The sequence below is a fragment of the Thalassobaculum sp. genome, assembly GCF_040219215.1.
GTDB lineage: Bacteria > Pseudomonadota > Alphaproteobacteria > Thalassobaculales > Thalassobaculaceae > Thalassobaculum_A.
This window is the reverse complement of the sequence record NZ_JAVJSX010000025.1, coordinates 170,292-282,954: the sequence shown is the minus strand read 5'-3', so window position 1 is coordinate 282,954 and position 112,663 is coordinate 170,292. Positions and strand designations below refer to the sequence as shown.

Genomic DNA, 112,663 nt, shown 5'->3' with positions numbered 1-112,663 from the left:
ACCGCAAGGCGCGTGAGTTCGAACTGATCGCCGCGCGGGAGGCCGCCCGGGCCGCCAGCGACAGCAAGACCCGCTTTCTCGCCAATATGAGCCACGAGCTGCGGACCCCGCTGAACGCGATCATCGGCATGTCGGAACTGATCCGCAGCGAACTGTGGGGCCCGGTCGGCCACCCGAAATACGCGGAGTACGCGGGCGACATCAACGACAGCGGCCTGCACCTTCTGGACCTCATCAACGACATCCTGGACTTCTCCCGGGTCGAAATGGGCAAGGTGACGCTCCGCGATGAACGCATCGAGGTCACTGACCTGCTCGAGCAGAGCCGCCGCACCGTCGCAGGGCTTCTGGAGGAAGGCGACCTGACCTGCATAGTCCGCGTGAGCGGCGCTCCCGTCTTGATCGCCGACCGCCGGGCAATGCGCCAGATGCTGCTGAACTTGCTGTCGAACGCCATCAAGCACACCCCGCCCGGCGGGCGGGTCACGATGGCCTCCAATGCGGACGGGCAGGGCGGGCTGGCAATCGTCGTTGAAGACACGGGCCGTGGCATCCCTGCCGAGCGGCTCGAGTGGATCACCGAGCCGTTCAACGTCGACGAGGAAATCAGTGTGACCAGGCAGGGCGGGGCCGGCCTCGGTCTGGCGATTACCAAGCGGCTTCTCGAGCGCCATGGCGGACAGATCTCAATCGACAGCAGTGAAGGCTCTGGCACTTCGGTTCGGTTGTCACTCCCGCCTGACCGAGTGTCTTTCGGCTGACGCGCTCCGTCGGTTTGCTCAGCGCGCCGCAACCCCTTGCATGACAATCGTTCTTGCTGCGTTTCAAGGCAGCTATCGGTAAGAATCGATAGCTTGGGGTTCGTACGTAAAATTACTTAGGTAAAATTGGTTGATATAGTATTAACCAGATGGCAATATTAGTCATCGATAAAGTTAAATTGAATAACGGTTACGTATTAATGATTGTTAGATTTATTGTAGATCTCATGGTTGCAAGATAATTGATAGTTTTTGTTTTATAGAACTTGAGGTCGAATTTTGATTATTTTAATGAGATCGAAAACTCTGACGTTCTCTGCAAAGGGATCGTTGGCCACCGGATGGCAGTGCGCCGTCTAAACGTACGCTCAGGGCGACGGAGGCCGGTAATGCAGCAGAATCGCGATCTGGTGTTTCTTCATTCCCTGGACGAAGGGGTCGTCGGGGTCAATGACTCGTCGACGATTGTGTTCGTGAACGGTTCTGCGGAGCGGATGTTCGGATATTCCGCAGCCGAGATGCTCGGGCAGTCGCTCGACATCCTGATCCCGCATGCGCATCGCGACCGGCACGAGGCCGACGTCGAGGGATTTCGCCAGTCGGCGCAGTCAAGCCGGATGATGCAGGAACGCGGAGGTGTGACCGGCCGGCGTAAGGACGGCAACGAGTTCGACGCCGAGGTTTCAATTTCCAAGACATCGTTCAATGGCGGACAGATTCTTTTGGCCCTGGTCCGGGACGTGACCGAGCGTGCGCGTGCTGATGCTCGCCTGCGGGTGCTCGAGGAACGGCATCGTGTGATCCTGGAGACCTGTGCGGATGCGGTCCTGTTGGCGGACGCGGTCACCGGGTCGATCCTGGACGCCAACGATCAGGCTGGTGTGTTGTTCGGATGCGATAGCTCAGCATTGATCGGGATTCACAAGAAAGAGCTGCGCGCGTGGGATCAGGACAAACAGGATGGATGGTGCGTGGAGCGCACCCAGGCTGCCGGGCGGGCACACACGCCCAACGCGACGATTCGGCGCCGGGATGGCCGGTTGGTGCCGGTTGAAATCACATCGGGCATGACGCAGATTGATGGAGCGCCGACCTTGGTGGGGTTCTTTCGCGACATCACGCCGCACAAGGCGCGTGAACAGGAACTTGTTGAAGCGCAACTTGCCGCCAAGCAGGGGAGCGAGAGCAAGACCCGGTTTCTCGCCAATGTCAGCCACGAACTTCGCACTCCTCTGAATGCAATCATTGGCATGTCGGAGCTCATTCGGGATGAAATGTGGGGGGCGATCGGTAATTCGAAGTACCGTGAGTACGCGACAGATATAAATGACAGCGGTCTTCATTTGCTGGATGTCATAAACGATATTCTGGACTATTCCCGTATCGAAATGGATAAAGTAACGCTGCACGACGACTATATCGATGTTGCGGGCATTCTCGATCAATCGCGCCGGACGGTGCAGCGCTTGTTGGACGAAAGCGGTTTGACGTGTGCATTGCAGGCAACGGGGCCGACGGTTCTCATCGCCGATCGCCGGTCGGTACGGCAGATGCTGCTGAACCTGTTGTCGAACGCTATCAAGCACACGCCCCCGGGAGGGCGGATCACCCTGACCGCCGAGCCCGGTAAGGAGGGGGATCTGATTCTAACCGTGCGGGATTCCGGTGGGGGAATTCCACGCGAGCGTCTGGCCCTGGTCACCGAGCCGTTCAACCTCGACGAGGATATCAGCGTGAGCCGCCAGGGCGGCACCGGGCTCGGGCTCGCCATCACCAAGGGACTGATGGAACGCCATAGCGGCACGATGTCGATTGCCAGTCGGGTGAGCGAGGGTACGACGGTTCGTTTGGTGTTTCCGGTTGAAAGGGTGCCGTTCAGCGGGGCGTGGCAGCGGCCTCAAAGCGCAGAAGACTGCACCGCGGTCTGCGCTTAGCAGCCTGCCCCGCAGCCGGAGGTTTCCGGCTAGGTACGCTACCGACGTATGCTAGAGTCGCCCGGCCCACCACCGACGCGACCGAACATGCTCGACTCTTCCAAGCTAGTCGATTCCGACAAACTCTCGGCACTGCACCTTGCGACCGAACTGAACGCCGGTTCGTCGCGGGTCTATCACGTCGACCGTTTGCACCGGCTGGCGCAGGACGCCGGAGGTTCTGCCGACGATTTCATGTTCCGGCATCCCGAACTGCACCGGATCATCTTCATCAAGCAGGTGCTGCAGGACAGCCGGGATTTGCCGAGCCGGTTCAATCGGATCGGCACCAAGTTGTATTTCGCGTTCAACGAGACGAACGCCTACGAGGGCGGCAAGTCGATCTTTGTCGGCGCCCAGAACTTCGACGATGCGTTGGCGTTCCAGGCGGGATTTGACCGCAAGCGCGGCGTTGAGGATTACATCCGCGATCGCGACATCATCCAGATCTTCGACCAGCTTCCCTCGCTCGATCCGTTCCTGTTGAAGGATCGCCTGCTGGCCGAGGGCATCACGCCGCATCCTGCCTATTTCGAGATCACCCAGGACGAGTGGAGCAAGATTCGCGACCACGTGATGTTGAAATTCCGGCCGATCGTGGAGTTCGCCTTTGCCGGCCTGGATGCCGCCCGCGCCCAGGCGCGCCTGCGGATGCTGGTCGAGAAAATTTGGGACGCCAAGGACATGGAGGCCCTCGGCCCGGTCATCCAGGCAATGGAACTGGATCCGGAGGAGGCACCGGCTTCCCTGTACGCCTGGAAGGGCGTGATCTACTACGACTACCGGATGGCGTCGCTGGAGGCCAACATCCGGCGGTTCGCGCAGTGGCTCGGCAACGAGGCCGAGCCGATCGACCTGATCCCGTCGGCCAATCGCAAGCTGGTGCACGAAGTGCGCGATGCGACCCGTACCGCGTTGCGCGATCGGTGGCGCAAGGCGAAGCTTCGCCTGGACGAATACAACGCCGCCTATCGGGCGCTGTTCGTCGACAAGAAAAGTCCGGGGCCGTTCATCGCCTTTCTCGGCAACGCGTCCGACGTGTTTGCCGAACTCGGCGATTCCCAGTCGCGACTCGACCACGCCAACGAGGTCTGGCGTGCCGTGACCGACCGGCAGGGCACCAAGCGGCTGAAGTACGAACCGCTGCATCAGCTGCTGTCGCTGACCTATCAGATCCTCGCATAGCCGGAATTCGCGCCTTGGAACGGCTGTAACGCGGCGGCGTCCCTAGCGACGCCGGTCGGCATCGCCATATACCCGGTCCCGACACAGCCGCGCGTTGGAGACGGCCATGGCGCCCCCCAGATCCGTACTCGAGATGATCGGCAACACGCCGATGCTGGAACTGACACGCCTGGATACCGGCCCATGCCGGTTGTTCGTCAAACTGGAGAACCAGAACCCGGCCGGATCGATCAAGGACCGGATCGGCCTGGCGATGATCGAGGCGGCCGAGCGGGACGGGCGGCTGAAGCCAGGCGGTGTGATCGTCGAGGCGACTGCCGGCAACACCGGTTTGGGCCTCGCGCTGGTGGCTGCCCAGAAGGGCTACCGGCTGGTCTTGGTGATTCCGGACAAGATGAGCGCCGACAAGATCCGCCATCTGCGCGCGCTCGGCGCCGAGGTGAGGTTGACCCGCTCCGACGTGCCGAAGGGGCACCCGGAGTACTACCAGGACATGGCCGAGCGCATCGTGGCCGAGACGCCGGGCGCATTCTGGGCCAGCCAGTTCGACAATCCGGCCAACCCCCTGGCGCACGAAACCACGACCGGTCCGGAAATCTGGGAGCAGATGGAGGGCCGGGTGGACGCGCTGGTTGCGGGCGTCGGTTCCGGCGGCACCATCTCCGGTACCGGGCGATACCTGAAATCCAAGAACCCCAAGCTGCGGGTGGTGGTCGCCGACCCGGCCGGCTCGGTGGTCGCCGGTGCCGTCGAGACCGGCCGCGTCACGTATGAGGGCGGCTCGTGGCTGGTGGAAGGCATCGGCGAGGATTTCATTCCGCCGAACCTTGACCTGTCGGTGATTGATGACGGGGTCACAGTGACCGACAAGGAGGCGTTCGCGGCGGCCAACGAACTGCTGCGCACCGAGGGCATTCTCGGCGGCACCTCGACCGGCACCCTGCTGGCCGGCGCGCTGCGCTGGTGCCGGCGACAGACCGAGCCGCTGCGGGTCGTCACCTTCGTGTGCGATACCGGCAACAAATACCTGTCCAAGGCTTACGACGACGCCTGGCTGGCCGATCAGGGCCTGCTCGACCGGCCGGCCGCCGGCGACCTGCGCGACCTGATCACACGCCGGGCCGACGAGGGCCGGATCGTTTCGGTCGGCCCCAAGGACACCATCAACACCGCCTACAACCGGATGCGGGCCAACGACGTCTCACAGCTGCCGGTGATCGACGGGACGAAGATCGTCGGTCTGCTCGACGAAGAAGACCTGCTGATGGCGGTGCACGAATGCGCCGATTGCTTCCAGGACACCGTCGACGCCCACATGACCAGCAAACTGGACACCCTGGCGGCCAGCGCCGATACCTCGGCCCTGCTGCCGCTGTTCAGGGCCGACAAGGTTGCGATCGTCGAGGACGGCGAGGGTACCTTCCTCGGCATGGTGACCAAGGTCGATCTCATCAACCATCTGCGCCGAAAGCTCGGCTGACACATCGGAGAGTCGCATGGCGAACACCCGCAACCGGACCGGCTTCGCAACCAGGGCGATCCACGCCGGCCAGGCACCGGACCCGACGACCGGCGCCATCATGACGCCGATCTACGCGACATCGACCTACGTCCAGGAAAGCCCGGGCGTGCACAAGGGATTCGAATATTCGCGCAGCCAGAATCCGACACGGTTCGCGCTGGAGGCCTGCGTCGCCGATCTGGAGAACGGCAACGCCGGCTTTGCGTTCGCCAGTGGTCTGGCCGCCATGGGTACTCTGCTGGAACTGCTGGATTCCGGCGATCACGTGATCGCCATGGACGACTTGTACGGTGGATCCTACCGACTGTTCGAGAACGTACGCCGGCGCTCGTCGGGATTGCAGTTCAGCTTCGTCGACCTGTCCGATCCCGCGGCGTTCGAGGCGGCGATCCAGGAGAATACCAAGATGGTCTGGGTGGAGAGCCCGACCAACCCTCTGCTGAAGCTGGTCGACCTCGACGCCATCGCCGGGATCGCCAAGAAGCACAATCTGATCAGCGTGTGCGACAACACCTTCTGCTCGCCCTACGTCCAGCGCCCGCTGGACCATGGGTTCGACATCGTCATGCACTCCACCACCAAGTACCTGAACGGGCATTCCGACGTGGTCGGCGGCATCGCCGTGGTGGCCGAAGGCCGAGACGTCATTCGCGACAAGCTGGCATTCCTGCAGAACGCCATCGGGTCGATCGCGGGGCCGTTCGACAGCTTTCTGGTGCTGCGGGCGCTCAAGACCCTTCCGGTGCGGATGGAGCGGCACTGCGCCAATGCGCAGCGGATCGCCGAGTTCCTGGAGGGGCATCCGAAGATCGAGAAGGTGTTCTATCCGGGGCTGGCGAGCCATCCGCAGCACGAGCTCGCCAAACGGCAGATGAGTGGTTTCGGGGGCATGGTCACGGCGATCCTGAAGGGAGGCCTCGACGACGCCCGCCGGTTCCTGGAGCGGTGCGAGCTGTTCGCCCTGGCGGAGTCGCTGGGCGGGGTCGAGAGCCTGATCGAGCACCCGGCGATCATGACCCATGCCAGCGTGCCGCGGGAGATCCGCGAGGCTTTGGGCATCTCGGATGGGCTGGTGCGCCTGTCGGTCGGCATCGAGGATTGCGAGGATCTGCTGGCGGAACTGGAGGCTGCGCTGGCCTGATTCCAACCCCACGTTATTTGGGTGCGATAACTAATCCGGCAGCCGGTCGCTGAACCACGGGTGACCCCAAAGCCACCGGCGCAGCTCCGACAGGACCAGGGCGGCACCCATCCCGAGCGCCGGCCAGTGGATCCAGATGCGGTGCGGGGTCGTCAGCAGGTTGATGACCAGCAGGAGGGCGATGATGACGACAATACCGGCGAGGCGTCGCAGAACGCGCGCGCGCCGCGGATTGCGGCGAGTGCCGCCGGTCGTCGCTGGTCCGGATACCGCTATGTTGCCCACGACCGAGGGGTCGACGCCGCTCCGCAGCGCATAGACCCGGATGGGATCGGCGATGTTCTTCAACGGCTGTTGGTCGAATTCGATGAACTCCAGCGCCAGGCGCCCACGGGTCTGTTCGTAGACAGCCCCCGAGATGCAGACGCCTCCTGGTTCGGCCAACGCCTGCAGCCGCGCCGCGACATTGACGCCGTCGCCGAGCAGGTCGTTGCCGTCGACCACGACATCGGCGAGGTTTACGCCGATCCGCAGATCCATGCGGCACTCGTCGGGCTGGTTCGCGGCCCAAACCGCCAAGCGGTCCTGGCTCCCGGCGGCTGCCTGCACGGCGGCTACGGCGCTGGGAAACTCGGCGAGCAAGCCATCGCCGGCCAGGTTGAACACCCGCCCGCCATTCTCTTCCACCGCCGTATGCAGGATCGACCGGGCCTCGTTCAGGCGGGCGAGCGTCCCGGTCTCGTCCGTTCGAACGAGCCGTGAGTAGCCGACCACATCGGCACACAAGATCGCGGAGAGGCGGCGTTCAGCATTCTGCATGGCGGACCCTGTGGAGCGACGGGAGCGTACTACGCGGAATCCGGGTCGCGAAGCCCTGTCGAGCCGTTGAACGGGACGCCGCTACCCTATCGTCCGAGGGCGATCAGGATCACCGACGGCACCACGACGGCGACCGCGGCGACCAGTCGGGCCGTCGGCCGTTCGCGCCGAAACACCGCGATGCTGAGCAGCAGGGTGAACACCGGAGCGGCCGAGACGATCGGCACCACCACGATGATCTGGCCGGTCAGCAGCGCCTGGTTGAGGGCCGTGATTGCCAGCGCCATCGCAACGCCGCTGCCGACGAACCACAATGACGGACTGCCGAGCACGATCTGAGGACGTTCCCGGCGGGCTGCCTGCATCGACAGCAGCAGCACCGACGAGACGCTGAACGACACCAGTCCGGCCACGTAGGCGTCCGGCACCGTGACCATCCCGACCTTGGAAAGCACGTGTGCCAGCGAGCGGATAGCGGCGGCGGCGATCGGAAACCCGAGCGCCCACAGCGGCCAGTCGTTGACGCTGCCGGTCTTGCCGCGGCGCGAAAGCAGAACGATCGAGCCGATGATGCCGGCGGTGCCCACCGCCACCGGCCAGGTGAGCAGTTCGCCGAGCCAGAGCACGCCGAGCGCGGTGCCGAACAGCGGCGACGTCGAGCTGAGGGTGCTGGAGAGCGTCGGGCCCAGGTAGCGCACGCCGGCGACCGACAGGTTGGCGCTCAACGCCGGCCGGAACAGGCCGATGAGGGCGAAGATCCAGATGCCGGCGGCGCCGAGGTAGGTCCAGTCGAGCAGGAACGGCGCCAGCAGCCAGAAGCAGGCGGTCGACGTGACGATGGAGATCATCGTCCCGCTGCGCGAGTCGAGCGTGCGCACCCCGAGGTACTGGCACTGATCGCCCAGGGCGAACAGGAGCGCGGCGACCAGCGCGTAGACCAGCGGGGCGACATCAAGCGGCATGGGTACGCTTTCGCGGAGGGACGGCGATCATTGCCCGGCCAAACGCGAAACGCGAGCCGCAATATCCCGGAACGGCCGGTCGACTGCGCAGCCGACCTGTCAGGCTTCCATCGTGCCGCGAACCGGGTATCCGTCGTTTCTGGCCATCTTGGCGCCGCGCAGCACAAGATCCAGGTCCGGCCGCATGAACGGCGAACTGGCGATCTCGATCATGTGGGCCCGGCCTTCGGGGCTGACGAGGAACAGCCCGGGTTCGGGAAACGGACGGATCGCGTCGGTGTTGACGAACGGGGCCGAGATGTACAGCCCCAGGGCCTGCATCTGTTCGACGGACAGGCCGTAGGCGACTGGGATCGTCAGACCGGCGGCTTCGGCGAACGTGACTGCCTGCTCGCGGGTGTCGCCTGACACGGCGATCAGATCGATGCCCTCGGCCTCGAACTCGGCACTGCGGCCTTCCAGCCGCGCCAGATAGCTCTTGCACACGCCGCAATGCAGGCCGCGGTAGACGAACACGACCCGCCAGCGCGACGCCGTTCCACCGATGGGGGCCGGATCTCCGGCAACGGTCGGCAAGGTGATCGCCGGGACGACGGCGCCGGCGGACAGCTTTTCGGACATGGCGGCGATCCCGGTGCGGCGGGTAGTGGTGCGGGCGCTTACAGTCGTCCGCCGGCCACCCGGATGTTGGCACCGGCAACGTAGCCTGCCTTCTCGCTCATCAGCCAGACGATGGCCTCGGCGATCTCTTCGGCCTTGCCGGCCCGTCCCATCGGAATGTTCGGCAGGTTCTTCTCGATCGCCTCGGCGCTGACCATGTCGGTGGCGGTCATGCCGGGCGACACGGCGTTTACCCGAATGCCTTCGCCGGCCACTTCCTGGCTGAGCCCGGCGTGCAGGGAGTTCACCGCGCCCTTGGAGATCGCGTACAGCACGCCGCTGCCGGGGTTGCCGATATAGGCGGAGCCCGACGATACATTGACGATCGCTCCGCCCTTGCCGCCGTGCTTGGTGGACATCCGCTTGATCGCCTCGCGGCAGGTCAGGATCGAGCCGACCACGTTCACCCGCAGCACGGTGTCGATGGCCTCGACGGTCAGGGCTTCGACCCGGCCCTTCGGGCTGCTGATGCCGGCGCTGTTGACCAAGCCGGTGATCGGCCCAAGCGCGCGCTCGGTCGTTTCGAACATCGCCAGCACATCGGTCTCGCTGCCGACATCGCCCTGGACTGCGACCCCCCGGCGTCCCATGGCGACGATCTCGGCGACCACCGCTTCGGCCGCCGGAGCGTCAGCGCGATAGTTGACCGCGACGTCCCAGCCGTCGCGTGCCAGGAGCCGGCACGTTGCTGCACCGATTCCGCGGGATCCGCCCGTTACCAGTGCAACTTTGGTCACGGCATTCTCCCGGTGTTCAGTGAGCGACCTTTTCGGCCAGCGCCCCGCTGCGTTTGGCGAGGTAGCGCTGGTGACGTTCCTCGGCGCGCCAGAACGGGCCTGCCGGGGTGATTTCGGTCGCGATCGGGCGGGCGAAACGGCCGGATGCGTCGTGTCCGTGCTTGGACTCCCGCGCCACCGCTTCCTGGTCGCTGTCAAAGGTGAAGATGGCGGAACGGTACTGGCTGCCGATATCGGCGCCCTGCCGGTTCACCTGCGTCGGGTCGTGGGCGTCCCAGAACACCTCCAGCAGCTCGTCGTAGTCGACCTTGCGCTGGTCGAACTCGATCAGTACGACCTCGGCATGGCCGGTCGTGCCCGAGCATACCTGCTCGTAGGTGGGATCCGCGACGACACCGCCGCTGTAGCCGACGGCGACGTCGGAGACGCCGGTCACGTTCCGGAACGTCTCTTCCAAACTCCAGAAGCATCCGGCCGCGAACATCGCCTTGGCCATCGTTGCCGTCTCCTCACTTACGTAGCGTCCGGTAAATGTACTTCACCGGTCGTCGGTTCCAGGGGCAACGCCCCCTCTTTATTCTGCGCCGGCGGCGCGCTCGTCCCGCCAGGCGATAGCTGCGCGCAGCCCGTCCGAGCGAGTGATCTCGAGGAAGCGCCGCTTCGTCGGCATGCCTTCTCCCTCGATCAGGGTGTCAATGTCCAGTGCTGCCTCAAGTGCGGCACTCATTCCCATTAGATCATAGGTCCGGTTGATCGCCCGTTTGGTTTCTTTGACCAGGGTTCGGTCCATTCCGGCCATGCGCCGAGCCAGCGCGAGCGCCTCCTCGACGTCCTGCCCATTCGGCACGATGCGGTTGATCAGCCCCATCTCCCGGGCCTCGGCGGCGGTGACCCGGTCGAGCCCGAGCAGGATGATTTCCTTGGCACGCTTCGGGCCGACGATCCACGGCAGAAGCATAACCACGATGCCGGCACCGAACTTCAACTCAGGCTCGCCGAACACCGCGTCTTCGGCTGCCACCGTGATGTCGCAAGCCATCGCCATCTCGCAGGCACCGGCCAGCGCCGGGCCGTGCACCGCGGCCACGGTCGGCTTCGGCAGGTGCCAGAACCGCATTGCGGCGTCGAAATCACGGCGCAGCACCGGCCGCCACTCCGCCACGCCCTGGGGCGTGGCTGCCGCTTGCGCCTGCAGGTCGAATCCGGACGAGAACGCCTTGCCGGCGCCGGTCAGGACCACCGCCCCGACGGCATCGTCGGCCTCGGCCTGGTCGCAGGCAGCCTGCAGGGCATCCAGCATCGGCTGGTCGAGCGCGTTCAGCCGCTCCGGCCGGTTGAGCGTGATCAGGGCAACCGGACCCCGCGTCTCGTAGAGGATCGACTTGTTTGCGGTCACGCTCTTGTGTCCCGGTTTCTTCCACCCTTAGCCTAACGGTAGCGCCCTATGATGGGCGTTGTCTCCTTAGGATCTTCCGCATGACCCCGCTGGCCGACGCTCTTTTCGACGCACTTGCCCGGCGACCGGCCGGCGTGGCGATCACCGGGCCTGACGGAGCGATCACCTGTGGCGAGATCATTGCTGCCGCCGATCTGGGCGCCCGTACCCTGCTGTCGGAGGGATTGCGACCCTTCGCTCCGGTTCCGGTCGAGGTGGACAACCGTCCGACCGATATCATCGACATGCTGTCGGTCTATCGCGCAGGCGGCGTCGCGGTGCCGATCCATCGGGCAACGCCCGAGGTCCGGCGTCGTGAGATGCTGGACCGCCTGCGACCATCACCGACGCTCGATGGCGCATCGACCGTCGTGTTCACCTCAGGATCGACGGGCTCTCCCAAGGGCGTGGTGCTGCGGGGCGATCGGCAGGCCGGCAAGCTGGCGGCGATCGGGGAGGAGACCAAATGGCCTCAGGGACGGCGGACCCTTCTGGCCCTGCAACTCACTTTCAGCTTCGGGCAATGGGTGACCTGGCTCACGTTGCTGCGCGACGGCACGGTGGTTTTCCCGGAGCGGCTGACCCGCGACGCCGTCGTCCAGCGGCTCTCGGCTGGCGGCATCGACTGCCTGCCGGCTGTGCCGACGCTGCTGCGCGGGCTGCTGGACAACGGTCCGGTTTTCGGCGGGACGGTTATGGCCGGCGGAGAGAGCCTGCCGGCCGGGCTCGGCGCGCGGCTGCGGCAGGCGTGGCCCGAAGCCAGGCTGGGTGACATCTACGGACTGACCGAGACCGGCACCTCGGATTTCTTCGTCGATCCGGACGTGTACGATGTTGCGGCAGGATCGCTGGGACGACCGGCCACCGGGATCGACGTCCGGATCGGCGACGACGGGGAGTTGCGGATCCGCTCGCCCTGGGCGATGGCCGGCTACCTGGACGATCCGGGCCGTACGGCGGAGGCGTTCGATTCCGACGGGTTCTTCCGCACCGGCGACCTCGTGTCCTACCGGGCCGACGGCCGGCCGGTGCTGGTCGGGCGCGCCTCCGACATGATCAACAAGGGTGGCCTGAAGGTCGCACCGCGCGAGGTTGAAGATGTGTTGGCCGCCCATCCGGCGGTCGCTGCGGTCCTTGTGACCGGCATTCCCGACCCGGAAACCGGTGAGGCCGTCGCGGCGGCCGTCGTTGCACAGGCCGGCATGGAGATCGATCCGGATGTCCTGCGCGGCTGGGTTGTGGAGCGGACTGAAAAGTACAAGGCGCCCAGCAAGATCCTGGTCGTGCCGGCCCTGCCGGTCGGGCGAACCGGCAAGGCCGATCGCGGGATGCTGCGCGCCCTGTTCCGGAAGTCTCGGCGAGCGCGCTGATCGTCACGTGGCGGCAGGTGGGTCGCCCGGCTTCTGGCGGATCGAGTTCCGGTGGACGGTATAGAGCGTGCTGGCAATGACCAGGGCGGAACCGATCAGCGTGTAGATCGTCGGTATCTCGGCGAAAATCAGGATGCCGGCGACGGTGGCGAACAGCAGCCGTCCATACTCCATCGGTGCGATCGCCGAGGCTTCCCCGGCGGCGTAGGCCTTGATCATGGTCCACTGCACGACCGACATGACGCAGCCGATGGCTGCCATGAAGGCCAATTGCTCCCACGTCGGGGTCACCCACAGATAAATGGTCGGCCCGGCCAGCAGGATGCTCAGGAACACCGATTGATAGGCGATGATGGTGGCCGGCCGGTCCAGCCGCGACACGGTGCGCAGCACGATCTGCACGCCGGCCACGAAGCAGGCCGAGATCAACGCCAGCAGGGCGTACTCGTTGAAATGCTCGGGCGACGGCCGGACGATGATCAGGATGCCGACGAACCCGACCAGAGTGGCGCACCATCGGCGCCAGCCGACGATCTCCTTAAGAATGACCACCGCCAGCATCGTGGTGAACAGGGTACGGGCGAAACTGATGGCGGTGGCTTCGGCGAGCGGCAGGTGCACCAGCGCGGTGAACCCGGTCACCATCGCCACCACCGCCAGCAGCGCGCGCAGGACATGCAGCGGCAGGCGGGTGGTGCGAAAGATCGAGGGAAAGCCCCGACAGATGGCCGGCGAGACCACGACGATCACGAACATCTGCCGGAAGAACAGGATCTCGATTACCGGCAGGTCACGGCCCAGCAGCTTGATGCAGGTCGCCATGACCGCGAAGGCGATGGAGCACAGCACCATCCAGACCGAACCGCGGACGTTTCCGGGAAGATCGGACCACGTTGCGCGAAAAACGGCGAGGCGGGCATTGAACCTGTCTGACAGGGTGTTGGTAGGCAATGACATGGGCTTATGCTGCGGCCGCAGGGTCATCAGTATCGAACAGCGAAGGAGCCACGTCCATGCGGGCACTCGACGGAAAGGTTGTCTGGATCACCGGAGCCGGAACCGGCATTGGCGAAGCCTCGGCGCGGATGCTTGCCCTGGCCGGCATGACGGTCGTGCTGTCGGGCCGCCGGGCGGACCCGTTGGAACAGACCGCGGCCTCGATCCGCGAGACCGGTGGCCGGGCGGAAGTGATCGCGTTGGACGTTGCGGACCGCGCCGCGGTGTTCGATGCGGCCGCAGCGATCGACCGGACCCACGGCCGGATCGACATGCTGTTCGCCAACGCCGGGACCAACCTGACGCCACGGAACTGGAGCGACGCCGTCGACGATCCCTCGGTGCTTGACGGTTGGGATACCGTGATCGATGCGAACCTCAAGGGTGTCTACAACGGCGTGACGGCTGTGCTGCCGGCGATGCGGCGGCAGGCCGATGGATTGATTGTCATCACCTCGTCATGGGCCGGGCGGTTCTACTCGAAGGTCGCCGGCGTCGCCTATGGCGCATCCAAGCACGCGGTGATGTCCCTGAGCGCCCAGGTGAACATGCAGGAAGGCCCAAACGGCATCCGGTCCTGCGCGATCTGCCCCGGCGAGGTGGCGACACCGATCCTCGACCGGCGTCCGGTCAAGCTGACTCGGGAGGAACTCGAGCAGGTGATCCAGCCCTCGGACATCGCCGAAGCGGCGCTGTTCGTGGCCCGGATGAGTGCTGGCACCAGCGTGCATGAGATCCTGATCGCCCCCACCCGGATGCGCGCCGCACTTGGATGAAGCTGCCGAAATCGGCACCGGTGTGATGGCGTGGCCCGGCTTTCCGCAGGTTGCGGACGGGTGATAGCCTCGCTTCGAATTTTCGGGAGACGATGATGGTTTCGCTCGGCCTGTTCCTGATGCCGCTGCACCCGCCGGCGCGGGATCTGACGACCGTTCTGGAGGAAGATCGGGAACTGGTGAAGCTTGCCGACCGGCTCGGCTATGCCGAGGCCTGGATGGGCGAGCATTTCACTTCGACCGGTGAACCGGTGACATCGCCGCTGCTGTTCAACGCCTCGCTGATCTCCGAGACCGAGCGGATCGTCTTCGGCACAGGGGTGATCTCGCTGCCGCAGCAGCACCCGGTGGTGGTGGCCGGGCATGTGGCGCTGTTCGATCACCTGGCGCGCGGCCGCACGATCTTCGGCATCGGTTCCGGCGGGCTGTCGTGTGACTGGGAGGTGTTCGGCAACCTGGACGGCCGGGCGCGCGGCATGGCGATGGTCGAGTCGATCGAACTGATCCTGAAGCTGTGGACCGAGGATCCGCCGTTCCGACACGACGGCACCTACTTCAAGGCCAGCCTGGAGGACCGGATCATCCCGGAGATCGGGGTCGGCCGTCTGATCCGGCCGTACCAGAAGCCGTATCCGCCCATCGCGGTGTCGCTGCGCAGCGCCAACTCCTACACCGCCAAGCAGGCCGGCATGCGCGGCTGGATTCCGGTGTCCGGCAATTTCATTCCGGCGGCCGACATTGCGACCCACTGGCCGACCTACGTTGCCGGTGCCGAGGAGGCTGGACGGCGCGCGGACCCGTCGCTGTGGCGGGTCGGACGCAGTGTGCTGATCACGGAGAGCGACGCCGAGGCCGAGGACGTCATCGCCGATCCGGACGGTGTGTTCACCCGCTACTACACCTATTTGGGCGTTCACGGCCGGATGGCCGGCGGCGACCTGTCCAAGGATATCGACTGGGCCAAGGCGCGGGTCGACGCCGAGGCGACGACGCGATCCCTGGTGATCGCAGGGTCGGCGAAGACCGTCCTGGACCGGTTGGTGGCGTTCCGCGACGAGATCGGGGATTTCGGTACTCTGATGATCACCGGGCATGACATGGAAGGCATGCACGATCAGTGGATGCGCTCCTTCACCAAGATGGCCGAGGATGTCGGCCCGAAGCTATCCCGCTACATGGACGACCGACGCAATCGGCCGTCATCCGCCGCTGCCGATTGAGGAGTTCACCATGCCTGATTCCCGTTCCACCGACGCGGCGCTCTCGAACTCGCCGATCGAGGCGGCCTTCCGTGAGCATACGCCCGGCTCTGCCGCCCTGGCCGCCGAGGCCAAGACCCACTTTCCCAGCGGTATCACCCACGATGCACGCCATCTGAAGCCCTATGGCGTCTATATCGAGCGGGGCGTCGGGCCGCGCAAATGGGACGTCGATGGCAACGAGTATGTCGACTATTTCGGCGGCCACGGGGCGTTGCTGTTGGGCCACGCCCATCCCGAAGTGACGCGTGCCGCGTCGGAGGCGATGGCGATCGGCACCCAGTTCGGCGCCAACCATCCGCTGGAACTCGGTTGGGCCAATGCGGTGAAGCGGCTGGTGCCGTCGGTGGAGCGGGTGCGCTTCACCTCTTCCGGAACCGAGGCGACTCACATGGCCTTGCGGTTGGCCCGCGATTTTACCGGAAAGTCGAAGATCGTCCGCTTCCGCACCCACTTCCACGGCTGGCACGACCACATGACCCACGGTGTGGCGTCGCAGTTCGACGGCTCGGCGTCGCCGGGGGTGCTGGCAGGCGTGGCGGAGAACATCCTGCTGGCCGACCCGAATGACCTGGAAGGCTTGCGCACGCTGCTGGGTGCGCATGACGACATCGCCGCGGCCATCATCGAACCGATCGGCGGATCGACCGGCTATACGGCCCTCAATCCCGATTTCCTGCGGGCTCTGCGCGAGGAGACGGCGAAACGCGGCATCCTGCTGATCCTGGACGAGGTGGTGACCGGGTTCCGGCTGGCGCCGGGCGGCGCGCAGTCGGTGTTCGGGATCACGCCGGACCTGTCGGCATTCGCGAAGATCCTGGCGGGCGGCATGCCGGGCGGTGCGGTCGGCGGGCGCAAGGACATCCTTGACGGGCTGGATTTCGACGCGGCCGAGCAGCGCAAGCGCGAGAAGATCGGCCATCCCGGGACCTTCAACGCCAACCCGGTGTCGGCCGCGGCCGGGACCACGGCGTTGCGGGTGCTGGCGGAGACCGGGGCGTGCGAACGCGCGAACGAGACCGGGGCGGTGCTGCGCGAGCGGTTGAACGCTGTCCTGAAGGACCAGCGCGTGCCGTGGGCGTTCTACGGCGCCTATTCGATCTTCCACCTTTTCGTTCAGGCGGACCGGCCGGTTGCCGACCCGTTCGCCTTCGATCCGATGGGAATTCCCGCAGTCGTCATGAAGGACCGGCCGAAGGAACTGATCCGGCAGCTGCGGCTGGCCATGCTGGTGAACGGCGTCGATCTAAATCCTGGTTGCGGTGGCCTGCTGTCGGCGACCCATGGCCCGGACGAGATCGATGCGACAGTGGGAGCGTTCACCGAGTCGCTGGCGATGCTGCGCCGGGCCGGTGAAATCGCATGAGAATACGACCTTGACCGCGGTCGCCGGTGACGGCGATCGGGGAAGGCGGGGGCGCGGCCCGCTTTCCCTGATCGCCGAGGCCGAGTTCCGCAAGCTCTGGAGCGTCGGTGTCCTGATGGGCGCCATGCGCTGGCTGGAACTGCTGGCGATCGGCGTATGGACCTACGCGTTGACCGAGTCGCCGGTTGCGGTGGCGATGATGACGATCCTGCGCATGCTGCCGATGGCGCTGTTCGGGACGGTCATCGGTGCGATGGCCGAGCGGCTTGATCGCAAGGCGATCCTGGTGGCGAGCCAGGCCATTATGGCGGTCACCTCGTCGCTGCTGGCGTTGTTGGTTGCAGCGGGCGCCATCGAGCTGTGGCACGTCGGAGTCGGCGCGTTCGTCAACGGGCTGTGCTGGTCGACCGACCTGCCGGTGCGTCGCACGATCCTGGGCGAGAGCGTCGGTGCTGATCGGATCGGCCCTGCCATGTCGATGGATTCGGCGTCCAACAACGCCACGCGGATGGTCGGGCCGCTGGCCGGGGGCGCGTTGTACGCGGCGGTCGGGTTGAGCGGTGCCTACGCGGTGGCAGCGGTATTCTACGCGGTGTCGGCCCTGGTGGCGGTGTCGATCCGCTTCACCCCGGTGCCGCAGGAGCCGAGGCCGTTCGCCCTGATCGCGGAGATCCGTGAGGGACTGGCATTCCTGCGCCGTACCCGCGCGCTGTTGGGGCACCTCGGCGTCACGGTGACCGTCAACATGTTCGCCTTCCCGTACGCCGCGATGGCGCCGGTGGTCGGCCGCGAGACTTTCGGCGTCGACGCGGTCCGGATCGGGTTGCTGCTGACGGTCGAAGGAATCGGCGCGTTTGCCGGGGCGGTCGCCATCGCGTTCCTGGCGACGCCCGCATGGTTCCGACGGATCTACGTCTGCGGCAGCGCGCTGTTCATGGCGGCCGTGCTCGCCTTCTCGGTCACCACCAGTTACTCGATGGCACTGATAATCCTGACGATCGGCGGCTTCGGCATCGCCGGCTTCGCATCGATGCAGAGTGCCATCATGTTCGGCGAGGCCCCGGTGGCGATCCGGTCGCGGCTGATGGGGGTCTTGTCGGTGTGCATCGGCGCCGGGCCGATCGGCGTTCTGCACGTCGGCTGGCTGGCCGACCGGATCGGCGGTTCGCTGGCGCTGACCGTGATCGCGACCGAGGGACTGGTCGTGATGGCGATTCTGCTGTTGGTCGTTCCGGAACTGCGCCGACCCGGATCGCCGGCCTTCAGCGTACCCGCCGCGACGGATCGCGAAGGTCGTGATGGAGCATCGAGTTGAGCTCGGTGCGGTGGATTCCGATATCCTTGAGGGTACGGTCGTCGAGCCCCTGCAGCACCGCGTAAGCCTGGGCCTGACGCAGCAGGCAACGGGCGGTGTGCCAAACCGCCTGCATGCGGGACAACAGAGCGTGCAGGGGCGATGCGGCCTGTCCGACGTGCGGAGTGGCCAGCATGGTCTGCAGGCAGGGGTTGGAATTCTGAACTGCCGTGGTCATGGCTGAACATCCTTTCGGCGTTTCGCTCGCATCACTGTGTGCGAAGCGACTGCATGGCAGATGATTGGTCTTGATATGAGTTAAAATGATCGATACTGGCGGTCTGTCGTTCGATTTTGGAATTAAATATGGCATGATGCCGCGTCCGTCCGCGTTGACAGCGTTCAGCGCCCGGTGTGTTCTGCCGATCCCACCCAGTCACCAGATCCCGGATGGCAATGACCGACAGCACTGACCCGGCGCACCTCGTGGCGCTCGACGCCCGCGCCCTGATCGTCCGCACGCCCTGTGGCGACGGCTCGATGGTGTGGCGGATCTGGGGCGAGGGCGAACCCGTGGTGCTCCTGCACGGCGGCTTCGGGTCGTGGAACCACTGGGTCCGCAACATCGATGCGCTGGCTGGTGCAGGCTATCGGGTGATCGCCGCCGACATGCCGGGCCAGGGCGACAGCGACGATCCGCCGTTTCCCTACGACGCTGATAACCTCGCGGAGATTGTGGCGGACGGAGTTCGAAGACTCACTACGGAAGGCGAACGGGTCCGGCTGGTCTGCTTCTCGTTTGGCGGGGTGATCGGCAGCGTCGTCGCCGCTCTGCTGGGAGACCGGGTCAAGAGCTTCACCGGTGTGGGTGCGGCCGGCTTCGGCAAGCGCGGACGGGTGACCGAGGACATGACCCGGATCACCCCGGACATGCCCCGCGACGAACAGGATGCCGCCTACCGGCGCAACATGGCGATCCTGATGGTGGCGGATCCGGCCAATGTCGATGACCTGGCGATGCTGATCCAGCGCAGCAATTCAGAACGCAACCGCATCCGCTCGCGGCCGATCTCGCTGACCGACAAGTTGTCGATCACGCTGCCGGCGATCAAGGGCCGGATCAACCTGATCTGGGGCGACCGCGACGTCACCGCGATCGGGTACTTCGAACCACGGCACGCGATGGTCCGCGCGCTGCAACCGGATGCCCAGATCGCCATGCTCGACGGGGTCGGGCACTGGGTGCAGTACGAGGATGCACCGCGGTTCAATGAGACCCTGCTGCGGTTTCTTGCCGCCGACTGAGGTCAGCCGCCGGCCGCCAGACACCCGGTAAGCGATGCCGCGAGGGCGCGCATCAGTTTGAAATACCCGTCGGGTCCCGGCTTTGCCTCAACGCCCAATGGGTCCAGCACACCGATGCGGATGCTGGTGTCGGCTGCCAGGCTTTCCAGTATTTTCGGGGTGAATTGCGGCTCACGGAACGCGCAGGCCGCACCGCGGCTGGCGATCTCGTCGCGCAGTCGCGACAGGCGCTGGGCACCCGGCCCGCGTTCCGGCCCGACCGTGACGGCGCCGATTGGGAACAGGTTGTAGCGCTGCTCCAGATACTGATAGGCGTCGTGGAACACCACATACGGCCGGTCGCCAACCTCGGCGAACGTCGCGGCCAGTTCGATGTCCAGGTCGTTCAGGGCCTGCTTGGCGGATACCGCGTTGGCGCGATAGGCTGCGGCGCGCTCGGGATCGCGCGTGGACAGGGCGTCGGTGATGCGGTCGACCAGGATTGCGGCGTTGCGAGGGTCGAGCCAGAGATGGGCGTCGATCTTTCCATGATCGTCGTGATGGGCTCCGGCCGCCCCCGGGGCGTGGCCGTGGTCGTGATGCGCTCCCCAGATTCCACCGGCGCGGTTCGGATGCAGGATCAGGCCGTCAGCCTCCATCAACTCGACCGCCGCATCCGGGCGCGCCAGGGTGGCCAGCGGTTCCTCCAGGAAGGTCTCCAGCGCCTCGCCAATCCACAGCACCAGGTCGGCGGAGGCCAGGGTGCGCGCTTCCGACGGCCGCAAGGCATAGGCGTGCGGGGAGGCGCCGGCGGGCAGCAGAACCGTCGGCTCGGCCACACCACGCATGACCGCGGCGGCCAGGCTGCCGAGCGGGGCGATCGAGGCCACGACGCGTGGAGGCTCGGCGGCTTGCGCCGGGGGCGCTGCCAGAACGGCTGCCAAGGCCAGGACAGAGAAGGCTTGTGAGAGGGAACGCATCGCTGTATCCACATTGCCGAAACGTGTTTATGTAATAGTATAACATTTCATTCCGCAAGCAGGCTCACCGATGGCCGTGTCGACGCACCCTCCAATCCAATCGAAGGGCAGGCTGCTCCTGGAAGCCGATGGCCTCGCGGTTCGTCTCGGCGGCCGCGATATCCTGCACCACGTCGACCTGACCGTTCGGCGAGGCGAGATCGTCACCGTGATCGGGCCGAACGGCGGCGGCAAGACGACCCTGCTGCGTGCGGTACTAGGGCTGGTGGCACCCAGTGCCGGTCGTGCCGGCGTTGCCGATGGCGTGACCGTCGGCTACGTGCCGCAACGCTTCCCAGTCGACCGGATCCTGCCGATGACGGTGGAGCGGCTGATGCGGCTGACCGCGCGGCCGTCGCGAGCGGCGATCGAGCGATCGCTGGACGAGACCGGGACGGCCCACCTGATCGACGCCTCGATCCACACCCTGTCGGGCGGGGAGATGCAGCGGGTGTTGCTGGCGCGGGCGCTGGTGCGCGAGCCGGACCTGCTGGTGCTGGACGAACCGGTCCAGGCCGTCGACTACGCCGGCGAGGCGGCTCTGTACGAACTGATTGCCGCGATCCGCGATCGCCACGGCTGCGGCGTGCTCATGGTCAGCCACGACCTGCACGTCGTGATGGCGGCTACCGACCGGGTGCTGTGCGTCAACGGTCATGTGTGCTGTACCGGCACGCCGCACGAAGTGTCGGGCAACACCGAGTTCCGGCGGTTGTTCGGGCCACAGGCGGAAGTGTTCGCCTTGTACCACCACCACCATGACCACGATCACGACCTGTCGGGCGAGCCGCTGCCGGACGGCGAACAGGCCCATCACCATCATCACCATGGCGACGGGCACCACCATGCTTGACGATTTCCTGGTGCGGGCCCTGGTCGCCGGGGTCGGCGTGGCGTTGGTCGCCGGACCGCTTGGCTGCTTCGTGGTGTGGCGGCGCATGGCCTATGTCGGCGACACCATGGCGCACGCCTCGCTGCTGGGCATCGCGCTTGGCCTGATCCTCGGACTCGACCTCGGGATTGGGGTGCTGGCGGTGACCGTCACGGTGGCGCTGCTGCTGGCCGCGCTGCAAGGCCAGCGCCTGGTCGGCAGCGATACGTTGCTGGGCATCCTGGCCCATGGCGCGTTGTCGATCGGACTGGTCGCAGTGGCCTTCATGGAAACGGTGCGCCTGGACCTGATGGCCTACCTGTTCGGCGACATCCTGGCGGTTTCGGCGCGCGACCTGCTCTGGATCTGGGGCGGCAGCGCGATGGTGCTTGCGGGGCTGGCGGCCGTCTGGCGCCCGTTGCTGGCCGCCACCGTCGATCCCGACCTGGCGAGGGCGGAGCGCGCGTCGCCACCGTGGGTGCAGGTGGTGTTCGCGCTGCTCATCGCCGGCACCATTGCGATCGCCATGAAGATCGTCGGGGTGCTGTTGATCACGGCACTGCTGATCATTCCGGCGGCGGCGGCGCGGCGCAGCGCGCGGTCGCCGGAGGGAATGGCGGCGGCGGCGGCGGGCGTCGGTGTGGTGGCGGTGCTCGGCGGGCTGGCGTTGTCGATCGGTGTCGATACCCCGTCGGGGCCGTCGATCGTCGTGGCGGCCCTGGTGCTGTTCGTCGGGTCGCTGGCCATCCCGGCCCGCGGTTGACGACTACGCCGGTTCCGGCAGGGGTCGCTGTCCTAAACTCTGGTTCATCATCACCAGATAGCCGTCCGGATCCTGCAGGAACACCTCCCGCTGTCCGCCTTCGTGATTGCCGATCCGCCGCCATACCTCGCGCGGACCCGAATGGATCCGGCATCCGACGCTGTTGATCCGTGTCAGGACCGGGTCCAGGTCGGGCACCTCGACCTGGAACATCACGCCGCGGCCGAGCGGAAGGTCCATCGACGCGGTTTCCCACTTGCCGTCGCGCTGCCTCAGCATCAACTGCGCGCCGGCGTGTTCCAGGTACACGAAGCGCTCGGATGGCCGCTGGTAGGCAACGCCGAAGCCCAGGATGTCGCACCAGAACGTCTGGCTCGCCCCAAGATCGGTGACGATCAGTTCTGGAACCATCCGGGCGAAGCCACCCTTCGGGGCCGTACCCAAGTCCGTGTCCATGACGACGCTCCCGGAGGCCAGGAAAGCGGTCAGAAGGCCGCCCTCGCGGGTCATGGTGGATCAGTGCCGATCACATGGCAATCTTGTGGCCATCCTTGCGGCTGATGCTGCATGTCCCGGCGTAGCATGGCATTGTCTCCGGCACGAAGCGTGGGGAGGACCACGCCAGTCGCGGTACACCTGCGCTTCCGCCGTCCGGCGACTGCAGTACCGGGATGCCGTGTCAGTAGTCTTGGCGTCATGCTACGCGGGTTGGAAATCGAACCGGGTGTCCGGCCGGTCAGCGGGCCGCGCCCGAGGGAGGAATGATGAAGCTGCTGCTGTTGCCCGGAGACGGGATCGGTCCGGAGATCGCCGATGCGGTCGAGCATGTCCTGGAAACGCTTGAGCGTACCCACCAGATCGGCCTGTCGGTGGAACGGGACCTGATCGGCCTGGAGTCGCTGCGCACCGACGGGATCACGCTCAGCGAAGCCACCTTCGGGCGTGCATCCTCGGCCGACGGCGTGATCCTGGGCCCGGTCTCGACCGCCGACTATCCGGCTCCGGCCCAAGGCGGCCTCAATCCGTCCGCGGAGTTCCGCAAGCGGCTGGACCTGTACGCCAACATCCGACCGTCACGCACGCGCCCGGGAGTGAAGTCGCTGGCGGCTTCGATGGATCTGGTGATCGTGCGGGAGAACACCGAGGGCTTCTATGCCGACCGGACCATGCACATGGGCCCGGGTGAGTTCATGCCGACACCGGACCTGGCACTCGCCATGCGCAAGATCACCCGTCAGGGATCGGAGCGGATCGGCCGTTCGGCGGCGGCCCTGGCCGCAGGGCGGCGCGGCAAGCTGGCGATCGTGACCAAGAGCAATGTTCTGAAGATCACCGACGGGCTGTTCCGCAACGCCGTTCAGTCCGCGGCCCGCGACGAGGCCGGGCTGGAGATCGAGGAGGTCCTGGTCGATGCGATGGCGTCCCTGCTGGTGCGGGAGCCGGAGCGGTTCGACGTCATCGTCACCACCAATATGTTCGGCGACATCCTGTCCAATCTGGCGGCCGAACTGTCCGGCGGCCTCGGGGTGGCGGGCTCGCTGAATGCCGGCGACACCTGCGCCATTGCGCAGGCGTCGCACGGGTCGGCGCCGACCCTGGCCGGTCGCAACGTGGCCAATCCGGCGGCGCTGGTGCTGTCGACGGCGATGCTGATGGGCTGGCTCGGCCGACGCGACGGCGACGAAGCGGTGATCGACGCCGCGGTCCGGCTGGAGTCGGCGGTCGATGCCGCTCTCGGCCAGGCAGCCGGACGCACGATCGATCTCGGCGGTTCCGCGACCACGGCCGAAGCCGGCAAGGCGATCGCGGCGGCTCTGCGGGGCACGGCGTGACGCCTGCGGTTGAGGTTCGAACGTCCGATGGAGTGGCCCATCTGACGCTGTCCCGCCCCGAACGCGGCAACGCGCTCGGGCCGGATCTTGTGGAAGCGGCCCTTGAAGCGGTTCACCGGACATTGGCGGATGGCGCCCGGATGATCGTTCTGCGGGGCGCCGGCAAGCATTTCTGTACCGGCTTCGACCTTTCCGACCTGGCGGAGCTTTCCGACGGTGACCTGCTGTTGCGGGTGATCCGGATCGAGACGCTGTTGCAGGCGGTGCACCACGCGCCGGTGCCGACGATTGCCGTCGCCCACGGCGCGACCATGGGGGCGGGGGCTGATCTGGTCGCGGCCTGTCAGATGCGCTGGGCGCTGCCCGGTACCCGTTTCGCGTTTCCAGGTGCGGGCTTTGGTCTGGCCCTTGGCACACGTCGGCTGGCATTTCGGATCGGATCGGAGGCAGCGCGCGATCTGGTCGGTTCCGGTCGGCGGATCGATGCGTCGGAAGCCGCGTCGCTTGGATTGATCCAGCGGATGGTCGATCCGGATGCCCTCGAGTCTGAAATGGTGGCGGCTTCACGGCACTATGCCTTGGATGCCGCGACGGCCGAGCGCGTTCACGCGCTGACCGTGCCCGATACCCGGGAGTCCGACCTGGCGAATCTTGCCATGTCGGCGGCCCGACCGGGATTGAAAGCCCGGATCACGTCCTATGTTGCATCCCTTCAAGACAGGAAGGCCGAAGGAGGCAAGCGATGAGAATGGTGGCACTGCCGGGCGGTGAAAGTGTTCCGGCGCTGGGCCTCGGCACCTGGCATATGGGCGAGCGAGGGTCGGATCGAGCCGCCGAGGCCGACGCCCTGCGGTGCGGCATCGATCTCGGGATGACGCTGATCGACACCGCAGAGATGTACGCGACCGGCGGTGCCGAGGAGGTGGTTGGCGCCGCCATCCGCGATCGGCGGGACAAGGTGTTCCTGGTCTCCAAGGTCCTGCCGTTCAACGCGAGCCGGAATGGCACGGTCGAGGCCTGCGAGGCCAGCCTCGCCCGTCTCGGGGTAGAGGTGATCGACCTCTACCTTCTGCACTGGCCGGGTCCGAGCCCGCTGGAGGAGACCCTGGCCGGCTTCGAGGATCTTCAGCGCGACGGCAAGATCAGGCATTGGGGCGTCAGCAACTTCGACACCTCGGAGATGAAGTCCCTCGCAATCGAACCCGGGGGATCGGCCTGTGTGACCAACCAGGTGCTCTACAATCTGGCGCGCCGTGGCATCGAGTTCGACCTTCTGCCGTGGTGCGCGGCACGATCGATGCCGGTGATGGCGTATTCACCGCTCGAGCAGGGGCGGTTGAGCGGCAACATGGCCCTCGCCGAGGTGGCGGGCCGGCACGGCGTGACGGAGTTGCAGATTGCGCTTGCCTGGGTCCTCGACCGCGATGGGGTCATCGTCATCCCGAAGGCCGGCCGCCTCGATCATGTCCGGCAGAACCATGCCGCACTGGGCATTCGCTTGACGGCGGAGGATCGGGCAGCGCTTGATCACGCGTTCCCGCCGCCTTCGGTCAAGCGACCGTTGGAAATCCTGTAGTTCGCGCAATGCCGGTTGACGGCTGGGCCGGCAGGATTCAAAACAGCGGCGGGGGAGACTGGAGAACCAGAATGCGATCCATTTTCCTGATGATCGTTCTCTGCGCGGCAGGCCTTTTTGCCGGTGCGCGCGATGCAGCTGCCGACCTGAGCGGCCGTCCGAGAGTTCTGTCGGGTGACACTCTCAGAATCGGCAAGGAGACCATACGGCTTCACGGCATCGACGCGCCGGAAGAAGGGCAGTACTGCGAGAACGAGTACGGCCGTCCGTTCGAGTGCGGCATTCAGGCACTCGATGCCTTGTCGGCGTTGATCGACCGGCGGTCGGTGACCTGCGTCGGTGACAAGCGCAGCGAGGAAGGCCAGATTCTGGCGGTGTGCTACGCAGGCGACATGAACCTGAACAGCCGAATGGTACGCACCGGCTGGGCGGTTGCACGCCCGGCGGAGCAGCCGGACTTTGCTTCCCTGGAGAGTTTGGCGCGAAACGAACGCGCCGGGATCTGGGCGCTCAAGTTCCTCGACCCGGCCGAGTGGCGCAAGAAGAACCCCTGAGCTGTCCGGCGGCTATTTCTTGTAGAAGAACGCCAGCACCTTGGCCCTGACGGCCGGATCACCGGGGTCGGCAGCCAGCGCGTCGCTGTACTCGCGGGCGGCGCGGTCCAGGATCCGCAAATGCTCCCAGGCGATCCCGCGTGCCAGATGCAACTGGGCGGGCCGAGGGAACGCCAGGGCTTCGGCGGCGTCGAAGTCGAGGATAGCCTCCGAGAACCGGTCCAGCTGAAGACGCGCCGCACCGCGGTTGAACAGCGCAAGGGACCTCAACCGGTCGGATACTTCAGGCGTATCGATCACCAACCCCAGCACGCTGTCCGCATCGGCAAACCGGCCCTGGCCGTAGTGGGTGACGGCCCGGTCGATCCGCCATTCGACCAGTTCGCTCGGAGTCAGCGACCGGTCGATGGTTTCGCTGTCTTCGCCGGGCGCCGTGGGAGCTACCGCCTCCGCGAGTTGGACGGAGCCGACGGTCAGCGTCGCTGCCGCGAAGAGTGAGAGAACCCAGCGCATCCACAACCCCTTTGCCGCGAGTTGATGGGTGACGAGACGAGGGTATCGCTGTCACTTAAGCGCCAGATTACGCGCACGGTGTGCGCATATCCAGACAAAAGCGCACGTGGTGCGTTATTTGGCCCAGTAGATCCGGTGAGTCACGTGCACTTGAACGGATACCACTGCAGCGTGAAATCCGCGGCATCGCGCCGATCTGCGAACCAGAACGTCGGATTTACCGAGTCAGGCCGTTCCACCCGCCAAGCGCCTCGGCACCGCTTTTCACACCACTCGCGCCGGCCGCCGAGGGTTCGGTCGAAGAACGCCCGCTCGCTTGGGAATCCAGCGCTGCGTGACTCCCAGCCTTGCGGGAACCGAACCGGATGCCAACTGGCTTCGACCGTTGCCAGTTCATTGCTGGCATCAAGCACCTTGCCGGTGGACTGGTCGACGGCGACGAGGCCGCGTCGGTCTGTCGGCAGGGAATCGGCGAGTGTGCTCAGGGCAATCTGACGGCGCGTCAGACGGACCGCAAGCCAAACCAAGCCGCCGAGTGCAAGGAGGATTCCGAGGGTGCTCATGAGCGAATCGTACCGCCGGGCAGGTCGGTCGGCAACGGCATCCTATCGGCTCATGCTGCTTTCAGTTCGATTCGTATAGAACCGATGATTGATCCATTCTGATATAGAATCGATGAATGGGCTTGAACAAGTCGGTCGAATCACCGATCTTAGGTTAAGGTTGGCAAGAGTGGTGCTTGCACCCTCCATCGGATGGCGCAGCGATGTTCGACGTGGCATTGGAAAAAAAGGCGCTTCAGATCCTGGCCGAGGCAGTCGACCGGACGGTTGGTACCGGATTCGTGCATGCTGCGGTGCTGAAGGCGGCACATACACTCGCCGCTCACGACTACCGGCAGGCGGACAAGGCGTTCCGCATGCTCAATCCCCGCGAGACGCTCAAGGTCAAGTCGACGGCAATCGAGTCGGCCGAGTTGTACCATCAGTTCGGCGACTACGAGGACCCGGCCACCGAGGTGGCGCCGGATCCGCGTTTGCGCGATATTCGCAGCCGTTCCGCCAAGCTCGGGACCGGCTGAGCGCATCGGGTTCGTTGACGGCGTTGGGCAGCAGATCGCGGGAGCGTGATGCGACAAGGCCGCCGTTGACCGGATCGTGAGTTCATGCGACCGGCGGGCTGCTTCAATGTCGTCCCATGCAATCGGTTCGTCTCTTCCTGGTCCTGTTTCTGGTATCGCTCGCCCAGCCGGCGGGCGCAGGGCAGCGCCATTGGATGGCCGACTGGCCGGTGACTGATTTTTCCCGTGCGGCCGTGCCGCTCCATGCGATCCGGCCGGGCGGACCGGCGCGGGACGACATTCCCCCGATCGACCAGCCCCGGTTTGCGTCGGTTGATCAGGCGGCGGTGCCAGGCATCGAGCCGGTGGTGTCGATCGCGATCGGCGACGATGCGCGGGCCTATCCGCTTCGGGTTCTGATCTGGCACCAGATCGTCAACGATCGGGTCGGCGGCACGCCGATCGTTGTCACGTTCAGCCCGTTGTGCAACGCCGCCCTTGTCTATAGCCGGCAGGTTGGCGCCCACGTGTTCGATTTCGGAACCACCGGGCTTCTGCGCCATGCCGACCTCGTCATGTACGATCGCCAGACCGAGAGCTGGTGGCAGCAGTACGAAGGCGAGGCGATAGTCGGGTCGTCGGTCGGCATGCGCCTGCAGGCTCTGCCGGCGCGGTTGGAGTCGATGCAGCGGTTTGCCGAGCGCTACCCGGCTGGGCAGGTCCTGGTGCCGTCCGACGCCACGGTGCGGCCGTACGGCCGCAACCCTTACACCGGGTACGACAGCATGCCGTCGCCGTATCTGTACGACGGCCCGATGCCGGACGGAATTGCGCCGTTGGCCCGGGTGCTGGCGGTTGGCGAACGGGCATGGAGCCTGTCGCTCGTCGAGGCGCGCGGCCGCATTGAGACCGGGGATCTCAGGATTACCTGGACCCCTGGGCAAAGCTCGGCGTTGGATGCAAAGCACATCGCGGAAGGCCGGGATGTCGGCAACGTGGTGGTCCGCCAGCTCCGGGACGGGGTATGGGGGGATGTTCCGTACTCGGTCGAGTTCGCCTTCGCGTTTGTGGCCTTCAACCCGGGCGTCTCGATAACGCTCGACTGACCGACCGGCCATTATCAAGCAATTTGGGTAAAATGCTTCTTGTCGAATGGCGCCGCCCGCCTCTAAAGTCGGGTCAGGTCCTAAGGAACAGGTCATGGTGACGGTGTCCGAAACCAACCGCCTCCTGTGGGAGGCGCTCGATGATATTTACGCGGCCCAGCGGGACGCGGTTGAGCGGACTCAGCAGGCGCTGGCCAAGTTGAATGCCGAGCACCCCGAGATCGGTCAGGACGCGATGGCACGCGATGCCTTGAGGGCGGCGGTGGCTCGTCAGGACGGGGTACGCCGCTTCGCCGACAGCCAGAGGGCTTTGGTCGAGACCATGCGGGCCTACTGGGAGCAGCGGACCTCGACCGCCGAACCCATGCCTATGCCGTTGATTCGACGGAGTAGCGCTCTGACGTCGTCGGCGATGATGGCACGGGCGGCGACCTCGGTGGGCGGCTCGGATTAGTTTCGGATTGCACGCCTAGAATGGTGCCCGACGGCTTGGCTTTAAGCTGTCGAACGACCGTCGGTCGCTTTACACTCCGGCGTCCGCAATCGTCCTGAGTTCACCCGATGCCCCAACCCGCGCATACCGGTTACCGTCCGACCCTGTGGGAGCGGCTGGCCGGTGCTCCGCATCCATCCGTCAGCTTTCAGTCGTCGTTCTGGCATGCCTCGGCACCGCCGGGGCCGGCGACCGAACGGCTGGAGGGCGAGGTGCGCACGCCGCTCGCGGTGGTCGGCGGTGGCTATCTGGGATTCTCGACGGCGCTGCATCTGGCGGAGTCGGGCCATGACGTGACCGTACTGGAGGCGGACGAGGCCGGTTTCGGTGCGTCTGGTCGCAACACGGGGTTCGCGGTGCCGAATCTCCTGACCGGGCTCGACCCGCGGGTGGTGAGGGAGCATTTCGGCGAGGAGCGAGGCAACCTGCTGTGCCGCATGCTGGGTGAGGGCGGCGAGTTGGTGTTCGAGTTGATCCGCCGTCACGGGATCGACTGTCAGGCTCGCCAGACCGGTTGGATGCAGCCGATCCACACCGCGAAGAAGGCGGCGTGGCTGGATGACCGCATCGAACAGTGGAAGGCGCTGGGGCGGCCGGTCCAACGCCTGTCGCGCGACGAGGCGGTGTACGAGACCGGCTCGAACCAGTACCACGGCGCCTTCCTCGATCCGACCGGCGGGCACCTCAACCCGCTGGCCTATGTCCGGGGACTGGCCGCGGCCGCAGTTCGCCACGGCGCGACGGTGTTCAGCGACAGCCGGGCCCGGCGGTTGGAACGGGTCGGTGATGTCTGGCGGATCGAGACCGAACACGGGGTGCTGATCGCCGACCGGGTCCTGCTGACGACCAATTCTACCGGTGGCGGGCTGGCGGCCGATGCGGAGGGCACGCAGTTTCCCATCACGCTGTTCCAGGTCGCGACCGAGCCGCTGGACCCGGAATTGCGCAAGTCGGTACTGCCGAACGACCGATGCTCGGCCGATACCCGCAAGGACCTGATCGCCTACCGTTGGACCTGGGACAACCGGCTGGTGACCGGCGGGTTGCTGGCCAATCCGCTGGGCTCGGCGGAGCGGGGGCGGACCCACCACATCGGTCGCCTGCAGAAGCTGCTGCCGCAGCTTCCGGAGCTGCGGGTCGACTACGCGTGGCAGGGCCGGCTGGCGGCGGCGCGGGACTTCATGCCCCGGCTCATGGAACTCGGGCCGAACGCCTGGTCGGCCATAGCGTGCAACGGTCGCGGTATGACGATGACCACGGCGCTTGGCCGGGCGCTGGCGTTCTGGTTGAGCGGCGGGTCGAACGAAGGACTGCCGGTGCCGGTGACCCGTCCCGATCCCGTGCTGGTCCCGGGCCTTGCTTCGCTGGCTTTCTCGCTGTGGCTGCCCATGAGCCGCTGGCACGACGCGCGGGACCTGAAGGACGGATAAGCCTGGGTCAGTCTGTCGTGATCACCAGGCTGAGGATCATGTTTGGTGGCCCGGAGGGTGGACCGAGCGGGAGCATCAGCCGCTGGACCGTGGTGAAATCGTTGGTCTTCTCCTGAAGCACGGAGGAGTGGTAGATCAGGCGTCCATGGTCCGCCACGAACGAGTAGCGTGCCAGGACGGCGTTACGCTCCTTCGGCCGGGCGTTCTCGCCAACCGGCTTTCCGGTCGGGTCGTGACGGAGCGCGCGAGCTACCGAGGTGCCGACAAGCCGGTAGACGAACCGGGGATCGGTTGTCCGGACTTCGACTAGCGACAGATGCTCGATCAGCTTCGGGATTTCCAGCGGATCGAGATCCGCCCGGCTGGGGTAGGGAGCGTCGCCTCGCTTGGCGTCCCAGTACTCGTATAGCGCGCGGACCTTCGGATCGACGTTGGCCGGGACTGTCGATTGCCAATCCGTTCGCTCGTCCACCCCGACCCCTTTTGGCTCCCTCAAAGACCTATGGCAAGGTCGCGGATCTCTCGCCGAGCAGGTTAGCCCGGAACCGGGTTTTTAGATAGCTTCCGTCGCGCGGCGGAACGGCCATCGGCAGCGTCTCGTCGACCACCTTGGCGACGGCCATGACCGGACCAGCGTTGCGCAGCAACAGGTCGCCGAGCCTGGCCGCGTCGGCTTCGGTACGAAGGGTCGCAGTCTGCGGGAATCCGCACGCCGCCGCTACGGCGGCAAGGTCGGTTCCAAGGCCGGTAGCGGTCGGTTGCCGGCCGGTTTCGGTGTAGCGCTCGTTGTCGAGCACGCAGATCGCCAGGTTCTTCGGCCGGCGGGCGCCTATCGTGGACAGCGAGGTCAGGCCCATCAGCATTTCGCCGTCACCGGTGATCACGACGACACGGCGGTCCGGCCGGGCAATCGCCAAGCCGAGGCCGATCATCGCGGCGTTGCCCATGGCTCCCCAGAGATAGAAGTTCTCCGGCCGGTCACCGAGGGACGCGAGATCCCAAGTAGCCGAGCCGAGGCCGGTGACGAACAGCGTATCGCCACGATCGGCGAGGGCGGCCTTCAGGATCTCGCGGCGGCGCAGGATGAAATCGGTCATTGCTTGCCCTCCGACGAACCCGCGACCCAGACCTTGGAGCCGATCACCCGCTGCGACACCAGGACGGCGATCGCCTGATCGGTGCTGTAGGCCATCCGCAACCCTGCCTCGATCATCGGACTCACATCGGCGGCGGTATCGGCCTGGAAGGTCTTCACGCCGACGGCTTCCAGGACCGGCGCCACCGCCTGGCCCATCGGCACCTGCCAGGGATTTCCCTCGCCCCACTGGCCGCGCATGGTGACGATCGTGAACAGCGGGAAGTGCGCCGACGTGATCAGCGAAGCGATGGCATTGATCGTGTTGCCGACCCCGCTGGACTGCATCAGCACGGCCGCCTTCTGGCCGGCCAGCCACGCTCCGGCGGCAAGGCCGATGCCTTCCTCCTCGGTGGCGCACATCACGGTCTCAATCTCGTTGTCCTCGCGGCACCGCTCGATCAGCTTGGTCAGCCCGGCGTCCGGCACGTAGGCTACCTGGCGGATGCCGGCCGCCTTGAAGTGGCGGTGACCGTCAACGCTCCAATGCTCGTCCATTCCAGGGGATCTCCGTGCCGCATAAAAAGGTCGGGCGAAGCTAGGTTCGCGGGTATCCGTTTGTAAAGACGCATTGCATACAATATGCGTAGTATCGCCGTTCAGGCATGCGCTTCCACCAGCCCGACCGATCCCAAATGCTGACCCCTCCGGCCGCCGACGCCGCCTATCTCGAAGACCTGTACGCCCGCTTCCTTGATGACCCGCTGTCCGTCGACCCGAGCCTTTGGCCGGTGTTCGCGGCGTGGCCGGACAGCCGCGCCACCGTGCATCGGGTGAGGCGGCCGCGCGCCGACCCCGGGCCCGTGGATGCCGATCTGGTCCGCCGCAGCGTGGCCACCGAGCGGCTTATCGCCGCCTGGCGGACACACGGCCATCTCGCGGCCTCGCTGGACCCGATCGGACTGCGCCAGCCGGTCGGACATCCGGAGCTCGATCCATCGACGCATGGGCTGACCCCCGACGATATGGGTGCCCCGGTTGCCGTCGCCGCACCGCTAGGTGCTGCCGCGGCGACCCCGGCCGCCATCCTGGACCGGTTGCGCCAGACCTGGGGCGGGACGTTCACCGCCGAAGTGGTGCATCTGGAGGATGTCGAGGCTCGCGACTGGCTGGTGGCGGCGATCGAAGGCGATCGCTTCGCATTCCCGTCGGACGAAGAAAGGCTGACCCGCCTGGACGGCATGCTGGCAGCCGAGTCGGTCGAGCAGTTCATGAACAAGCGCTTCCCGACCAACAAGCGGTTCGGCCTCGAGGGGCTGGAGGCGATGGCGCCGATGTGGGAGGCCATGCTGGCCGACGCGGCATCGGCGGGTGTGCGCGACGTGGTGATGGCGCCGATGCACCGCGGCCGGCTCACCCTGATCACCCGGATCGTTGGCAAGTCGTTCACCGCGGCGTTCTCGGAACTGCTGGGCACGCCGCAGGTGCCGAAAGGCCTCTCGGCGTCCTCGGACGTGCCCTATCACCTGGGAATCTCGACGGAACGCAGCATCGGTGGTCGCACGCTGCGGATCACCATGCCGTCGAACCCGAGCCATGTGGAGATCGTCGCGGCGGTCGCCCTGGGCAAGGCGCGGGCCAAGCAGGACCTGTTGCGCGCGAAGGGGCAGGCGGATCCCGAAGGCCAGGTGCTGCCGATGCTGCTGCACACCGACGGTGCGTTCTCCGGCCAGGGCGTGGTGGGTGAGATGCTGCAACTGGCCGCTCTGCCGGCCTACTCGGTCGGAGGTTCGGTCCACGTGATCTCCAACAACCAGCTGGCCTTCACGGTGAAGCCCGAGCACGGCCGCACCTCGCGGCATCCCAGCGATGCGGCCAAGGCGATCGGCGCACCGGTCCTGCACGTGCAGGCCGATGCGGTCGACCAGGTGGTGCGGGCCGGCCGGATTGCCATGGCGTTTCGCGCCCGGTTCCGACGCGACATTGTGGTCGATGTCGTCGGCTATCGGCGGCGCGGCCACAACGAACTCGAAGAGCCGATGTTCACCGAACCGGTCCGGTACACGCACATCGCTGCCCGGCCGTCGTCGCCGATCGCCTACGCCGATGACTGTGTGGCTGCGGGAGTGATCGGTCGGGACGGCGTGCAGTCGATCGCGGACCGGCACTGGGCGGAACTGGACCAGGCGCATGATGCGGCCAAAGGCTACCGGCCGAACACCGCCGACCGGCTGACCCATCGCTGGTCCGGACTGAAGCCGCGGGGCGAAGGCGCGGCGGAGCCGACCGGGATGCCGCTCGACCGGCTGCGGCGGCTCGGTGCCGCGACGGTGCAGGTGCCCGACGGCTTCGACCTGAACGCCAAGATCGCCCGGCAATGGGGCGAGCGGAGCGACAGCCTGGAAAAGGGTGACGGCATCGGCTTCGCCACCGCCGAAGCACTGGCGTTCGCCAGCCTGCTGGACGGTGGCTACGGCGTTCGGCTGACCGGGCAGGACAGCCGGCGCGGCACCTTCTCTCAGCGACACGCCGTGGTGTTCGACCAGACGAGTGGAGCGGAACACACGCCGCTGGCGATGCTGGCATCGGCACCCTCCAGGCTCACCGTTTCCGACAGCCCGCTGACCGAGGAGGCCTGCCTGGCTTTCGAATACGGTCTCAGCATCACCGATCCCGACATGCTGGTCGCCTGGGAGGCGCAGTTCGGCGATTTCGTGAACGGTGCGCAGGCGGTAATCGACCAGTTCATTGCTTCCGGCGACGACAAGTGGCTGCGCCAGTCCGGTCTGGTGCTGCTGTTGCCGCACGGCATGGAGGGTGGCGGGCCGGAGCACTCCTCGGCGCGGCCGGAGCGGTTCCTGCAACTGGCCGCCGGCGGCAACCTGTCGGTGCTGGCGTGCGCGTCCCCGGCCAATCTGTTTCACGCCCTGCGGCGCCAGATGCTGCGGCCCTACCGGATTCCGCTGGTCGCGCTGACCCCGAAATCCGGCCTGCGGCACGCCGAAGCCGTCTCGTCGTTCGACGAGTTCGGGCCAGGCACCGCGTTCCGCCCGGTGATCGATGACGCCGACTGCCCGGCGGGCGCTCGCCGGGTGGTGCTGGTGGCGGGAAAGTTGTTCTTTGACCTGGTGCCGGCGCGACGCGAGCGGGGCGTGGACGACATCGCATTGATCCGGGTCGAGGAGCTGTATCCATTCCCGGAAGCCGAGCTGCGCGCGGTCCTCGCGAGGCACCCCGGGGCGGAACTGATATGGGCCCAGGAAGAACCCGAGAACATGGGAGCCTGGCGCTTCATGGAGCCGAATCTGGCTTCCTTGCGCGGGTCGGAGAGCCGTGCCACCTATTGCGGGCGTCCCGCAACGCCGTCGCCGGCGGTTGGTTGGGGCGCATGGCACAAGGCCGAGCACGCGGCGGTTCTCGACGCGGCACTCGCGCCGGTCGCGACCCGCCGCAGGAGAGCTTCATGAGCACCGCCATCAACCGCCGCCTGATCCCGACGTCGACCCATTGGGGCACCTATTACGCGGAGGTGGAGGGCGACCGGCTGATCGCCGTGCACGACTATGCCAAGGACCCCGCACCGGCGATCATCGGGCCGGGCATCGTCGAGGCGGTCACGCACGAGAGCCGGATCGGCCGGCCGATGATCCGCAAGGGCTGGCTGGACAAGCGCGAACACAGCGACCGAACCGGGCGTGGGCGCGAGCCGTTCGTGGCGGTGCCATGGGACGAGGCGCTGGAGATGGCGGCGGCCGAGATCAAGCGGATCAAGGAGACCCACGGCAACACCGCATTCTATGCCGGGTCCTACGGCTGGGCCAGTGCCGGACGGTTCCACCACGCCAACTCGCACATCCACCGCTTCTTCAACCAGATCGGCGGTTACGTTCGGCATGAGGGGACGTACTCCTACGCAGCCGCCCAGCAGATCCTTCCGCATGTGGTCGGGCCGATCAAACCGCTGCTGGACACCCACACCACCTGGCCGGTGCTGGCCGAGCATTGCGAGATGCTGGTGTCGTTCGGCGGAATGCCGGTCAAGAACGCCCAGGTGACGTCGGGCGGGGTCGGCCAGCACACCTGCTATCACGGCCTGAAGGCCTGCGCCGACAACGGCTGCGAGCTGGTCTATCTGAGCCCGATCCGCATCGACATGCCGCCGGACCTCGGCGCCGAGTGGATCCCGATCCGCCCGGGGTCCGATGCCGCGGTGATGCTGGCGATGGCCCATACCCTGATCGCCGAGAAGCTTCAGGACGATGCGTTTCTGGACCGGTACACCGTCGGCTTCGAACGGTTCCGCGCCTATGTCATGGGCGAGAGCGACGGCCAACCGAAGACCCCGGAGTGGGCGGCGCAGATCAGCATGGTTCCCGCCGATACGATCCGTGACCTGACGCGTCGGATGGCGTCCAGCCGTACCATGATCAACGCCACCTGGTCGATGCAGCGCGCCGAGTATGGCGAGCAGCCGGTGTGGCTGACGGTGGTGCTGGCCGCCATGCTGGGCCAGATCGGCACGCCGGGCGGTGGCTTCGGGATCGGCTACAGCTCGGAGAACGGTGTCGGCAATCCCGTCAAGTTCTTCCACTGGCCGTCGGTGTCCCAGGGCATCAACAACGTCAAGGATGTGATCCCGGTCGCACGGATCTCGGACATGCTGCTGAACCCGGGCCAGCCGTTCCAATTCGACGGCAAGGACCTGACCTACCCGGACATCCGGATGGTCTACTGGGCCGGTGGCAACCCGTTCCATCACCACCAGGACCTGCACAAGCTGGTCGAGGCGTTCCGCCGACCGGAGACGATCATCGTCAACGAGATCTGGTGGACCGGCATGGCCCGGCACGCCGACATCGTGTTCCCCTCGACCACCGCGCTGGAGCGCAACGACCTGTCGATCACCCATTGGGAACCGCTCAGCGTTGCGATGAAGCAGGCGATCCCGCGGGTCGGCGACAGCCGGCCGGACTACGAGATCTTCAGCGGACTGGCGCGGAACCTTGGTTTCGCCGAACGCTACACTGAAGGCCGCAACGAGATGGACTGGCTGCGCCATCTGTGGGACCAGTCGCGCCAGCGCGCCGCCGAAGCCGGGTTCGAACTGCCCGACTTTGAGACGTTCTGGGAGCAGGAGACGTTCGAGCTGCCGGAGGCCGACAAGCCGACCATCCTGCTGGAAGCCTTCCGCACCGATCCCGACGCGAACCCCCTGCCGACCCCGTCCGGCAAGATCGAGATCTTCTCCGAGACGATCGACGGCTTCGGCTACGACGACTGCCCCGGCCACCCGGTGTGGCGCGAGCCGGACGAGTGGCTGGGCGGCAAGCTGGCGCAGACCTACCCGCTGCACCTTATGTCGAACCAGCCGCGCACCCGCCTGCACAGCCAGCTTGATCCGGGCTCGGTCAGCATGGGCTCGAAGATTGCAGACCGCGAGCCGATGACCATTCATCCCGACGACGCGGCGCCCCGCGGTATCAAGTCGGGTGACGTGGTGCGGGTGTGGAACGACCGCGGGTCGTGCCTTGCCGGGGTGATCGTCTCGGACGCGGTGATGCCGGGGATCGCCCAGCTGTCGACCGGCGCTTGGTACGACCCGCAGACCCCCGGCCAGACCGAAGGACTGGAGAAGCACGGCAACCCGAACGTCCTGACCCGTGATCGGGGCACGTCGCGCCTCGGTCAGGGCCCGGCGGCGCATTCGTGCCTGGTGGAGGTGGCGCGGGTCGACGGTGTCATCCCGGCGGTCACCGCCCACCGGCCGCCCGAGATCATCGAACGCTGAATCCGACTTTTGGAAGCCTGAGCATGCGCGACGACACCGATTTCCACGGCCAGGCCGTCCTGATAACCGGTGGGGCCAGCGGCATCGGCTGGGCGGCGGCCCGTGCCTTCGCCCAGCGCGGCGCCCGGGTGGCAATCGCCGATCTGACGGAAGAAGCGGCGACCAGCCGGGCTTCCGAACTGGGGCCAACCCATCGCGGGGTCGGCGGCGACGTCTCGGACGAGGCGGCGGTCGACCGGATGATCCATGCGACGGTCGAGGCGTTCGGGCGGCTCGACGTGCTGATCAACTGCGCCGGTCTGCCGGACACCTTCACGCCGACGATCGAGCAGACCGGCGCGCACTGGCAGCGGCTGATCGACGTCCATTTGACCGGCACGTTCCTGATGGCGAAGCGCGCCGCGGTCGAGATGATGCGCCACCATCACGGGGTGATCCTCAACATCTCCTCCATCGCCGGCACCCACGCCCTACCACGCCGCAACGCCTATACCGCCGCCAAGCACGGCGTGATCGGCCTGACCAAGGCGCTGGCCTGCGACTGGGCGCAGGATGGGATCCGGGTCAATGCGGTCGCGCCGGGCTACATCCTGACGCCGTTCATTGAGGGGCTGATCGCCCAAGGCAAGCTGGATCCCAAGGTGATCCGCCGCCGCACGCCGCTGGGCGAACTGCTTCCGCCGGAAGAAGTGGCGAACGCCATGATCTTCCTGGCGTCGCCGCTGGCCCGGACCGTCACCGGCACGGTGGTGACCGTGGACGGCGGCTACACGGCCTTTGGCAGCCCGAACGACGCCGCCATCATCGAGGATTGAAGCCATGCGGGAGAATGCGTCGCTGGAAGCCGGTTTCGTCTTTCCGGAGCGGCGCGTCACCCGAGCCGCGGATGATCAGGCGCGGTGGCTGAGCGCTGCCGGCGCCGACCCCGAAATCTGGGCCGGCATCGCCGAACCGACGCTGTGGGGCAACGACGGCTTTCGCGGCATGAAGCTGGTTCGCCAGCAGCCGAACGGCTACGTCCATGTCCAGCAGGTCATGACCGTTACGGCGCACGCGGCGCTTGGCGAGGAGATCCGGTTTCGCGGCCTCACCGAGAGCGTTGAGCCGGTTCGCAAGGGGCGAATGGTCACCCAGCGCTTCGAGGTGGTCCAGGCGAATGGCGAGGTGGCCGCGAGCATGACCCATATCGGCTTGCTCCCGGACCCCGCAGCCATGACAGCACCGGACAACAGTCGTGCTGGATCCAGAGATTCCGACGATCTCGATGGTTTGGAGCCGATTGCCGAGCAGACATTGACGCCGGATCGGGTCACGACGTTCTCGCGCGAGGTCGGCAACCTTATTCACTTCGATCCGGGTTTCGCGCAGAGCCTCGGCTACCGGGCGCCGCTTGCCCAGGGCCTGCAGACCATGACCTGGATGGTCGGCGCCCTTGGTCCTGCGGCACCACTGGCGGTTCGCTGCCGGTTCCGGCGCCCGGTGTTCTGGGACGACACCATGCGCCTGCTTGGCCAGAGAGGGTCCGACGGCCGGTGGTGCCGGTTGGTCACAACCAACGCCACCGGCCGGATCACGGCAGACCTGACGGTCAACTGATCCTCAATCGTTGGTCAGCACCACCCGGCCGACGATCTTGCCGGCCTTGAGGTCCTGCAGGGTGTCGTAGGCGGTCTCGACCGGTCGGGTCGAGATCGGGATCGGCTTGACGGTCCCGGTCTTCACCAGTTCCATCAGTTCCTTCAGCTCGTCGAGCGAGCCGACATACGAGCCGAGGATCGACACCGCGCGCATCGGGATGGTCGGAAGCGAGATGCTGATCTGCCCGCCATACAAACCCACGATCACGTAGCGCCCGCCCTTGCGGACGGCCGCAATGCCGAGATTGGCGGTGGCCTCGCCGCCCACCGTGTCGACCACGGCGCGCAGTTCCCCGCCTGCGAGCTTCTGCAGCGCGGCGACCGCGTTCGCGGTCGACTTGGGATTCAGGGTGGCGGTGGCCCCCATGTCCTTGGCGGCCGTCAGGTGGGAGTCGTCGATGTCGACCGAGATGATGTTCTTCACGCCCATCGCCTTGGCGATGGCGACCGCCGACAGGCCGAGCCCGCCGGCTCCCATGATCGCCAGCCATTCGTCATCGCGGATCGGCAGCGCCTTCTTGAGGGCCGAGTAAACGGTGACGCCGGAACAGGAGTAGGGCGTGGCAATGCTCGGGTCGACGTTGCCGATATCCACGAGGTACTTCGGGTGCGGTACCACGCAATGGGTGGCGTAGCCGCCGTCGCGAAAGACGCCGATCGAGCGCATGGTCGGGCAGTGGTTCTCCTGCTCCGCCTTGCAGGCCGAGCACTCGCCGCAACCGAGCCAGGGGTGCACCAGCATGGTCTTGCCGATCGGCGCGTCCTTGGCGTCCGGACCGGCGGCGACAACCTCGCCGAGCACTTCATGGCCCAGGGTGATCGGGAACTTCTGGCCGCGATCGACGATGTTCAGCACCTTGCCGCCGCCGAGGTCGAAATAGCCGTCGGAGATGTGGATGTCGGAATGGCAGACCCCGGCGCGGGTGACCTTCAGCAGCACCTCGGTGCCGGTCGGCACCGGATCCGGCTTGTCGATTGCCTGGAACGGCTTGCCGGGCTCCATCAGCGAATAGCTGCGCATCGGTCGTACTCCCTTGGATTTCTGATGTCGCCGGTTGGCGGCGCGAGGATCGTTGCCGCGGATTTAAGCCCAGCCGGGCGAGCCCTGTCGAGAGGTGCGCGTCAACGACGTTTGGCCCGCACCCGTTCCCGCCACCAGGTGTACAGGCCGCTGGCGACCACGATGCCGGCACCCAGCACCGTCACGGTATCGGGCAGGTCGCCGAACACCAGGAACCCGACCGCGGTCGCCCACACCAGCAGGGTGTAGTTGAACGGCTGCAGCACGCTGGCCGGCGCCAGTTCCAGCGCCTTGATCAGTAGCAGGTGGCCGACCACGCCCATGAACCCGGCAATCGGCAGCAGGATCCAGCCTTTCAGGTCCGGCGGCGTCCAGTAGAACGGGCCGGTCAGGCTGGTGAGCGCGAAACCGATCCAGCCGGTGTACAGCAGGATCGTCACCATGCTGTCCCGGCGGGCCACCACCTTGGTCATGATCTGGTAGACCGCGAACAGCGCCGCGCCGGCCAGCGGGATAAGGGCCGCCGGATTGAACACCCCGAGGCCGGGCCGCAGGATCACCACCACTCCGACAAATCCGACCGCCACCGCCGCCCAGCGCCGCGGGCCGACGAACTCGCCCAGCACCACGGCGGACAGGGCGGTGATGATCAGCGGGTACACCGCCGCGATCGAGTGGGTCTCGGCCAGCGGCAGGTAGCGGAAGGCGACCACGAAGCAGGCGATCTCGGCCAGCAGGATGACTGCCCGCAGCACGTTGAGCGCCGGGCGCTGCGAGCGAAGCCCGGCCAACGGACCGCCCGAGCGCAGCGACAGCGCAGTTGCGAACGCCGCGAAGAACGCGTAGCGCACCCACAGGATCTGCGCGACTGGATAGTCGACGACCAGGGTCTTCGACACCGCGTCCATCCCGGCGAAGCCGAGATTGGCGATCAGGATCAGAATGATCCCGCGGCTGGGGGCCGCGGTATCGGAAGCAGCGGTGCTCATCGAACGGCACCCGCCCGTACCCGCTCGCGCCACCAGACGTACAGGCCGCTTGCCACCACGATGCTGGCGCCCAGCACGGTCATGGCGTCGGGCAGGTCGCCGAACACGACGAACCCCACCAGCGTGGTCCATACCAGTTGCACATAGTTGAACGGCTGCAGCACGCTGGCCGGCGTCGACTCCAGAGCCTGGATGACCAGCGAATGGCCGACGGTGCCGGCGACTGCCGTCAGGGCCAGCAGCGCCCAGCCAGCGGCGTCCGGCGCATGCCAGTCCAACGGCGCGAAGAAGCTGGTCAGCACCGCGCCAACCAGGGCCGTGTACAGGGTCAGGGTGATCGACCGGTCGGTCCGACCGAGGATCTTGGTCATGATCTGGTAGACCGCGAACAGGGCGGCGGCGCCCAGGATGATCAGGCTGGCGGGATTGAAGACCGCCAGGCCCGGCCGCACGATCAGCAGCACGCCGAGAAACCCGACCACCACGGCTGCCCAGCGCCGCGGTCCGACGTCCTCCTTCAGCACCAGCGCCGACAGTACCGTGATCATCAGCGGGTAGGAGATGCCGACGGCGATCACCTCGGCCATCGACATCAGGCTGAGCGCCAGTACCACGGCCGCCATGTTCAGCGGCAGCAGGGCGGCGCGCGCCAGCTGCAATGCCGGGCGCCGGGTGCGCAGCGCGCCGCGTACGCCGCCTCCGAAGGCGGCCCAGGTCAGCGCAGCGGCAGCAAAGCCGATGTAGAACGCCCAGATGATCTGAGTGACCGGATAGGTCGCCGACAAGGTCTTGTTGGTGGCGTCCATGGTGGTGAACGCGATGTGGGCCAGCAGGATCAGGACGATCCCGCGGTTCGGTCCCGCGAGGGTGGCAGCGGCGGTCATGCGGGATCTCCAGACGGGCGCCGGCTCATACCACGATGCGCTGGGCGGGAGTAGCCGACACGCCGAACGCGATGGTGTTTTTCACGATGCGCGGACGAGGGCGCGGATCAACCTGTCCAGCCGTCATTCCGGCATCGTGAGGCATTCGCCATGGCTGTCGTTTCGTGATCACGGTAGAGTTCGGGAAACGGGCGTTTCCGGGCCATGAGCTTGCGGTTCGAGCAGGGGGGACGATGACCGACGCGACGCCGCCAAAGTCCACCGTGGACTCGCGCCTGGTGGGGGCGGATCCGCGGATTTTCGAGTTCTTCCATGCTTGGAGATCGGCGCGCCGCAAGAGTCTGGTTCCGTTGCGCACGGATTTCGAGCCATTGGAGATACCGGCACTGCTCAGGCACGTCTGGATCTACCGATTCGACCCGGATCTCGGTGATTTTGTCTGCAAGCTCGCGGGTGAAGAGATCAACACCGCCTGGGGCCGCAGCATCAAGGGCATGACACTGCGCGAGATCGTCGGGCCGGCGGATCATCCGGTCATGATGGGACGATGGACGCAGCTGTTGACCGTCCCGTTGCTGCACTACGGCTCGGCGACCGAGCGTCTGTCGGAGATGGAGACCCAGGTGGCCGAGCGCCTGCTGCTGCCGCTGGCGTCGGACGACGACACGATTGACCATGTCCTGGGCATCAGCCTGTACACGATCTCCGGCGCGAACCGTACTCGCACGCCGCTGGTCCCGGCCGACATCATCCAGATTCCCTGCGCCGAAGTCTGACGGGCACCCCTTGCGCGCGGGGACACGGGCCGCAACAATCGCTCCCGCGATTCCGCAAGGCGACCGCCGGGCAAGGTGGCGCAATCCTGCACGGGAGGACGGCCATGGCGGCACGGTGGACAAACCGGCCGGACGGCTCGAACTGGGGTGATTTCGGACCGGACGACCAGCGCGGGCGATTGAACCTGCTGACGCCGGAGCGGGTGGTGCTCGCTGCCAAGGAAGTGCGTGAGGGTCGGCGGTTTTGCCTGTCGCTGCCGCTCGACCTGCCGGGTGGCCGCAACCTCAATCCACGGCGGTTTCCGCCGCGCCGGTTCGCGACCGAACGGGGCGGGCTGTCGAACTACAACTTCCCGCTCGGCGACGAGAACCCCGAACTGACCGACGTGGTGTCCGACGACGCGGTGCTGCTGTGCCTGCAGTACTCCTCCCAGTGGGACAGCTTCGCCCATGTGGGCTCGATGTTCGACGCCAACGGCGACGGGATTCCGGAGATCGTCTACTACAACGGCTGGACCGGGTTGGAGCATCTGGTCGCCGCCGGGCCGCGCAACGACGCTGCCGATCCGCTGATGCGGTTCGAGGGCGTTCACGCCAAGGCGCTCGGCATCGAGAACATGGCCCGCGCTGGGGTCCAGGGCCGCGGCGTGATGATCGACCTGCATCGCCATTTGGGCGACGAGCGCACGGTGGTCGATTTCGCGATCCTCGACCGGATCATGAAGGCCGACGGCATCACGGTGGAGGAAGGTGACATGGTCTGCCTCCACACCGGGTTCGGCAAGATGGTGACGGAGAAGGCCGGCGACCCCGACCCCGAGGTCCTGCAGGGTGGCTTTCCAGCCCTGGACGGTGGCGACCCGGACCTGCAGGAATGGATCCGCGGCAGCGGGTTGTCGGTGCTGATCGCTGACAACTATGCGGTCGAGCACATCCCCGGTCGCGACCGCCGCAATGGACCGAAACGCGCGATGATGCCGCTTCACGAACTGTGCCTGTTCAAGCTCGGCGTTCATCTGGGCGAACTCTGGTACCTGACGGAACTGGCCGAGTGGCTGCACGCCCACAACCGGTTCCGCTTCCTGCTGACCGCCCCGCCGCTGCACCTGCCCGGTGTTGTCGGCTCCCCCGCCAACGGAATCGCGACGGTATAGAGCATGACGGACCGCCCCGACGTAGAGACCCTGCGTCCGCTGATCAGCCCGCGATCGATCGCCATCATCGGGGCGTCGGACGACCCGACGCGGATCGGCGGCCGGCCGCTCGGCTACATGCTGAAGTCCGGGTTCCAGGGGCCGATCTGGCCGGTCAACCCGAAGCGTGAAACCGTGCAGGGCCTGCAGGCCTTCGCTTCGGTCGATGCGCTGCCGGGCGCCCCCGACGCCTGCATCGTCGCGGTGCCGGCGGCGGCCGTGCCGGATACCCTTGAGGCACTGGCTGCCAAGGGCGCCAAGGCGGCAGTGGTGTTCTCCTCCGGCTTCGCCGAGATGGGCGAGGAGGGCAAGGCTGCCCAGGACCGGGTCCGGGCGATCGCGCGGGCTGGAGGGGTCCGGGTGCTGGGGCCGAACTGCCTCGGCGTGTTCAACGCCCACAATGGCTGGATCGCGACGTTCTCGTCATCGGTCGAGCAGGAGTTGCCGAAGCCGGGCCCGGTCGCCATCGCCAGCCAGTCGGGCGCCTATGGCAGCCATGCCTTCGCGCTGATGCGGACCCGCGGGGTGCAGACCGGCATCCTGATCACCACCGGCAACGAGGCCGATGTCGATCTGGCCGATGCCATCGGCTACCTGGTGCGCGACGAGCACACCAAGGTGATCGCCGCCTACGCTGAGGGAATCCGCGACGGTGATGCCCTGCGCGCCGCTCTGGCGGCAGCGGCGGCGGCGGGCAAGCCGGTGATCTTCATGAAGGTCGGCCGCTCGGCGATCGGTGCCGCGGCCGCGGCGTCGCATACGGCGGCGCTCGCCGGGTCCGACCGGGTCTATGACGGGCTGTTCGCCCAGTACGGCGTGCTGCGGGTGTCGTCCACCGACCAGTTGCTGGACGCCTGCTACGCCGCGGCCCACGGCCGGTTCCCGGCCGGCAACCGGCTGGGCCTGATGACGATCTCGGGCGGAGTCGGCGTGCAGATGGCTGACTCCGCCGAGGATCTCGGCATGGACGTCGCCGAGATGCCGAAGGATGCGCAGCGCACGCTCCAGGACCTGCTGCCCTACGCGGCGGTACGGAACCCGGTCGACGTCACCGCCCAGGCATTCAACGACCTGTCGCTAGTCGGCACCAATTTGCGGATGATGCTGGATCAGGGCCGCTATGACGTGGTGGTGGCCTTCTTCACCGTGGTTGCCGGCAGCCGGACCATCGCCGGACCGCTGATCAAGATCCTGGCCGAGATCCGCGAGCGGTTCCGGGAACGCTCGATCATCCTGTCGCTGGTGGCGACGGGCGACATCGTCCGCCAGTACGAGGATGGCGGCTTCCCGGTATACGAGGACCCGACCCGCGCGGTTGCGGCGGCGGCGGCGCTGACCGGCTTCGGCCGGTTCTTCGCCCGCCCGGCGGAACCGGCACCGCCGGTGGCACCGGCCGGCGCGCCGTCGGTTGGCACCGACGCGCTGGCCGAACACCATGCCACCGACCTGCTGGAAGCCTGGGGCGTGCCGTTTGTCGCCCGCCGGCTGGTCACCAGCCCGGACCAGGCGGCCGCGGCGGCGGCGGAACTGGGTGGCAAGGTGGTGCTGAAGATTGCCTCGCCCGATATCCAGCACAAGACCGAGGTCGGCGGCGTCATCGTCGGCGTGCAGGGCGACGAAGCGGTGCGTGCCGCCTACGCCTCGCTGACCGAGCGGGTGCCGCTGCTGCGGCCGGACGCGGCGATCGACGGCGTGATCGTGGCCGCCATGGCGCCGGCCGGGGTCGAGGCGGTGGTCGGCGTGCAGAACGATCCGACCTTCGGCCCGGTGGTGATGGTCGGCCTCGGCGGTGTGCTGGTCGAGGTGCTCGAGGACGTGTCGTTCCGGTTGGCACCTTTCGGCGTCGCCGAAGCGCGGCGGATGATTGCCGAGTTGAAGGGCGCTAGGATCTTCGCCGGTGTGCGTGGAGCCCCGCCGGCCGATGTCGAGGCGCTTGCCGATCTGCTGGCGCGGGTGTCGGTGTTCGCGGCGGCCGAGGCCGAACGTTTGGTCAGCGTCGATCTGAACCCGGTGCGGGTGCTCGAAGCCGGTAACGGGGTGGTAGCGCTTGACGCGCTGGTGGTGCCGGCGGGCATGGTGCCTGTGGCGATCGAGGAGGTGGCATGAGGCCGCAACGCTTCAAGACCCGCATCACCGAACTGTTCGGCATCCGCCATCCGATCGTGGCCGGTGGCCTGATGTGGCTGGCCGATGCCAACTACGTGGCGGCGGTCGTCAACGCCGGCGGCATGGGCTTCATCACGGCCAAGACCTTCCCGGAGGAGGGTCGGTTCGAGGCCGAACTCGACAAGGCGGCGACGCTGACCGGCGGCAAGCCGTTCGGCGTGAACCTGTACATGTCGAACCGTCCGGAACAGAACAAGGATCTGCCGGCCCAGCTTGAGGTGGCGCTGGACAAAGGCGTGCGGCACTTCGAGACCGCCGGCCTGCCGCCGACCGAGTTCGTCGAGCGGATCAAGGACGCCGGCGGCGTGGTGTTCCACAAGGTGGCGACGGTCAAGCACGCGATCTCGGCGGTGTCCAAGCTGCCGATCGACGCGGTGGCGGTGGTTGGCGCGGAATGCGGCGGCCATCCTGGGCTGAACCTGATCGGCAGCATCGTGCAGATCCCGCTTGCCGTACAGCGTCTGGAGGTTCCGGTGCTGGTCGGCGGGGGCATCGGCACCGGCTCGCAGATTGCCGCCGCCCTGGCGATGGGCGCCGACGCGGTGCTGCTCGGCACCCGCTTCCTGGTGGCGACCGAGATCTGGTCGCACGATCTGATCAAGCAGCGGGTGGTCGATGCACAGGAGACCGACACTGCCTTGGTCCTGGCGTCACTGCGCAACACGTTCCGCGGCATCGACAACGCCACGACCCGCGCGATCGCCGACCTGGAGAAGCAGGGGGTGACCGCGTTCGACGCGTACCGTCCTTATGTGATGGGGACATTGCAGAAGGAGGCCTACACCGTCGGGGATCCCGAAAAGGGCATTCTGTCGATGGGGCAGGCCTGCGTGTTCGCCGACAAGATCGAGCCGGTCGAGGCGATCATGGACCGGCTGGTCGACGAGGCGGTGGCGGCAAGCGGCCGGCTCGGCGGCCTGATGGCAGCGGACGCGGAGTCCGCCGCGGCCGAGTGAGCGCGCCACCGGCCCGTATTGTCTATTTCATCACGCACCCGAACGTCGTCATCGACCCGGGGGTGACGATTACTGAATGGCCGTTGTCGCCGCTTGGCCGGATGCGCATGGTAAAGGCCTGCGTGTGTCCCTGGGTGCCGGCCCTGAGCGCCCTGTACAGCAGTGCCGAGCGCAAGGCGTTGGACGGTGCCGAAATCCTCTCCGCCGCCATCGGCCTGCCGGTGAGGGTGCGGGCCGATCTCGGTGAGAACGATCGCTCGGCCACCGGCTACCTGCCGCCCGCCGAGTTCGAAGGGCTGGCCGACCGGTTCTTCGCCGAGCCGGAGCGATCAATCCGCGGCTGGGGACGTGCTGTCGACGAACAGGCGCGCATCGTCGGCGCCATCGACGCGGTGATCGCCGAGGCGCCGGGGAAGGGGGGTATCGCCGTGGTCTCGCACGGAGCGGTCGGCGCGCTCCTGCTGGCCCAATTGCTGGGAGAGGCGATCAGCCGGCGGTTCGACCAACCGGGCAGCGGCGGCGGCAACTTCTTTGCGTTCGACGCCGACTCCCGCGCCGTGCTGCACGCGTGGCGGCCGATCGACGGGTAACGTGCTTTGGTGTCATGCAGGAGTGACGGCTTCATGATGCCGGATCGCTATGCGGGCCAGGGCGCTGAACGGCCGTACGGCGTGTCTTGAGACGCCGGCTGCCGATCGAGATCACGGCGGCGAACAGGATCAAAGCCGTGGCAACGGCGAAGGTGATCCGCATCCCCGAGCCGACCGCCTCGGGGTTCGCCGAGGCGACATCCGACGATGCCGAGGCGAGCGTGAATACGGGCCTCTCGGGGCAGTTCCAATCCCGAAGTCGGTATGGGTGTTCCCGGTTAGCTTTGGCCGGCCAGCATGCCTTCGATCAGCACCTGCACCCGCAAGGCTTCCTCCGGCGTCGCCAGTCGGTGCGGCTCGCCGCGCACGCATTTGTCCAACTCGCCGAGTTGGCGCTGCAGGGAGTCCCTGCGCGGGTCGGTTGGAAAGTCGTAGGCCGCGCTCCACTCGCCGCCGGTCGATTTCCAGAGCTGGTAGAACTCGGTAAACCGGAAGCCGGTCTTGCTGGCCTTGACGGTGACCTCCTGGCGGTCGGGCTGGGCGCCGCCGACCGAACCGAGCACGCTGACCGGGCGGCCGTCGGTGGTCTCCAACCGGGCCAGCACCTGGGTCTCGCATAGCGCCGGATCGGCCGGATAGCTGGGGTGGGCCCATCTGAGGGTCAGCGGGCCAAGGAACCGCTCCGACAGGAACGGGAAGTGCGAGATTACCTCGCGGGTATAGCCGCCTTCCGCCTTGAAGCGCAGCCAGTCGGCGTCGACCTGCCAGGCGCGCGGCCAGGCGGGGTAGGTGACGACGATGTCGATGCCCAGCACGTCGCCGGCCTCGCCGCCATCGATGGCGCTGCGCAGCACCTCGAAGCCGCGAGACGACGCCTGCGTGAAGTTCACCGCCGCCGGCGTTCCGGCCGCCGCGAGGCGCTGCACGAGGTCCCGGCTCTCGGGAATGTCAACACCGAGCGGCTTCTCCAGGAACACCGCCTTGCCGGCGCCGGCGGCCGCCAGCGCATATGCCTTGCGAGGTACCGGCGGGCAGGCGAGGTACAGCACGTCAGCGGCGGCTATGGCCGCTTCCGCGCTGTCGACGACCGGGACGCCCGGCGCCACCGCGCGGGCCTTGTCGCACGAGCCGGCCGACGGATCCCACAGTGCCACCGGCTCGAACGCCGGATGCACCAGCAGGTTTTCCAGCAGCCGGCGGCCCATGATGCCGAGGCCGATGATCGCGGTCTTGTGGGTCATGTGCGGTGTTTCCTCAGTAGCCGAGCGCGCAGCCGTCCTTGCGGGGGTCGGAGCCGGCGACCAGGCAGCCATTGGCCCGGTCGATCCAGACCGCCTGGCTGCCGCCCAGCGGCTTGCCCATGTGCTCCAGGATATGGCCCTTGGCCTCAAGCGCCGCGTAGATCTCCGGCGCGAAGGTGTTCTCGACCTGCAGCTTGCCGCCGAGCGCAAAGCTGCGTGGCGCGTCCATCGATTCCTGCACGTCCATGCCGAGGTCGAGGATGTTGCTGAGGAAGCCGGTGTGTCCGGTCGACTGATACTGGCCGCCCATCACACCGAACGGCGCCACGGCCTTGCCGTCCTTTACCACCATGCCGGGGATGATGGTGTGCATCGGCCGCTTGTTGGGGGCGATGGCGTTGGCGTGGCCTTCCTGCAGGCAGAATGAGCGGCCGCGATTCTGCAGCATGACGCCGGACTCCGGAGCCATGATCGCGCTACCGAACCCGGAGAACAGCGAGTTGATGAAGCTGATGGCCGTGCCGTCGGCGTCGACGCAGGACAAGTAGATGGTGTCCTTGTGGACCGGGAAGTCGCTTGGCCGGAACGCCCCGGCGCGCTGGGGGTCGATCATCGCGCGCAGGCCCTTGGCGTGCTCCTCCGACAGCAGCCAGTCGACGGGTACATCGACTTGCCGCGGATCGGAGACGTAGCGGTCGCGCTGGGCATAGGCGAGCTTGGTGGCCTCGGCCAGCAGGTGGATGCGCTGAACATCGGACAGCCCGGCGATGTCGTAGCCGGACAGGATGTTCATGATCATAAGGGCACAGATGCCCTGGCCGTTCGGCGGGCACTCATAGACGTCGTGGCCACGGAAGGTGGTCTTGATCGGATCGACCCACTCGGCCTCGGCCTTGGCGAAGTCTTCCAGGGTGTGCAGTCCGCCGAGCGAGCGCAGTTCCTTGACGATGTCGTCGGCCACCGGGCCGGTGTAGAAGCCGTCACGGCCCTTCTCGGCGATCCGCCGGAAAGTGGCGCCCAGCCTGGGGTTGCTGTGGCGGGTGCCGATCGCCGGCGCCTTGCCGTTCACCAGCATGAACTCGCGGCTGACCGCGTGCTGCTGCAGCCGGGGGGTGTCGTCGATCCAGTCGGCCCCGACCCGCGACGCCACCGGGAAGCCTTCCTCGGCAAAACGGATCGCCGGCGCCAGCAACTCGGCAAAACCCTTCTTGCCGAAGCGTTCCAGGAGAACCGTCCAGGCGGCGATGGCGCCCGGGACGGTGACCGCGTGGGGGTCGGCGGTCATCCCGATTTCCTTGATGCCGCGCTCCAGGTACCAGCCGAGCTCGGCGGCCGCCGGCGCGCGACCGGAACCGTTCAGCGCCACAATGTCGCCCGAGCCCTTCGGCGCAATCAGCGCGAAGCAGTCGCCGCCGATGCCGGTCATCGCCGGTTCGACCACGCACAGAACCGCGCAGGCGGCGACGGCGGCATCGACAGCGGTGCCGCCGGATTTCAGCACGTCGATCCCGGCCTGGGTCGCCAATGGGTGCGACGTGGCGATGGCGGCGTTCGGGGCATAGACCGGCGAGCGGCCGGGGCGGTGCAGATCGCGCATGGAGTCGGTTCCTCCGAGGGGTGTCGAATGGGTGATAGCTCCCCCGGTGACGCCCGGCAAGGCGGGCGATGCGACGGCACCCGTTCCGGATCGGCAGCCCGCGCGTGGACGATCGGCGATCGGCCTGGGTATAGTCCGCCCGTGTTGAAAGAGCATTTCACAGGAGGCACGTATTATGGCGCTCGACCCCGAGACCCTGAACCAGTTGCTCGACAGCGTGCGCCGGTACGTCGACGAACGCCTGATTCCGCTCGAAGAACAGGTATCCCGGGACGACGCCATACCCGATGCCGTACCCGCGGAGATGGCCGAGATGGGGTTGTACGGCGTGTCCATCCCTGAAGCCTATGGCGGGCTCGGCCTGTCGATGGTCGAAGAGGCGCGGCTGATGATGGAACTCGGCCGTACCTCGCCGGCGTTCCGCTCGCTGATCGGCACCAATGTCGGGATTGGCAGCCAGGGTATCGTCATCGACGGCACTGAGGAGCAGAAGAAAAGCTACCTGCCGCGACTGGCGAGCGGGGAGTTGGTCGGTTCGTTCTGCCTGACCGAGCCGGAAGCCGGATCGGATGCCGCGTCGATCCGAACTTCAGCCCGCAAGGACGGCAATGGCTGGATCCTGAACGGCACCAAGCGGTTCATCACCAACTCGCGGCGCGCGGGAGTGCTGACCGTGATGGCGCGCAGTGACACGGACGCCCCCGGCTCTTCAGGCATTTCAGCTTTCCTGGTCGACGCCAGGACGCCCGGCATTTCCTACGGCCAGCCCTACCGTAAGATGGGACAGCAAGGCACGCACGTGGCCGACGTCATTTTCGAGGACGTCCGGGTGCCGGCGGACGCGGTCATCGGCGGTGTGGAGGGTCGGGGCTTCAAGACCGCGATGAAGGTGCTCGACCGCGGTCGCATCCATCTGTCGGCGGTGTGCGTCGGGATCGCGCAGCGCCTGATCGAGGAGTCGCTGCGCTACGCAACCGAGCGGCAGCAGTTCGGCTCGCGCCTCGCCGATTTCCAACTGGTTCAGGCGATGCTGGCCGACAGCCAGACCGAGATGTACGCCGCCCGGTCGATGACGCTGGACGCGGCGGCACTCTATACCGCCGAGGGCAAGGCGCCGATGGAGGCCGCCTGTTGCAAGTACTACGCCTCCGAGATGGTCGGCCGGGTCGCCGACCGGGCGGTGCAGATCCATGGCGGTGCCGGATATATGGCTGATTACGCGGTCGAACGGTTCTACCGCGACGTCCGGCTGTTCCGGATCTATGAAGGCACGTCGCAGATCCAGCAGATCGTCATCGCCCGCAACATGGTCAAAGCCTGGACGGACGCGCACTGACGGGTGTGGCTGACCTGCAACGTCTTGCGCTCCGGTTGTGTATCCGGGCAACACCGGCGGGAAACGCCGTGCGTCTGCCGGTGCGCGCCGAAAAGAGCATATTTGCCGTTCCAAGCGATGCAGCACACGACGGGTGGTATCTTTTACCCGGTATCCCGGGTTCGAGAACCGATGCCCGCGGGACCGCAGGTTCACGCAAGGCGGCGCATCGGCGTTGCAGATTGGCTACGCGTCAGCCGGCTGCGCCGGTCATTTAGCACTCGACGCCGGCGGGCCGGTTGAGGCATGAGGTGCGGCGCATCGGAGCGTCACGCGGAAGGAACTGGAATGAGCAAAACGGTCGAAGAAGTCCTGGGCCACCACATGTCCTGCCTTGCCAGCAGCAACGTCGAGGGCCTTCTGGAAGACTACACCGATCAGTCGATCCTGTTCTCACCGGACGGTGTGTTCGAAGGCCGCGAGCAGATCCGCACGTTCCTGAACGGTCTGGTCACGATGATGCTGCCTGCAGGAACCTCGTTCACCAGCATCCGGCAGGACAAGCGCGGCGAGACCGTGTTCCTGATGTGGCAGGCCGAATCCAGCACCATGAAGTTCCATCTCGGTACCGATACCCTGGTCATCCGGGACGGCAAGATCGTCACGCACACCTTTGCGGCTGCGGTGCAGGCGAAGGAATAGAGGCTGGCGGAGGCGCGCTCAGCGCGCCACCCCCTCCGCCGGCCGGCCGAAGCGCACCAACAGCAGGCCGAGTGCCGCAATCACGGCACCAGCAGCAACGCCCTCCCAGTGCCCGATGCCGAGGTCGTCGCTGCCCGGGAACGCAAACAACAGGCCGCCGACGAACACCATCAAGCGGGACGCCCGTCCAAACATGCCGGTCCCCATGCGACCGATGCCGACCAGATACCCTTGGGTCGCGCCGGCAATCAGGGCGACGCCGACCACGGCACTGGACAGCACCACCAGGATATCGCCCGGCGTCCCCTGCAGGATGAGCGCAGGCTCCATCACGAAGAAGAACGGAATGAAGTAGATGATGGAGCCGAGGCGCATCGCGGTGAAGCCCGTGCGCATGGGGTCCGAGCCGGAGATGGTCGCCGCCGCAAAGGCGCCGAGCGCCACCGGCGGGGTGATGTAGGACAGCATTCCCCAGTACAGGATGAACAGGTGCACCGCCATCGGGTCGAGCCCCGAGGTGACCAGCGACGGCGCCAGCACGATCGCCAGGAATACGTATGCGGCTGTCACCGTCATGCCCATGCCCAGCACGAAGCTGGTCGCCGCCCCCATCAGCAGCAAGCCGTAGACTGAGCCGCCGGCCAGCAGGATCAGGTCGGTTGCCAGCGAGCCGGTCAAACCGGTGGCGGACAAGGCACCGACGATCAGGCCGATCGCGCCGAGGATCGCCACCAGTTCAGCCAGGATCTTGGCCGTTTCGTAGAGGAAATGCTTGATGTCGGCGAACGTCAGCCGCTTGCCGAACACCTGGTTGGTCGCAAGCAGCACGACCGTCGCATAGAACGGGGCAATCGCTTCCTGCTTCAGGTAGAGCAGCATCCACACTAGCAGGACCAGCGAGAAGATGTAGTGCCAGCCTGCCTTCAGGACGTCGAGGAGGCGCGGCAGTTCCTCGCGTGGCAGGCCCTTCAGACCGTTGTGCGCGGCGTAGGCGTCGATCTGCATGAACAGACCGAGATAGTACATCACCGACGGGATGATCGCGGCGACCGCGATGTCCACGTAGGGCACTTCAAGGAACGAAGCCATCACGAAGGCGGTGGCGCCCATCACCGGGGGCATCAGCACCCCGCCGGTCGACGCGCAGGCTTCGACCGCGGCGGCGGTGTCCTTGCTGAACCCTGTGCGACGCATCGCCGGGATGGTTAGCGTGCCGGTGGTCAGCACGTTGGTGATCACCGATCCGCTCATCGAGCCAAGCAGCCCGCTGGAGAAGATTGCGACCTTGGCGCCGCCGCCTCGGACATGGCCGAGCATGGCGAAGGCAAGGTCGATGAAGAACCGTCCGGCTCCGGTGTGCTGCAGGGCTATGCCGAAGATCACGAAGCCGATCACCAGCTTGCCGAACGCCCGCATCGGGATGCCGAACACCGCCTCGGCGGAGAACGCATAGTACTGGCCGATTTCCCACATCGGCTGCTGCGCGCCTTGCAGGGGGCCGGGCATGTACTCGGCGACCGGCGGGTAGAACGAGAAGATCAGGACGATGATGGTGAGCGCCAGCCCGGCGGTGCGCCGCACCGCCTCGATCATCAGCGCCCAGAGCACGAAGCTGGAGAGCCGCGCGTGAGTCGGCGCGAAGTACTCCCAGCCGCCCTCGACCGCCGGAACGGCGTTCCAGGCGAGGTAGCAGCCGAGCACGAACGCGACACCGAACAAAACGATATCGTAGATCGGCGGACTTGGCAGTTCCTTGTCGGCCGGCCGCATCGGGAAGACCAGAAAGACCACCGGCAGCAGGAACGCCACCAGCAGGTCGAGGTAGCTGAGATCAAGAATCACCCAGCCGATCGACGAACCGAGATTGAACAACTGGTAGACCGACAACCCGATCGCGATCACGACCATTGCCAGTACGACAGCGCGCCAGGGGCGCGGCAGAACGCGGTGGCGGAGAATTTCCGCCACCGCTGCCACGACCTGGGGATTCTGAACGGGCGCGTTCATGCCCGGCCTCCCGGTTGTCGTCGGTTTCTGTGGTTTATTCGATGACCGGGACCATGCCGGCGGCCTTCAGTGCCGCGACACGGGTCTTGCCCCACTTCTCGACGAACGCTTCTTCATCGGACGGGGCGTCCTTGTTGAAAGCGGCCCAGGCGTCCTGCAGAACCTTCTGGCGGGCGACCAGCCCGTCATTGTGCTTCTGATGGGCATCGGTCCAGCTGCCGATCTCCTTCAGGTACTTGATGGCGCCGTCGTGGTACGGGACGGCCCATTCGAACACCTGATTCTGCAGCGCCCAGCCGGCTGCACCCGGTGCGCCGTCCTTGTACGCGTCGAAGCTTTCGATCAGGGCCTTGGTGATGTTGTACACGAGGTCATCGGTCGTGTCGGTGCGGACCGTCAGGATCGGGTAGGGATACGCGGTTCCCTCGATCGGCTGGTCCTTGGACACGTTGGTCCCGGCAACGATGGTGTGCTTGGCCATGTATGGCGCGACTGCCGACAGGCGCTTCCAGCCCTCGGTGTCAGAGTGCGGCAGCGGCGGCCACAGCAGGCCACGCGGGGTCGCGGCGACCGCCTTGGTCGCGCCGGAGTTGGTGATCGCGAAGGCGGCATCGACCTGGTTGTTGGTCATGCCTTCCCAGGACGCACCGAAGCCGGCGAACTCGACCTTCTCGACGTCGTCCCAGGTCAGCCCGGCAAACGCCAGGAACGCGGTGACGTTGTGGTTCAGCGACGGTGCGGCCTTGACCCACGCAACGCGCTTGCCCTTGAGGTCCTTGAATTCCTTGATGCCGACATCGTTGGCAACACCCACCATCAGGCCGGCCCCGCCGGTCGAGGACAGCACGATGCGGATGTCCTGAGGACCCCAGTCCGGCTTGTCGAAGCCGAACACGCCTTCCTGCGCGAAGTAGGTGCCGACACCGTTCGCAACCGCTTCGACCTTGCCGCCTTGCAGTGGCCGCAGGCGCGACACGTCGTTCTTGCCCGGCAGGACCCGCAGGTTGACGTCGTACTTTTCCTTCAGCGCCTTGCCCATGGCAACGGCGTGGGCATGTCCAGCCGATCCGGTGTCATAGGCGGTCCAGGCCATCGTGCTGGGTAGTTTGACGTCTGCAGCACCCGCGGTTCCGGCGACCATCAGCAGTGCGGCCGCCCCTGTCAGCGCGCCGCTTAGGCGCGCGCCCATCGTCATGTTCATGGCGTTCCTCCTCGTCGATCTACGGGTTGGCCCCGCTTAATGAAGGGGCGAGTATGGTCGGCGGTTGTCGGGTGGACAAGCCGGGCGTCATCAAAAAATTCCAATATCGACAATATGTTTTCCGTATATCGGAATACATTGAACTTCGTCGGCTCGACGCTCGACCGGAATGCGTGCCAGACTCCGACTTCGAAAAGGTTTCGTCCGGGAGGACCAGATGTCCGTCATCAACGACAAGACCGTCATCACCTGCGCCCTGACCGGCGGATTTGACAACGCCCACATGAATCCGGCGATCCCGGTGACGCCGGAGCAGATCGCCACGTCGGCGCTGGAGGCCGAACGCGCGGGCGCGGCGGTCGCGCACATCCACGTTCGCGACCCGAAGACCACCAAGGCATCAATGGACCCGGCGCTGTACCGCGAGGTGGTGCAGCGGATCCGCGATGCCGGCTCGTCGCTGATCCTGAACCTGACCACCGGTGCTGGTGGCCGCTACGTTCCGGGAGACAATGACCCGCTGTCGCCTGGCGCCGGGTCGACCCTGACCACCCCGGCGGTGCGGGTTCAGCATGTCGACGAGCTGCGGCCGGAGGTCTGTACCCTCGACATCGCCACCATGAATTTCGGCGAGCACGTATTCATGAATACGCCGGGCCACCTGCGGGAGATGGCGACCCGGATCCGCGATGCCGGGGTGAAGCCGGAACTGGAGGTCTTCGAAGCCGGCCACGCCCGGTTGGCCACCAAGATGGTCGAAGACGGGCTGATCGACGGCACGCCGATGTTCCAGCTGTGTCTGGGCATTCCGTGGGGGGCGCCGGCGACGGCCCAGACCATGGCCTACATGGCCAGCCTGCTGCCGCCGGGTGCGGTATGGTCGGGCTTCGGCATCAGCCGCATGCAGTTTCCGATGGCGGCGCAGGCGGTGATCCTGGGCGGCCACGTTCGGGTCGGGCTGGAGGACAACCTTTACCTGGACCGCGGCGTGCTGGCGCCGTCCAACGCGGCACTGGTTGAGCGCGCGGTGACCATTGTGGAATCGCTGGGCTCGAAGGTGGCGACACCGGACGAGGCCCGCGCGATCTTCAGGGTCGGTAAGGCGGCGTGACGCCCCGTTCATCGAAACGGACTTCTCCCCGATTGCAGCGCAAGCCACGGGCATGCTCGGGCGCGGGTGCCTGAGCGATGCGATGGTCGGCTTCACCCGCGGCGATCGTCGCCGTGGCCGCTGTGTTCTGGGGCTTGTGGTGGTTGCCGCTGCGATCGCTCGACGGCCTCGGCCTCGATCCGGCTGTCATCAACCTCTGGCTCTATGCCGTGGCGGCCGTCCTGCTGCTGCCCGTCCTGTGGGCGCGACGCGGGCGCCTGATCGACGGCGGGCTGCCGCTTTGCCTGGCGGCTGTTCTGTTCGGTCTTGCCATCGTTGCCTGGAACGGTGCGCTGCAGACCGGTCAGGTTGTCCGGGTCACCCTGCTGTTCTACCTGGCGCCGATCTGGGGAACCATCCTGGGGCGTGTCGTGCTGGGCGAACCGGTCGGCGGTCGGCGGCTGCTGGCGATCGCGCTGGGGCTTGGCGGCGCGCTGGTTCTGCTGGCCGAGGCCTGGCCGTCGGTGCCGCGCGCCCTGGGCGACTGGCTGGGCCTGGGGGCCGGTCTGGTGTTCGCCGGCTCGGCGACGGCGGCGCGCTACGGCCGGGTCGACGGTCGGGCGCTGACCGCATCGGCGTTCCTGGCAGCGGCGATCGTGGCCGGCTTGGTTGCTGTGGTGTGGGCGGAGTCGATTGCGATCCCGTCGGGCCGCGCGTTCGGATGGATCGTTGTGGTCTCGCTGTTGTGGTTGGTCCCGGTGACCTGGGCGTTGCTGTGGGGCGCCGGCCGGCTTGATCCCGGCCGTCTGGCGTTGCTGATGCTCTTGGAGGTGGTGGCAGCCGCGGTGTCCGCTGCCCTGCTGACCGATGAGCCGTTCGGCTTGCGGGAAGCGGCAGGCTGCGCTCTGATCCTCGCCGCCGGAGCCCTGGAGGCGACCGGGCAGAACACCGCCACTCGGAGGACCGCACGATGAAAGCATGGCAGATCACCTCGGACGGGATCGACGCCCTGCAACTGGCCGACCGCGAAGTCGCGGCTCCGGGTGCCGGCGAGGTCCGGGTGCGGATCGAGGCGAGCGCGATCAACTACCGCGACCTGATGACGGTCAAGCATGCGGCTGCGCGTGGCATCCCGCTGCCGCGCATCCCGAACTCCGACGGCGCCGGCACGGTGACCGCAGTCGGCGCCGGCGTCTCCACTGTTTCGGTGGGAGACCGTGTGGCGTCCTGCTTCTTCCAGGATTGGATCGACGGCGCCTGTTCGCCCGAAGCAATGGCCAGCGCACTTGGCGGGGCGCTGGACGGCGTGCTGGCGGAGGAGGTGGTGCTGAAAGCGTCCGGCGTGGTTCCGGTACCGGCGCACCTGTCGACCCTGGAGGCGGCGACCTTGCCATGCGCGGCACTGACCGCCTGGAATGCGCTGGTCGAGGTCGGGCGCCTGAAGGCCGGCGATACCGTGCTGCTGCTCGGCACCGGCGGAGTCTCGATCTTCGCCCTGCAGTTCGCAACCGCCATGGGCGCGCGGGTGATCCTGACGTCCTCCAGCGATGAGAAACTGGCCCGCGCCAAGGCGATGGGTGCGGCGGAGACCGTCAACTACAGGGCGACGCCGGAGTGGCAGAAGGCGGTGCTGGACCTGACCGGCGGTCGCGGCGTCGACGTCACGGTGGAGGTTGGCGGCCCCGGGACCCTGGCCCGGTCGGTGGATGCCACCCGGGTCGCGGGTCGGATCGCGCTGATCGGCGTGCTGACCGGCGGGACCATCGATCCGACCGCGATCATGCGCAAATCGATGACCGTGCAGGGCGTGTATGTCGGATCGCGCCGGATGTTCCTGGAGATGAACAAGGCGCTGTCCGTGCATGCCATCAAGCCGGTAGTCGACCACACAGTGCCGTTCGCGGAGGCCAAGGCCGCCTACCAGGCGATGGAGGCGGCCGGCCATTTCGGGAAGATCGTCATCGCCGGGTGATGGCGGGCTTCGGGTATCTGACGCCCGGCTGCTCTGCACCGTGACCAAGAACGTCGACGCCTGATTGCGAGCCGACACTGGCGAACCTTCAAGCACTCATCCAGTGAAGCGGCGCTTCACGGAATTGACCGCCGGGTGCCTGCGTGGCACCGTCCGGCGCAACGCAGCGCGCCCGACGGTGCGACGAGCAATGACCCATGAGTGGAGGATGCCATGGCCGAAGCTTTCGTGTGCGACGCGGTCCGCACGCCGATCGGGCGATACGGCGGCGCGCTGGCGCAGGTCCGCGCCGACGACCTTGGCGCCCACCCGATGAAGGCGCTGATGGCGCGCAACACCGGCGTCGATTGGGAAGCGGTCGACGAAGTGTACTACGGCTGCGTCAACCAGGCGGGCGAGGACAACCGCAACGTGGCGCGCATGGCGCTGCTGCTGGCGGGTCTGCCGTCGAACATCCCCGGCTGCACGGTCAACCGGCTGTGCGCGTCCGGCCTGGAGGCGGTGAACGACGCCGCCCGCATGATCAAGACCGGGGAAGGCAACCTCGCGATAGCCGGCGGGGTCGAGCACATGACCCGGGCCCCGTTCGTCATGCCGAAGGGCGGCACCGCCTTCGCCCGCACCGCCGAGATCTACGACACCACCATCGGCTGGCGCTTCGTGAACCCGGAGATGGAGAAGCGCTACGGCACCGACTCCATGCCGGAGACCGGCGAGAATGTGGCCGAGCAGTTCCAGGTCCGGCGCGAGGACCAGGATGCCTTCGCCTACCGCAGCCAGCAGAAGTGCAAGGTGGCGGTCGAGCGCGGCCGGCTGGCCCGCGAGATCGTGGCGGTGGAGATTCCCGGTCGCAAAGGACAGATGACGGTTGTCGACGCCGACGAGCACCCGCGCCCGGAGACGACGATGGAGGCGCTCGCCAAGCTGGGCACCCCGTTCCGCAAGGAAGGCGGGTCGGTCACCGCGGGCAACGCCAGCGGCGTGAACGACGGGGCGGCGGCCATGATCGTGGCCAGCGAGGCGGCGGCCAAGCAGCACGGCCTGACCCCGCGGGCCCGCATCGTCGCGGCGGCGGCGGCCGGTGTGGCGCCGCGGATCATGGGCATTGGTCCGGCCCCGGCGTCGCAGAAGGCGCTGGCAATCGCCGGCCTGTCGATCGACCAGATGGACGTGATCGAACTGAACGAAGCGTTCGCCGCCCAGGTGCTGGCCAGCCTTCGTGAGCTTGGCGTGGCCGACGACGATCCCCGGGTCAACCCGAACGGCGGCGCCATCGCGCTTGGTCATCCGCTCGGCGCCAGCGGCGCGCGGCTGGTGCTGACGGCGGCGGAAACCCTGCATGAGACCGGTGGGCGCTACGCGCTGTGCACCATGTGCATCGGCGTCGGCCAGGGCATGGCGATGGTGATCGAGCGGGTCTGACCGCGTGGCGTGAGCTGAACATGGCCAAGCGTGCGCCACATTGTTCGGGACCTGGCTGAAGGCCTCCGGCGCGACCTTCCGCCACGACATCGTCAAGGGGCCGGGCGGATCGCAGGTCCCGATTGAAGACCCATCCGGCAACGCCGTCGAGCTGTTCCAGCCTCGCGGCCGCTAAAGGGCTGGACCTCGAAAGACTGGGAGAACCACACCATGATCGATCCGAACGCCAGGGATCTCGTTGTCGGCGTCGTCGGCTGCGGCGCCATGGGCCAGGGGATCATCCAGGTAGCCCTGCAGGGCGGACTGCGGGTTGTCGCCTACGATGCTCGCGCGGGCGGGGCGGCGGCTGGTCGCGACGCGGTGCTGGCCCGGCTCGACCGGCTGGTCGAGAAGCAAACCCTGACCGCTGATACGGCGGCGGCGATGCGCGAGGCATTGTCGGTTACCGATGACATCGCGCAGTTGGCGCCGGCCGGCGTCGTGGTCGAGGCGGTGTTCGAGGACATCGACGTCAAGCGCGAGCTGTTCGACAAGCTGGAGGCGGTGGTCGCGGAGGATGCGATCCTGGCGTCGAACACCTCGTCGCTGCCGATCGGCTCGATCGCGCGGGGGTGCAGGCATCCGGGCCGGGTGGCGGGCCTGCACTTCTTCAACCCGGTGCCCCTGATGCGGCTGGTCGAGGTCATCAAGGGCCCGGCCACCGATCCGGCGGTCGTCGATGCGCTGGTAACGATCGGCACGCGGTTTGGCCGCACGCCGGTGGTGGTCAAGGATTCGCCGGGCTTCCTGGTGAACATGGGCGGGCGGGCGTTCACCACCGAGGGGCTGCACCTGCAGCACGAGGGTGTGGCGACCCCGGCCCAGGTCGACGCGGTGATGCGCGACTGCGGGCACTTCCGCATGGGGCCGTTCCAGCTGATGGACCTGACCGGGATCGACGTGAACTACCCGGTGTCGATGATCGTGTTCGAGCAGTTCCTGAACGACCCGCGCCTGCGCACCACGCCCCACCACCGCGCGCTGTTCGACGCCGGGCGGTTCGGCCGCAAGACCGGTCAGGGACACTACCGCTACGATGCCAAGGGTGTGGTGATCGACCCTCCCAGCGCCGATCACGCGACGGATGCAACGCCAGCCAGCGTGGTCCACGTCGCGACACCGAGCGACGAGGCGCTCGACGAGATGCTCGATCGTGGCGGGCTCCCAGGGCGCGCCGACGACGGCGCGATGCCGATCGTAGCGGCGCTGTACGGCGAGGACGCCAGCGGGTTCTCTGCGCGTACCGGCACTGACCCCGCGCGTCTCGTCGCCATCGACACCACCGGCGACACCTCCAAGCGCGTCACGCTGATGACCGCACCCGGCTCCGATCCGGCGCACCGCGACGCGGTGGCGGCGGCGTTCGCCCGCGCCGGAGTCGCGCCGACGGTGATCAACGACTCGCCCGGCTTCATCCTGCAGCGGATGCGCGCGATGATCGCCAACCTCGGCTGCGAGATGGCGCAGATCGGCCTCGCCACCCCGTCGGACATCGACCTCGCCATGAAGCTCGGCCTGAACTATCCGCTCGGGCCCCTGGAGATCGCCGAGGAGATGGGCGTGGCCCGCACCCACGCGATCGTTGCGGCGATCCACGACGTGACGCGGGATCCGCGCTATCGCCCGTCGCTGTGGCTGCGCCGCCGAGCACTGCTTGGGCTGCCGGTGCATCAGGTGGCATAGCGATCGTGGGTTCGGAGGTCGGCTCGATCACCGTTCCCCGCAAAGCCGCTCCCACATTTCCGCGCTTTGACGCTCTGCCGCCACCCGCCATGATCCGCGCGCTGCAGGGGGCGGCGGGAGGATCGAGCGATGGCGTTGTGGGTTTGGTTGTCGATCATGGCCGCGGCGGCGCAGACCGCGCGGACCGCTGGGCAGAAGCATCTGTCGGGATCGATGTCGTCGTGGTCGGCGACCTGGGTGCGGTTCGTCTTCGGGCTGCCGTTTGTGATCGGCTACCTGCTGGTGGCGACGTCGGGGCGGGCCGACGCGCTGCCGGTGCTGCACCCGACCTTCTTCATGTGGTGCGTGGGCACGGCGGCGGCGCAGATCATCGCGACCGTGCTGCTGGTCCATCTTTTCTCGCTGCGCAACTTTGCGGTCGGTACCTCCTACGCCCGTACCGAGGCGTTCCTGACCGCGCTCGTCGGGGCCAGCCTGTTCGGCGAGGCGATCGACGCGGCGGGGTGGATCGCGATCGTCATCAGCGTGGTCGGTGTGGTGCTGATCAGCCTGGCCAAGCAGGGCGTGTCGGGCATGGCGCTGATCCGCTCCGGCCTGAACAAGGCGGCCGGGATCGGCGTGCTGTCGGGCCTGTTCTTCGCCCTGGCCTCATTGTTCCTGCGGCGCGCCAGCCTGTCGCTGGGCGATCCGGATTTCCTGACCACCGCGTCCATGACTCTAGTCACGGTCGTGTCGATCCAGACGGTGCTGCTGGGTGGTTACATCCTGGCGACCCGCGCCAAGGAACTGCCGGCAATCGGCCGGGCCTGGAAGGCCTGCCTGTTCGTCGGCCTGACCAGCGCGATCGGCTCCGGCGGCTGGTTCACTGCGATGACGATCGAGCGCGCCGCCTACGTGAAGGCGATGGGCCAGATCGAGTTCGTGTTCGCGATCGCGGTGTCCACCCTGATCTTCCGAGAGCGCTCGACGGCACGCGAACTGATCGGCATGTCGCTGGTCGCGGCCGGCATCATCGTTCTGTTGTTGTATGCGCGCTGAGGGGGTTACGGCGGCGCCCGGGCGCCATTAGACTGTCGGCATGAGCGACCCGAACCCGACCGAAACCACCGCGTCCGACAGCCCCGGCCTCTGGCAGCGCCCCGTGTTCCGAGGGGCGATCAACGGCCTGGTGTTCACGATCATGCTGTGCGTCATCCAGGTGCTCGGATTCTTCCGGCCGGAGCGGCCGCTGGATGACGAGTCGATCGCGGCCAACATCCTGGCGGGCGTGGTGTTCGGTTTCGCCATGTACATACTCGAGTTGTGGCGCCGGACCCGTCGGACGAACGCCGCCGACGCGGCGCGTCAGACGGTTGAGCGCAAGTTGCGTGAACAGGACCCGGAGGACGGGGACGGCCGTCGATGACCGACAGCCGGTTGCCCAGCGTGCAGCCGCGCGGGCCCGGCCATCGCTTCGTGCTGTACGGCGACGCCTGTTCCGGGGTTCCCGGAGCCCTTCACGAGGATACCTTCGCTGCCGTCAACGCGGTGGTGGCGCGCCTCGACCCGCCGCCCGAGTTCATCGTGTTTCCCGGCGACGAGATCATCGGCCTGACCCGCGACGAGGCGGCTCTCCGCGCCCAGTGGCGGCACTGGTTCGAGGTCGAGATGGCGTGGCTCGACCGCGCCCGGATCCCGCTGTTCCACACCACCGCCAACCACACCACCTATGATCCGATGAGCGAGCGGGTGTTCGCCGACGTGATGGCGCACCTGCCGCGCAACGGCCCGCCCGGTCAGCAGGGGCTGAGCTATTGGGTGCGGCGCGGCGACCTGCTGATGGTGTTCGTCCACACCCTGTGGTCGGGGTTGGGTGGCGAAGGCCATGTCGAAACCGAGTGGCTGGAGGCCACGCTCGCCGCCAACGCCGACGCCCGGGTCAAGCTGGTGATAGGGCACCATCCGGTGTTCTCGGTGAACGGCTACCGCGGCGCCTACCAGCGGGACATCGGCCCGCCACACGCCGAGCCGTTCTGGGCGATCCTGGTCCGTCACGGCGTGCTCGCCTATCTGTGCAGCCACATCCTGGCGTTCGACGTGCAGGTCCATGACGGCGTGCTGCAGGTGACGACCGCCGGCGCCGGTACCGCCCACCGCATGCCGGAAGGGGTGGAGTACCTGCACTGCCTGACCGCCGCGATTGATGCCGAGGGCATGCGGTACCGGGTTCTGGATACCGATGGACGAATTCGCGAGGCGCTGTCCTGGCCACTCGTACTCCCGCCGAGCACGCAGTGGCGCGAACTGGTAACCGGGGAACAGCCGGCGCTGGACGCGCTACCGATCGCGGCCGGCTTGGTTCCAGCCTCCGTCCGGGCGTGGCGGGTTTCCGGGGTCGCGGCCGGGACTGGCGCGGCGGCCCGCCAGACCTGGCTGAGCGCGTATTCACACAGTCCGGCGACGGCGCCGCTGTGGATCGGGCTGAGTGGCCCCGATCAGCGACTGACGGTCAGCATCGGCGTCAACCCGAGCCCCGGCCGCAGCCCGCACTATTGGTTCGGGCCGTCGCTGGCGCCGGGTGAGGCGTTCGACCTGCAGTTTGCGCTTCACGGCGGAATGGGGCCGGGTGGGGTGCTGGTTCGATCAGGCGACGATGCGCCGTGGTCGTCCCTGGATGGAGCTTCGGCGAACGGGCCGGAGGCACTGGCCGCGCTGCCGAACTGGACGATCGGCCATGGTGACGGCGGCCCCGACGATCGACCGTTCCTCGGGCGCGACCTGCGGGTACGTACCGTCCACGCCGAGCAGCCGGAAGTCTAGCAACCGACTGTCAGGCGGCCCGCAACTCGCGAAACGCTGCCAGCGCACGGTCGCGCGCCGCGCGATGATCGACAACCGGCAGCGGGTAGTCGTGCCCAAGGCGAACGCCGGCGTCGCCGAGATCGACCAGACGGGCATCCGACGGCGCGTGGATCAGGGAGTCCGGTAGCCGTGACAGTTCCGGCACCCATCGGCGCACATAGGTTCCCTGGGGGTCGAACTTGGTTCCCTGCAGCGTGGGATTGAAAACCCGGAAGAATGGTGCCGCGTCGGCCCCACATCCTGCCACCCATTGCCAGCTTGCGGAATTGTTGGCCAAGTCGGCATCGACCAACGTATCCCAGAACCACCGCGCCCCCAGCTGCCAGGGCAGCAGCAGGTCTTTCACGAGGAACGACGCGACGATCATCCGCACGCGGTTGTGCATCCACCCGGTGGCCCAGAGTTCCCGCATTCCGGCGTCGACAATCGGGTACCCGGTCATGCCGTTGCGCCACACAGCCAACGCCTCCGGGTCGTCGGCCCATTGGAACTCGGTGAACTCCGAGCGCAGCGGCTCGGTGGGCAGGTTCGGAAAATGGAACAACAGGTGGTGCGAGAACTCGCGCCAGGCGATCTCCGCGAGGAACTGATCGGTCGCCGCCTCATTGTGATGAAACGACGCCGCGTGCCAGATCTGGCGCGGCCCGATCTCACCGAAATGCAGATGGGGTGACAGCCGCGACGTTCCGTTCGTGCCGGGAAAGTTGCGCCGGTTGGCATACTCCGATGCCGCTCCGTCCAGAAAGGCTTCCAGGCGCTGCAGCGCGGCATCCTCGCCCGCCTCCCACGCCGCGCGTAGGCCAAAGGCCCAGTCTGGCTTGGTTGGTGTCATCGCCCAACTGTCGAGGTTATCGCTCACCGGCGCGATCTCGGGCGCGGCGATCCGGGCGGGTGCCGCCAGCAGGTCCCCCGGGTCGCCCATTGCCCGCAGGGCCTTCCAGAAAGGCGTGAACACCCGGTATGGGCCACCAGCCTTCGAGGCGATCTCCCAAGGCTCGCGCAGCAGACTGGCGTTGAAGCTGCGCACCTCGATGCCGCGCAACGTCAAGGTTGCCTTGATGGCTTGGTCCCGTGCGGTGGCCCAGGGCTCATAGCGACGGTTCCAATAGACCGCATCCGCACCGGTCTCGACGACGAGGCGATCGAGCGCCTCTGCGGCGGCCCCGCGCCGCAGAACCAACCGGCCACCCCGCTGGCGCAGCGCTGCTTCGAGCCGTGTCAGGGACTGGTGCAGCCACCAGCGCGAAGCGCCGCCCGACGCCCATTCACCGGCGTCCTCGTCATCGAGGATGTATACCGCGACGACTGGGCGTCCGCGTCGGATCGCCTCCGTCAGCGCCGGATTGTCGGCTAGACGAAGGTCGCGCCGGAACCAGAGCAGGGTGGGGGCAGCATCGGGCATGGCTCACCGCGTTGGGTTCGTTCGGCGCTTGGTACGGCATCGAACCCAGAACGGATCACCCCGTGGACTTCAGGTCGGCGAGATCGGGAGGAGGGGCCATCAATCGCTCCGCCGGAACCCGCAGGATCCGGTCAGCGGCCAGAAGCAGGACTTCAAAGCGCCGGGTGAACAGGCACCGCAGATCCGGGCGCAGCACGTCGAGGCCGCCGGTGTAGGCACCGAATGCCGGCAGGATCAGCCGCCGGCCGTCGGTGGCGAAGCAGCGTCCCGACACGCCGCGCCCGCGCAAGCGAACCCGCGCCTTGGGATGGTAGTGGCCGGAGACCTCTCCGTGCGGGGTGTCGGTCTGTGCCTCGTGGCGAAACACCAGAGGGCCGTCGGTCAGTTCGGCCAGGACCCGGCCGCCCCAGTCGGCTGGCGGGTCGGGGTCGTGATTGCCGGCGATCCAGATCCAGTCGAGGCCGTCGGTCATCGCGCGCAGCCGGCTGCGATCATCCTCGCCGAGCCGGGCGCCGGCCCCGGAATCGTGGAAGCTGTCGCCCAGGCAGATCACCCGCTCCGGGCGATGACGGTCGAGTGTCGCTGCCAGCCGGACCAGGGTCGCCGTGCTGTCAAACGGCGGCAGGAGCACCCCGCGGCGCGCGAATCCGGAACCCTTTTCCAGATGCAGATCGGCGACCACCAAGGTCCGGCGTGCCGGCCACAGCAGCACACCAGCCGGGTCGGCGGCCAGTTCGGTACCGTTGAGCGCAAGGATGACAGTCTCGGTCATTGTTCGACCGTCAACCGCGTAGCTTTGAAAATCAACGGGTGTTTTGAGTGTGTCGGGTTTTGACGGATCCAAGACAAGTTGATATCAACATAAAACTGCAAATGCGCACCACTGCCTGAAGGGACCTTGAGATGAAGCTGTACTATTCCGACACGCTGAACCCACGGAAGGCCTGCGCGGTCGCGCGCCATCTGAACTCTCCGGTCGAGTTCGTATCCGTTTCGCTGTCCGATGGCGAGCACATGACGCCCGAATTCCGGGTGATGAATCCCAACGCCAAGGTTCCCGTGCTGGCGCATGACGGCGGGACGCTGTGGGAGTCGAACGCCATCATGGGGTTCCTCGCCCGGACCGCCGGGTCCGACCTTTGGCCGTCGGACGACAAGCTCGTCGAGATGCTCCGCTGGTTGTCCTGGGACCTGCAGCACTTCAGTCGCTACGCCGATACGCTGTATTTCGAATACGTCATCAAGCCGAAGTTCGACATAGGGCCGGTCGATCCCAAGAAAGTCGAGGAAGCGACCGGCTACGTCCGCAAGTACGGCGCGATCCTGAACGACCATCTGCGTGGCCGGAAGTTCGTGCTGGGCGACACCCTGACCATTACCGACTTTGCCATCGGCATCACGCTGCCCTATGCCGAGCAGGCGCACATTCCTCTGGGCGAGTTCCCGGAGGTGGCGCGCTGGCACGACCGTCTGAACGAACTGCCGGCGTGGCGGGAACCTTTCCCGGCCTGACGGCCGTCGCCCGGCCGACGAGCCAGAAGACGCTGGCGGTGGTCGGGGCCGTGTGGTCCGATATTGGGATGACACACGGTACCCCGCCCGCCGGCCCGCCGGCCGATCCGAACCTCGCCCCGCATCTCGACCGCGACTTCGTCGGCTACGGCCGCACGCCGCCGCACGCCGACTGGCCCGGCGGCGCCCGACTCGCGATCAACTTCGTGATCAACTACGAGGAGGGCTCGGAGTATTCGATCCCCGACGGCGACGGGTTCTCCGAGGCCAGCCTGACCGAATCGCCCGACTCGCCCAACGGTCCCGGCTCGCGCGATCTCGCGGCGGAGTCGATGTACGAGTACGGCACCCGCGTCGGGTTCTGGCGGCTGCACCGGATGTTCACCGAACGCGGCCTGCCGGTGACCGTCAACGCCTGCGCCCTGGCGCTGGAGCGAAACGACGAGGTGGCGGCCGCGATCCGCGAGACCGAGTGGGACATCTGCTGCCACGGCTGGCGCTGGGTCGAACACTGGACACTGAGCGAGGATGAGGAACGCGAGCACATCCGCCGCGCCGTCGCCTCGCTGGAGCGTACCACTGGCGCCCGTCCGCTCGGCTGGTACTGCCGTCACGGTCCCAGCGTCCACACTCGCCGGCTGGTGGTCGAGCATGGCGGGTTCCTGTACGACAGCGACAGCTACGCCGATGAGCTGCCGTACTGGACACGGGTCAACGAGCAGTCCCATCTGGTCGTGCCGTACTCGCTGGCGACCAACGATTCCAAGTTTTCGCGCAACCACTTCCCGACCGGCGATGACTACTTCAACCACGTGAAGGACGCCGTCGACCTGCTGTGGGAAGAGGGGGCGAAGACACCGCGCATGATGTCGTGCGGCCTGCATTTGCGCCTGATCGGCCACCCGTCGCGTGCTGCCGGTCTGGCCAAGCTGCTCGACTACGTGGCGGCCAAGGATGGAGTGTGGGTGACCCGGCGCCTGGACATCGCCCGACACTGGGCGGCGCGGCATCCGGCAGGGTGAACGAGCGGTCCGGTTGCTCAGATCGGCAGGCTCCCCTGCAGCGCACCTCCGGTCGCTTCAGCCACCAGTTCCTCGGTCAACTCGTCCATCAGCAGGTCGACGGCGCCGCCGGCGACCTGCTCGCGGCCGATCTCCAGCAGCACCGGCACCGCCAGGGGTGATACCCGGTCGAGGCGACGGTGCACGATCTTACCTTGGACCCGGGTCAGCAGCCCGGCGAGGCGGGAGATGTCGGTCAGGCCGCGGCCGGCATCCTGGCGGGTGGCCTGCAGCAGGATGTGGTCGGGCTGGTGGCGGCGCAGCACGTCGTAGATCAGGTCGGCGTTGAACGTGACCTGCCGGCCGGTCTTCTCGTGGCCCGGCAGCTTGCGCTCGATCAGGCCGGCGATCACCGCGACGGTGCGGAAGGTGCGCTTCAGGAGGCTGGATTCCGCCATCCACTCCTCCAGGTCGTCGCCCAGCATGTCCTGGTCGAACAGCGCGGCCATGTCTTCGCACGGTTTCACCGACCACACGGCGATCACGTAGTCGGTAGCGACGAAGCCGAGCGGGCCGAGGCCCATGCGCTCCATGCGCCGGGTCAGCAGCATGCCCAGCGTCTGGTGGGCGTTGCGGCCCTCGAAAGTGTAGGCCACCAGGTACTCCCGGTCGGCGCGCGGGAAACTCTCGACCAGCAGGGTGTCGGCGCGCGGCAGCACCGAGCGCCAGCGTTGCAGTTCCAGCCATTCGGCGACCGGACCGGGCAGGGTGGCCCAGAGGTTCGGATCCTCCAGCATGCCGCGCACCCGGCTGGCAAGCTGGGTGGTCAATGGCAGCCGTCCGCCGCCGTAGACCGGCACCGCCGGCTGGCCCTGCCCGCCGGGTGTGGCCTCGACGTAGCGTTCGCGGATGCCCTGGAAGGTCAGCAGTCGTCCGGCGAACATGAAGGTGTCGCCGGGGCGCAGCCACTGGACGAAGTACTCCTCGATCTCCCCAAGCACCCGACCGCGGCTGAGCCGGACCTTCAGGGTATCGGCCTCGACGATGGTGCCGACGTTCATGCGGTAGGCCTGGACCACCCGCGGATTTGACACCCGCAGGCGGCCGTCGTCGGTCGGCCGCAGCTTCTGCCAGCGTTCATAGGCGCGCAGCGCATAGCCGCCGGACCGAACGAACTCGACCACTGCGTCGAAGGTCTCGCGCTCCAGGTCGGCGTAGGGTGCGGCCTTGATGACCTCGGCGTAAAGCTCCGAGGGGTCGAATGCGCCGGTGCAGGCGGTGCCGAGCACATGCTGGGCCAGCACGTCGAGGCCGCCCGGACGCGGCGCGTCGCCGTCCAGATCGCCGACTCGAACCGCGTCCATGGCCGCCTTGCACTCCAGCACTTCGAACCGGTTGGCCGGCACCAGCAGGGCCCGGCTCGGCTCGTCGAGACGGTGGTTGGCCCGACCGATGCGCTGCAGCAGGCGCGAAGCACCCTTGGGGGCGCCGACCTGAAGGACGAGATCGACGGCGGCCCAGTCGATGCCGAGATCGAGGGATGACGTGGCGACCACGGCGCGCAGCGCACCCCGGCTCATCATCGCCTCGACCTTTCGGCGCTGCTCGGCAGCGAGCGAGCCGTGGTGCAGGGCGATCGGGAGGTGATCCTCGTTGGCGTGCCACAGCGCCTGGAAGATCAGCTCGGACTGGGCGCGCGTGTTCACGAACACGATGGTGGTTCGGTGCGCCTTGATGGCAGCGTAGATCCGATCGACGGCATACAGGCCCATGTGCCCGGACCAGGGCAACCGCCCGTCCGGCAGCAGGATCTTGACCTCGGCCTGCACCGCCTCGCCGCCGCGTACCACGTCGACGTCCGGTGCCGGCGTCCGGCCGGTGCGCGACAGGTATGCCTCCAGGGCCGCCGGATGGGCGACGGTGGCCGACAGGCCTACCCGCCGGGCGTTCGGTGCCAGACGGGTGATCCGCGCCAGCGCGAGCGCCAGCAACTCGCCGCGTTTGGTGCCGGCGAGGGCGTGCAGTTCGTCGATCACCACGCAGCGCAGGTTCCCGAAGATGACCTCCGCATCGGGGTAGGAGATCAGCAGCGCCAGGCTCTCCGGCGTGGTCAGCAGAAGGTTTGGCGGCGTACGGCGCTGGCGCTGGCGTTTGGATTGCGGGGTGTCGCCGGTTCGGGTCTCGGCGGTGACCGACAGGCCGATCTCATCGATCGGGGCGGTCAGGTTGCGATGGATGTCGACCGCCAGCGCCTTGAGCGGTGAGATGTACAGGGTGTGCAGTCCGTCGCGTGGTTGCTCCGACAGATCGACCAGACTGGCCAGGAACCCGGCCAGCGTCTTGCCGCCGCCGGTGGGGGCTATCAGCAGGGCGGAACGTCCGGCTCGTGCCGCCGCCAGCATGGCGAGCTGATGAGCGTGCGGCGCCCAGCCCCTGGCCGTGAACCAGTCGCGGAAGGCGGCCGGCAGGGCAGCGGTAACCTGTTGGATGCCGTCCATGCGTTCAGTGTACGGACCGGCGCTGCCGCCGCCATACCGTTGCGCGCATCAGTCGATGTCGATGGAGTCGACCCGGTTCGGGTAGAACGCGAGGTGGCCGCGGATCGGCAGGGCTTCGTCATATGGCAGGTCGTAGGACCACGCGACGTCACGACCGGTGACCCCGCCGGCCGTGACCGACCAGTAGCTGGCGTTGCCCTTGAATGGGCAGTAGCTGCGGGTGTCGGTCGGACGGAACAGGCTGGCGCGGGTGTCGGTCATTGGCACGTAGTACACCGGGTCATGGCCGCTCTCCTCGCACAGCACCGCACGGTCGCTTTCGGCGATCACCTCGCCGCCAAGCCTGACGGTCACCCGCTTGCCCGCCGGCCGGAAGGCGACGAGGTGCTCAGGCTTGCGGGCGAAACCGGGAGCAGAGTTGGATTTGGTGGCGGTGGCTGGCATTGGGGCCTCCTCGCGACAATATCTGCCGTCAGAGTTTGGCGCGGTGTGCAGGCAGCGCAAGGGGCCGCCGCAAGGGTCACCGAGCGGTGATGTCGCCGATGATGTCTGTGAACCGGCCGAGGAAGGCCCGCAGCCGCTCGGACTTCGGATTCCTGAACACCGCGTGCGGCTCGCCTTCCTCGACGATCCGGCCGCTGTCCAGGAACACCACGTGGGTAGCCACGTCGCGCACGAACAGCATCTCGTGGCTGACCACGATCATGGTCATACCGCTCTTCGCCAGGTCCTTCATGACGCCCAGCACTTCGGCGACCAGCTCGGGATCGAGGGCCGAGGTGACTTCGTCGAACAGGATCAGCCGAGGCTCCATGGCGACCGCGCGGGCGATCGCGACCCGCTGCTGCTGGCCACCGGACAGCTGGTAGGGGTAGTGGTCGGCCCGGTCGGCCAGCCCGACCCGGGCCAGCCAGTGGTCGGCCAGCAAACGGGCTTCTGCCTTGGCCATTCCCTTCACCTTGACCAGTCCCAGCATGACGTTCTGGGCGGCGGTCATGTGCGGGAACAGGTTGAAGCTCTGGAACACCATCCCGATGCGGGCGCGCTGGGCGGCCAGCCGGCCTTCCGACAGCCGGCGGCGGCTGCCACCGCGGTCGGTGTAGCCGACCGGGTCACCGTCGACCGTGATGCTGCCCTGTTCGAATTCCTCCAGCAGGTTGATGCAGCGCAGGAAAGTGGTCTTGCCGGACCCGCTGGCGCCGATCAGGGCCACCACCTCGCCCTCGGTCACGGTCAGGTCGATGCCCTTCAGGACCTCGACCTTGCCGAAGCGCTTGTGGACGTCGCGGGCGACCAGCAGGTTGCGGGCCGGTTCGGCGCCCTCGGAGGTCGCGGCGGCAGCTGGATTTGCGGACATGACGGACGCTCCCGCGGGATCAGTAACGAATGAAGCCGAACCGCCGCTCGAAGTACGCGCCCATGCGCGAGAGCGTGAAGTTCAGCACGAAGTAGAACAGCATGGCGGTCGCGTAGAACTCGATCACCATGTAGTTGCGCGCGATCGTCTGCTGGGTCGCCAGCAGGACGTCCAGTACACCGATAATCGACAGCAAGGTCGTGCCCTTGACCATCTCGACCGCGGTATTGATGGCCGGCGGCACGATCCGCCGGGCGGCCTGCGGCAGCAGGACGTAGACGAAGCGCTGCTGGAAGGTCAGGCCGATCGCCTTGGCGGCCTCGGTCTGGCCGACCGGGATCGAGTCGATGGCGCCGCGGAAGGTCTCCGACATATGGGCGCTGCAGAACCCGGCCAGAGCCACCACCCCGGCGGTGTAGGCCGAAATGTTCACCCCCAGAAGCGCCAGGCCATAATAACTGAACAGGATCAGCACCAGCACCGGGATGCCGCGCAGCACGTCGACATACAGCCGCATCAGCAGCCGTACCGGTTTCGGTCCATAGACCAGGAGCAGGCCGCCGATCATGCCGGCGATCAGGCCGATCACGATGACGATTGCCGAGATCTCCATTGTGGTGATGAAGCCCTGGAGCAGGCTCCACTTGGCCTTCATGAGCTCGCCGAGATAGGTCCTTTGCATGTCCCGGCGCGCCTACTTGATGACCGAATAGCGCTTCTCGATCTGCCGCAGCGCGATGGCGATCAAGTAGCAGGTGGCGAGGTACAGCAGGCTGGCGGTCAGCCACGCTTCCATCACCCGGTAGGTGTTGGCGTTGATCTGCCGGGCGGTGAAGGTCAGCTCGGGGATGGCGATCGCCGTCGCCAGCGAGGTGTCCTTGAACAGCGAGATCAGGTTGTTGGACAGCGACGGCAGGACGATCCGAAAGGTCAGCGGCAGCACCACGTACAGCTGGGTTTGCCACGGTTTCAGCCCGATCGCCTTCGCCGCCTCGACATAGCGCTCGGGCACCGAGGTCAGTCCGGCGCGGAACACCTCGGTCAGGTAGGCGCCGGCGTAGATCGACAGGGTGATCACGAAGGACTCGTACTTGTCGAAGAACCGGATGCCGATCGCCGGCAGGCCGAAATAGACGAAGAAGATCAGCAGCAGCAGCGGCTCGTTGCGGATGAACTCCACGTAGCCCCAGACCAGCGCACGCAGAGTCTTGTTGTTGGTCCGGAAGGCGTAGCCGCAGACCAGCCCGATGACCGTGCCGATCGCAAGCGAGATGACCGCCAGCAGCAGCCCCAGGCCGAGGCCCCAGAGCATCACGTCGAACTGGCGCCAGATTACCGAGAAGTTGAAATTGTACGTCATGCTCGACCAGCAACGGGGACAGGATCGTTGACGGAGTACCGGCCGGCCCGCCCGGTCTCGGGCAGGCCGGCCGACACCTTGGCGTTACTGGAACTCGCTCGGGAAACCGACCTTCGGGGTCGCCACGTCGATGCCGAACCACTTCTTGTAGGACGCCTTCATGGTGTCGAAGTCGACGCCCATCAGGGCTTCGCGGTACACGGTGTTGACCCAGTTCAACCAGACCGGATCGCCCGGCCGCACGGCAGAGGCGTAGGAGTTCGGCAGCCAGCCATAGCCGGAATCGGCGTAGCGGCCCGGGAACTGGTTCATCAGCCAACGGATCGCCGACTGGTCGCCGAGATAGGCGTCGACCCGGCCTGCGTTCAGCGCCTGCAAGGTGGAGTCCGGGCTGTCGAACTGGTCGACCTTGGCCTTCGGCAGGCCCTTGTGGATCCAGTCCTCGATGAAGACGTTCTGCATGGCGCCCACCGTGATGCCGTCGCCGGCCTTCAGCAGGTCGTCGAACTTCTTGTATTTCGGATTATCGGCCATCACCAGGAGGCCCACGCCCTCACGGTAGTACGGGACGGTGAACTCGACCTGCTGGGCCCGTCCGGCGGTGATGGTCATCCACTGGCAGATCACGTCGACCTTGTCGGTGATCAGGCTGGGGATACGGGCGTCGGAGCCCTGGATCACGAACTCGATCTTTTCCGGATCGTCGAACAGGCTCTTGGCGATCAGCCGGGCCATGTCGATGTCCATGCCGACGAGCTTGCCGGTGTCGTCTTCGAAGTGCCACGGCGGGTTGGTGCTGCCGGTGCCGACGCGCAGCACGCCGCGCGACAGGACCTGCTGCAGCTTGCTCTTGGAAGAATCGACCGTGGCCTGGGCCGTCTTGGAAGTACCGAGCACGGCTCCGGCGACAACGGCAGTACCGAGCGCTCCGGCAAAGAGATTGCGCCGGCTGGTCGTCGCTTCTTCTGCTTCGGTGGTCTTGGTCGTCTTGTCCGTCATCACACGTGCCCCTCGTTTGAATTGCCGTAATCCAGAACCGAGACATGGCCGATCTCACGACCGGCCATGCTCAGTTTGGTGGATTAACCACGTATCATCCTGCGTTGGGATGACACTGCCTGTCGAGGGGGTGTCCGAGTTTATTCAGATCATGGCGTCCCGTAGATCAGGTCGACCAGGAACATCGGAACCGCCGGAACGTAGGTGCAGATCATCAGCACGGTCAGCAGAACCGCGATGAAGTGGATGTTGACCTTGGTGGTCTCCCAGATGTCGGCCTTGGCGATCGAGCACGAAGTGATCAGCACGCTGGCCACCGGCGGGGTCTGCTGACCGATCGCCAGATTCAGCGTGACGATCAGCCCGAAATGCACCGGGTTGATGCCGACGGTCTCGATCAGAGGGATGATGATCGGAACCACCAGGATGATCGCCGCAGCGGAGTGCAGGAAGAACCCGATGACCAGGAAGAACACATTCAGGATCATCAGGATCAGGTACTTGTTGTCGGTCAGGGCAACGAGGCCCGCCGCCAGCTTCTGCGGCACCTGCGACACCGTCAGCAGGTCGCCCATCAGCACCGACGCGGCGACCAGGATCATCACCACCGCCGTCTGCAGCCCGCCATCGAGCATCGACTCCCGAAGATGCTTGAGATCGAAGTCGCGGTACCACAGCCCGACAACGACCGACGCCAGAACCGCCAGGCCCGCCGCTTCGGTTGCCGTCACCAGCCCGGAGAAGATGCCGCCCAGGATGATGACCGGCAGCATCAGTGCCGGCAGTGCGTCCACGAACGTGGTTCGCAGGTCGTGGAAGTCGAAAGCTTTCTCGACCGGGAAATTGTAGCGTCGGGCGAACAGATAGGCGACGAACATGAGCCCGAGGCCGCCCATCAGGCCCGGCACCAGCCCAGCGACGAACAACTGTTCGACCGAGGCGTTGGCCGACACCGCGTACAGGATCATCGGGATCGACGGTGGGATGATGATGGCCAGCGACGCCGACGATGACGTGACGGCCGCGGCGAAAGGCGCCGAGTAGCCGCGCTTCTTCATCTCCGGGATCATCACCGAGCCGAGGGCCGCCACATCAGCGACGGCCGACCCGGAAATCTCGGCGAAGAACAGCGACACGCCGATGTTCACCATCGCCAGACCGCCGCGCACGAAGCCGATGATCGCCGAGACGAAGGCGATCAGACGGCGCGAGATGCCACCAGCGTTCATGATGGCGCCGGCCAGCACGAACATTGGGATCGAGATCAGCGCGAAGCCGGTCGCCCCGCGGTACATCTCGATGCCTACGGTCACCAGACTATTGGTACCGTGAAACGATACCTGACCCAGCAGGGCGGCGATCGCCAGGGCGATTCCGATGGGGACGTTGATGAAGATCATCGCCACCATGGCAAGGAACATAACGCCTAGCAGCACGGCTCAGCTCCTCGTCATGTGAGGTTCGGGATGTTCAAGGGACCGCCCGACACGGGCCGCGGTCCAGCTTTCCGGAAGGCTCAGCAGTTCGCAGATGACGAACAACGCCGCTCCGATCGGGATTACCGACTGGGTGAAGCTGACCGAGATCCACGGCAAGCTGATCAGGTTCTCGTCGCCGACAACCTCGAGGACCTGCCATCCGGCCCACGCCAGGATCAGGAAAAAGCCAATAACCAGGACTTCGGCGATGGCGACCGCGGTCATTCGGATCGGGATCGGCAGGCGCAGCAGCACACCGTCGAAGCCCAGATGCTGGCGTCGCAAGGCGGCAAGCGCAGCGCCGTAGTAGGTGATCCACGCCAGCATGACGGAGGCGACCTCATCATACCAACTGAGCGAGGCTCCAAACTTCCGGTAAAAGACCGCGACCAGCACCATGATGGTCAGGGCGATCATCTGCCCGATCACGACCCATTGCAGGGTCACGTCGAGCGTTCGGCGAAACTGAGAGATCATGGCGTCGGAGCGCTCCGGGCGGTGATCGGTAGAGGACGAAATCGGCGGCTGCGCCAGTGCAGCGCAGCCGCCGACAGGGTGATTGGTCAGGCTTGCTTAGCCGCGCAGCGCCTGGATCTGGTCGACGATCGCGGTGCCACCTTCGACCTGCTTTCCGAACTCCTCGTAGATTCCGGTCGAGGCCTTCACGAAGGCGTCCTTGTCCGCCTCGTTGACCGCCATTCCCTTCTCCTTGAGCTTGCTGAGAAGGTCATTGTCGAAATCCTCGCCGACCTTGCGGGCAAACGGCTCCATTTCGACAGCGGTCTCGCTGACGATCTTCTGGACGTCGGCCGGCCAGCTGGCAAAGGTCTTCGGCGAGGTCACGAGGTAGGCCGGGATGTACACGTGGCCGGTCATCGAAAGGTACTTCTGGACCTCGTAGAACTTCGCGCTCCAGACGTTGATGAGCGGGTTCTCCTGGCCGTCCATCACGCCGGTCTTCAGGGCGGTGAACACTTCGGAGAATGCCATCGGCGAGGGGTTGGCGCCGTACGACTGGAACATCTTCACGCGCCACTCGCCGCGCGGTGTGCGCAGCTTCACGCCCTTCAGGTCATCCGGCTTCACGATCGGCCGGACGTTGTTGGTGACCTGGCGGAAGCCGTTCTCCCAGAAGGCCAGGATCTTCACGCCCTTGGCTTCGGCGGCCGGCCGGAACAGGCTGTCGCCCATCTTCGCCATCACCCGGGTGATGTGGTCGCGATCCTTGATGATGTACGGCATGTCGAACACGCCGAACTCGGGAGTGACCGACGACATCATCGACGACGGAATGAAGAAGTCGACCTGTCCCAGCTTCATCTTCTGAAGCATGTCCTTGTCGTTGCCGAGCTGGCTCGACGGGAACACCTGGACTTCGATCTTGCCGCCGCTCTTTTCTGCGACCCGCTTGGCGAACTCGTGGCTGGCGACGTCGAAGTGCGAGCCGACCTCGCCGACATGACCGATTCGAAGGACGGTTTGCGCGCTGACCGCCGTGGCCAACGACATCGTCATCGCCACGGCTGTGGCACAGAGCATCGTGAAACGCATGGGCTTCCTCCTGAAAGAACGATTGGTCTTTTCTTTGGTTTTTGGGCCGGATGGCCGGGGGCTTGCGAGAGTGTTTCCCGCGAGCAGTATCACCTCAGTTCGAACGATGGACCAACTCTTGATGCACACGCCTCATCGGTTGACGACTGGTTTCAGCAGGTCGCGGTAGACCCGCATGCGTTCGATGTAGCTTTGGGCCGGACGGCGGATGCGTTCGAGATCGCCATCGCTCAACTCGCGCACGACCTTGCCGGGCGAACCCATGACCACCGAGCGCGGGGGGATCTCCTTGCCTTCGGTGATCAGCGCGTTGGCGCCGATCAGGCAGTCGTTGCCGATCTTCGCTCCGTTCAGGATCACCGCGCCGATGCCGACCAGCGTACCGTCGCCGATCGTGCAGCCGTGCAGCATGACGAGATGCCCGATCGACACGTTCGCGCCGAGAGTCAGGGGAAAACCGGGGTCGACGTGCAGGATCGATCCGTCCTGCACATTGCTGCCGCGCCCGATGTGAATGCGTTCGTTGTCGCCGCGCAGAACGGCCCCGAACCACACGCTGGCGTCTTCCTCCAGCACCACGTCGCCGATCAGCGACGCCGAGTCCGCGACCCAGCTCTTGGACGGGTCCACGACTGGCGCCTTGCCCTCGAGTTCGTACAGCATCCGGGTCAGGCTCCGATGAAGTTCGGCTTGCGCTTCTCCATGAAGGCGCGCCGGCCCTCGATGTAGTCCTGGCTGTCGAAGCACTGTTTGACCAGGGCGGCGCAGGCCGCCAGGTCTCGCTCGGACTCCGGCTTCAAGGTCTCGCCGACGATCGACTTGACCGAGCCGACGGTCAGCGGCGCGTTCTCGGAGATCCGGCCGGCCAAAGCGGTGCAGTAGGCCTCGACTTCGCCGTCCGGAACCACACGGTTGACCAGCCCCATGGTCCGGGCGTCCTCCGCGGTGAAACGATCGGCGGTGAAGAAGATCTCCTTGGCGAACGACGGTCCGACCAGGGCCACCAGACGCTCGATGCCGGCATAGCCGTAGCCGAGGCCCAGCTTGGCGGCCGGTACCGAGAACTGGGAGCCTTCGCCGCACACCCGGATGTCGCAGCACACCGCCAGCGCGGTGCCGCCGCCGACGCAGAACCCGTCGATCTGGGCGATGATCGGCTTCGCGTACTCGTAGATCTTGGCGTACACCCGGGCGGTGGTCTCGTTGTAATGCCGCACGGCCTCGGCGGTCGCGCGCTCGCTCTCGAACTTGGAGATGTCGGCCCCGGCGACGAACGCCTTGCCTCCGGCGCCCGACAAGATGATCACCCGCACGGCATTGTCGGCCGCGAACCGGTCCAGTCCGGCGTCGACCGCCTCCCACATGTCCAGCGACACGGCATTCCGTTTTGCCGGATTGTTGAAGACGATCCGTCCGATCGTCCCGTCGGTGCTGACCAGCACTTTATCGGTCATGGCTGCAGATTCCTCTCGTCCTCAAATGACGCCGTCGGCACGCAGCCGGGCGATATCGTCGTCGCTGTATCCGATGTCGCGCAGGACCTCGTCATTGTGCTCGCCGGCGGTCGGCGGCGGGGCGGCGATGCGGCTCGGCGTCCGGCTCATGATGATCGGCTGGCCGACCAGGCGGCTGGCGCCCCGTTCATGCGAATTGACCGGCTGGGCGATACCGAGGTGCTGGACCTGTGGATTGGCGAACACCTGGTCGATGGCGTTGATTTCGCCGCACGGCACACCGGCGGCGTTGAACCGGTCGACCCACTCGGCCGTCGGCCGGGTCTTGGTGACTTCTTCGATCTCGGCGTTCAGCGCGTCGCGGTTCTTCGAACGCAGCTTTCCGTCGGCGTAGGCGGGGTTCTCGGCGATGTCCATACGCTCGATCGCCTTGCAGAACCGTATCCAAATCTCCTGCCCGGCCACCGCCAGGTTCATGTACCCGTCGGAGGTGGCGAACACGCCGGTCGGGATGCTGGTCGGATGGTTGTTGCCCGCTTGCTTCGGCACGTCCTGGTCCATCAGCCAGCGCGACGCCTGGAAGTCGAGCATGAACACCTGGGCCTGGAGCAGGGAGGTCTGCACCCACTGGCCCTTGCCTGACACCTCGCGTTCGAGCAGCGCGATCATGATCGCTTGGCTGGCAAAGATGCCGGCGGTCAGGTCGGCGATCGGGATGCCGACTCGCATCGGTCCCTCGCCGGGCTTGCCGGTGATCGACATCAGCCCGCCCATGCCCTGGGCGATCTGGTCGAAGCCCGGACGGTCACGGTAGGGACCGTCCTGTCCGAAGCCCGAGATGCTGGCGTAGACCAGCTTTGGATTGTCGACGCTCAGCGTCTCGTAGTCGATGCCGAGGCGCTTCTTCACGTCCGGACGGAAGTTTTCGACGATCACGTCGGCATCCCGCGCCAGCTTCTTGAAGATCGCGATGCCGTCGCGTTGCTTCAGATCCAGCGTCAGGCTGCGCTTGTTGCGATGCAGGTTCTGGAAATCCGACCCCGACCGGGGGCCGCCCAGGGCACCGGCGTCGTCGGTCACCGGCATTTCGATCTTGATGACATCGGCGCCCCAGTCCGCAAGCTGGCGAACGCAGGTCGGACCCGACCGGACACGGGTCAGGTCCAGTACCTTGAACCGGGACAGCGCGGTACTGGCTCGCTCGATGGCCATGGAAATCTCCTCCGGGACGGCTGTTTTCTCGCACCCTGGATAGGCTGGGCGCGGCTGATTTGAAAGTACCGTAACGACTTGTACGATTGTTGACAATAAACTGTCTGGAATCTACCGTCGGTTTGACATTTTCGGAGGCGGCATGCCCTCAGACGTCGGAAAACCGTTCCACGCCCGTGAGTTCGCCACGCTGACCACGCGGGTTCAGCAGGAGATCGAGCGGCGCATCCTGACCGCAGAGATCAAGGCGGGTGAGCGCATCGGCGAGGCCGCCTTGGCTGAGAGCCTGGGCGTCAGCCGTGGCCCGGTGCGCGAGGCGATGCGCGGGTTGGAGCGGGCCGGCCTGGTGGAGATCAACGCTAACCGAGGCGCCATCGTGCGCAGCATCGGGTTGGACGAGGTGGCGGGTCTCTACGCGCTGCGCGGGGCGATCTTTGCACTGGCGTGCGAGTGCGTGGCTCGGCGGCGAACCGACGCGATCCTGGCGAAGCTTCTCGACCAGGTGGTGGGCATGGAGGAGGCGGTCGCCAACGACGCGCTCGATACCTACTACCGGATGAACGTCGAGTTTCACGCCACCATTCTGGAACTGTCCGGCAACGCCCGGGCGCGGTCCACCTACGAGGGGATCGTCAAGGAAATGCACCTTTTCCGGCGGCGCGGCCTGTCAAAGGTGCCGAACATCGCATCGTCGCTGGCGGAACATCGCACGATCATCGAGGCGATCGACCGCGGCGATCCGGCGGCGGCGCGCGAGGCGGGCCGGTATCACGTCGAGCAGGGGTGTAAGCGGTTCCTGGGAACACTCGGTGCGGCAGGCGGCGAATCCGCTCAGGAGACGTCTGCGGAGCCGGCCGCGTCGGACCGCATGACCGGCTGATCCGTCGGTCCGGTTCGGCGGGTAGTACACCCAATACAGCGGGTCCACCCCAAGGACCCGAAACCAAGAAGAGGGTGGTCGTTTCCGACACACCCTCGCATCACACGAGGAGGAAGCTATGACGACGTCATCCGTGCGACCATCGCGTCGACAACTGCTCCAGGGAATGGCCGTCGGTGCCGGTGGCCTGCTGCTGCCGGGCCTCGGTCGGCCGGCTTTCGCGGCCGGTGAGTTTCCGTCGGAGACCATCAACATCGTCACCCATGCCGGGCCGGGCGGCGGTACCGACATCACCACCCGCATGATGATGCTGCGGGCACGCAAGGAGTTCGGCCAGGATCTGGTGGTGGTGAACAAGCGCGGCGGCAGCGGTTCGGCGGCCCTGATGTATACCAACAGCCAACCGCGCGATGGCTACACCGTGATGACCATCACCCAGTCGCACATCTTCCAGATCATCCAGAAGAAGGTCCCGATCACCATCGACCAACTGGTCGGCGTCGCCCGGGCGACCGACGACCCGACGGTGATCGCGGTTCCGGCGTCCAGCAAGCTGAAAACCCTGGAGGACCTGATCGCGGCGTCCAAGGATGCCAAGGGCGGCTTGAAGTGGGGCACCACCTTCGCCGGCGGCGCCGACCACATCGGCATCCACAACTTCGCCAAGGCGGCCGGCGGCATTCCCTACACCATCGTCCCGTTCAAGGGCGGCGGCGAGATTGTCACCAACCTGGTCGGCGGCAATGTCGACGTGGCGTTGCTGAACTATGCCGAGGGCGAGTCGCAGTTCACGGCCGGTGACATCCGTGGCGTGGTCAGCCTGTCGGAGGAGCCGATCGCGGCGTTGAACGGCGTTCCGACCGCTCGCGACCGTGGCGTCGATGCCCTGGCGTCGACGGTGCGTGGCTTTGCGGTGCTGTCCGGGGTGCCGGAGGATCGTCTGGCGCGGCTCGAGACCGGGATGATCAAGGCGATGAAGCACTCGATTTACCAGAACTACCTGACCTCCGGCGGCATGCCGACGTCCAGCGTCGCCGGGCGCGAGGTCTGGAACAAGCAGATCCGCAAGATCTACGAAGAGAGCACCACCGCGCTGACCGAACTCGGCATGCTCTGAGGGATGGCCGCAATGGGGATCTCCCCGACTGAGGACCGGGCCGCCAGCACGGCGGCCCGCATTCCCCGCGACTTCGTCGTGGCGCTGGCGATACTGCTGTTCTGTCTCGTGACGTACATCGTCACTCTCGGCTTTGCGGAAGCACCGTCGGCGGTGGCGCAGAACGTCCAGCCTGCGACCTTCCCGCGACTGGTGCTCGGGGTGATCGCAGTCCTTGCGTCGGTGCTGGCGGTAACGTCATTCCGCCGGGACTCCGCTCGAAAGCGGCCGGTCAAGCGGATCGCGCTGGTCACCGGCGCGATGATGATCGCGTTCGTCATTGCCTTCGACACCCTGGGCTTCATCGCGGCGATGGTGCTTTACAGCCTGGCCATGCCCGCGCTGTGGGGGGAGCGGCGCTGGCGGATCGTGATCCCGTTTGCCCTGCTGTTCCCGGCGGCGGTCTACGTGGTTTTCGTGCTGGGCCTGGGCGTCCATTTCGACCGTGGACTGCTCGGCATCAACTAACTCGGATCGGTAGCGACGATGGATGCGTTTCTGGCCGCCGGTGCGGCCTTCCTCGACCCGTACCTGCTCGGCGTCGTGCTGATCGGCACCCTCGGCGGTGTCGTGGTCGGCGCCATGCCGGGGCTGAGCTCGACCATGGCGACGGCGTTGCTGCTGCCGTTCACCCTGACGATGGAGCCGATTCCGGCCATCGCACTGCTGAGCGCGCTGTACTGTGCCGGTACCTATGGCGGGTCGATCACGGCGATCCTGGTCAATGCGCCGGGTGCGCCACCGGCGGCGGCGACCGCGTTCGACGGCTATCCGCTGGCCCAGCAGGGCCGGGCCGGGCTGGCGTTGGGAATGGCGGCGGTCTCCAGCGTGATCGGCGGCATCGTGAGCGTGATCGTGCTGATCATCGCGGCGCCGCTGCTCGCCCGCGTGGCCTATGATTTCGGACCACCGGAGTACTTCGCGCTGGCGCTGTTCGGGCTGTCGATGCTGGCGACGATCAGCGGCGAGTCGGCGGTCAAGAACCTGATGGGCGGCGCCTTCGGGGTGCTGGTAGCCACCATCGGCATGGACTTCACCACCGGCGTCGACCGCTTCACCTTCGGGTTCTGGGAACTGTCGGAAGGCATCCATTTCATCCCGGTCATGATCGGCCTGTTCGCCGGCTGCGAGTTCCTGATCCAGGCGGGCAAGCTCGACCAGCCGCAGATCCGAGCCGCGCTCGACGCGGTCCGGCTGCCGGCCTGGGCGGACTTCAAGAAGTGCCTGCCGACGATCGGCCGCTCATGCGGGATCGGCACCTTCATCGGCCTGCTGCCGGCCGAGGGCGGCACGGTCGCCGCGATGATCGGCTATAACGAGGCCAAGCGCTGGGCCAAGGACAAGTCGCTGTTCGGAAAGGGCGACATTCGCGGCATCGCAGGGCCGGAGGCCGCCAACAACGCCGCCACCGGTGCCGCCATGGTGCCGACCCTGGCGCTCGGCATTCCCGGCAGCGCGACGACGGCGATCATCCTGGGGGCGCTGCTGGTTCATGGCCTGCGCCCTGGACCGCACCTGTTCACCGAGACGCCGACCCTGCTGTACGCCATCTTCATGGCGATGCTGCTGGCCAACATCGTGTTCGGCGTGTTCGGCCTGCTCGGCGCCAAGCTGTTCGCGCGGGTCACCCTGATCCCGATCCGTTTCCTGTGGCCGTCGGTGTTCGTGCTGGCCTGCATCGGCGCCTACGCGCTGGAGCAGTCGGTGCTCGACGTCTGGATCATGGTGGGGGCCGGCCTGCTGGGCTTCGTGCTGAAGCGCTACGGCTTTGCGGCGGCGCCGATCATCATGGGGTTGATCCTGGGAGAGTTGGTCGAGAACAGCCTGAAGCAGTCGCTGATCATCTTCGACCACGAGTGGCTGCGGTTCCTGGACCGTCCGATCGTCGTGGCGTTCCTGGCCCTCACCCTGCTGTCGGCGGTCTGGCCGTTGGTCTCGGCCTGGCGGGCACGTCGGGCGGCTGAAGCGGCGGGATAGCGAGGTAGCCTCGTCCGATCTCCGCCGTCATCCTGACCGCAACCGCGAGCCGGGATTCAGGAACAGGCGTGTGGGGAGCGAGACGCCGCCAGGATGACGACGCAGAATGGATCCGCTTAGAAGAACCGAGCCAAATTGCCGCGGATCCGGTCGAGCACGCTGCCGGTCATTTCCGGGATGTCGAAGCTCTGCCCGGTGATGGTCTCGAACGCCTTGATGTAGACCTCGGCGGTCTGCGCCACCACCTCGTCCGGGATCGGCGGGATGGCATCCTTGTAGGGATCGCAGCGCGCAACCACCCAGTTGCGCATGAAGTCCTTGTCGAAGCTCTCGGGCTTCTCGCCGCGGCCGACCCGGTCCTGGTAGCTGTCCAGGAACCAGTACCGGCTGCTGTCGGGCGTGTGGATCTCGTCGGCGAGCACGATGCGGCCGTCGGCATCGGTGCCGAACTCGTACTTGGTGTCCACCAGGATCAGCCCGCGTTCGCGCGCCATCTCCCGGCCGCGGGCGAACAGCGCCAGGGCGTAGCCGGATACCGTGCGCCACTGCTCGGCGGTCAGCAGGCCCTTGCCGACGATGTCGTCGGGTGTCAGCGGTTCGTCGTGGGAGCCGAGTGCGGCCTTGCTGGTCGGGGTGATGATGGTCTGCGGCAGCTTGGCGTTGTCACCGAGCCCATCCGGCAGGCGCACGCCGTACATGTCGCGCCGGCCGGCCTTGTACATCGTCAGGATCGAGGTGCCGGTGGTGCCCGCCAGATAGTCGCGCACCACCATCTCGACCGGCAGGATGTCCAGGCGCTGGCCGATGACCACGTTCGGATCGGGGTACTCCAGAACGTGGTTCGGGCAGATGTCGCGGGTCGCCTCGAACCAGAACCGGGCGGTACGGGTCAGCACCTCGCCCTTGAACGGAATGGCGGCCAGGCTGATGTCGAACGCGCTCAGCCGGTCGCTGGCGATGATGATGCGTCGGCCGTCCGGCAGGTCGTAGTTGTCGCGCACCTTGCCGCGGTAGTGGTTCGGCAACTCGGGGATCGTAGCGTCCTCGAGAACCCGGTGGGCGTTCGTCTTCAAGGCGTCGATGTTCATCGTCCCGTCCTGCGAGGAATGTAATGCTCCTTCCAGCCGGGCCGTTATGCCTTGGATCGGAGCCTCTGTCTTGCGTTGCGGTGATCGGCCGTTCCGCAAGGCAGAGGCTCCGGACCGATCGAATTCAGAGCGTGGGACGCTCGTCGCCGACGATGGTGGTGCGGTGCATGATGCGGCGCTGGTTCGCTGAATCGTAGGGCATCACCGCGTGCATGGTGCAGCGGTTGTCCCACATGATCACGTCGTCCTGGTGCCAGTGATGCCGGTACACGAAACGCTCGTGGGTCGCGTGCCTGGTCAACTCATCGAGCAACGCGAATGCCTTGTCGTCGGGCATCCCGACGATCCCGTCCATGGTGTGCGGGCTGAGAAACAGCGAACGGCGGCCGGTCACTGGATGCCGACGCACCAGCGGGTGCTCGACCGGCGGCAGCTCGGTGAAGGTGCCCTTGTCCTGGCGGGCGCTGAGCTTGGCCGAGCGGGCGATGACCGCGTCGTGGCTGTGCCGGACGGAAAGGCCGTCAATCTGAGCCTTCGTACCGTCGGAGAGGGCGTCGTAGGCCTCGTACATGTTGGCGAACAGGGTGTCGCCACCCTCCGCGGGGACCGTGATGCCGTGCAGGATGGAGCCCTTTGACGGGATCTCCCGAAACGAGCTGTCGGTGTGCCAAAGCCACGTCAGTTCCAGGTACTGCCATTCCTTGCTCTCGCTCGGCAGGATATTGCCCTGCTCGTCGACGTTGGAGACCCGGTAGACCTCCGGATTCCGGGATGATCGGTGGGCAACCGAGGGATGCACCTCCAGTTCGCCGAAGTTGCGGGCGAAGACGATCTGCTGTTCGTCGGTGATCTTCTGGCCTGGGAACACCAGCATCGGATTCTCCATCCAGATGGCGTTCAACTGGTCAAGGGTTTCCCGGTCGAGCGGGCGCCCGAGATCGATGCCGCGAACCTCCGCACCGATCTGCGGGTGCCGCTTGGTGACGGTCAGATCGACGGCGTCTGTCAGTGTTGCCATGGCTCCAGGTCTCCGTGCGTCAGATGGAGGCTGAATGAGGCATCCAACGTACGGTTATGGAAAATTATCGTTTTTACTGAATGACATTATACTTATTAATATCGGCATGACGCTTAGCCTGATCGCCATGCGCATGCTGGTGGCCGTGGTCGAGGAGGGGTCCTTCACGGGCGCCGCCCGGCGCGAGAACGCCACCCAGTCCGGAGTCTCGCAGCACATTCAGAAGCTGGAGGATCGCTTCGGCGTGCGCCTGATCGAGCGCGAGCCGGGCGGCGCACGGCCGACACCGGCGGGCGACCGGCTGTACCGCCGTTGCGTACACGTTCTTCGCGGAGCCTCCGAGGCCGAGGAGGAGATGCGCGGGTTTGGCCGCGGACTGGATGGCGAGGCGGCAATCGGGTTGATGTCGGCGCTGACCCGATGCGTTCTGGGGCCCACCTTGCGGGGCTTCATGCAAGACCACCCGAACGCCTCGATCCGGATCGCTGAAGCCGTCAGCGACCAGTTGATCGATCGGGTGTCGGCCTCGGCCCTGGATGCCGCTGTCGTCCCGACGATTGAGCCGGTCGGTCCCTTGGATGGCCGTGCGTTGCCGAGCGTGCCGGAAATGTTCGTATGCCGCGCTGATCGAACCCGTGATCACATGGTACCGATCGACCTTCGTGCCGTGTGGCCCTTGCGGCTGGTGATGCCGCCGAAGGACAATCTGCGGACCCGCCGGGTACTGGCGCATCTTGCCCTGCAGGGGGCCGAGATCGATGACGTTCTGGAACTGGATTCAATGTTCGGCGCCTTCGATTTCGTCGCGAACAGCGATTACGTGGCGCTGATCCCGGCCATCATGGTCCTGCCGGAGATCCATGACGCCAGCCTGTGCGTCCGGCCATTGGTCGGTCCGCCGCTGACCCTGGACCTCATGGCGATCCAGCCGCGCCGACGGTCGTTGTCGCCGATCGCCTCTGCCTTCCTGGTCGCGTTGGAGCGCCAGCTACATTCCGACGCCAGGGCGTGGCGGGCATAGGCTGCCGAAGGCTCTGGTTTTCACACCACAAGGCGCTCTAGGATCGGTGCTCCAATCCCCGATCCGGTGCGTTCGTCGTGGCATCCGCCCAGGACCGAGCCCGGTTCCCTCGCGATCGCAGACCCAGCCGGAGACGATCATGCCCATCCACAACCGGATTGCCGATTTCCACGACGAGATGACCGAATGGCGCCGTGACATCCACGCCCATCCGGAGATCGGGTTCGAGGAGCAGCGGACCTCGGCGATCGTCGCCGAAAAGCTGGAGTCATGGGGTATCGAGGTGCACCGGGGCATCGCCGAGACCGGAGTGGTCGGCGTGCTGCGCGGCAACGGCTCGGGCACCGGCACGATCGGTATCCGTGCCGACATGGATGCCCTGCCGATGCAGGAAGAGGGTGACGCTCCCTACCGCTCGCAGATCGACAACCGCATGCACGGCTGCGGCCATGACGGCCACACCACCATGCTTCTTGGGGCGGCCCGCTACCTGGCCGAGACCCGCAACTTCGACGGCACCGTGCACTTCATCTTCCAGCCGGCCGAGGAGGGCCGCGGCGGTGCCAGGAAGATGGTGTCGGAAGGCCTGTTCGACCGCTTCCCGTGCGACACGGTCTGGGCGATCCACAACGCTCCGCACCTGCCGCTCGGCACCATGGCGTTCCGGGCCGGCGCGTCGCTTGCGTCGGCCGACCGGGCGACCCTGCGGATTCGCGGCAAGGGCTCCCACGCCGCGCGTCCGCACGACAGCGTCGACCCGATCGCGGTCGGCGTTCAGCTGTACCAGGGCGTTCAGACCATCGTCAGCCGCAACGTCGACCCGCTGAAGCCGCTGGTGATGAGTGTCACCCAGTTTCACGCAGGGACCGCCAACAACGTGATCGCGGCGACCGCTGAGCTGATCATCTCGATCCGTGCCTATGACGCCGACGTCCAGGATCTGGTGGAGAAACGCCTCGGCGAGCTGTGCGACGGCGTCGGCCGGATGTACGGGGCGACCGTCGAACTGGAATATCTGCGCGGCGTGGCCGCGACCATCAGCGGCGAGGCGGAGTCGGCTTTCGCCGCCGATGTCGCGGAGAACCTGATTGGATCGGACAAGGTCATCCGCAACGGCGAGCGCGGCATGGGCAGCGAGGATTTCTCGATGATGCTGGCCGAGCGGCCGGGCGCGTTCCTGTGGCTGGGCGGCGGCGAGCCGGGCAAGGACTACGGCCTGCACCATCCGAAATATGACTTCAACGACGCGGCGCTGCCGATCGGGGCCTCGTTCTGGGCCAGTCTCGTCGAAGCGCGCTTGCCGCGCGGTTGATGGGGTGGCTGCCCGGTCGGGCATAGGGGCAGCCGATCCGGCCGGCGCTCGTATCTGGCGCATTCTGTGCGGCGAGGCGGTGGCTGGTCGACGGGCGGTGGATCGACGAGGATGAGAGAGACGACATCGCCATCAGTGTCTTGTGGCGGCTAGCGGAGCAGACCCGAAGCCATGACCCGTCGCCTGAATTCCCAAACGCTTGCCGCACTGCCCGGAACCATTGCGATTCCGCGTTACGATCGCCGTGCGCTGGACGTCGGGATCGTCCACATCGGGCTGGGGGCATTTCATCGCGCCCATCAGGCGGCGTACACCGACGATGCGCTGAACCGATCGTTCGGGCCGTGGGGGGTGTGCGGCGTATCGTTGCGCAATCCGCACATGCGCGATGCTCTGGCCCCGCAGGATGGCCTGTACACCATGGCGGTGCGTGACGAGAACGGTGAGCGGCTTCGGGTGATAGGCGCGCTGATGCAGACGCTGGTGGCCCCCGAGAATCCGCGGGCGGTTCTGGACAGGCTGTCGGACCCGGCGGTGCGGATCGTGACCATGACGGTCACCGAGAAGGGGTACTGCCACAACCCCGCGAACGGCGAGTTGGACGACCGGCGCCCCGAAATCCGTCACGACCTGAAAGAACCGACTCAGCCGAAGACCCTGCCGGGCTTCCTGGTGGAGGCTCTGCGCCGCCGTCGCTCCGCCGGTGTGCCGCCCTTCACGGTGCTGTCCTGCGATAACCTGCCGAACAACGGCGAGGTGACGGCCGGCATCCTGAAGACCTACGCCAAGCTGCTGGAGCCTGGTCTGGATCACTGGATCGAGGACCACGTGTCCTGCCCGAGCAGCATGGTCGACCGCATCGTGCCCTCGACCGCCGACGAGGACCGCGCGCGGATCAGCGCCACGCTCGGCGTCGAGGACGCGTCGCCGGTGGTGACCGAGCCGTTCACCCAGTGGGTATTCGAAGACCGGTTCCCGACCGGCCGCCCGGCCTGGGAGGAGGAGGGCGCCGAGCCGGTGTCGGATGTCCGGCCGTACGAGGCGATGAAGCTGCGCTTGCTGAACGCCAGTCATTCCTGCATCGCCTACCTTGGCTATCTCGCCGGCTACCAGACCGTCGCCGAAACCGTCGCCGATCCGGTGTTCGCCCGCTTCATTGCCGCGTTGATGGACGAGGAGGTGACGCCGATGCTGCGGATGCCGGGCGGTGCCGACCTGACCGGCTACAAAGCGGCTTTGCTGGCCCGGTTCGCCAATCCGGCGTTGCAGCACCGCACTTGGCAGATCGCCATGGACGGGACCCAGAAGCTGCCGCAGCGCCTGCTCGGCACGATCCGCCAGCGCCTCGACGCCGGCCTGCCGATCGACCGGCTGGCGCTTGGGGTGGCTGGGTGGATGCGCTACGTGCGGGGGGTCGACGAGACCGGCCGCCCGATCGATGTCCGCGACCCCCTTGCCGACCGCCTGCGCGCCGCCGCCGAGGAGGCCGGCCCGGTCGCCGGCCGCCTGGCACCGGCGCTGCTCGGGGTGCGCGAGGTGTTCGGTGACGATCTTCCGAACAACTCGGCCTTCGCGGCGGCAGTCACGTCGGCGCTCGACGGGTTGTTCGATCGCGGGGCGTGGTATTGCGTGGAACGGTTGGCGAACGCATAGGTGAGGGGCGAACCCTCTCCGGCGATACGCCGACCGGTGTTATCAGGGAGCGCATCGTGCATCTCTCCTATACCGAGCCGACCTGTGGCGGCACGCTGGGACCGGGCGATCCGAAGTCCGAGGCCGATGCCGAACGCGCGGCCGAGGCGGTTCGGCCGCACGTCGAGGCCCATCGCGACGTGGTGGAACGGCTGTGCGGTGTTCGCCCGGACGCCCGGTTGACCTGGAGGCGCGACGGCGATTGGATTGCCGTGTGGGCGATCGACTTGCCGCCGAATTTCGACTGGCACGCGGTTGACACTGCGCAACTGCACGAAGCGGCCTTGGCGATCGACCCCCGGGCTCCAGTCGTCAGTTACCACCGGTCAGCCGCTGACGTCTGACGATGAACGACCCGACGGCTCAGGCGGCGGTGCGGGCCTTCGTGTGGCGATCGACGTAGCCCTTCACGAACTCCTCGAGTTCGGGGGTATCGCACTCGAACCCGAGATGGGCCGCCTTCTCCACCGCCTGATCACCAGACAACCCCTGTTCGACCGCGAGGTGGATCATGACCATTGCGCCGGAGCGCTTGCCGGTCGCGCAATGCACCAGGATCGGTCCAGGCAGGGTCCGGGCCGTCCGCCGGAACCGATCGACGACCTTGTCGGACAAATCGTCACCGGAGACTGGGTGGTGGAGGTAGGAGAGGCCCTGATCCCTCACGATCCGCCCTTCCGCCTCCGGGTCCAGGCTCTGCTTCTCGTTTTCCGTCCGAAGGTTCACGATGGTCTGAAAGCCATCCTCCGCAGCCTGCCGGATGCCGGCTTCATCCAGCGCCGATTTCGCGACGGTGAAGTGGCTGTTGATCTGAATGACGTCATCCATTTCCGTTCTCCTCAGCCTTTGCTAGGCGTTTCGATCTGATAGCCAGCGCTGGTCCAGGCCTTCCAACTGCCCGGCACGTTTGATACGTCGTTGAACCCGTTGGCCGCGAGCAGACTGGCGGCGATGCTCGCCCGGAATCCGCTGGCGCAGTAGGTGGCGTAGCGGCGGTTGCGGTCGAGATCGCCCATGCGTTCCTGCAACTCGCCGAGGAACAGGTGGCGTGCACCGGGGATGCGGCCGGCGTTCCATTCATCATCGCCGCGTACATCGAGCGGCTGGACCGAATCGTCGAGCGACGCCAGTTCCTGCACCGACATCTGGCGAACCGTTTTCAGGACACGCCCGTCTTCTCTCCACGCCTCCATCCCGCCGGCAAGGTAGCCGCCGAAGATGACGAAGCCGGTCCGCCACAGCAGGCGCAGCACGTCGGACAGGTCGCGGTCACGCTCCAGGACGAGGTAGATTGGCCTTTCAGGATCCAGCAACCAGCCGGCCCAGACCGAGAGCTCGGGTCGTGCAGCGATATTCAGGGCGCCGTCGATGTGGCCGGCTCCGAACGCCTGCATGTCACGGGTGTCGAGCACCTGGGCGCCGTCACCGATCGAGGCGGCGAAGGTCTCGACCGACAGGGCCGGCACGCGTGGCAAGTTACCGAGTACCGGCGGACCCGCAGCGTTCACTTTCTTCAAGTGCGGATAGTGGGTTGGCACCGGCGGCGCATCGGACTTCATCGCTTGCCGGAAGGCTTCGAGGTCCGCGATCCCGGTGTAGGGGTTGTACCGCCGTTCGTAGCCGATGGTGCTCGACAGGCGATCGCCGATGTCCGGTCCGCACGCCGATCCGGCGCCATGACAAGGGTAGATGATCACATCGTTCCCGAGCTTGAGGTAGAAGTCGCGGATCGTGTGAAAGAGGGCTTCGGTCAGTTGGTCGGTTTGCTCATCGCCCAGGAGGTCGGGTCGACCGACCGAATCGACGAAGAAGCTGTCGCCGGTCAAGACGCCCCACGGATCCTCGCGATCCGTCTCGAACAGCAGGAACGCAATGTGCTCAGGGGTGTGACCGGGCGTGGCACGGGCCTCCATGCACACCCCGCCGAAACGAAACCGGTCACCATCTCGGATCGGCCGATGCTTGAAGCCGTACTCCGCACCCCCCTCGACACTGACGCAGAGTTCGGCAGCGCCGCCCAACCGCTCAACCAGTTCCCGCGCTCCGCTCAGGAAGTCAGCGTGGATGTGGGATTCGAACACGTGCGTGATCGCGAGACCATAATGACGTGCCCTCTCAAGGTAGACCTCGACGTCCGGACGCGGGTCGACCACCGCTGCGGTGCCGGTAGCCTCGTCGCCGAGAAAATAGGAACAGGTTGCCACACCGTCCGTCAGGATCTGCTCGAATCGCACCGTCATCAGTCACTCCGTTGACGGTGGTTCAACCGGGACCGGGCAGTTTGGTTCCGGTCAAGTTGCCGCACCCAACCTGACTGACAGAGCGCTTCGTGTGTGCAGATGTCGGTGGGATGTGTCCCGGCCTAAGTCAGGCTCGCACTGTACCTTTTCCGTCTGTCAGTGCGATGAACCGCTCGGTGTGATGGTCGGTGTCGCCGAGCAGGTGGTCGATCATCACCAGCCGCTTGGCATAGTGGGCCGGGGCGTATTCCCAGGTCATGGCGATGCCGCCGTGCAGCTGGATCGCTTCTTCGGCGATCAGCCGTGCCGACTGGCCGATCGTGACCTTGGCGGCACTCATGGTGCGTTCTCGCTCGATCCGGTCGGCGCCGAGCTTGGCGGCGGCCAGGATCGCCATGGAGCGGGCCTGCTCCAGCGCGGTGCGCATGTCCACCATGCGATGCTGCAACGCCTGGAACGATCCAATGGTGCGGCCGAACTGCTTGCGGGTCTTCAGGTAGTCGAGAGTGGCGTCGCAGATGACCTCCATGGCGCCGACCGCTTCGGCCGACAGCGCCACGATGCCACGCGCCACTGCCGCTTCGATGGCGGGATAGGCGGCGCCCGGCTCGCCCAGCGCGGCGTCCGCGCCGACTGCCACATCGTCCAGCACGATCTCCGCCGAACGGCCGCCGTCGATGGTCGGGTTGCCGCGTACGGTCACGCCCTTGGCGTCCGACGGCACCAGGAACAGTCCGATGCCGTCAGGCGCGTCGACCGCGCCGGAGAGGCGGGCCGATACGATCACGGTATCGGCGGTGTCGCCGTTGATCACCACCGATTTCCGCCCGGCCAGGGTCCAACCGGCCGACGTCTTCACTGCCGTCGTGGCGACATGCGCGAGGTCGTAGCGGCCGTCTGGTTCACTGTGCGCGAAGGCCAGCAGGGTTTCACCGGCGACCACAGCGCCGAGGACAGTGTCCTTTTGTGTGTCGGAGCCGGCCAGTTCGACCAGCGCGCCGCCGAGCACCACGGTTGCCAGGTACGGCTCGACCGCCAGGGCGCGACCGAACGCTTCGGCAACGATCATCAGGTCGATCCCGCCGCCGCCGAGGCCACCCACCGCTTCCGGGAACGGGACGGCCAGGAGGCCGAGTTCGGCGAAGGTGGCCCACGTCTCCCGGCTGAACCCGATATCGGACCCCGCAGCCACCTGCCGCACCTCGAAGCCGTAGCGGTCGAGCACCAGCCGATCGACGGTCTCTTTCAGGAGCCGCTGCTCGTCGGACAGCGCGAAATCCATAGGGGTCTCCTTCAGGGTGTCGTGGCGTCGGTTGCTTTCGGGGATGACGGTAAGTGAGCTTGGACCACCTTCTCCGGCGTCAACCCGGCCGGAGCAGCGGTGCCGTGGAGAGCCGGGATCCAACGCGCGACGGACGTCGGCATGGTGCTCTCCCTCAAAGCCCCAGGCTGGCCTTGGCGATGATGTTCTTCTGAATCTCGTTGGATCCGCCGAAGATCGACAGCTTGCGCATGTTGAAGTACTGCGCGGTTACCGGGGCCGCGTAATCAGGGCCGATAGGCTCGCCGTTGAAGCCGCCGTCGAGCGCTTCGGACTGGAACGGCAGGGCGTAGGGGCCCAGCGCCTTGCGGGTCAGCGCAGTGATGGCTTGGCGGATCTCGGTGCCCTTGATCTTCAGGATCGAGCTTTCCGCACCCGGCGCGCCGCCGGCCTGCACGTCGGCCAGCACCCGCAGGTTGGTCATCTCCAGCGCCATCAGGTCGATCTCGACCTGGGCGATGCGTGACCGGAAGATCGGATCCTCGATCAGAGGCCGTCCGCCCTTGCGCTGGTCGTGGGCGATCGCCTTCAGGTGGCGCAGTGCTTCCTTGGAAAGCCCGACGCCGGCGATGTTGGTGCGCTCGTGGGTCAGCAGGTACTTCGCGTAGGTCCAGCCCTGGTTCTCCTCCCCGATCCGGTTGCCGACCGGCACCCGCACGTCATCGAAGAACACCTCGTTCACCTCGTGCTCGCCGTCGAGCAGGATGATCGGGCGCACGGTGATGCCCGGCGTCGCCATGTCGATCAGCAGGAACGAGATGCCTTCCTGCGGCTTGGCGGCCTTGGCGTCGGTGCGGACCAGGCAGAAGATCCAGTTGGCGTGCTGCCCCAAGGTGGTCCAGGTCTTCTGGCCGTTGACGACGTAGTGGTCGCCATCACGCACCGCACGGGTCTTCAGCGAGGCAAGGTCGGAGCCGGCGCCGGGCTCGGAGTAGCCCTGGCACCACCAGTCGGTCAGGTCGAGGATGCGCGGCAGGTAGTGGGCCTTCTGCTCCGGCGAGCCGAACTTCATGATGACCGGAGCCACCATGTTGACGCCGAACGCGACGATGCGCGGCGCGCCGGCGGCGGCACACTCTTCCTCGAAGATGTGGCGCTGTACCGGCGCCCATCCGGTGCCGCCATGCTCGGTCGGCCAGTTGACGCCCAGCCAGCCGCGCTTGGTCAACGCCGACTGCCAGCGGATGTGGTCGTCGCGGGTCAGCCGCTGGCCGCCCTTCACCTTGGCGGAGATGTCGGAGGGCAACTCGTCCTTCAGGAACCGCTGGACCTCCTCTCGGAAGGCCTGTTCCTCGGGTGTGTAGTTCAGGTCCATGCGGTCCTCCCCGGGCGCCGGCAACTATCCGCGCGCGTCGCTCCATTCCTTGAAGGTCTTGCCGGCCTCGGCGAGTTCGACCAGCAGCGGTGCAGGTACCCAACTCTTCGGGTCGTGATCGGCGAATCCTCGGATGTCGGCCAACACCTTGGCCAGGCCACGGCGATCGGCCCAGAACATCGGGCCCCCCTCCCACGACGGAAAGCCGTAGCCGAACAGCCAGACCATATCGATGTCGACCGGTCGCAGCGCGATGCCCTCGCCGAGCACCTTGGCCCCCTCGTTGACCAGCGCGCACAGCGCCCTGGTCTGGATCTCGCCTGTGGTGAAGGGACGGCGGTTGATGCCCTTCTTCTGCGACTCCTCCAGGATGATCGCATCGACCTCGGGATCCGGGATCGGGGTGCGGCCGTCCTCGTAGCGGTACCAGCCGGCGCCCGTCTTCTGGCCCAGCCTGCCCTTTTCATAGAGCCGGTCGGCGATCGCCACGTACCGGGCGTCGGCCGGGCGGGTCGCATCCTCACGCCGGCGGGTCATGTAGCCGATGTCCAGGCCGGCCAGGTCGCCCATGGCATACAGCCCCATCGGAAAACCGAAACCGGTAATGGCGGCGTCGATCTCCTGGGGCAGGGCGCCGTCTTCCAGCAGGTAGTCCATCTGGGTCTTGTAGGTCCGCAGCATGCGGTTGCCGATGAAGCCATCGCACACCCCGGACACCACGGCGACCTTGCCGAACCTCCGGCCGACTTCGAGCGCGGTGCGCAGCGCGTCGTCGGCGGTCCTGGCGCCCCGTACCACTTCCAGCAGGCGCATCACGTTGGCCGGGCTGAAGAAGTGCATGCCCAGTACGTCGGCCGGCCGGGAGGTCATGGCGGCGATGGCGTCGACGTCCAGGTAGGAGGTGTTGGTGGCCAGCACCGCGCCCGGCTTGGCGATCGCGTCGAGTTTGGCGAACACTTCCTTCTTCACATCCAGGCTCTCGAACACCGCCTCGATGATCAAATCGGCGTCGGCGAGATCGGCGAGTTCGAGGCTCGGTGTGATCAGCGCCATCCTGGCGTCGACATCGGCGGCCGTCATCCGGCCGCGCTTGGCGCTGATGTCGTAGTTGGAGCGCACCCTGCCGAGACCACGGTCGAGCGCGTCCTGGGCGGTCTCGACCACGGTGACCGGAATTCCGGCGTTGGCGAAGCACATGGCGATGCCGCCGCCCATGGTGCCGGCGCCGATCACCGCTGCTTTGTTCACCGGACGGGCCGCCACATCCCTGGACATCCCGGGGACCTTGGCAACCTCACGCTCGCCGAAGAACACGTGGATCTGGGCGGCACGCTGTGGCGATTCCATGCACTGCTGGAACAGTTCGCGTTCGCGCTTCAGCCCATCGTCGATCGGCAGGTCGACTGCCGCCTCGACCGCGTCGACGCAGCGGAACGGCGAGAACAGGCCGCGTGCCGACTTCTCGAGCTTCTTGCGGGCATCGGCGAACACGGACCGGTCGGTGCGGGCGTCGGCGAGTTTGCCGTCACGGTCGCGCACCGGCAGCGCCGTGAGACCTTCGGCGATCACTCGCTGCGCGAAGGCGATGCCCGCGGCCCTGACGTCCTTGGTGTCGACGATATCGTCGACGATACCGAGTTCGGCGGCTTCCTCGACCGGAACATGCCGGCCGCTGGTGATCATCTCAAGGGCGGCGGCGACGCCCGCGACCCGGGGCAGGCGCTGGGTGCCCCCGGCGCCCGGGATGATCCCGAGCTTGACCTCCGGCAGGCCGACTTTGGCGCCGGGGATGGCGACGCGGAACGAACAGCCGAGCGCGACTTCCAACCCGCCGCCGAGGGCGGTGCCGTGGATCGCGGCGACCGTCGGCTTGCCGCACGTCTCGATTTCACCGATGACCGTGCCCAAGGCTGGAGCCTGAGGCGGCTTGCCGAACTCGCGGATATCGGCGCCGGCTATAAAGGTGCGTCCGTCGCCGTAGATCACCAGGACCTTGGCCTCGGGATCATCGGCACCTTGCTGGAAGGCCGCACTGAGGCCGGCGCGAACCGCCTGGCTCAAGGCGTTGACGGGTGGATTGACCACCTGGATCAGGCCGATCGCACCTTCGCGGCTGTATCGGACGGCGTCGCTCATGGTTCCTCCCGTGAACCGATATTTCAGAAGTCTTAGACCGCGTCGACAGGCTGTTCAACTATTTTGGAACTATGTTCCGTAATGCGGAATTATCACCTCAGGCACCGTAGTCCAGGGTCGGCGCGCCTCCGCCGGTCAGGTCGCGCTCGACCAGCCTGACAAGTTCCTGCAGGCGCGGGCCGATCGAGCGCTCCAGCACCCGTCGGGTGAGGCGCAGGGAAGACCCGCCGCAGTTGAAGGCCAGGACGTGCGCGCCGCCTTCCAGCACCAGCGGCACGCCAGCCGATGCGACGTCGCGGTTCCAGTCGCCCTCCGACACGCAGTATCCGTGGTCGGCGTAGAACCGCAGAGACTGCTCGATGCCGTCCCGCAGCGCCGGCCAGGCGTCGCCGTAGTGGACCTTCAGGCGGGCAAGCAGCGCCTCGCGGTCAGCCTCGGGGAGGCCGGCGATGTAGGCCCGCCCCATGGACGTCACCGGCATTGGAATCCGGGCGCCGACCTCGAGGCGCAGGATCAACGGGCCCTTGCCCTGGCAGACATCGGTATAGACCATCTCCGAACGGTCGCCGGTGCCCAGCGCGACCGAGCAGTCCGTGGAGTCGGCCAACGCCTGCATGTGCGGGTGGGCGAGATCGCGGACACCGTTGCCGGCCAGATAGCGGTAGCCGAGCGCCAGGACGCCGGGGCCCAACTGGTAGCGTTCGAGCTGGTCGACGTAACGCAGGTAGCCCAGCGACGTCAGCGTCTGCGTCAGCCGAGACACGGTCGATTTGGGGATCCCCGTGCGCTTCGCCAGTTCGCCATTGCCGAGGTATCGATCGTCGCGGCCGAACGCCCGCAGGATCTCCAGGCCCCGTGCCAACGCGGTCACGAAACCCGGATCGGCGTCGGCGCCGGCACGCCAGTCTTCGATGTTGGTCAGCCGTGGGTTGGTTGGACGCCTGGGCATTCAGGAAACCTGTCTGGTGGATTCGCCGGGAGCCGAATGCTCCTGCTCTTGCAGTACCCGCCACAGCACCTTTCCGGTGGGAGACTTCGGCAAGCCTTCGGCGAAGGCGATGACGGCAGGCACCTTGTAGGTCGCCATGCGTTCCCGGCACCATTCCTGGAGCGCGCCAACCTCGAGCGCGGCACCGGCACGCGGAACGATCACCGCCTTGACGGTTTCGCCACGGCGCACGTCGGGGCTGGCGATGACGCATACCTCCTGGATGTCCGGGTGGTCGTACATCATGGCCTCGACCTCGGCCGGCCAGACCTTGAAGCCGGAGGCGTTGATCATCCGCTTCAGCCGGTCGACCAGAAAGAAGTAGCCTTCCTCGTCGTAGTACCCGAGGTCGCCGGTGCGGAAGAACCGCTTGCCGTCGCGCTCGAAGAACACCGCCGCGGTATCCTCCGGTCGGTTCCAGTAGCCGACGAAGATCTGCGGCCCGGCGGCCACGATCTCACCGACCGCCCCGACTCCCAGTTCGTCCAGGGTGTCCGGGTCGACCACCCGGGCGTCGGTGTCAAAGATCGGAATGCCGCCGCACTGGCGTTTGGGGCGATGAAACGGGTTGATGTGGGTGGGGGCGATGGTCTCGGTCAGGCCGTAGCCTTCCAGGTACTCGATCCCGGTCAGGGCACAGAGCCGGTCGGCGACCGCCTTCGGCATCTGCGCACCGCCGCCGCTGACCGCCACCAGGGACGACAGATCGAACGTGGCGGCCTCGGGGTCGGACAGCAGGTCGATTGCCATGGTGGTGATGCAGCGCCAGTGGGTGACCTTGTGCCGGGCGATAAGCTCGGCCGCGGTTCGCCGGTTCCAGCGGGTCATCATGATCATCTCGGAACCCTGGAACACCTGCATGTTCATGGAGTTCTGCATGCCGGTCACGTGGAACAGCGGCAGGCTGACGAGCGATATGGATTCGTGGTTGCTGGGGCTCCACAGCACGCTGGCGAACATGGTGAAGCCGACCGAGCGATGGGTGTGCAGGCAGCCTTTCGGCCGGCCGGTCGTGCCGGAACTGAACGGCAGCACGCACCAGTCGTCGAGCCCGACCTCGAGCGGCGGCGGCGCGTAGGCCGCCTCCATCACCGCCTGCCAAGTGACCAGACCATCGCCGGCCACCGGCTGCCGCGCCGCCGCCACGCCGTCGGGCAGTGTCAGGTCCGTCGGTACCCGCAGGAAGTCGGAGTACGCGGCGACCGCCAGGTGGCGCAGCGGCTGGCCGTTGGCCAGCGGCTCAACGACGGCCAGCATCTCCTGGCCGATGACCGCAGCGGTCGCTCCGGTGTCCTCCGCGATGTGGGTCAGCTCGGCGGACCGGCTCATGGTATTCACCGGCACAACTACCGCGTTGGCGCGCAGGATCGCGTAGTATCCGATGATGAATTGCGGGCTGTTCTGCATGAACAGCAGGACCCGGTCGCCGCGCCTGATGCCCGCGACCTCGTGCAGCCAGCCCGCCAGCCGATCGGTCGCCCGATCCAGTTCGCTCCAGATGATCGGAGTGCCGTAATAGTTGATCGCCACCTTGTCCGGGAACCGTCGGGCGGTCACCGACAGATTCTCCGGCAACGTTGTCGACGGCGGGGTGATGCTGCGCGGCAGCCCCTTCGGCCAGACACCGAAATGACGATCGAACATCGTTCCTCCCTCGTGCGGGCGTTGTCTCGCCTCGGCTTTCCAAACCTATCCCACGGCTTAGCCGACCGATCAACTATACGGAACACGGTTCCGCATCTCGGAATGAGGTTGGGACCTTCGCGGCGCTCGTCTTGACGGGGTCTCAATATCGATATCAGTATTTCGGCACAGCAGATCGAAGTGAGGCTTCATGTCGGTAGCCGAGGCGCTGGAGGCGGGCGAGATCAGCCCGTTCCGGCAGTCGAACAAGCGACAGGCGATCCAGGAGGCGTTGCAGCGCCTGATCATCATCGGCCGTCTGGCGCCCGGGACCCCGTTGGTCGAGACCCAGCTGGCCGCCGAGTTCGGATCCAGTCAGGCGCCGGTCCGCGAGGCCCTCATGCAGCTTCAGGAATCCGGCCTGGTGGTTCGCAACGGCTACCGCGGCACGGTGGTTGCCACCACCTCGATGGCGGAGGCCTGCGAGATGGTGGCCGTGCGGATGCGGCTGGAGACGACCGGCGTCCGGCGCGCGGTAGGCCGGTTCGACCCGTCGTTGCGGACCCGGTTGACCGCCCTGATCGGCGACATGGAGAACGCCGCCGAGCGCGAGGACCTGTTTGCCCTGACAGAGTTCGACCGGGCATTCCATCTGGCGATCTTCGAGGCAGCGGACCTGCCGTCCCTGGAGCCAATCCTGACCCGCTGCTTTCTGCACGTGCACCGTGCCGCGCTGGCCAACCCGGCGCGGGCGCGACCGATGCTGCAGTCGGCGCGGCGACATTGGTCGATTTTCGAGGCGCTGGATACCGGTGATGCGGAAACTGCCGCCACGGCGCTGGCCGATCACATAAGCAACGTCATCGAGGGGATGCCGCCGGTCGATGGCGACACCCGGACTTGAAGGCGCGACTACTGGGACGCAACACGGAGGTGGAAGAGAGATCATGACACGGAAACTGTCGCTGGCCGTCGCGGCCGGCATGCTGCTTCTCGGCACGGCCGCTTCGGCGGAAACGCTGAAGATCGGCCTCGCCGACGATCCGGACGTGCTCGATCCCGATCAGTCGCGCACCTTTGTCGGTCGCATAGTCTACACCGCGCTGTGCGACAAGCTGGTCGACATCGACACGGATCTGAATTTCGTCCCGCAGCTGGCGACCAAGTGGGACTGGTCCGATGGCGGCAAGACCCTGACCATGACGCTCCGCAAGGGTGCGACCTTTCACGATGGCACCGCGTTCGACGCGGAAGCGGTGAAGTACAACATCGAGCGCTCCAAGACCCTGCCGGAATCCCGCCGCAAGAGCGAGGTCAAGTCGATCGAGACGGTTGAGGTCGTCGACCCCATGACCGTGCGCTTCAAGCTGGCGGCGCCGGATGCCACCCTGATGGCAACCCTGTCCGACCGCGCCGGGATGATGGTGTCGCCGAAGGCGGCGGAGGCAATGGGCGCCGGACTGGGTGCCAAGCTGGTCTGTTCCGGCCCGTTCAAGTTCGTCGAGCGGGTGCAGCAGGACCGGATCGTGCTGGAGAAGTTTGCCGAGCACTGGAATGCCAAGAACATTCATTTCGACCAGGTGATCTACCGCACCATTCCGGACTCCACGGTGCGTCTGGCCAACCTGCAAGCCGGTGACCTCGACATGCTGGAACGCCTGTCGCCGCCGGACATCGCCACGGTCAAGGGCGACAGCAAGCTGGCGATCGTCGACGTGGTGGGCTTGGGGTACCAGGGCATCACGATCAACGTGGGCAATGGTGAACGCTCGAAGACGCCGCTTGGCCAGGACCCGCGCGTCCGCAAGGCGCTGGAGCTGTCGATCGACCGCAACGCCCTGAACCAGGTCGTGTTCGACGGCGCGCACCTGCCGGGCAACCAGTTCGTGTCGCCGCAGAGCCAGTTCTACGCCAAGTCGGTGCCGATGCCGGGCCGCGACGTGGCCAAGGCCAAGGCGCTGCTGAAGGAAGCCGGGCTGGAGAAGTTCGAGTTCGAGATGCAGTTCCCGAACAGCCCGGACGGCACCCGAACGGCGCAGGTGATTCAGGCGATGGCGGCCGAAGCCGGCATCGACATCAAGCTGCGCGCGACCGAGTTCGCGACCATGCTGAAGGAGCAGTCCGCCGGCAACTACCAGGCGACCCAGGTCGGCTGGTCCGGGCGGGTCGATCCCGATGGCAACATCCACACCTTCATGACCTGCAAGGGCGGCATCAACGACTCCAAGCATTGCAACCCGGAAGTCGACAAGCTGCTGGACGCCGCGCGCCAGACCAACTCCCTCGAAGAGCGCAAGAACCTCTACGCTTCGGCGATGGAACTGCTCGATCAGGCGCGGCCGATCATCTACCTGTGGCACCCGAAGTGGATCTGGGCGCTGCGCAGCAACCTGAAGGGCTATGTCGCATATCCGGACGCCATGATCCGGCTCGAGGGAATGCGCAAGGCCTCGTGATCCCCGGCGGAGCGGCTCCGGTTCGGGCCGCTCCGCCTCCCCATGATCCGAACCCCTTGGGAGCGGTCGGTGCTCGCATACTTCCTTCGACGGCTGATGGCGGTGGTGCCGACGGTCGTTCTGGTATCGATGTTCGTGTTCGCCCTGCAGCAGATGCTGCCGGGCGATCCCGCGCTGGCGCTGGCCGGCGAGGAACGCGATCCCGAGTCGATCGCCTACATCCGCGAGAAGTACCATCTGAACGAGCCGATCTGGATCCAGTATGGCTACTGGATCGGCAAGGTGCTGCAGGGCGATCTCGGAATCTCGCTGCGCACCAACATCCCGGTAACCGAACTGTTGATGCAGAAGCTGCCGGTGACCATCCAGCTGGCGCTGATGGCGATCGGGATCGCGCTGCTGATCGGCGTTCCCATGGGAGTGCTGTCGGCGCTGAAACGCGGCACGCCTCTCGACTGGTTCGCCAACGTGACGGCGCTGTCCGGGTTGTCGATACCGAACTTCTGGCTCGGCGTGCTGCTGATTTTGCTGGTGTCGGTGCATCTGGGCTGGCTGCCGGCGTCCGGCTACGAGAGTCCGTTCGATGATCTGGGCCAGAATCTCAAGACCATGATCATGCCGGCCTTCGTGCTCGGCACCTCGATCGCCGCGACCATGATGCGCCACACCCGCAGCGCCATGCTGGAGGTGTTGAAGTCGGACTACGTCCGCACCGCCCGCGCCAAGGGCGTGCGCGAGCGCGGGGTGATCCTGCGGCACGCCTTCCGAAACGCGCTGATCCCGGTGGTCCCCATCGGCACTTTGCAACTCGGCGAATTGCTGGCCGGGGCGGTCCTGACCGAACAGGTGTTCACCATCCCGGGCTTCGGCAAGCAGATCGTCGACGCGGTGTTCAACCGCGACTACGCGGTGGTGCAGGGCGTGGTGCTGTGCAGTTCGGTGGCCTTCATCGGCCTGAATCTGGCGGCTGACATGGCCTACTTCGCTCTCAACCCCCGGATCCGGGTGTGACGCATGGCTGATGTCGCCACCACCGTCCCAACAATTCTCGGGCTGCAGGTCCGGTCGCGCGCCGGCCGTCGGCTGCTGCGCCACCGCGGGGCCCTGGTCGGCGGATTTCTGATCGCGTTCTTCGTGGTGCTGGCAGCGGCGGCGCCGCTGTTTGCGACCCACGATCCGCTCGCGACCGACTGGCTGGCCGTCCGCAAAGCGCCGTCGCTGGCGCATTGGATGGGGACCGACGAGATCGGCCGGGACGTTTATTCTCGACTGGTCTGGGGAACGCGCACGTCGTTGCTGGCCGGGGTCATCTCGGTAGCGTTCGCACTGTCGGTCGGCGTGCCGCTGGGTGTGCTGTCCGGCTACTTCGGCGGCTGGACCGATACCGTGATTTCCCGGTGCAACGAGGCGCTGCTGTCCTGCCCGTTCCTGATCCTGGCGATCGCTTTCGCAGCGTTCCTGGGGCCGAGCCTGACCAACGCGATGATCGCGATCGGCCTGTCGGCGGCACCGATCTTCGTGCGTCTGGCCCGGGGACAGACGCTGGTGGTCAAGTCCGAGGAATACGTGGATGGCGCGCGGGCGGTTGGTCTGGCGCATCCGCGGATCCTGTGGCGGTACATCCTGCCGAATATCTTCCCGCCGCTGCTGGTACAGGCGACCCTGACCATCGCCACCGCGATCATCGCCGAGGCCAGCCTGTCGTTCCTCGGCCTGGGCCAGCAGCCGCCATCGCCGAGCTGGGGCAGCATGCTCAGCATCGCCAAGAACTTCCTGATCCAGGCACCGTGGATGTCGATCTGGCCCGGCGTCGGAATCTTCCTGGTGGTCTTCGGCTTCAATCTTCTGGGCGACGGGTTGCGCGATGCCCTCGACCCACGCGGCGATTGAGGAGCGGAAATGACCTGGTCGATCATCGCGCACGAACCGGAGACCGGGGTTTTCGGTCTTGCCCTGTCGACCCGATTCTTTGCTGCCGGCGCCCTGGTGCCTCACACCGCGAACGACGCCGGCGTGGTTGCGACCCAGGCGTTGGTCAACCCGACCTACGGTCCGGCCGGGCTCGCCCTGCTGCGCGCGGGCCAGTCGCCCGACGAGGCGATTGCCGAACTGGTAAAGGACGACCTCGGCCGCTCGGCCCGGCAGATCCACCTGATGGGGCTCGACGGCCGGACGGCGGCGTTCACCGGCGAAGGATGCGTCGACTGGGCGGGATCATGCTCAGAGCAGGACCTGTCGGTCGCCGGCAATATGCTGGCCGGGCCCGACGTGGTCGAAGCGACTTTCACGACGTTCCGCGCCGGCGCCGAACTGCCGTTGGTGGAGCGCCTGATTGCGGCAATGCGAGCCGGCGAGGCGGCTGGCGGCGACAAGCGCGGCAAGCAATCGGCCTGCCTGGTGATCCAGGATGCGCGCCCGTACCGCTGGCTTGACCTGCGGGTCGACGACCATCCGGATCCGATCGGTGAACTCGAACGGTTGCATCTGGTTGCGGGCGAACGGTTCCTGGCCTTCCGCCACGCGTTTCCAACCGCCGATCGCCCGTGGGGCATCTGGGACCGGGGCGAGATCGACGCGATGATCGCCGAACGACGCGTCGATTAAGTTTCGAGGATTCACAACGGATCTCGACCGGTCTTTACGAACGATTTACGAATGGCGATGCACACTGCGTCACCAACAAGCGGCGGCACCCAAATGAGCGTTTCCAGCACAGCCCTCGGCAACACCCAGTCGGTCATCATGGACCTGGAGGCGGACCTCAACCTGATCCGCGACGTGGCCCGGCGCATCGACCAAATTGCCGGCCAGACCAACCTGTTGGCCCTGAACGCTACGATCGAGGCCGCCCGCGCCGGTGATGCAGGACGCGGCTTTGCTGTTGTCGCCGGCGAGGTCAAGACGCTGTCGGGCAACACCAAGGAGGCGACCGACCAGATCGCCAAGGTGATCGCCACGGTCGAGAAGCGGATCGACACGCTGAAGCGCACCCTGCTGGACGCCGAACGGGCGGACTAGCCTGAACGGCGCCGGCCGTCGGCGTCACTCCGCGGCCCCCGTCCATCGACGATCTGGACTCCCTTGCGCCGGCCCCGGTTGTGCGGCGGCGCGATTGCGGGTTTGATCCCGACAGTCGCCCGACGGCCATCCGTGCCGTCGGCTTTACCCTGCCGGAGGAACAGCCATGGCCAAGGCCTATTGGATCTCGATGTATCGCGCCATTCACGACGCCGACAAGCTGGCGGCCTATGCCAAGCTGGCAGGCCCGGCCATCCAGGCCGGCGGTGGACGGTTTCTGGCGCGCGGCGCTCCGGCGAAGACCTATGAAGCCGGCTTGAACGAGCGGACCGTCCTGATCGAGTTCGACAGCGTGGCCCAGGCCGTCGCGACGCACGACAGCGCCGCGTACAAGGCGGCACTGGATGCGCTTGACGGCGGGGCGGAGCGCGACATGCGGATTGTCGAGGGAGCGTAAGAGACAGACGTCGGGCGGCGACAGGAGCCGCCGCCCGACAGGTTCTGCGTTCAGCCGAGATCGAGCTGATAGCCGGCCGGAACGTAGCGGAATCCGCTTCCCATCGGCTCGACGTAGCCGACGTTCGGGAACGGCATGTGATAGCCGGTGAAAGGGATCTTGTCGGCGGCGATCATGCCGAAGATCTCCTTGCGGGACTCCGCGGCCTTCTTCTTGTTCATGTCGAAGCTGACCTCCCAGTCGGGTTTTTGCAGCGACATGACGTAGTGATTGGCGGTGTCGGCGGTGATCATCAGGCGCTTGCCATCACTCTCGACATGGAACGCCAGATGGCCGGGAGTATGCCCTCCGGCATCGACCGCCGTGATGCCGGAGGCGACGGATTGATTGTCCTCAAGGAACGACATTTTGTCCGCGAATGGAACGACATTGGACTGCACCAGCTTGCCGACCCGTTCGGTCTTGCCGGTAGCCTTGTCGGCCGGTGACCAGAAGTCATACTCAGCTGCGCCGGTGACATAGCGGGCGTTCGGGAAGGCCGGCTTGCCATCTTCCATCAGGCCGCCGATGTGGTCGGGATGGAAGTGGGTCAGCACGACGACATCGATCTGCTCCGGGGTGTAGCCGGCTGAGCCCAGCATCATCCGAAGCGATCCGGCGTTGGGCCGGCGGCCGGCACCGTTGCCGGTATCGAACAGGATCAGTTCGGTGCCGGTGTTGATCACAACCGGCGCGAAACTGATCGCCATGCGTGAAGGCGGCAGGAAGTTCTCGCCGGCGAGCTTGGCAACGGCTTCGGGCGTCTGGTCCGCGCCGAAGATCGGGTGTGGACCATCAAGCTGGATGGCGCCATCGAGGATGTTGGTGACCTCGTAGGCACCGAGCTTGAAGCGGTATACGGACGGTTTGGTGGCACCCAGCATGGGCGCCGTGGCGTTGGCGGGCCGGACGGATAGTCCGGAAGCAGCAACGGCGGCAGTAGCGCCGAGAGCGCCGAGCAGTGCGGAACGGCGTGACACGGTAGACGACGTCGGTGACATGAGAGCCTCCCTCCTGGGTCGCGAAGGCGACTGTATACAATTGTGGTACGCGCGGCAGAGATCAATCGCGGTTCCGTGTTTGCCGATCACGGATTCGCGAGCCGGAACCATGGCCGCAGTCGGACCCCGATCGAGGTCCCGAGCAAGGCCATGACGATCCATGCCCAGCCATGCAGACTGGTCGAGGCTACGCCAGAGAAAAACGCGCCAATGTTGCAGCCATAGGCCAGTCGGGCGCCGTATCCCATCATCAACCCGCCGAGCACCGCGGCGACGAGCGGGAGCAGGCCGATTCGCCATGACGGCCGAACCTTGCCGGCCAGCGCGGCCGCAATTCCGGCGCCGATCAGGATGCCGAGATCCGAGACCGAGGTGGTGGACTGCAGGATCGACTGGTCGAGGGCGATCCTGGTCCATTCCTCCGACCAGAAGGCGCTGCCGGACGGGTCCCAACCCAGTACCGCCGCCGTCTTCGCTCCCCACAGCGTAAACCCCCAGGTCACGCCCCAGGGTGAACCGGTGAGCGCCAGCATGGCGGTGTTGAGGATCGCGAGGGCCAGTCCGCCGAGCAGCAGCGGCCAGGGACCGCGCAGCAACGCGTTCCGCGAGAACCGGCCGTTCCACCAGAGCGATGATTGCGCACGTCCACCGAGCCGGTGCAGAAGCCACACGACCAGCCCGAGAAGCACCGCCTGCACCAGCACTGCCGGTCCCCAACCGATGATCGGGCCGAGGGCGATCGGCGGCAGAGCCGGCAGCGCCCGCCACCACGGCAGGTCGAGCGTGCCCCACCAGGAGCCTGCGCAGAAGAATACCAGGGTGACGACCATCCGCAGGTTTCCACCCCCGACCGTGAACAACGTGCCGGACGCGCAGGCGCCACCGAGTTGCATGCCGATGCCGAACACGAAAGCGCCGGTCAGCATGGCCACGCCTACCGGCGCAATCGCGCCGCCGACGCCGTGACCGAAGACCTCGCCGGCGGACAGCAGCGGCGCGAACAGGCTGGACGCGACGATCAGCATCACGGCCTGAGCGACGATTCCGGAAAGGTCCTTCTCCAGCAACGCTCGTCGATAAGCGGCGGTGAACCCGAATCCGGCGTGGTAAAGCGCCACGCCGAGGCCGAGCCCGATGGCCAGAACGCCGGCCATCATCGGCGAGTCGAGCCACAGCGCGAAGGCGAGGAAGGCCGCGACAGCGGCCGCGCCGAGGAGCACCGGGTGCTGGATCGCCGGCAGGCCGGCGGCGTCGATCGTGGTGTCGGTCGCCACTCCAGTCAGGACCCGGCGGCCGCGTCGGCGACGATGCGGGAGACGTGGTCGTCGAGTTCGCGCCCCATGGCGGTCAGGTCCGGCACTTCGTAGGCGCCAAACACCGCGCTCGGCAGTCGGTAGGTCACGCGCGCCGTGCCGTCCGGCCCCTCGGTAGCGTACACCCGGATCGGTGCCTCGATCCCGGCGGCGACCGACGCCGCCAGCATGCGTCGCGCATAAGCCGGCTTGAAGAACAGGAACACCCTATTGCCCGGCACGGTCTCGCCGAACACGCCCTTGATCGCGCAGTTGGCGCAAGCGATGCCGACGACGTTGAAGCCGTTGCCGGTGATCGCCTTGGCAAACGCGTCGACGAACGGCTCGAACGGCTTGCCGGTTTCCAGGGTCACGGTGCCGGGATGGGGCGTCGGGTTCTCGGCGCTTGACGGGCCGGCCAGAACCAGCAGGACGGCGACGAGACAGGTGGCGAACGCGCGCATGATCAGCCTCCTTGGGGAGCACCAACAGCTACCGGGCGACTGCGCTCTCGGAAAGACAATACCCTGTGAGGGGATGGTAGTGTCCTAATTTGACGTCGTCCGGTCGACCAACTCCTCAAGCGACCAGAGGCGATTGCTCACGCCAGCGGCCATCGCCGGGGTCATCCGCAGCGTCTTGTGCATCCGCACATAGTTGTAGTGCGCGAAGTGCAGCGACACCGCAGCGCGGAGGTTCTCAACCTTCTTACTGAACGCGTTCGTCAGGCGCGTGAACCGACGCATGCTCATCCGCATGGTGAGGTTTTGCCGCTCCACCAAGCTGGTCGAGATATGCAGCGGATCCGGCCGCCCAACCATCGTATTGCGCTCTGACTTCGTCACGCGCGGCGGGCTGTACCGGCCCGGGCTGACCGGCTCTGCCTCATAGAATTTTACAGCCTGCCCATAGTCGACATCGGTTCCGAACGCCTCTTCAACGGCGGTCACGTAGCTGTTGAGCGCGTCCGACGAAAGCTGTACCCGGTTCGCCAACCGCTCCGACAGGTCGGTGATGAACGTGACGGCATTCCGGCTGGTGCGCTTGCCCACCAGATAGGACGGCACCAGCTTGGTTTCCGGGTCGAGGGCTACGAAGGTCCACATATCGCCCACGCGGCTGCGGTCGTCTTCCTTGGTGACCTGAGCCTGCTTCTTGCCGACATAGGCCCAGATCTCATCGACCTGGATGCGACGGCAGGGAAGCTCGCGCATCTCTTCGCCCATGAGGGCCTGACAGCCCTCGCCGACCTAGACCAGCAGCCGCATCACCGTGTCCCAGTGCGTATCAGTCATCCGTTCGGTCGACCGGATCGAGTTGCCCTCGACAAGGCAGTTGATGATCTGAGTGCGGCGGGCGAGGCTGAGGCGGTTCATTGGTCTTGTTCCCGAGCGGTTACGTATATATAGCCATATACAGAGCGCGGCCTATCAATGGGAACATATACATGGATTTCAAAAGAGCGACTGATAGCCTGTGCGACAATGTCGGCCACGACGATGTCGCCAAGGCCCTTGGTGTTTCCGTCCAAAGTGTGAGGCAGGCGCGCTTAAGGGGTGAAGCTAGAGCGCATCGCTCTCCCCCCTCCGATTGGCAGAACGCACTCATTCGGCTTGCCGAAGAACGAGTCTGGCACTACAGAAAACTTATAACCGAGCTAAAACAAGAAGAAGGGCGCTGATATGTCTCAAATAGTAACTCTTTCAGAAGCCCCTACAACGGGCCTGGGGCTATTGTTATCAAAAAGCCGATTTTTCGTCCCATCTCATCAACGAGACTATAGGTGGGACACTGATAGAGTTCGTCAGCTGCTTGATGACATTCATGATGCTATGGAACGGGGGGATACCTATTACTTTATTGGGCTGATGGTGTTCATGCAGGATCAGGGCCGACTGCGGGTGCTGGATGGTCAACAAAGGCTAGCTACCATAATCATATTTGCTTCGGCTCTTCGATCATGGTTTGGCTCGATAAATGATACGATTACGCTATCAAAAATCGAGTCTGATTTTATTGGGACAGCAGAATATGGACAAGCAAACATACTGCCTAGCTTGGAGCTAAATCACAACAACAACAGCAACTTTCAGCAATTTGTCGTACAATCTAGCTCGCTAAGCGCCGTTAAGAGAGAAAGGAATAGGCTAAATAAATTTGCTCCGAACGCTGAACTTTTAAATGCTGTTATAGAATGCCATGATTATGTATCGCTAATTGCCGACAAGTTCGACGATGAAAACGAAGCTCGGGCATTTTTTCACAAACTTATTGTTTATATTAGAGATTGTGTTATTGCAGTTCGTTTAACGGTACCAAATGAGAGCAATGCCTTTCGGGTATTTGAGACGCTTAATGATCGTGGCCTTGATTTATCAGCGGTTGATCTGCTAAAAAACTATATATTCGGCCTTGCGCACGATGTTTCGCCTCAGTTGTTGGCTCAGATCGAGAGCAGATGGGTCCAGATTACACACGTAATTACTAACCACAAAGAACTGGATTATTTAAAGTCATACTGGACGTCCAGGTACGGCCGAACACAAACGGCTGATTTATTCGATGATGCAAGAAAGTATATCACGAGCGGCCACGAAGCCAACAAATTCACAATAGATTATCTTGAAGCAGCAGAACAATACGTGGCGATTGAATCGCCAGATGATCCCGTTTGGGGAAAATACACAAAAAAACTCAAGGAGCGCTTAGTCAATTTTCTAGAGCTTGGATCAAAGCAGGCTTACCCCGTCATCCTGTCTGGGCTAGCCCGGTTTGACGAGAACGACATGAGTCGATTGCTGTGGCTCATGGAGGTGGTTTCGGTGCGGTGGCAGCTTATCGGCGGCCACCGCACCGGGGTCTTAGAAATCCAAGCCGCTCGGTTAGCTCACAAGATATGGTCGAAAGAGGTAACATCGGCCTCCGCGGCACGGGAGGCAGTCTCATCAGTTTATGTAAAAGACGATGATTTTCACAATGAATTCATCGCAAAGTCGAATCTGACCAATAAGAATGCTTCGTCGATACTTCGCCGACTCGAATCTCAGGAAATTCAGCTTTCTCGTGGCGTTGATGCCAAGGAACTTGGTCCGACACAGGCGCTGACGCTTGAACACATATTGCCGAAAAATCCTGGCAATGAATGGAATTCAGAAACTAGTATAGACAAAGACATTACTTTAGAATGCGCTGGCCTCATTGGCAACATGTGCCTTCTTACGGCGGGGCGTAATCGCATGTTGGGCCGCAAACACGTGCGCGAGAAATCTATCGCTTACGCCAAAAGCGATCTGCTGCTGACAAAATCAATAGGAGAACGAGATAGATGGTGCCGTGACGACATCATGACGAGACAGGCGTATCTTGCATCATTGGCCGTAAAGCTGTGGCGGTTTTAATGAATGACGTTGATGTATTGCGTCAATCCGTCGAGACCCAGTATGGCGGCAGGGCTACTCTCGTGCAATCCACCCCGGTCAAAGAGACTTTCCAGGGCCAGACCGCATGGGAGGGCGTCGTCCACGTCTTCGACCTAGCCGACAACCCCAAGGCCGCCCGCGCCTACGCCTGGTCGTCCCCGATCGAGGGCAGCACCAAACGCCGGTTCTTTGCGGTGCTACATATGGGCGGGATCAAGAGCCCGCGGGATGCGGTTAGAGCGGCTATCGTGGCGGAACATCGCTCAATGAAGGGAGGATGTGATGACGGTTGATCATGTAGCCAGAGCCCGCAAGGCTTGGCCGCACCTTGTGAGACTCGCGCCCAAAATGTCGCCTTGCACATACGGAGAGATTTCAGAAAAGATCGGCGTGCATTGGAGGGCGGCAGCACACTTTTTAAGCGTCATTCAAGAGCACTGTCGAAATG

General features: G+C 66.1%; 108 protein-coding genes and 1 pseudogene (1 of these 109 running past the window's edge). 59 read left to right on the top strand and 50 right to left on the bottom strand.

Annotation, left to right across the window (positions count from 1 at the left end; genetic code table 11):
* The 5 genes from RIC54_RS19195 to RIC54_RS19175 all read left to right on the top strand — a co-directional run.
* Positions 1-761: the 3' portion of a PAS domain-containing sensor histidine kinase gene (locus RIC54_RS19195; protein WP_350096615.1), read on the top strand. It extends 403 nt beyond the left edge of the window; 761 of the gene's 1,164 nt are visible here — the last part of the coding sequence; the start codon falls outside the window, past its left edge; the stop codon is at positions 759-761.
* A 389-nt stretch (positions 762-1,150) separates the two neighbouring features.
* Positions 1,151-2,695, top strand: a complete 1,545-nt coding sequence (locus tag RIC54_RS19190; RefSeq protein ID WP_350096613.1) for a sensor histidine kinase — start codon at positions 1,151-1,153, stop codon at positions 2,693-2,695.
* 87 nt (positions 2,696-2,782) lie between these two features.
* Positions 2,783-3,919, top strand: a complete 1,137-nt coding sequence (locus tag RIC54_RS19185) for a hypothetical protein (RefSeq protein ID WP_350096611.1) — start codon at positions 2,783-2,785, stop codon at positions 3,917-3,919.
* Positions 3,920-4,025: 106 nt separating this feature from the next.
* A complete protein-coding gene (locus tag RIC54_RS19180; protein ID WP_350096609.1) occupies positions 4,026-5,399 on the top strand; it encodes a pyridoxal-phosphate dependent enzyme in 1,374 nt (457 codons plus the stop codon).
* Positions 5,400-5,415: 16 nt separating this feature from the next.
* A complete protein-coding gene (locus tag RIC54_RS19175; protein WP_350151327.1) occupies positions 5,416-6,582 on the top strand; it encodes a cystathionine gamma-synthase in 1,167 nt (388 codons plus the stop codon).
* Between the two features lie 30 nt (positions 6,583-6,612).
* Here RIC54_RS19175 and RIC54_RS19170 read toward each other — a convergent pair whose 3' ends face one another.
* From RIC54_RS19170 to RIC54_RS19145, 6 genes are all read right to left on the bottom strand, one after another.
* Positions 6,613-7,401 carry an adenylate/guanylate cyclase domain-containing protein gene (locus RIC54_RS19170; protein WP_350096605.1) on the bottom strand — a complete coding sequence of 263 codons (789 nt, stop codon included), beginning with the start codon at positions 7,399-7,401 and terminating at the stop codon, positions 6,613-6,615.
* An 86-nt stretch (positions 7,402-7,487) separates the two neighbouring features.
* The gene (locus tag RIC54_RS19165; protein WP_350096603.1) at positions 7,488-8,363 is read right to left on the bottom strand and encodes an EamA family transporter; all 876 of its coding nucleotides are present in this window, start codon (positions 8,361-8,363) and stop codon (positions 7,488-7,490) included.
* A gap of 99 nt (positions 8,364-8,462) precedes the next feature.
* Positions 8,463-8,984, bottom strand: coding sequence for a peroxiredoxin-like family protein (locus RIC54_RS19160; RefSeq protein ID WP_350096601.1), 522 nt, complete (start codon positions 8,982-8,984; stop codon positions 8,463-8,465).
* A 38-nt stretch (positions 8,985-9,022) separates the two neighbouring features.
* A complete protein-coding gene (locus tag RIC54_RS19155; protein WP_350096599.1) occupies positions 9,023-9,760 on the bottom strand; it encodes an SDR family oxidoreductase in 738 nt (245 codons plus the stop codon).
* Between the two features lie 16 nt (positions 9,761-9,776).
* Positions 9,777-10,256 carry a peptide-methionine (S)-S-oxide reductase MsrA gene (gene msrA, locus RIC54_RS19150; protein WP_350096597.1) on the bottom strand — a complete coding sequence of 160 codons (480 nt, stop codon included), beginning with the start codon at positions 10,254-10,256 and terminating at the stop codon, positions 9,777-9,779.
* Positions 10,257-10,334: 78 nt separating this feature from the next.
* Positions 10,335-11,156, bottom strand: coding sequence for an enoyl-CoA hydratase/isomerase family protein (locus RIC54_RS19145; RefSeq protein ID WP_350096595.1), 822 nt, complete (start codon positions 11,154-11,156; stop codon positions 10,335-10,337).
* 80 nt (positions 11,157-11,236) lie between these two features.
* Between RIC54_RS19145 and RIC54_RS19140 the strand changes: the two genes are divergently transcribed.
* Entirely contained in the window at positions 11,237-12,565 is a 1,329-nt protein-coding gene (locus tag RIC54_RS19140) for a class I adenylate-forming enzyme family protein (protein WP_350096593.1), read from the top strand.
* 3 nt (positions 12,566-12,568) lie between these two features.
* On the opposite strand, the gene RIC54_RS19135 is transcribed toward RIC54_RS19140, so the two are convergent.
* Complete coding sequence (locus RIC54_RS19135) at positions 12,569-13,522, bottom strand: DMT family transporter (protein ID WP_350096591.1); 954 nt, start codon at positions 13,520-13,522, stop codon at positions 12,569-12,571.
* A gap of 56 nt (positions 13,523-13,578) precedes the next feature.
* On the opposite strand from RIC54_RS19135, the gene RIC54_RS19130 reads away from it, so the two are divergent.
* The 4 genes from RIC54_RS19130 to RIC54_RS19115 all read left to right on the top strand — a co-directional run bounded on the left by RIC54_RS19130 (position 13,579) and on the right by RIC54_RS19115 (position 18,277).
* Positions 13,579-14,337: an SDR family oxidoreductase gene (locus RIC54_RS19130; RefSeq protein ID WP_350096589.1), complete on the top strand. Its 759-nt coding sequence runs from the start codon at positions 13,579-13,581 to the stop codon at positions 14,335-14,337.
* A gap of 95 nt (positions 14,338-14,432) precedes the next feature.
* On the top strand, positions 14,433-15,557 hold the full coding sequence (locus tag RIC54_RS19125) for an LLM class flavin-dependent oxidoreductase (protein WP_350096587.1): 1,125 nt from the start codon (positions 14,433-14,435) through the stop codon (positions 15,555-15,557).
* Positions 15,558-15,567: 10 nt separating this feature from the next.
* Complete coding sequence (locus RIC54_RS19120; RefSeq protein ID WP_350096585.1) at positions 15,568-16,962, top strand: aspartate aminotransferase family protein; 1,395 nt, start codon at positions 15,568-15,570, stop codon at positions 16,960-16,962.
* Between the two features lie 10 nt (positions 16,963-16,972).
* Positions 16,973-18,277, top strand: a complete 1,305-nt coding sequence (locus RIC54_RS19115; RefSeq protein WP_350096583.1) for an MFS transporter — start codon at positions 16,973-16,975, stop codon at positions 18,275-18,277.
* Here RIC54_RS19115 and RIC54_RS19110 read toward each other — a convergent pair.
* Positions 18,225-18,494 (bottom strand): DUF1127 domain-containing protein, encoded by a 270-nt coding sequence (locus tag RIC54_RS19110; protein WP_350096581.1) that lies wholly within the window; start codon positions 18,492-18,494, stop codon positions 18,225-18,227. The genes RIC54_RS19115 and RIC54_RS19110 overlap by 53 nt on opposite strands.
* Before the next feature lie 218 nt (positions 18,495-18,712).
* Here RIC54_RS19110 and RIC54_RS19105 point away from each other — a divergent pair, with 218 nt between their 5' ends.
* Positions 18,713-19,561: an alpha/beta fold hydrolase gene (locus tag RIC54_RS19105; protein WP_350096579.1), complete on the top strand. Its 849-nt coding sequence runs from the start codon at positions 18,713-18,715 to the stop codon at positions 19,559-19,561.
* A 2-nt stretch (positions 19,562-19,563) separates the two neighbouring features.
* Here RIC54_RS19105 and RIC54_RS19100 read toward each other — a convergent pair whose 3' ends face one another.
* Positions 19,564-20,520, bottom strand: a complete 957-nt coding sequence (locus RIC54_RS19100) for a zinc ABC transporter substrate-binding protein (RefSeq protein ID WP_350096577.1) — start codon at positions 20,518-20,520, stop codon at positions 19,564-19,566.
* A gap of 70 nt (positions 20,521-20,590) precedes the next feature.
* Here RIC54_RS19100 and RIC54_RS19095 point away from each other — a divergent pair, with 70 nt between their 5' ends.
* Entirely contained in the window at positions 20,591-21,412 is an 822-nt protein-coding gene (locus RIC54_RS19095) for a metal ABC transporter ATP-binding protein (protein WP_350096575.1), read from the top strand.
* A complete protein-coding gene (locus RIC54_RS19090) occupies positions 21,387-22,193 on the top strand; it encodes a metal ABC transporter permease (protein WP_350151323.1) in 807 nt (268 codons plus the stop codon). Before RIC54_RS19095 ends, RIC54_RS19090 begins: the two co-directional genes overlap by 26 nt.
* A 3-nt stretch (positions 22,194-22,196) precedes the next feature.
* Here RIC54_RS19090 and RIC54_RS19085 read toward each other — a convergent pair whose 3' ends face one another.
* Positions 22,197-22,649, bottom strand: coding sequence for a bleomycin resistance protein (locus RIC54_RS19085; RefSeq protein WP_350096571.1), 453 nt, complete (start codon positions 22,647-22,649; stop codon positions 22,197-22,199).
* Between the two features lie 305 nt (positions 22,650-22,954).
* Between RIC54_RS19085 and RIC54_RS19080 the strand changes: the two genes are divergently transcribed.
* The 4 genes from RIC54_RS19080 to RIC54_RS19065 all read left to right on the top strand — a co-directional run bounded on the left by RIC54_RS19080 (position 22,955) and on the right by RIC54_RS19065 (position 26,155).
* Entirely contained in the window at positions 22,955-24,025 is a 1,071-nt protein-coding gene (locus RIC54_RS19080) for an isocitrate/isopropylmalate dehydrogenase family protein (RefSeq protein ID WP_350151321.1), read from the top strand.
* Positions 24,022-24,771 (top strand): enoyl-CoA hydratase/isomerase family protein, encoded by a 750-nt coding sequence (locus RIC54_RS19075; protein WP_350096567.1) that lies wholly within the window; start codon positions 24,022-24,024, stop codon positions 24,769-24,771. Before RIC54_RS19080 ends, RIC54_RS19075 begins: the two co-directional genes overlap by 4 nt.
* Positions 24,768-25,601, top strand: a complete 834-nt coding sequence (locus RIC54_RS19070; protein WP_350096565.1) for an aldo/keto reductase — start codon at positions 24,768-24,770, stop codon at positions 25,599-25,601. The genes RIC54_RS19075 and RIC54_RS19070 overlap by 4 nt, the downstream gene beginning before the upstream one ends.
* 71 nt (positions 25,602-25,672) lie before the next feature.
* Positions 25,673-26,155 carry a thermonuclease family protein gene (locus RIC54_RS19065; RefSeq protein WP_350096563.1) on the top strand — a complete coding sequence of 161 codons (483 nt, stop codon included), beginning with the start codon at positions 25,673-25,675 and terminating at the stop codon, positions 26,153-26,155.
* A gap of 12 nt (positions 26,156-26,167) precedes the next feature.
* Here RIC54_RS19065 and RIC54_RS19060 read toward each other — a convergent pair whose 3' ends face one another.
* Complete coding sequence (locus RIC54_RS19060; protein ID WP_350096561.1) at positions 26,168-26,668, bottom strand: tetratricopeptide repeat protein; 501 nt, start codon at positions 26,666-26,668, stop codon at positions 26,168-26,170.
* A gap of 140 nt (positions 26,669-26,808) precedes the next feature.
* Complete coding sequence (locus tag RIC54_RS19055; protein WP_350096559.1) at positions 26,809-27,231, bottom strand: hypothetical protein; 423 nt, start codon at positions 27,229-27,231, stop codon at positions 26,809-26,811.
* Between the two features lie 212 nt (positions 27,232-27,443).
* On the opposite strand from RIC54_RS19055, the gene RIC54_RS19050 reads away from it, so the two are divergent.
* The 4 genes from RIC54_RS19050 to RIC54_RS19035 all read left to right on the top strand — a co-directional run bounded on the left by RIC54_RS19050 (position 27,444) and on the right by RIC54_RS19035 (position 30,757).
* Positions 27,444-27,749 carry a hypothetical protein gene (locus RIC54_RS19050; RefSeq protein WP_350151319.1) on the top strand — a complete coding sequence of 102 codons (306 nt, stop codon included), beginning with the start codon at positions 27,444-27,446 and terminating at the stop codon, positions 27,747-27,749.
* 116 nt (positions 27,750-27,865) lie between these two features.
* A complete protein-coding gene (locus RIC54_RS19045; protein ID WP_350096555.1) occupies positions 27,866-28,834 on the top strand; it encodes a DUF3179 domain-containing protein in 969 nt (322 codons plus the stop codon).
* A gap of 94 nt (positions 28,835-28,928) precedes the next feature.
* Positions 28,929-29,288: a hypothetical protein gene (locus tag RIC54_RS19040; protein WP_350096553.1), complete on the top strand. Its 360-nt coding sequence runs from the start codon at positions 28,929-28,931 to the stop codon at positions 29,286-29,288.
* 107 nt (positions 29,289-29,395) lie between these two features.
* Positions 29,396-30,757: an NAD(P)/FAD-dependent oxidoreductase gene (locus RIC54_RS19035; RefSeq protein ID WP_350096551.1), complete on the top strand. Its 1,362-nt coding sequence runs from the start codon at positions 29,396-29,398 to the stop codon at positions 30,755-30,757.
* Positions 30,758-30,764: 7 nt separating this feature from the next.
* On the opposite strand, the gene RIC54_RS19030 is transcribed toward RIC54_RS19035, so the two are convergent.
* From RIC54_RS19030 to RIC54_RS19020, 3 genes are read right to left on the bottom strand one after another with little or no spacing between them, the layout of a single operon-like run.
* On the bottom strand, positions 30,765-31,229 hold the full coding sequence (locus RIC54_RS19030) for a PAS domain-containing protein (RefSeq protein ID WP_350096549.1): 465 nt from the start codon (positions 31,227-31,229) through the stop codon (positions 30,765-30,767).
* A 28-nt stretch (positions 31,230-31,257) separates the two neighbouring features.
* Complete coding sequence (locus RIC54_RS19025; RefSeq protein ID WP_350096547.1) at positions 31,258-31,854, bottom strand: thiamine pyrophosphate-dependent enzyme; 597 nt, start codon at positions 31,852-31,854, stop codon at positions 31,258-31,260.
* Complete coding sequence (locus RIC54_RS19020; RefSeq protein WP_350096545.1) at positions 31,851-32,390, bottom strand: thiamine pyrophosphate-binding protein; 540 nt, start codon at positions 32,388-32,390, stop codon at positions 31,851-31,853. The genes RIC54_RS19025 and RIC54_RS19020 overlap by 4 nt, the downstream gene beginning before the upstream one ends.
* Before the next feature lie 137 nt (positions 32,391-32,527).
* Here RIC54_RS19020 and RIC54_RS19015 point away from each other — a divergent pair, with 137 nt between their 5' ends.
* Genes RIC54_RS19015 through RIC54_RS19000 form a run of 4 tightly spaced genes read left to right on the top strand, consistent with a single transcriptional unit; the run spans position 32,528 to position 39,216 of the window.
* Positions 32,528-35,299 carry a 2-oxoglutarate dehydrogenase E1 component gene (locus RIC54_RS19015; protein ID WP_350096543.1) on the top strand — a complete coding sequence of 924 codons (2,772 nt, stop codon included), beginning with the start codon at positions 32,528-32,530 and terminating at the stop codon, positions 35,297-35,299.
* Positions 35,296-37,620: a molybdopterin-dependent oxidoreductase gene (locus tag RIC54_RS19010; RefSeq protein ID WP_350096541.1), complete on the top strand. Its 2,325-nt coding sequence runs from the start codon at positions 35,296-35,298 to the stop codon at positions 37,618-37,620. Before RIC54_RS19015 ends, RIC54_RS19010 begins: the two co-directional genes overlap by 4 nt.
* A gap of 23 nt (positions 37,621-37,643) precedes the next feature.
* Positions 37,644-38,435: an SDR family NAD(P)-dependent oxidoreductase gene (locus RIC54_RS19005; RefSeq protein ID WP_350096539.1), complete on the top strand. Its 792-nt coding sequence runs from the start codon at positions 37,644-37,646 to the stop codon at positions 38,433-38,435.
* Between the two features lie 4 nt (positions 38,436-38,439).
* Positions 38,440-39,216 (top strand): MaoC family dehydratase, encoded by a 777-nt coding sequence (locus RIC54_RS19000; protein ID WP_350096537.1) that lies wholly within the window; start codon positions 38,440-38,442, stop codon positions 39,214-39,216.
* 3 nt (positions 39,217-39,219) lie between these two features.
* Here RIC54_RS19000 and RIC54_RS18995 read toward each other — a convergent pair whose 3' ends face one another.
* The 3 genes from RIC54_RS18995 to RIC54_RS18985 all read right to left on the bottom strand — a co-directional run bounded on the left by RIC54_RS18995 (position 39,220) and on the right by RIC54_RS18985 (position 42,151).
* Positions 39,220-40,278, bottom strand: coding sequence for an alcohol dehydrogenase (locus RIC54_RS18995; RefSeq protein ID WP_350096535.1), 1,059 nt, complete (start codon positions 40,276-40,278; stop codon positions 39,220-39,222).
* 101 nt (positions 40,279-40,379) lie between these two features.
* The gene (locus RIC54_RS18990) at positions 40,380-41,267 is read right to left on the bottom strand and encodes a DMT family transporter (RefSeq protein WP_350096533.1); all 888 of its coding nucleotides are present in this window, start codon (positions 41,265-41,267) and stop codon (positions 40,380-40,382) included.
* On the bottom strand, positions 41,264-42,151 hold the full coding sequence (locus RIC54_RS18985; protein WP_350096531.1) for a DMT family transporter: 888 nt from the start codon (positions 42,149-42,151) through the stop codon (positions 41,264-41,266). The genes RIC54_RS18990 and RIC54_RS18985 overlap by 4 nt, the downstream gene beginning before the upstream one ends.
* A gap of 233 nt (positions 42,152-42,384) precedes the next feature.
* On the opposite strand from RIC54_RS18985, the gene RIC54_RS18980 reads away from it, so the two are divergent.
* From RIC54_RS18980 to RIC54_RS18960, 5 genes are all read left to right on the top strand, one after another.
* The gene (locus RIC54_RS18980) at positions 42,385-42,927 is read left to right on the top strand and encodes a PAS domain-containing protein (RefSeq protein WP_350096529.1); all 543 of its coding nucleotides are present in this window, start codon (positions 42,385-42,387) and stop codon (positions 42,925-42,927) included.
* Between the two features lie 104 nt (positions 42,928-43,031).
* Entirely contained in the window at positions 43,032-44,081 is a 1,050-nt protein-coding gene (locus RIC54_RS18975; RefSeq protein WP_350096527.1) for a cyclase family protein, read from the top strand.
* Positions 44,082-44,084: 3 nt separating this feature from the next.
* A complete protein-coding gene (locus RIC54_RS18970; protein WP_350096525.1) occupies positions 44,085-46,226 on the top strand; it encodes an acetate--CoA ligase family protein in 2,142 nt (713 codons plus the stop codon).
* The gene (locus RIC54_RS18965) at positions 46,223-47,242 is read left to right on the top strand and encodes an NAD(P)H-dependent flavin oxidoreductase (protein ID WP_350096523.1); all 1,020 of its coding nucleotides are present in this window, start codon (positions 46,223-46,225) and stop codon (positions 47,240-47,242) included. Before RIC54_RS18970 ends, RIC54_RS18965 begins: the two co-directional genes overlap by 4 nt.
* Positions 47,239-47,832 carry a histidine phosphatase family protein gene (locus tag RIC54_RS18960; RefSeq protein WP_350096521.1) on the top strand — a complete coding sequence of 198 codons (594 nt, stop codon included), beginning with the start codon at positions 47,239-47,241 and terminating at the stop codon, positions 47,830-47,832. The genes RIC54_RS18965 and RIC54_RS18960 overlap by 4 nt, the downstream gene beginning before the upstream one ends.
* Before the next feature lie 278 nt (positions 47,833-48,110).
* On the opposite strand, the gene RIC54_RS18955 is transcribed toward RIC54_RS18960, so the two are convergent.
* Positions 48,111-49,073, bottom strand: a complete 963-nt coding sequence (locus RIC54_RS18955) for a Gfo/Idh/MocA family protein (protein WP_350151316.1) — start codon at positions 49,071-49,073, stop codon at positions 48,111-48,113.
* Between the two features lie 13 nt (positions 49,074-49,086).
* Positions 49,087-50,670 carry a gamma-glutamyltransferase gene (gene ggt / locus RIC54_RS18950; RefSeq protein WP_350096517.1) on the bottom strand — a complete coding sequence of 528 codons (1,584 nt, stop codon included), beginning with the start codon at positions 50,668-50,670 and terminating at the stop codon, positions 49,087-49,089.
* A 175-nt stretch (positions 50,671-50,845) separates the two neighbouring features.
* On the opposite strand from ggt, the gene RIC54_RS18945 reads away from it, so the two are divergent.
* Together RIC54_RS18945 and RIC54_RS18940 are read left to right on the top strand one after the other, a co-directional pair.
* A complete protein-coding gene (locus RIC54_RS18945) occupies positions 50,846-52,006 on the top strand; it encodes an acyl-CoA dehydrogenase family protein (protein WP_350096515.1) in 1,161 nt (386 codons plus the stop codon).
* A 327-nt stretch (positions 52,007-52,333) separates the two neighbouring features.
* Positions 52,334-52,687, top strand: a complete 354-nt coding sequence (locus tag RIC54_RS18940; protein ID WP_350096513.1) for a nuclear transport factor 2 family protein — start codon at positions 52,334-52,336, stop codon at positions 52,685-52,687.
* Positions 52,688-52,705: 18 nt separating this feature from the next.
* On the opposite strand, the gene RIC54_RS18935 is transcribed toward RIC54_RS18940, so the two are convergent.
* On the bottom strand, positions 52,706-54,694 hold the full coding sequence (locus RIC54_RS18935) for a TRAP transporter permease (RefSeq protein WP_350096511.1): 1,989 nt from the start codon (positions 54,692-54,694) through the stop codon (positions 52,706-52,708).
* 34 nt (positions 54,695-54,728) lie between these two features.
* Positions 54,729-55,895 carry a TAXI family TRAP transporter solute-binding subunit gene (locus RIC54_RS18930; protein ID WP_350096509.1) on the bottom strand — a complete coding sequence of 389 codons (1,167 nt, stop codon included), beginning with the start codon at positions 55,893-55,895 and terminating at the stop codon, positions 54,729-54,731.
* 217 nt (positions 55,896-56,112) lie between these two features.
* On the opposite strand from RIC54_RS18930, the gene RIC54_RS18925 reads away from it, so the two are divergent.
* The 8 genes from RIC54_RS18925 to RIC54_RS18890 all read left to right on the top strand — a co-directional run bounded on the left by RIC54_RS18925 (position 56,113) and on the right by RIC54_RS18890 (position 64,900).
* Complete coding sequence (locus RIC54_RS18925; RefSeq protein WP_350096507.1) at positions 56,113-57,006, top strand: beta-keto acid cleavage family enzyme; 894 nt, start codon at positions 56,113-56,115, stop codon at positions 57,004-57,006.
* Positions 57,007-57,119: 113 nt separating this feature from the next.
* Entirely contained in the window at positions 57,120-57,959 is an 840-nt protein-coding gene (locus RIC54_RS18920; RefSeq protein WP_350096505.1) for a DMT family transporter, read from the top strand.
* A complete protein-coding gene (locus tag RIC54_RS18915; protein ID WP_350096503.1) occupies positions 57,956-58,957 on the top strand; it encodes a zinc-dependent alcohol dehydrogenase family protein in 1,002 nt (333 codons plus the stop codon). The genes RIC54_RS18920 and RIC54_RS18915 overlap by 4 nt, the downstream gene beginning before the upstream one ends.
* A gap of 213 nt (positions 58,958-59,170) precedes the next feature.
* Positions 59,171-60,379 carry a 3-oxoadipyl-CoA thiolase gene (gene pcaF, locus RIC54_RS18910; RefSeq protein WP_350096501.1) on the top strand — a complete coding sequence of 403 codons (1,209 nt, stop codon included), beginning with the start codon at positions 59,171-59,173 and terminating at the stop codon, positions 60,377-60,379.
* A gap of 210 nt (positions 60,380-60,589) precedes the next feature.
* The gene (locus RIC54_RS18905) at positions 60,590-62,101 is read left to right on the top strand and encodes a 3-hydroxyacyl-CoA dehydrogenase (protein WP_350096499.1); all 1,512 of its coding nucleotides are present in this window, start codon (positions 60,590-60,592) and stop codon (positions 62,099-62,101) included.
* Between the two features lie 129 nt (positions 62,102-62,230).
* Complete coding sequence (locus tag RIC54_RS18900; protein WP_350096497.1) at positions 62,231-63,139, top strand: DMT family transporter; 909 nt, start codon at positions 62,231-62,233, stop codon at positions 63,137-63,139.
* Between the two features lie 40 nt (positions 63,140-63,179).
* Entirely contained in the window at positions 63,180-63,506 is a 327-nt protein-coding gene (locus tag RIC54_RS18895; RefSeq protein ID WP_350096495.1) for a hypothetical protein, read from the top strand.
* The gene (locus tag RIC54_RS18890) at positions 63,503-64,900 is read left to right on the top strand and encodes a metallophosphoesterase family protein (protein WP_350096493.1); all 1,398 of its coding nucleotides are present in this window, start codon (positions 63,503-63,505) and stop codon (positions 64,898-64,900) included. Before RIC54_RS18895 ends, RIC54_RS18890 begins: the two co-directional genes overlap by 4 nt.
* A gap of 10 nt (positions 64,901-64,910) precedes the next feature.
* Here the strand turns inward: RIC54_RS18890 and RIC54_RS18885 are convergent, their stop codons facing one another.
* Both RIC54_RS18885 and pdeM read right to left on the bottom strand, forming a co-directional pair.
* Complete coding sequence (locus RIC54_RS18885) at positions 64,911-66,344, bottom strand: cryptochrome/photolyase family protein (RefSeq protein WP_350096491.1); 1,434 nt, start codon at positions 66,342-66,344, stop codon at positions 64,911-64,913.
* Between the two features lie 55 nt (positions 66,345-66,399).
* On the bottom strand, positions 66,400-67,116 hold the full coding sequence (gene pdeM, locus RIC54_RS18880; protein WP_350096489.1) for a ligase-associated DNA damage response endonuclease PdeM: 717 nt from the start codon (positions 67,114-67,116) through the stop codon (positions 66,400-66,402).
* A gap of 131 nt (positions 67,117-67,247) precedes the next feature.
* On the opposite strand from pdeM, the gene RIC54_RS18875 reads away from it, so the two are divergent.
* The gene (locus tag RIC54_RS18875; protein WP_350096487.1) at positions 67,248-67,856 is read left to right on the top strand and encodes a glutathione S-transferase family protein; all 609 of its coding nucleotides are present in this window, start codon (positions 67,248-67,250) and stop codon (positions 67,854-67,856) included.
* A 68-nt stretch (positions 67,857-67,924) separates the two neighbouring features.
* Entirely contained in the window at positions 67,925-68,878 is a 954-nt protein-coding gene (locus tag RIC54_RS18870; RefSeq protein WP_350096485.1) for an allantoinase PuuE, read from the top strand.
* 17 nt (positions 68,879-68,895) lie between these two features.
* Here the strand turns inward: RIC54_RS18870 and RIC54_RS18865 are convergent, their stop codons facing one another.
* The 12 genes from RIC54_RS18865 to RIC54_RS18810 all read right to left on the bottom strand — a co-directional run bounded on the left by RIC54_RS18865 (position 68,896) and on the right by RIC54_RS18810 (position 80,766).
* A complete protein-coding gene (locus tag RIC54_RS18865; protein WP_350096483.1) occupies positions 68,896-71,355 on the bottom strand; it encodes a ligase-associated DNA damage response DEXH box helicase in 2,460 nt (819 codons plus the stop codon).
* A gap of 48 nt (positions 71,356-71,403) precedes the next feature.
* Entirely contained in the window at positions 71,404-71,799 is a 396-nt protein-coding gene (locus RIC54_RS18860) for a DUF427 domain-containing protein (protein ID WP_350096481.1), read from the bottom strand.
* Positions 71,800-71,875: 76 nt separating this feature from the next.
* Positions 71,876-72,712, bottom strand: a complete 837-nt coding sequence (locus RIC54_RS18855; RefSeq protein WP_350096479.1) for an amino acid ABC transporter ATP-binding protein — start codon at positions 72,710-72,712, stop codon at positions 71,876-71,878.
* 19 nt (positions 72,713-72,731) lie between these two features.
* Positions 72,732-73,394, bottom strand: a complete 663-nt coding sequence (locus RIC54_RS18850; protein WP_350096477.1) for an amino acid ABC transporter permease — start codon at positions 73,392-73,394, stop codon at positions 72,732-72,734.
* 12 nt (positions 73,395-73,406) lie between these two features.
* Complete coding sequence (locus RIC54_RS18845; RefSeq protein ID WP_350096475.1) at positions 73,407-74,072, bottom strand: amino acid ABC transporter permease; 666 nt, start codon at positions 74,070-74,072, stop codon at positions 73,407-73,409.
* Positions 74,073-74,156: 84 nt separating this feature from the next.
* Positions 74,157-75,071, bottom strand: coding sequence for a transporter substrate-binding domain-containing protein (locus tag RIC54_RS18840; protein WP_350096473.1), 915 nt, complete (start codon positions 75,069-75,071; stop codon positions 74,157-74,159).
* A gap of 149 nt (positions 75,072-75,220) precedes the next feature.
* Complete coding sequence (locus RIC54_RS18835; protein ID WP_350096471.1) at positions 75,221-76,507, bottom strand: TRAP transporter large permease; 1,287 nt, start codon at positions 76,505-76,507, stop codon at positions 75,221-75,223.
* A 3-nt stretch (positions 76,508-76,510) separates the two neighbouring features.
* On the bottom strand, positions 76,511-77,026 hold the full coding sequence (locus RIC54_RS18830) for a TRAP transporter small permease (RefSeq protein ID WP_350096469.1): 516 nt from the start codon (positions 77,024-77,026) through the stop codon (positions 76,511-76,513).
* A gap of 96 nt (positions 77,027-77,122) precedes the next feature.
* On the bottom strand, positions 77,123-78,100 hold the full coding sequence (locus RIC54_RS18825) for a TRAP transporter substrate-binding protein (RefSeq protein WP_350096467.1): 978 nt from the start codon (positions 78,098-78,100) through the stop codon (positions 77,123-77,125).
* A 132-nt stretch (positions 78,101-78,232) separates the two neighbouring features.
* Positions 78,233-78,763, bottom strand: coding sequence for a gamma carbonic anhydrase family protein (locus RIC54_RS18820; protein WP_350096465.1), 531 nt, complete (start codon positions 78,761-78,763; stop codon positions 78,233-78,235).
* A gap of 5 nt (positions 78,764-78,768) precedes the next feature.
* The gene (locus tag RIC54_RS18815) at positions 78,769-79,554 is read right to left on the bottom strand and encodes an enoyl-CoA hydratase (RefSeq protein WP_350096463.1); all 786 of its coding nucleotides are present in this window, start codon (positions 79,552-79,554) and stop codon (positions 78,769-78,771) included.
* A 21-nt stretch (positions 79,555-79,575) separates the two neighbouring features.
* On the bottom strand, positions 79,576-80,766 hold the full coding sequence (locus RIC54_RS18810) for a CaiB/BaiF CoA transferase family protein (RefSeq protein WP_350096461.1): 1,191 nt from the start codon (positions 80,764-80,766) through the stop codon (positions 79,576-79,578).
* 142 nt (positions 80,767-80,908) lie between these two features.
* On the opposite strand from RIC54_RS18810, the gene RIC54_RS18805 reads away from it, so the two are divergent.
* From RIC54_RS18805 to RIC54_RS18790, 4 genes are all read left to right on the top strand, one after another.
* Positions 80,909-81,646 carry a GntR family transcriptional regulator gene (locus RIC54_RS18805; RefSeq protein WP_350096459.1) on the top strand — a complete coding sequence of 246 codons (738 nt, stop codon included), beginning with the start codon at positions 80,909-80,911 and terminating at the stop codon, positions 81,644-81,646.
* A gap of 118 nt (positions 81,647-81,764) precedes the next feature.
* Complete coding sequence (locus RIC54_RS18800) at positions 81,765-82,763, top strand: Bug family tripartite tricarboxylate transporter substrate binding protein (RefSeq protein ID WP_350096457.1); 999 nt, start codon at positions 81,765-81,767, stop codon at positions 82,761-82,763.
* Between the two features lie 12 nt (positions 82,764-82,775).
* Entirely contained in the window at positions 82,776-83,270 is a 495-nt protein-coding gene (locus tag RIC54_RS18795; protein WP_350096455.1) for a tripartite tricarboxylate transporter TctB family protein, read from the top strand.
* An 18-nt stretch (positions 83,271-83,288) separates the two neighbouring features.
* The gene (locus RIC54_RS18790) at positions 83,289-84,779 is read left to right on the top strand and encodes a tripartite tricarboxylate transporter permease (protein WP_350096453.1); all 1,491 of its coding nucleotides are present in this window, start codon (positions 83,289-83,291) and stop codon (positions 84,777-84,779) included.
* A gap of 116 nt (positions 84,780-84,895) precedes the next feature.
* On the opposite strand, the gene RIC54_RS18785 is transcribed toward RIC54_RS18790, so the two are convergent.
* Entirely contained in the window at positions 84,896-85,867 is a 972-nt protein-coding gene (locus RIC54_RS18785) for a phosphoribosylaminoimidazolesuccinocarboxamide synthase (protein WP_350096451.1), read from the bottom strand.
* A 124-nt stretch (positions 85,868-85,991) separates the two neighbouring features.
* Positions 85,992-86,885, bottom strand: coding sequence for a TauD/TfdA dioxygenase family protein (locus RIC54_RS18780; RefSeq protein ID WP_350096449.1), 894 nt, complete (start codon positions 86,883-86,885; stop codon positions 85,992-85,994).
* A 106-nt stretch (positions 86,886-86,991) separates the two neighbouring features.
* Between RIC54_RS18780 and RIC54_RS18775 the strand changes: the two genes are divergently transcribed.
* From RIC54_RS18775 to RIC54_RS18760, 4 genes are all read left to right on the top strand, one after another.
* The gene (locus tag RIC54_RS18775) at positions 86,992-87,906 is read left to right on the top strand and encodes a LysR family transcriptional regulator (RefSeq protein WP_350096447.1); all 915 of its coding nucleotides are present in this window, start codon (positions 86,992-86,994) and stop codon (positions 87,904-87,906) included.
* A 139-nt stretch (positions 87,907-88,045) separates the two neighbouring features.
* Complete coding sequence (locus RIC54_RS18770; protein WP_350096445.1) at positions 88,046-89,218, top strand: M20 aminoacylase family protein; 1,173 nt, start codon at positions 88,046-88,048, stop codon at positions 89,216-89,218.
* A gap of 171 nt (positions 89,219-89,389) precedes the next feature.
* A complete protein-coding gene (locus tag RIC54_RS18765) occupies positions 89,390-90,871 on the top strand; it encodes a mannitol dehydrogenase family protein (protein ID WP_350096443.1) in 1,482 nt (493 codons plus the stop codon).
* Between the two features lie 56 nt (positions 90,872-90,927).
* The gene (locus RIC54_RS18760) at positions 90,928-91,254 is read left to right on the top strand and encodes a hypothetical protein (protein WP_350096441.1); all 327 of its coding nucleotides are present in this window, start codon (positions 90,928-90,930) and stop codon (positions 91,252-91,254) included.
* A gap of 19 nt (positions 91,255-91,273) precedes the next feature.
* Here RIC54_RS18760 and RIC54_RS18755 read toward each other — a convergent pair whose 3' ends face one another.
* The 7 genes from RIC54_RS18755 to RIC54_RS18725 all read right to left on the bottom strand — a co-directional run bounded on the left by RIC54_RS18755 (position 91,274) and on the right by RIC54_RS18725 (position 100,554).
* On the bottom strand, positions 91,274-91,738 hold the full coding sequence (locus RIC54_RS18755) for a protein tyrosine phosphatase family protein (RefSeq protein ID WP_350096439.1): 465 nt from the start codon (positions 91,736-91,738) through the stop codon (positions 91,274-91,276).
* A gap of 11 nt (positions 91,739-91,749) precedes the next feature.
* Positions 91,750-93,150, bottom strand: a complete 1,401-nt coding sequence (locus tag RIC54_RS18750) for an MBL fold metallo-hydrolase (protein ID WP_350096437.1) — start codon at positions 93,148-93,150, stop codon at positions 91,750-91,752.
* Positions 93,151-93,277: 127 nt separating this feature from the next.
* On the bottom strand, positions 93,278-94,432 hold the full coding sequence (locus RIC54_RS18745; RefSeq protein ID WP_350096435.1) for an acyl-CoA dehydrogenase family protein: 1,155 nt from the start codon (positions 94,430-94,432) through the stop codon (positions 93,278-93,280).
* Positions 94,433-94,586: 154 nt separating this feature from the next.
* Entirely contained in the window at positions 94,587-95,786 is a 1,200-nt protein-coding gene (locus RIC54_RS18740; protein WP_350096433.1) for an acyl-CoA dehydrogenase family protein, read from the bottom strand.
* Between the two features lie 24 nt (positions 95,787-95,810).
* Positions 95,811-97,922 (bottom strand): 3-hydroxyacyl-CoA dehydrogenase NAD-binding domain-containing protein, encoded by a 2,112-nt coding sequence (locus RIC54_RS18735; protein ID WP_350096431.1) that lies wholly within the window; start codon positions 97,920-97,922, stop codon positions 95,811-95,813.
* Positions 97,923-98,019: 97 nt separating this feature from the next.
* Positions 98,020-98,871, bottom strand: a complete 852-nt coding sequence (locus RIC54_RS18730) for an IclR family transcriptional regulator (RefSeq protein ID WP_350096429.1) — start codon at positions 98,869-98,871, stop codon at positions 98,020-98,022.
* A complete protein-coding gene (locus tag RIC54_RS18725; protein WP_350096427.1) occupies positions 98,872-100,554 on the bottom strand; it encodes a long-chain-fatty-acid--CoA ligase in 1,683 nt (560 codons plus the stop codon).
* Positions 100,555-100,744: 190 nt separating this feature from the next.
* Between RIC54_RS18725 and RIC54_RS18720 the strand changes: the two genes are divergently transcribed.
* The 7 genes and pseudogenes from RIC54_RS18720 to RIC54_RS18690 all read left to right on the top strand — a co-directional run bounded on the left by RIC54_RS18720 (position 100,745) and on the right by RIC54_RS18690 (position 106,464).
* Positions 100,745-101,437, top strand: a complete 693-nt coding sequence (locus tag RIC54_RS18720; protein ID WP_350096425.1) for a GntR family transcriptional regulator — start codon at positions 100,745-100,747, stop codon at positions 101,435-101,437.
* Positions 101,438-101,480: 43 nt separating this feature from the next.
* Positions 101,481-102,989 carry an ABC transporter substrate-binding protein gene (locus RIC54_RS18715; protein WP_350096423.1) on the top strand — a complete coding sequence of 503 codons (1,509 nt, stop codon included), beginning with the start codon at positions 101,481-101,483 and terminating at the stop codon, positions 102,987-102,989.
* 69 nt (positions 102,990-103,058) lie between these two features.
* Positions 103,059-104,000 (top strand): ABC transporter permease, encoded by a 942-nt coding sequence (locus tag RIC54_RS18710; RefSeq protein ID WP_350151313.1) that lies wholly within the window; start codon positions 103,059-103,061, stop codon positions 103,998-104,000.
* A gap of 3 nt (positions 104,001-104,003) precedes the next feature.
* The gene (locus RIC54_RS18705) at positions 104,004-104,879 is read left to right on the top strand and encodes an ABC transporter permease (protein WP_350096419.1); all 876 of its coding nucleotides are present in this window, start codon (positions 104,004-104,006) and stop codon (positions 104,877-104,879) included.
* Positions 104,880-104,888: 9 nt separating this feature from the next.
* Complete coding sequence (locus RIC54_RS18700) at positions 104,889-105,593, top strand: DUF1028 domain-containing protein (protein WP_350096417.1); 705 nt, start codon at positions 104,889-104,891, stop codon at positions 105,591-105,593.
* Positions 105,594-105,716: 123 nt separating this feature from the next.
* Positions 105,717-105,953, top strand: a pseudogene (locus tag RIC54_RS18695) (methyl-accepting chemotaxis protein); the annotation flags it as partial.
* A 220-nt stretch (positions 105,954-106,173) separates the two neighbouring features.
* On the top strand, positions 106,174-106,464 hold the full coding sequence (locus RIC54_RS18690; protein ID WP_007670713.1) for a DUF1330 domain-containing protein: 291 nt from the start codon (positions 106,174-106,176) through the stop codon (positions 106,462-106,464).
* A gap of 50 nt (positions 106,465-106,514) precedes the next feature.
* Here RIC54_RS18690 and RIC54_RS18685 read toward each other — a convergent pair whose 3' ends face one another.
* From RIC54_RS18685 to RIC54_RS18665, 5 genes are all read right to left on the bottom strand, one after another.
* Positions 106,515-107,504 (bottom strand): MBL fold metallo-hydrolase, encoded by a 990-nt coding sequence (locus RIC54_RS18685; RefSeq protein WP_350096413.1) that lies wholly within the window; start codon positions 107,502-107,504, stop codon positions 106,515-106,517.
* A gap of 86 nt (positions 107,505-107,590) precedes the next feature.
* Positions 107,591-108,778: a YeeE/YedE family protein gene (locus tag RIC54_RS18680; protein WP_350096411.1), complete on the bottom strand. Its 1,188-nt coding sequence runs from the start codon at positions 108,776-108,778 to the stop codon at positions 107,591-107,593.
* A 5-nt stretch (positions 108,779-108,783) separates the two neighbouring features.
* Positions 108,784-109,260: a DUF302 domain-containing protein gene (locus RIC54_RS18675; protein ID WP_350096409.1), complete on the bottom strand. Its 477-nt coding sequence runs from the start codon at positions 109,258-109,260 to the stop codon at positions 108,784-108,786.
* A gap of 84 nt (positions 109,261-109,344) precedes the next feature.
* Positions 109,345-110,022 (bottom strand): IS1 family transposase, encoded by a 678-nt coding sequence (locus tag RIC54_RS18670; RefSeq protein ID WP_350096407.1) that lies wholly within the window; start codon positions 110,020-110,022, stop codon positions 109,345-109,347.
* 24 nt (positions 110,023-110,046) lie between these two features.
* Entirely contained in the window at positions 110,047-110,172 is a 126-nt protein-coding gene (locus RIC54_RS18665; protein ID WP_350096405.1) for a hypothetical protein, read from the bottom strand.
* Between the two features lie 306 nt (positions 110,173-110,478).
* Between RIC54_RS18665 and RIC54_RS18660 the strand changes: the two genes are divergently transcribed.
* Together RIC54_RS18660 and RIC54_RS18655 are read left to right on the top strand one after the other, a co-directional pair.
* Positions 110,479-112,194, top strand: coding sequence for a DUF262 domain-containing protein (locus RIC54_RS18660; protein ID WP_350096403.1), 1,716 nt, complete (start codon positions 110,479-110,481; stop codon positions 112,192-112,194).
* Positions 112,194-112,508 (top strand): hypothetical protein, encoded by a 315-nt coding sequence (locus RIC54_RS18655; protein ID WP_350096401.1) that lies wholly within the window; start codon positions 112,194-112,196, stop codon positions 112,506-112,508. Before RIC54_RS18660 ends, RIC54_RS18655 begins: the two co-directional genes overlap by 1 nt.
* The last annotated feature ends 155 nt before the right edge of the window (positions 112,509-112,663 follow it).

What these genes read in the sequence shown, in the direction of transcription:
- RIC54_RS18775 (WP_350096447.1), top strand. Translation starts at nt 86,992, where the DNA reads ATGACGCTTAGCCTGATCGCCATGCGCATGCTGGTGGCCGTGGTCGAG.
- RIC54_RS19040 (WP_350096553.1), top strand. Translation starts at nt 28,929, where the DNA reads ATGGTGACGGTGTCCGAAACCAACCGCCTCCTGTGGGAGGCGCTCGAT.
- RIC54_RS18755 (WP_350096439.1), bottom strand. Translation starts at nt 91,738, where the DNA reads ATGGATGACGTCATTCAGATCAACAGCCACTTCACCGTCGCGAAATCG.
- RIC54_RS18850 (WP_350096477.1), bottom strand. Translation starts at nt 73,394, where the DNA reads ATGCAAAGGACCTATCTCGGCGAGCTCATGAAGGCCAAGTGGAGCCTG.
- RIC54_RS18790 (WP_350096453.1), top strand. Translation starts at nt 83,289, where the DNA reads ATGGATGCGTTTCTGGCCGCCGGTGCGGCCTTCCTCGACCCGTACCTG.
- RIC54_RS19085 (WP_350096571.1), bottom strand. Translation starts at nt 22,649, where the DNA reads ATGGACACGGACTTGGGTACGGCCCCGAAGGGTGGCTTCGCCCGGATG.
- RIC54_RS19005 (WP_350096539.1), top strand. Translation starts at nt 37,644, where the DNA reads ATGCGCGACGACACCGATTTCCACGGCCAGGCCGTCCTGATAACCGGT.
- RIC54_RS19180 (WP_350096609.1), top strand. Translation starts at nt 4,026, where the DNA reads ATGGCGCCCCCCAGATCCGTACTCGAGATGATCGGCAACACGCCGATG.
- RIC54_RS18705 (WP_350096419.1), top strand. Translation starts at nt 104,004, where the DNA reads ATGGCTGATGTCGCCACCACCGTCCCAACAATTCTCGGGCTGCAGGTC.
- RIC54_RS18905 (WP_350096499.1), top strand. Translation starts at nt 60,590, where the DNA reads ATGATCGATCCGAACGCCAGGGATCTCGTTGTCGGCGTCGTCGGCTGC.
- RIC54_RS18750 (WP_350096437.1), bottom strand. Translation starts at nt 93,150, where the DNA reads ATGACGGTGCGATTCGAGCAGATCCTGACGGACGGTGTGGCAACCTGT.
- RIC54_RS19045 (WP_350096555.1), top strand. Translation starts at nt 27,866, where the DNA reads ATGCAATCGGTTCGTCTCTTCCTGGTCCTGTTTCTGGTATCGCTCGCC.
- RIC54_RS18935 (WP_350096511.1), bottom strand. Translation starts at nt 54,694, where the DNA reads ATGAACGCGCCCGTTCAGAATCCCCAGGTCGTGGCAGCGGTGGCGGAA.
- RIC54_RS18735 (WP_350096431.1), bottom strand. Translation starts at nt 97,922, where the DNA reads ATGAGCGACGCCGTCCGATACAGCCGCGAAGGTGCGATCGGCCTGATC.
- RIC54_RS19070 (WP_350096565.1), top strand. Translation starts at nt 24,768, where the DNA reads ATGAGAATGGTGGCACTGCCGGGCGGTGAAAGTGTTCCGGCGCTGGGC.
- RIC54_RS18725 (WP_350096427.1), bottom strand. Translation starts at nt 100,554, where the DNA reads ATGTTCGATCGTCATTTCGGTGTCTGGCCGAAGGGGCTGCCGCGCAGC.
- RIC54_RS19025 (WP_350096547.1), bottom strand. Translation starts at nt 31,854, where the DNA reads ATGACCGATTTCATCCTGCGCCGCCGCGAGATCCTGAAGGCCGCCCTC.
- RIC54_RS18745 (WP_350096435.1), bottom strand. Translation starts at nt 94,432, where the DNA reads ATGGATTTCGCGCTGTCCGACGAGCAGCGGCTCCTGAAAGAGACCGTC.
- RIC54_RS19130 (WP_350096589.1), top strand. Translation starts at nt 13,579, where the DNA reads ATGCGGGCACTCGACGGAAAGGTTGTCTGGATCACCGGAGCCGGAACC.
- RIC54_RS18785 (WP_350096451.1), bottom strand. Translation starts at nt 85,867, where the DNA reads ATGAACATCGACGCCTTGAAGACGAACGCCCACCGGGTTCTCGAGGAC.
- RIC54_RS19105 (WP_350096579.1), top strand. Translation starts at nt 18,713, where the DNA reads ATGACCGACAGCACTGACCCGGCGCACCTCGTGGCGCTCGACGCCCGC.
- RIC54_RS18940 (WP_350096513.1), top strand. Translation starts at nt 52,334, where the DNA reads ATGAGCAAAACGGTCGAAGAAGTCCTGGGCCACCACATGTCCTGCCTT.
- RIC54_RS18845 (WP_350096475.1), bottom strand. Translation starts at nt 74,072, where the DNA reads ATGACGTACAATTTCAACTTCTCGGTAATCTGGCGCCAGTTCGACGTG.
- RIC54_RS18970 (WP_350096525.1), top strand. Translation starts at nt 44,085, where the DNA reads ATGACGGACCGCCCCGACGTAGAGACCCTGCGTCCGCTGATCAGCCCG.
- RIC54_RS18665 (WP_350096405.1), bottom strand. Translation starts at nt 110,172, where the DNA reads ATGAACCGCCTCAGCCTCGCCCGCCGCACTCAGATCATCAACTGCCTT.
- RIC54_RS18765 (WP_350096443.1), top strand. Translation starts at nt 89,390, where the DNA reads ATGACCCGTCGCCTGAATTCCCAAACGCTTGCCGCACTGCCCGGAACC.
- ggt (WP_350096517.1), bottom strand. Translation starts at nt 50,670, where the DNA reads ATGCGCGATCTGCACCGCCCCGGCCGCTCGCCGGTCTATGCCCCGAAC.
- RIC54_RS18675 (WP_350096409.1), bottom strand. Translation starts at nt 109,260, where the DNA reads ATGCGCGCGTTCGCCACCTGTCTCGTCGCCGTCCTGCTGGTTCTGGCC.
- RIC54_RS18865 (WP_350096483.1), bottom strand. Translation starts at nt 71,355, where the DNA reads ATGGACGGCATCCAACAGGTTACCGCTGCCCTGCCGGCCGCCTTCCGC.
- RIC54_RS19125 (WP_350096587.1), top strand. Translation starts at nt 14,433, where the DNA reads ATGGTTTCGCTCGGCCTGTTCCTGATGCCGCTGCACCCGCCGGCGCGG.
- RIC54_RS19120 (WP_350096585.1), top strand. Translation starts at nt 15,568, where the DNA reads ATGCCTGATTCCCGTTCCACCGACGCGGCGCTCTCGAACTCGCCGATC.
- RIC54_RS18915 (WP_350096503.1), top strand. Translation starts at nt 57,956, where the DNA reads ATGAAAGCATGGCAGATCACCTCGGACGGGATCGACGCCCTGCAACTG.
- RIC54_RS19140 (WP_350096593.1), top strand. Translation starts at nt 11,237, where the DNA reads ATGACCCCGCTGGCCGACGCTCTTTTCGACGCACTTGCCCGGCGACCG.
- RIC54_RS18945 (WP_350096515.1), top strand. Translation starts at nt 50,846, where the DNA reads ATGGCGCTCGACCCCGAGACCCTGAACCAGTTGCTCGACAGCGTGCGC.
- RIC54_RS18795 (WP_350096455.1), top strand. Translation starts at nt 82,776, where the DNA reads ATGGGGATCTCCCCGACTGAGGACCGGGCCGCCAGCACGGCGGCCCGC.
- RIC54_RS18770 (WP_350096445.1), top strand. Translation starts at nt 88,046, where the DNA reads ATGCCCATCCACAACCGGATTGCCGATTTCCACGACGAGATGACCGAA.
- RIC54_RS18820 (WP_350096465.1), bottom strand. Translation starts at nt 78,763, where the DNA reads ATGCTGTACGAACTCGAGGGCAAGGCGCCAGTCGTGGACCCGTCCAAG.
- RIC54_RS19170 (WP_350096605.1), bottom strand. Translation starts at nt 7,401, where the DNA reads ATGCAGAATGCTGAACGCCGCCTCTCCGCGATCTTGTGTGCCGATGTG.
- RIC54_RS18890 (WP_350096493.1), top strand. Translation starts at nt 63,503, where the DNA reads ATGACCGACAGCCGGTTGCCCAGCGTGCAGCCGCGCGGGCCCGGCCAT.
- RIC54_RS18780 (WP_350096449.1), bottom strand. Translation starts at nt 86,885, where the DNA reads ATGGCAACACTGACAGACGCCGTCGATCTGACCGTCACCAAGCGGCAC.
- RIC54_RS19135 (WP_350096591.1), bottom strand. Translation starts at nt 13,522, where the DNA reads ATGTCATTGCCTACCAACACCCTGTCAGACAGGTTCAATGCCCGCCTC.
- RIC54_RS18830 (WP_350096469.1), bottom strand. Translation starts at nt 77,026, where the DNA reads ATGATCTCTCAGTTTCGCCGAACGCTCGACGTGACCCTGCAATGGGTC.
- RIC54_RS19190 (WP_350096613.1), top strand. Translation starts at nt 1,151, where the DNA reads ATGCAGCAGAATCGCGATCTGGTGTTTCTTCATTCCCTGGACGAAGGG.
- RIC54_RS18985 (WP_350096531.1), bottom strand. Translation starts at nt 42,151, where the DNA reads ATGACCGCCGCTGCCACCCTCGCGGGACCGAACCGCGGGATCGTCCTG.
- RIC54_RS18655 (WP_350096401.1), top strand. Translation starts at nt 112,194, where the DNA reads ATGAATGACGTTGATGTATTGCGTCAATCCGTCGAGACCCAGTATGGC.
- RIC54_RS18955 (WP_350151316.1), bottom strand. Translation starts at nt 49,073, where the DNA reads ATGACCCACAAGACCGCGATCATCGGCCTCGGCATCATGGGCCGCCGG.
- RIC54_RS18660 (WP_350096403.1), top strand. Translation starts at nt 110,479, where the DNA reads ATGTCTCAAATAGTAACTCTTTCAGAAGCCCCTACAACGGGCCTGGGG.
- RIC54_RS19060 (WP_350096561.1), bottom strand. Translation starts at nt 26,668, where the DNA reads ATGCGCTGGGTTCTCTCACTCTTCGCGGCAGCGACGCTGACCGTCGGC.
- RIC54_RS18885 (WP_350096491.1), bottom strand. Translation starts at nt 66,344, where the DNA reads ATGCCCGATGCTGCCCCCACCCTGCTCTGGTTCCGGCGCGACCTTCGT.
- RIC54_RS18720 (WP_350096425.1), top strand. Translation starts at nt 100,745, where the DNA reads ATGTCGGTAGCCGAGGCGCTGGAGGCGGGCGAGATCAGCCCGTTCCGG.
- RIC54_RS19095 (WP_350096575.1), top strand. Translation starts at nt 20,591, where the DNA reads ATGGCCGTGTCGACGCACCCTCCAATCCAATCGAAGGGCAGGCTGCTC.
- RIC54_RS18975 (WP_350096527.1), top strand. Translation starts at nt 43,032, where the DNA reads ATGGCGGCACGGTGGACAAACCGGCCGGACGGCTCGAACTGGGGTGAT.
- RIC54_RS18670 (WP_350096407.1), bottom strand. Translation starts at nt 110,022, where the DNA reads ATGGGCGAAGAGATGCGCGAGCTTCCCTGCCGTCGCATCCAGGTCGAT.
- RIC54_RS18685 (WP_350096413.1), bottom strand. Translation starts at nt 107,504, where the DNA reads ATGTCACCGACGTCGTCTACCGTGTCACGCCGTTCCGCACTGCTCGGC.
- RIC54_RS18930 (WP_350096509.1), bottom strand. Translation starts at nt 55,895, where the DNA reads ATGAACATGACGATGGGCGCGCGCCTAAGCGGCGCGCTGACAGGGGCG.
- RIC54_RS19055 (WP_350096559.1), bottom strand. Translation starts at nt 27,231, where the DNA reads ATGAGCACCCTCGGAATCCTCCTTGCACTCGGCGGCTTGGTTTGGCTT.
- RIC54_RS18965 (WP_350096523.1), top strand. Translation starts at nt 46,223, where the DNA reads ATGAGGCCGCAACGCTTCAAGACCCGCATCACCGAACTGTTCGGCATC.
- RIC54_RS18925 (WP_350096507.1), top strand. Translation starts at nt 56,113, where the DNA reads ATGTCCGTCATCAACGACAAGACCGTCATCACCTGCGCCCTGACCGGC.
- RIC54_RS18990 (WP_350096533.1), bottom strand. Translation starts at nt 41,267, where the DNA reads ATGAGCACCGCTGCTTCCGATACCGCGGCCCCCAGCCGCGGGATCATT.
- RIC54_RS18805 (WP_350096459.1), top strand. Translation starts at nt 80,909, where the DNA reads ATGCCCTCAGACGTCGGAAAACCGTTCCACGCCCGTGAGTTCGCCACG.
- RIC54_RS19175 (WP_350151327.1), top strand. Translation starts at nt 5,416, where the DNA reads ATGGCGAACACCCGCAACCGGACCGGCTTCGCAACCAGGGCGATCCAC.
- RIC54_RS18810 (WP_350096461.1), bottom strand. Translation starts at nt 80,766, where the DNA reads ATGGCCATCGAGCGAGCCAGTACCGCGCTGTCCCGGTTCAAGGTACTG.
- RIC54_RS18825 (WP_350096467.1), bottom strand. Translation starts at nt 78,100, where the DNA reads ATGCGTTTCACGATGCTCTGTGCCACAGCCGTGGCGATGACGATGTCG.
- RIC54_RS19080 (WP_350151321.1), top strand. Translation starts at nt 22,955, where the DNA reads ATGATGAAGCTGCTGCTGTTGCCCGGAGACGGGATCGGTCCGGAGATC.
- RIC54_RS19000 (WP_350096537.1), top strand. Translation starts at nt 38,440, where the DNA reads ATGCGGGAGAATGCGTCGCTGGAAGCCGGTTTCGTCTTTCCGGAGCGG.
- RIC54_RS18900 (WP_350096497.1), top strand. Translation starts at nt 62,231, where the DNA reads ATGGCGTTGTGGGTTTGGTTGTCGATCATGGCCGCGGCGGCGCAGACC.
- RIC54_RS18815 (WP_350096463.1), bottom strand. Translation starts at nt 79,554, where the DNA reads ATGACCGATAAAGTGCTGGTCAGCACCGACGGGACGATCGGACGGATC.
- RIC54_RS18860 (WP_350096481.1), bottom strand. Translation starts at nt 71,799, where the DNA reads ATGCCAGCCACCGCCACCAAATCCAACTCTGCTCCCGGTTTCGCCCGC.
- RIC54_RS18700 (WP_350096417.1), top strand. Translation starts at nt 104,889, where the DNA reads ATGACCTGGTCGATCATCGCGCACGAACCGGAGACCGGGGTTTTCGGT.
- RIC54_RS18840 (WP_350096473.1), bottom strand. Translation starts at nt 75,071, where the DNA reads ATGACGGACAAGACGACCAAGACCACCGAAGCAGAAGAAGCGACGACC.
- RIC54_RS19010 (WP_350096541.1), top strand. Translation starts at nt 35,296, where the DNA reads ATGAGCACCGCCATCAACCGCCGCCTGATCCCGACGTCGACCCATTGG.
- pdeM (WP_350096489.1), bottom strand. Translation starts at nt 67,116, where the DNA reads ATGACCGAGACTGTCATCCTTGCGCTCAACGGTACCGAACTGGCCGCC.
- RIC54_RS19020 (WP_350096545.1), bottom strand. Translation starts at nt 32,390, where the DNA reads ATGGACGAGCATTGGAGCGTTGACGGTCACCGCCACTTCAAGGCGGCC.
- RIC54_RS19090 (WP_350151323.1), top strand. Translation starts at nt 21,387, where the DNA reads ATGGCGACGGGCACCACCATGCTTGACGATTTCCTGGTGCGGGCCCTG.
- pcaF (WP_350096501.1), top strand. Translation starts at nt 59,171, where the DNA reads ATGGCCGAAGCTTTCGTGTGCGACGCGGTCCGCACGCCGATCGGGCGA.
- RIC54_RS18980 (WP_350096529.1), top strand. Translation starts at nt 42,385, where the DNA reads ATGACCGACGCGACGCCGCCAAAGTCCACCGTGGACTCGCGCCTGGTG.
- RIC54_RS19165 (WP_350096603.1), bottom strand. Translation starts at nt 8,363, where the DNA reads ATGCCGCTTGATGTCGCCCCGCTGGTCTACGCGCTGGTCGCCGCGCTC.
- RIC54_RS19065 (WP_350096563.1), top strand. Translation starts at nt 25,673, where the DNA reads ATGCGATCCATTTTCCTGATGATCGTTCTCTGCGCGGCAGGCCTTTTT.
- RIC54_RS19110 (WP_350096581.1), bottom strand. Translation starts at nt 18,494, where the DNA reads ATGACCACGGCAGTTCAGAATTCCAACCCCTGCCTGCAGACCATGCTG.
- RIC54_RS18740 (WP_350096433.1), bottom strand. Translation starts at nt 95,786, where the DNA reads ATGGACCTGAACTACACACCCGAGGAACAGGCCTTCCGAGAGGAGGTC.
- RIC54_RS18870 (WP_350096485.1), top strand. Translation starts at nt 67,925, where the DNA reads ATGACACACGGTACCCCGCCCGCCGGCCCGCCGGCCGATCCGAACCTC.
- RIC54_RS19035 (WP_350096551.1), top strand. Translation starts at nt 29,396, where the DNA reads ATGCCCCAACCCGCGCATACCGGTTACCGTCCGACCCTGTGGGAGCGG.
- RIC54_RS18895 (WP_350096495.1), top strand. Translation starts at nt 63,180, where the DNA reads ATGAGCGACCCGAACCCGACCGAAACCACCGCGTCCGACAGCCCCGGC.
- RIC54_RS19100 (WP_350096577.1), bottom strand. Translation starts at nt 20,520, where the DNA reads ATGCGTTCCCTCTCACAAGCCTTCTCTGTCCTGGCCTTGGCAGCCGTT.
- msrA (WP_350096597.1), bottom strand. Translation starts at nt 10,256, where the DNA reads ATGGCCAAGGCGATGTTCGCGGCCGGATGCTTCTGGAGTTTGGAAGAG.
- RIC54_RS19185 (WP_350096611.1), top strand. Translation starts at nt 2,783, where the DNA reads ATGCTCGACTCTTCCAAGCTAGTCGATTCCGACAAACTCTCGGCACTG.
- RIC54_RS18800 (WP_350096457.1), top strand. Translation starts at nt 81,765, where the DNA reads ATGACGACGTCATCCGTGCGACCATCGCGTCGACAACTGCTCCAGGGA.
- RIC54_RS18995 (WP_350096535.1), bottom strand. Translation starts at nt 40,278, where the DNA reads ATGCGCAGCTATTCGCTGATGGAGCCCGGCAAGCCGTTCCAGGCAATC.
- RIC54_RS19160 (WP_350096601.1), bottom strand. Translation starts at nt 8,984, where the DNA reads ATGTCCGAAAAGCTGTCCGCCGGCGCCGTCGTCCCGGCGATCACCTTG.
- RIC54_RS18730 (WP_350096429.1), bottom strand. Translation starts at nt 98,871, where the DNA reads ATGCCCAGGCGTCCAACCAACCCACGGCTGACCAACATCGAAGACTGG.
- RIC54_RS18690 (WP_007670713.1), top strand. Translation starts at nt 106,174, where the DNA reads ATGGCCAAGGCCTATTGGATCTCGATGTATCGCGCCATTCACGACGCC.
- RIC54_RS19015 (WP_350096543.1), top strand. Translation starts at nt 32,528, where the DNA reads ATGCTGACCCCTCCGGCCGCCGACGCCGCCTATCTCGAAGACCTGTAC.
- RIC54_RS18875 (WP_350096487.1), top strand. Translation starts at nt 67,248, where the DNA reads ATGAAGCTGTACTATTCCGACACGCTGAACCCACGGAAGGCCTGCGCG.
- RIC54_RS18715 (WP_350096423.1), top strand. Translation starts at nt 101,481, where the DNA reads ATGACACGGAAACTGTCGCTGGCCGTCGCGGCCGGCATGCTGCTTCTC.
- RIC54_RS18855 (WP_350096479.1), bottom strand. Translation starts at nt 72,712, where the DNA reads ATGTCCGCAAATCCAGCTGCCGCCGCGACCTCCGAGGGCGCCGAACCG.